98 protein-coding genes and 1 pseudogene (2 of these 99 cut by a window edge) are annotated in these 115343 nt (G+C 52.8%); 41 read left to right on the top strand and 58 right to left on the bottom strand.

Annotation, left to right across the window (positions count from 1 at the left end):
• The 5 genes from rpsA to GE278_07575 form a co-directional block, all read right to left on the bottom strand.
• Positions 1-524, bottom strand: partial view of a 30S ribosomal protein S1 gene (rpsA, locus tag GE278_07595; protein QLK60633.1) — the start only. Its footprint begins 1189 nt before the window's first position; 524 of the gene's 1713 nt are visible here — the first part of the coding sequence; the start codon lies at positions 522-524; the stop codon falls past the left edge of the window.
• A 120-nt stretch (positions 525-644) separates the two neighbouring features.
• The gene (locus GE278_07590) at positions 645-1343 is read right to left on the bottom strand and encodes a (d)CMP kinase (GenBank protein QLK60632.1); all 699 of its coding nucleotides are present in this window, start codon (positions 1341-1343) and stop codon (positions 645-647) included.
• A 197-nt stretch (positions 1344-1540) separates the two neighbouring features.
• The gene (aroA, locus tag GE278_07585) at positions 1541-2824 is read right to left on the bottom strand and encodes a 3-phosphoshikimate 1-carboxyvinyltransferase (GenBank protein QLK63235.1); all 1284 of its coding nucleotides are present in this window, start codon (positions 2822-2824) and stop codon (positions 1541-1543) included.
• A gap of 104 nt (positions 2825-2928) precedes the next feature.
• Positions 2929-4014, bottom strand: coding sequence for a 3-phosphoserine/phosphohydroxythreonine transaminase (serC, locus tag GE278_07580; GenBank protein QLK60631.1), 1086 nt, complete (start codon positions 4012-4014; stop codon positions 2929-2931).
• Positions 4015-4186: 172 nt separating this feature from the next.
• Complete coding sequence (locus GE278_07575) at positions 4187-4876, bottom strand: DUF421 domain-containing protein (GenBank protein ID QLK60630.1); 690 nt, start codon at positions 4874-4876, stop codon at positions 4187-4189.
• A 159-nt stretch (positions 4877-5035) separates the two neighbouring features.
• On the opposite strand from GE278_07575, the gene GE278_07570 reads away from it, so the two are divergent.
• From GE278_07570 to pflA, 4 genes are all read left to right on the top strand, one after another.
• On the top strand, positions 5036-6799 hold the full coding sequence (locus GE278_07570) for a 30S ribosomal protein S12 methylthiotransferase accessory protein YcaO (protein QLK60629.1): 1764 nt from the start codon (positions 5036-5038) through the stop codon (positions 6797-6799).
• Positions 6800-7279: 480 nt separating this feature from the next.
• Entirely contained in the window at positions 7280-8137 is an 858-nt protein-coding gene (gene focA / locus GE278_07565) for a formate transporter FocA (GenBank protein QLK60628.1), read from the top strand.
• Positions 8138-8211: 74 nt separating this feature from the next.
• On the top strand, positions 8212-10494 hold the full coding sequence (gene pflB / locus GE278_07560) for a formate C-acetyltransferase (protein QLK60627.1): 2283 nt from the start codon (positions 8212-8214) through the stop codon (positions 10492-10494).
• Between the two features lie 269 nt (positions 10495-10763).
• Positions 10764-11504: a pyruvate formate lyase 1-activating protein gene (pflA, locus tag GE278_07555; protein ID QLK60626.1), complete on the top strand. Its 741-nt coding sequence runs from the start codon at positions 10764-10766 to the stop codon at positions 11502-11504.
• A gap of 71 nt (positions 11505-11575) precedes the next feature.
• Here the strand turns inward: pflA and GE278_07550 are convergent, their stop codons facing one another.
• The 12 genes from GE278_07550 to lrp all read right to left on the bottom strand — a co-directional run bounded on the left by GE278_07550 (position 11576) and on the right by lrp (position 28531).
• A complete protein-coding gene (locus GE278_07550) occupies positions 11576-12721 on the bottom strand; it encodes an MFS transporter (protein QLK60625.1) in 1146 nt (381 codons plus the stop codon).
• 127 nt (positions 12722-12848) lie between these two features.
• Positions 12849-13409: a 4Fe-4S dicluster domain-containing protein gene (locus GE278_07545; GenBank protein QLK60624.1), complete on the bottom strand. Its 561-nt coding sequence runs from the start codon at positions 13407-13409 to the stop codon at positions 12849-12851.
• The gene (dmsD, locus tag GE278_07540) at positions 13409-14017 is read right to left on the bottom strand and encodes a Tat proofreading chaperone DmsD (GenBank protein ID QLK60623.1); all 609 of its coding nucleotides are present in this window, start codon (positions 14015-14017) and stop codon (positions 13409-13411) included. The genes GE278_07545 and dmsD overlap by 1 nt, the downstream gene beginning before the upstream one ends.
• 71 nt (positions 14018-14088) lie before the next feature.
• A complete protein-coding gene (locus GE278_07535) occupies positions 14089-14946 on the bottom strand; it encodes a dimethylsulfoxide reductase (protein QLK60622.1) in 858 nt (285 codons plus the stop codon).
• A 1-nt stretch (position 14947) separates the two neighbouring features.
• Positions 14948-15565, bottom strand: coding sequence for a dimethylsulfoxide reductase subunit B (gene dmsB, locus GE278_07530; protein QLK60621.1), 618 nt, complete (start codon positions 15563-15565; stop codon positions 14948-14950).
• An 11-nt stretch (positions 15566-15576) separates the two neighbouring features.
• Positions 15577-18024: a molybdopterin-dependent oxidoreductase gene (locus GE278_07525; GenBank protein ID QLK60620.1), complete on the bottom strand. Its 2448-nt coding sequence runs from the start codon at positions 18022-18024 to the stop codon at positions 15577-15579.
• Positions 18025-18106: 82 nt separating this feature from the next.
• The gene (locus GE278_07520; GenBank protein ID QLK60619.1) at positions 18107-20563 is read right to left on the bottom strand and encodes a molybdopterin-dependent oxidoreductase; all 2457 of its coding nucleotides are present in this window, start codon (positions 20561-20563) and stop codon (positions 18107-18109) included.
• 286 nt (positions 20564-20849) lie between these two features.
• Positions 20850-22142 (bottom strand): serine--tRNA ligase, encoded by a 1293-nt coding sequence (gene serS / locus GE278_07515; protein QLK60618.1) that lies wholly within the window; start codon positions 22140-22142, stop codon positions 20850-20852.
• Positions 22143-22248: 106 nt separating this feature from the next.
• Positions 22249-23592 carry an AAA family ATPase gene (locus GE278_07510; protein QLK60617.1) on the bottom strand — a complete coding sequence of 448 codons (1344 nt, stop codon included), beginning with the start codon at positions 23590-23592 and terminating at the stop codon, positions 22249-22251.
• A 7-nt stretch (positions 23593-23599) separates the two neighbouring features.
• On the bottom strand, positions 23600-24211 hold the full coding sequence (gene lolA, locus GE278_07505; GenBank protein QLK60616.1) for an outer membrane lipoprotein chaperone LolA: 612 nt from the start codon (positions 24209-24211) through the stop codon (positions 23600-23602).
• A gap of 196 nt (positions 24212-24407) precedes the next feature.
• Complete coding sequence (locus GE278_07500) at positions 24408-27914, bottom strand: cell division protein FtsK (protein ID QLK60615.1); 3507 nt, start codon at positions 27912-27914, stop codon at positions 24408-24410.
• A gap of 122 nt (positions 27915-28036) precedes the next feature.
• Positions 28037-28531: a leucine-responsive transcriptional regulator Lrp gene (gene lrp, locus GE278_07495; GenBank protein QLK60614.1), complete on the bottom strand. Its 495-nt coding sequence runs from the start codon at positions 28529-28531 to the stop codon at positions 28037-28039.
• 730 nt (positions 28532-29261) lie between these two features.
• Between lrp and trxB the strand changes: the two genes are divergently transcribed.
• The 5 genes from trxB to infA all read left to right on the top strand — a co-directional run bounded on the left by trxB (position 29262) and on the right by infA (position 34967).
• Complete coding sequence (trxB, locus tag GE278_07490; protein ID QLK60613.1) at positions 29262-30230, top strand: thioredoxin-disulfide reductase; 969 nt, start codon at positions 29262-29264, stop codon at positions 30228-30230.
• A 147-nt stretch (positions 30231-30377) separates the two neighbouring features.
• A complete protein-coding gene (cydD, locus tag GE278_07485) occupies positions 30378-32144 on the top strand; it encodes a cysteine/glutathione ABC transporter permease/ATP-binding protein CydD (protein QLK60612.1) in 1767 nt (588 codons plus the stop codon).
• Between the two features lie 2 nt (positions 32145-32146).
• On the top strand, positions 32147-33868 hold the full coding sequence (gene cydC, locus GE278_07480) for a cysteine/glutathione ABC transporter ATP-binding protein/permease CydC (GenBank protein ID QLK60611.1): 1722 nt from the start codon (positions 32147-32149) through the stop codon (positions 33866-33868).
• A 52-nt stretch (positions 33869-33920) separates the two neighbouring features.
• A complete protein-coding gene (locus GE278_07475; protein ID QLK60610.1) occupies positions 33921-34655 on the top strand; it encodes a leucyl/phenylalanyl-tRNA--protein transferase in 735 nt (244 codons plus the stop codon).
• Between the two features lie 93 nt (positions 34656-34748).
• On the top strand, positions 34749-34967 hold the full coding sequence (gene infA / locus GE278_07470; GenBank protein QLK60609.1) for a translation initiation factor IF-1: 219 nt from the start codon (positions 34749-34751) through the stop codon (positions 34965-34967).
• 233 nt (positions 34968-35200) lie between these two features.
• Here infA and clpA read toward each other — a convergent pair whose 3' ends face one another.
• Entirely contained in the window at positions 35201-37483 is a 2283-nt protein-coding gene (gene clpA / locus GE278_07465) for an ATP-dependent Clp protease ATP-binding subunit ClpA (protein QLK60608.1), read from the bottom strand.
• A gap of 27 nt (positions 37484-37510) precedes the next feature.
• Positions 37511-37831, bottom strand: a complete 321-nt coding sequence (gene clpS, locus GE278_07460) for an ATP-dependent Clp protease adapter ClpS (protein QLK60607.1) — start codon at positions 37829-37831, stop codon at positions 37511-37513.
• A gap of 383 nt (positions 37832-38214) precedes the next feature.
• On the opposite strand from clpS, the gene cspD reads away from it, so the two are divergent.
• Positions 38215-38436: a cold shock-like protein CspD gene (gene cspD / locus GE278_07455; protein QLK60606.1), complete on the top strand. Its 222-nt coding sequence runs from the start codon at positions 38215-38217 to the stop codon at positions 38434-38436.
• Between the two features lie 287 nt (positions 38437-38723).
• Positions 38724-39713 (top strand): DUF535 domain-containing protein, encoded by a 990-nt coding sequence (locus tag GE278_07450; protein ID QLK60605.1) that lies wholly within the window; start codon positions 38724-38726, stop codon positions 39711-39713.
• Here the strand turns inward: GE278_07450 and GE278_07445 are convergent.
• A complete protein-coding gene (locus GE278_07445) occupies positions 39710-41443 on the bottom strand; it encodes a DUF2813 domain-containing protein (GenBank protein QLK60604.1) in 1734 nt (577 codons plus the stop codon). The genes GE278_07450 and GE278_07445 overlap by 4 nt on opposite strands.
• A 189-nt stretch (positions 41444-41632) precedes the next feature.
• Here GE278_07445 and GE278_07440 point away from each other — a divergent pair, with 189 nt between their 5' ends.
• From GE278_07440 to GE278_07410, 7 genes are all read left to right on the top strand, one after another.
• Positions 41633-42532 (top strand): DUF340 domain-containing protein, encoded by a 900-nt coding sequence (locus GE278_07440; GenBank protein ID QLK60603.1) that lies wholly within the window; start codon positions 41633-41635, stop codon positions 42530-42532.
• 177 nt (positions 42533-42709) lie between these two features.
• Positions 42710-44362, top strand: a complete 1653-nt coding sequence (gene hcp / locus GE278_07435) for a hydroxylamine reductase (protein ID QLK60602.1) — start codon at positions 42710-42712, stop codon at positions 44360-44362.
• Positions 44363-44368: 6 nt separating this feature from the next.
• Positions 44369-45382 carry an NADH oxidoreductase gene (locus tag GE278_07430; protein QLK60601.1) on the top strand — a complete coding sequence of 338 codons (1014 nt, stop codon included), beginning with the start codon at positions 44369-44371 and terminating at the stop codon, positions 45380-45382.
• Between the two features lie 187 nt (positions 45383-45569).
• Entirely contained in the window at positions 45570-47291 is a 1722-nt protein-coding gene (gene poxB, locus GE278_07425) for a ubiquinone-dependent pyruvate dehydrogenase (GenBank protein QLK60600.1), read from the top strand.
• A 90-nt stretch (positions 47292-47381) separates the two neighbouring features.
• On the top strand, positions 47382-48395 hold the full coding sequence (gene ltaE / locus GE278_07420; protein ID QLK60599.1) for a low-specificity L-threonine aldolase: 1014 nt from the start codon (positions 47382-47384) through the stop codon (positions 48393-48395).
• Between the two features lie 78 nt (positions 48396-48473).
• Complete coding sequence (locus GE278_07415; GenBank protein QLK60598.1) at positions 48474-49916, top strand: DUF2867 domain-containing protein; 1443 nt, start codon at positions 48474-48476, stop codon at positions 49914-49916.
• Between the two features lie 154 nt (positions 49917-50070).
• Positions 50071-51105: an SDR family NAD(P)-dependent oxidoreductase gene (locus GE278_07410; protein QLK60597.1), complete on the top strand. Its 1035-nt coding sequence runs from the start codon at positions 50071-50073 to the stop codon at positions 51103-51105.
• An 18-nt stretch (positions 51106-51123) separates the two neighbouring features.
• On the opposite strand, the gene GE278_07405 is transcribed toward GE278_07410, so the two are convergent.
• Both GE278_07405 and GE278_07400 read right to left on the bottom strand, forming a co-directional pair.
• Entirely contained in the window at positions 51124-51972 is an 849-nt protein-coding gene (locus tag GE278_07405; GenBank protein ID QLK60596.1) for an N-acetylmuramoyl-L-alanine amidase, read from the bottom strand.
• Positions 51969-52295, bottom strand: coding sequence for a heavy metal-binding domain-containing protein (locus GE278_07400; protein ID QLK60595.1), 327 nt, complete (start codon positions 52293-52295; stop codon positions 51969-51971). Before GE278_07400 ends, GE278_07405 begins: the two co-directional genes overlap by 4 nt.
• 177 nt (positions 52296-52472) lie before the next feature.
• Here GE278_07400 and GE278_07395 point away from each other — a divergent pair, with 177 nt between their 5' ends.
• The 9 genes from GE278_07395 (at position 52473) to sanA (ending at position 61216) form a co-directional block, all read left to right on the top strand.
• Positions 52473-53054, top strand: a complete 582-nt coding sequence (locus GE278_07395) for a lipoprotein (GenBank protein ID QLK60594.1) — start codon at positions 52473-52475, stop codon at positions 53052-53054.
• A gap of 220 nt (positions 53055-53274) precedes the next feature.
• Complete coding sequence (gene artP / locus GE278_07390; protein QLK63234.1) at positions 53275-54003, top strand: arginine ABC transporter ATP-binding protein ArtP; 729 nt, start codon at positions 53275-53277, stop codon at positions 54001-54003.
• Between the two features lie 48 nt (positions 54004-54051).
• The gene (locus GE278_07385; GenBank protein QLK60593.1) at positions 54052-54783 is read left to right on the top strand and encodes an arginine ABC transporter substrate-binding protein; all 732 of its coding nucleotides are present in this window, start codon (positions 54052-54054) and stop codon (positions 54781-54783) included.
• A gap of 12 nt (positions 54784-54795) precedes the next feature.
• Entirely contained in the window at positions 54796-55512 is a 717-nt protein-coding gene (artQ, locus tag GE278_07380; protein QLK60592.1) for an arginine ABC transporter permease ArtQ, read from the top strand.
• Positions 55512-56180: an arginine ABC transporter permease ArtM gene (artM, locus tag GE278_07375; GenBank protein QLK60591.1), complete on the top strand. Its 669-nt coding sequence runs from the start codon at positions 55512-55514 to the stop codon at positions 56178-56180. Before artQ ends, artM begins: the two co-directional genes overlap by 1 nt.
• A 236-nt stretch (positions 56181-56416) precedes the next feature.
• The gene (locus tag GE278_07370; GenBank protein QLK60590.1) at positions 56417-57151 is read left to right on the top strand and encodes an arginine ABC transporter substrate-binding protein; all 735 of its coding nucleotides are present in this window, start codon (positions 56417-56419) and stop codon (positions 57149-57151) included.
• A 172-nt stretch (positions 57152-57323) separates the two neighbouring features.
• A complete protein-coding gene (gene cdd / locus GE278_07365; GenBank protein ID QLK60589.1) occupies positions 57324-58208 on the top strand; it encodes a cytidine deaminase in 885 nt (294 codons plus the stop codon).
• Positions 58209-58377: 169 nt separating this feature from the next.
• On the top strand, positions 58378-60075 hold the full coding sequence (gene maeA, locus GE278_07360; GenBank protein QLK60588.1) for an oxaloacetate-decarboxylating malate dehydrogenase: 1698 nt from the start codon (positions 58378-58380) through the stop codon (positions 60073-60075).
• A gap of 217 nt (positions 60076-60292) precedes the next feature.
• The gene (gene sanA, locus GE278_07355; protein QLK60587.1) at positions 60293-61216 is read left to right on the top strand and encodes an outer membrane permeability protein SanA; all 924 of its coding nucleotides are present in this window, start codon (positions 60293-60295) and stop codon (positions 61214-61216) included.
• A 105-nt stretch (positions 61217-61321) separates the two neighbouring features.
• On the opposite strand, the gene mglC is transcribed toward sanA, so the two are convergent.
• From mglC to GE278_07320, 7 genes are all read right to left on the bottom strand, one after another.
• Positions 61322-62332 carry a galactose/methyl galactoside ABC transporter permease MglC gene (gene mglC, locus GE278_07350; protein QLK60586.1) on the bottom strand — a complete coding sequence of 337 codons (1011 nt, stop codon included), beginning with the start codon at positions 62330-62332 and terminating at the stop codon, positions 61322-61324.
• Between the two features lie 18 nt (positions 62333-62350).
• A complete protein-coding gene (mglA, locus tag GE278_07345; GenBank protein ID QLK60585.1) occupies positions 62351-63883 on the bottom strand; it encodes a galactose/methyl galactoside ABC transporter ATP-binding protein MglA in 1533 nt (510 codons plus the stop codon).
• Between the two features lie 227 nt (positions 63884-64110).
• A complete protein-coding gene (gene mglB / locus GE278_07340) occupies positions 64111-65109 on the bottom strand; it encodes a galactose/glucose ABC transporter substrate-binding protein MglB (GenBank protein QLK60584.1) in 999 nt (332 codons plus the stop codon).
• 249 nt (positions 65110-65358) lie between these two features.
• The gene (galS, locus tag GE278_07335) at positions 65359-66402 is read right to left on the bottom strand and encodes an HTH-type transcriptional regulator GalS (GenBank protein ID QLK60583.1); all 1044 of its coding nucleotides are present in this window, start codon (positions 66400-66402) and stop codon (positions 65359-65361) included.
• 269 nt (positions 66403-66671) lie between these two features.
• Positions 66672-67826: a DUF418 domain-containing protein gene (locus tag GE278_07330; protein ID QLK60582.1), complete on the bottom strand. Its 1155-nt coding sequence runs from the start codon at positions 67824-67826 to the stop codon at positions 66672-66674.
• Positions 67827-68001: 175 nt separating this feature from the next.
• Positions 68002-68667 (bottom strand): GTP cyclohydrolase I FolE, encoded by a 666-nt coding sequence (folE, locus tag GE278_07325; GenBank protein ID QLK60581.1) that lies wholly within the window; start codon positions 68665-68667, stop codon positions 68002-68004.
• 125 nt (positions 68668-68792) lie between these two features.
• Positions 68793-69920 (bottom strand): YbfB/YjiJ family MFS transporter, encoded by a 1128-nt coding sequence (locus GE278_07320; protein QLK60580.1) that lies wholly within the window; start codon positions 69918-69920, stop codon positions 68793-68795.
• A 190-nt stretch (positions 69921-70110) separates the two neighbouring features.
• On the opposite strand from GE278_07320, the pseudogene GE278_07315 reads away from it, so the two are divergent.
• Both GE278_07315 and fghA read left to right on the top strand, forming a co-directional pair.
• A pseudogene (locus GE278_07315) lies at positions 70111-70971 on the top strand (LysR family transcriptional regulator).
• Between the two features lie 110 nt (positions 70972-71081).
• The gene (gene fghA / locus GE278_07310; GenBank protein QLK60579.1) at positions 71082-71933 is read left to right on the top strand and encodes an S-formylglutathione hydrolase; all 852 of its coding nucleotides are present in this window, start codon (positions 71082-71084) and stop codon (positions 71931-71933) included.
• A gap of 70 nt (positions 71934-72003) precedes the next feature.
• On the opposite strand, the gene gsiD is transcribed toward fghA, so the two are convergent.
• The 5 genes from gsiD to GE278_07285 all read right to left on the bottom strand — a co-directional run bounded on the left by gsiD (position 72004) and on the right by GE278_07285 (position 78472).
• Positions 72004-72924, bottom strand: coding sequence for a glutathione ABC transporter permease GsiD (gsiD, locus tag GE278_07305; protein ID QLK60578.1), 921 nt, complete (start codon positions 72922-72924; stop codon positions 72004-72006).
• 8 nt (positions 72925-72932) lie between these two features.
• On the bottom strand, positions 72933-73853 hold the full coding sequence (gene gsiC, locus GE278_07300) for a glutathione ABC transporter permease GsiC (GenBank protein ID QLK60577.1): 921 nt from the start codon (positions 73851-73853) through the stop codon (positions 72933-72935).
• 124 nt (positions 73854-73977) lie between these two features.
• Entirely contained in the window at positions 73978-75534 is a 1557-nt protein-coding gene (gene gsiB, locus GE278_07295) for a glutathione ABC transporter substrate-binding protein GsiB (GenBank protein QLK60576.1), read from the bottom strand.
• 71 nt (positions 75535-75605) lie between these two features.
• Complete coding sequence (gsiA, locus tag GE278_07290) at positions 75606-77474, bottom strand: glutathione ABC transporter ATP-binding protein GsiA (protein ID QLK60575.1); 1869 nt, start codon at positions 77472-77474, stop codon at positions 75606-75608.
• Entirely contained in the window at positions 77471-78472 is a 1002-nt protein-coding gene (locus GE278_07285; protein QLK60574.1) for a beta-aspartyl-peptidase, read from the bottom strand. Before GE278_07285 ends, gsiA begins: the two co-directional genes overlap by 4 nt.
• A gap of 278 nt (positions 78473-78750) precedes the next feature.
• On the opposite strand from GE278_07285, the gene tsgA reads away from it, so the two are divergent.
• Positions 78751-79950 carry an MFS transporter TsgA gene (tsgA, locus tag GE278_07280; protein ID QLK60573.1) on the top strand — a complete coding sequence of 400 codons (1200 nt, stop codon included), beginning with the start codon at positions 78751-78753 and terminating at the stop codon, positions 79948-79950.
• Between the two features lie 141 nt (positions 79951-80091).
• Here tsgA and GE278_07275 read toward each other — a convergent pair.
• Positions 80092-80876, bottom strand: a protein-coding gene (locus GE278_07275) for an IS5 family transposase (GenBank protein QLK60572.1) whose coding sequence is annotated in 2 segments (ribosomal slippage) — positions 80092-80541 and positions 80544-80876 — 783 coding nt in all. Because the reading frame shifts where the segments join, the coding sequence is not laid out codon by codon here.
• A gap of 349 nt (positions 80877-81225) precedes the next feature.
• On the opposite strand from GE278_07275, the gene GE278_07270 reads away from it, so the two are divergent.
• Positions 81226-82017, top strand: coding sequence for a hypothetical protein (locus GE278_07270; protein QLK60571.1), 792 nt, complete (start codon positions 81226-81228; stop codon positions 82015-82017).
• A 53-nt stretch (positions 82018-82070) separates the two neighbouring features.
• On the opposite strand, the gene GE278_07265 is transcribed toward GE278_07270, so the two are convergent.
• The gene (locus GE278_07265; GenBank protein ID QLK60570.1) at positions 82071-82304 is read right to left on the bottom strand and encodes a DeoR family transcriptional regulator; all 234 of its coding nucleotides are present in this window, start codon (positions 82302-82304) and stop codon (positions 82071-82073) included.
• A 247-nt stretch (positions 82305-82551) separates the two neighbouring features.
• On the opposite strand from GE278_07265, the gene moeA reads away from it, so the two are divergent.
• Together moeA and moeB are read left to right on the top strand one after the other, a co-directional pair.
• Positions 82552-83793, top strand: a complete 1242-nt coding sequence (moeA, locus tag GE278_07260) for a molybdopterin molybdotransferase MoeA (protein ID QLK60569.1) — start codon at positions 82552-82554, stop codon at positions 83791-83793.
• Positions 83794-83795: 2 nt separating this feature from the next.
• Entirely contained in the window at positions 83796-84557 is a 762-nt protein-coding gene (gene moeB, locus GE278_07255; protein QLK60568.1) for a molybdopterin-synthase adenylyltransferase MoeB, read from the top strand.
• A 68-nt stretch (positions 84558-84625) separates the two neighbouring features.
• Here the strand turns inward: moeB and GE278_07250 are convergent, their stop codons facing one another.
• The 7 genes from GE278_07250 to GE278_07220 form a co-directional block, all read right to left on the bottom strand.
• On the bottom strand, positions 84626-85102 hold the full coding sequence (locus GE278_07250; protein QLK60567.1) for a DUF1240 domain-containing protein: 477 nt from the start codon (positions 85100-85102) through the stop codon (positions 84626-84628).
• Positions 85092-85982 carry a hypothetical protein gene (locus tag GE278_07245; protein QLK60566.1) on the bottom strand — a complete coding sequence of 297 codons (891 nt, stop codon included), beginning with the start codon at positions 85980-85982 and terminating at the stop codon, positions 85092-85094. Before GE278_07245 ends, GE278_07250 begins: the two co-directional genes overlap by 11 nt.
• Complete coding sequence (locus tag GE278_07240) at positions 85979-86434, bottom strand: DUF1240 domain-containing protein (GenBank protein QLK60565.1); 456 nt, start codon at positions 86432-86434, stop codon at positions 85979-85981. Before GE278_07240 ends, GE278_07245 begins: the two co-directional genes overlap by 4 nt.
• The gene (locus GE278_07235; protein QLK63233.1) at positions 86435-87289 is read right to left on the bottom strand and encodes a hypothetical protein; all 855 of its coding nucleotides are present in this window, start codon (positions 87287-87289) and stop codon (positions 86435-86437) included.
• A gap of 50 nt (positions 87290-87339) precedes the next feature.
• Positions 87340-87819, bottom strand: a complete 480-nt coding sequence (gene hcp, locus GE278_07230; protein ID QLK60564.1) for a type VI secretion system tube protein Hcp — start codon at positions 87817-87819, stop codon at positions 87340-87342.
• Between the two features lie 252 nt (positions 87820-88071).
• Entirely contained in the window at positions 88072-89667 is a 1596-nt protein-coding gene (locus GE278_07225; GenBank protein QLK60563.1) for an ABC-F family ATPase, read from the bottom strand.
• A 185-nt stretch (positions 89668-89852) separates the two neighbouring features.
• The gene (locus GE278_07220; GenBank protein ID QLK60562.1) at positions 89853-90740 is read right to left on the bottom strand and encodes a nucleoside-specific channel-forming protein Tsx; all 888 of its coding nucleotides are present in this window, start codon (positions 90738-90740) and stop codon (positions 89853-89855) included.
• A 349-nt stretch (positions 90741-91089) separates the two neighbouring features.
• Here GE278_07220 and GE278_07215 point away from each other — a divergent pair, with 349 nt between their 5' ends.
• Positions 91090-91551, top strand: coding sequence for a DUF2384 domain-containing protein (locus GE278_07215; GenBank protein ID QLK60561.1), 462 nt, complete (start codon positions 91090-91092; stop codon positions 91549-91551).
• Positions 91548-92006, top strand: a complete 459-nt coding sequence (locus GE278_07210; GenBank protein QLK60560.1) for an RES domain-containing protein — start codon at positions 91548-91550, stop codon at positions 92004-92006. The genes GE278_07215 and GE278_07210 overlap by 4 nt, the downstream gene beginning before the upstream one ends.
• A gap of 17 nt (positions 92007-92023) precedes the next feature.
• On the opposite strand, the gene GE278_07205 is transcribed toward GE278_07210, so the two are convergent.
• Entirely contained in the window at positions 92024-92476 is a 453-nt protein-coding gene (locus GE278_07205; protein QLK60559.1) for an EamA-like transporter family protein, read from the bottom strand.
• A gap of 3 nt (positions 92477-92479) precedes the next feature.
• Positions 92480-92914, bottom strand: a complete 435-nt coding sequence (locus GE278_07200; protein ID QLK60558.1) for an EamA-like transporter family protein — start codon at positions 92912-92914, stop codon at positions 92480-92482.
• 102 nt (positions 92915-93016) lie between these two features.
• Between GE278_07200 and GE278_07195 the strand changes: the two genes are divergently transcribed.
• The gene (locus GE278_07195; protein QLK60557.1) at positions 93017-93946 is read left to right on the top strand and encodes a LysR family transcriptional regulator; all 930 of its coding nucleotides are present in this window, start codon (positions 93017-93019) and stop codon (positions 93944-93946) included.
• 89 nt (positions 93947-94035) lie between these two features.
• Here GE278_07195 and cirA read toward each other — a convergent pair whose 3' ends face one another.
• The 6 genes from cirA to GE278_07165 form a co-directional block, all read right to left on the bottom strand.
• Entirely contained in the window at positions 94036-96009 is a 1974-nt protein-coding gene (gene cirA, locus GE278_07190; GenBank protein ID QLK60556.1) for a catecholate siderophore receptor CirA, read from the bottom strand.
• Between the two features lie 195 nt (positions 96010-96204).
• Entirely contained in the window at positions 96205-97041 is an 837-nt protein-coding gene (locus tag GE278_07185) for an ATP-binding cassette domain-containing protein (GenBank protein QLK60555.1), read from the bottom strand.
• A complete protein-coding gene (locus tag GE278_07180; GenBank protein QLK60554.1) occupies positions 97041-98123 on the bottom strand; it encodes an iron chelate uptake ABC transporter family permease subunit in 1083 nt (360 codons plus the stop codon). Before GE278_07180 ends, GE278_07185 begins: the two co-directional genes overlap by 1 nt.
• A 45-nt stretch (positions 98124-98168) precedes the next feature.
• On the bottom strand, positions 98169-99332 hold the full coding sequence (locus tag GE278_07175) for an ABC transporter substrate-binding protein (protein QLK60553.1): 1164 nt from the start codon (positions 99330-99332) through the stop codon (positions 98169-98171).
• Positions 99333-99565: 233 nt separating this feature from the next.
• A complete protein-coding gene (locus GE278_07170) occupies positions 99566-101053 on the bottom strand; it encodes an amino acid permease (protein ID QLK60552.1) in 1488 nt (495 codons plus the stop codon).
• A 131-nt stretch (positions 101054-101184) separates the two neighbouring features.
• Positions 101185-102057 (bottom strand): LysR family transcriptional regulator, encoded by an 873-nt coding sequence (locus GE278_07165; protein QLK60551.1) that lies wholly within the window; start codon positions 102055-102057, stop codon positions 101185-101187.
• A 259-nt stretch (positions 102058-102316) separates the two neighbouring features.
• On the opposite strand from GE278_07165, the gene GE278_07160 reads away from it, so the two are divergent.
• The 3 genes from GE278_07160 (at position 102317) to GE278_07150 (ending at position 105053) form a co-directional block, all read left to right on the top strand.
• Positions 102317-103360 carry a YeiH family putative sulfate export transporter gene (locus tag GE278_07160; GenBank protein ID QLK63232.1) on the top strand — a complete coding sequence of 348 codons (1044 nt, stop codon included), beginning with the start codon at positions 102317-102319 and terminating at the stop codon, positions 103358-103360.
• An 89-nt stretch (positions 103361-103449) separates the two neighbouring features.
• Complete coding sequence (locus tag GE278_07155; protein QLK60550.1) at positions 103450-104316, top strand: deoxyribonuclease IV; 867 nt, start codon at positions 103450-103452, stop codon at positions 104314-104316.
• 557 nt (positions 104317-104873) lie between these two features.
• Positions 104874-105053: a hypothetical protein gene (locus tag GE278_07150; GenBank protein ID QLK60549.1), complete on the top strand. Its 180-nt coding sequence runs from the start codon at positions 104874-104876 to the stop codon at positions 105051-105053.
• On the opposite strand, the gene ybiB is transcribed toward GE278_07150, so the two are convergent.
• Positions 105037-105999 carry a DNA-binding protein YbiB gene (gene ybiB / locus GE278_07145; GenBank protein ID QLK60548.1) on the bottom strand — a complete coding sequence of 321 codons (963 nt, stop codon included), beginning with the start codon at positions 105997-105999 and terminating at the stop codon, positions 105037-105039. The two genes, GE278_07150 and ybiB, sit on opposite strands and share 17 nt — an antisense overlap.
• Positions 106000-106027: 28 nt before the next feature.
• On the bottom strand, positions 106028-108202 hold the full coding sequence (dinG, locus tag GE278_07140; protein QLK60547.1) for an ATP-dependent DNA helicase DinG: 2175 nt from the start codon (positions 108200-108202) through the stop codon (positions 106028-106030).
• A gap of 324 nt (positions 108203-108526) precedes the next feature.
• Here dinG and ompC point away from each other — a divergent pair, with 324 nt between their 5' ends.
• Complete coding sequence (ompC, locus tag GE278_07135; GenBank protein ID QLK60546.1) at positions 108527-109636, top strand: porin OmpC; 1110 nt, start codon at positions 108527-108529, stop codon at positions 109634-109636.
• Positions 109637-109848: 212 nt separating this feature from the next.
• Positions 109849-110655, top strand: a complete 807-nt coding sequence (locus tag GE278_07130; GenBank protein QLK60545.1) for a 5'-nucleotidase, lipoprotein e(P4) family — start codon at positions 109849-109851, stop codon at positions 110653-110655.
• Positions 110656-110948: 293 nt separating this feature from the next.
• Here GE278_07130 and GE278_07125 read toward each other — a convergent pair whose 3' ends face one another.
• The 5 genes from GE278_07125 to betI form a co-directional block, all read right to left on the bottom strand.
• A complete protein-coding gene (locus GE278_07125) occupies positions 110949-111176 on the bottom strand; it encodes a hypothetical protein (protein ID QLK60544.1) in 228 nt (75 codons plus the stop codon).
• A 153-nt stretch (positions 111177-111329) separates the two neighbouring features.
• Complete coding sequence (locus GE278_07120; GenBank protein ID QLK60543.1) at positions 111330-111788, bottom strand: GNAT family N-acetyltransferase; 459 nt, start codon at positions 111786-111788, stop codon at positions 111330-111332.
• Positions 111789-111888: 100 nt separating this feature from the next.
• Positions 111889-113574, bottom strand: a complete 1686-nt coding sequence (gene betA / locus GE278_07115; protein ID QLK60542.1) for a choline dehydrogenase — start codon at positions 113572-113574, stop codon at positions 111889-111891.
• Positions 113575-113598: 24 nt separating this feature from the next.
• Entirely contained in the window at positions 113599-115068 is a 1470-nt protein-coding gene (betB, locus tag GE278_07110) for a betaine-aldehyde dehydrogenase (protein ID QLK60541.1), read from the bottom strand.
• 43 nt (positions 115069-115111) lie between these two features.
• On the bottom strand, positions 115112-115343 hold the final stretch of the coding sequence (gene betI / locus GE278_07105; GenBank protein QLK60540.1) for a transcriptional regulator BetI. The gene runs 362 nt beyond the window's last position; 232 of the gene's 594 nt are visible here — the last part of the coding sequence; the start codon falls outside the window, past its right edge; its stop codon occupies positions 115112-115114.

Raw genomic sequence — 115343 nt, 5'->3', positions numbered from 1 at the left:
CGTTTCTGGTCCAGTTTGATGACTTTGAACTCAAGATCTTTGCCTTCGAGATGCAGCGTGTCGCGAACAGGACGAACGTCTACCAGTGAACCTGGCAGGAACGCACGGATACCGTTCAGCTCAACAGTGAAACCGCCTTTAACTTTACCGTTGATAACACCGGTAACAGTTGCAGATTCTTCGTAAGCTTTTTCCAGCGTGATCCAAGCTTCATGACGTTTAGCTTTTTCACGGGACAGCAGAGTTTCACCGAAGCCGTCTTCGACAGCGTCCAGCGCAACATCAACTTCGTCGCCAACCTGGATTTCCAGTTCGCCCTGTGCGTTTTTGAATTGTTCTGCCGGGATTGCAGACTCAGATTTCAGACCGGCGTCAACCAGTACGATATCTTTGTCGATGGACACAACAACACCACGAACGATGGAACCAGGACGGGTTTCGATTGTTTTTAAGGATTCTTCAAAGAGTTGAGCAAAAGATTCAGTCATGTTGTTAATCTTTAGGTTCTTAAGTTTAACGTCCATCTGGCGTCCTGCTGGATGGGGTTGTTTCAAATGCCCCGCTACAGATCCTTGCGGCGAGGTTAAAAAAAACTATAGCCAAAACTGGCACTGAATGGACTTCAGCACCAGATTAAGGCTCGATTACCGGGTTTGTTTTTGCGGTAACCCTAGAATTTCTGTGGCGTAAGCCAACGCTTTTTCGATGACTTCATCGATGGACATACTGGTTGAATCCAGTAATAACGCATCGGAAGCAGCCACTAAAGGCGCAATAGATCGATTACGATCCCGATCATCACGTTCTTTGATCTCGGCTAAAAGCCGTTCAAAGTTAACACTAAAGCCCTTTTCCTGCAACTGTAGCATTCTTCTGTTTGCACGTTCTTCGGAGCTGGCGTCGAGAAATATTTTCACCGGCGCATCGGGGAATACCACCGTGCCCATATCTCGCCCGTCTGCAATCAGGCCCGGCGCCTCACGAAATGCGCGCTGACGACGCAGCAACGCTTCGCGAACACGGGGGAAAGCGGCTGCCTGAGATGCAGTATTACCTACCGTTTCAGTGCGGATTTCGTTGCTGACATCCTCACCTTCTAAAATTACTTGCAACTGCCCATCCTGAGCGACAAAACGCACGTCGAGATGTGCGGCCAGCGGAACTAACGCCTCTTCTGAGACGATATCAACCTGATGATGCAGCGCCGCCAGCGCTAAAACGCGGTAAATGGCGCCTGAATCCAGTAAATGCCAGTTAAAGGCTTCGGCTAACGCTTTACACAGCGTGCCTTTACCTGCACCACTTGGCCCATCAACGGTGATTACCGGGGCTAAAGCCGTCATTTTTGTCTCCTTTCGGTGGGTGATACCCGCTTCATTAGCCTGACAGGACTAATTCAGGAGCGGCATTATACGCTGCCTTTACGGCAACTGTTACCCCACATTTATCAGTTGTCTAAAAAGCAGACGGTTCTCAAAGAGAATAACCAAAAAAAACGGACATCCAGGATGTCCGTTGTATTGACCCACATAGTTATAGACTATGCCAGCGTACTTATTGCCGTGAGACGTTCAAAATAATCGGGGAACGTCTTCGCAGTACATTTCGGATCAAGGATGGTAACCGGCGTATCGGATAGCGCCACCAGCGAGAAACACATCGCCATGCGGTGATCGTTATACGTCGCAATCTCTGCGAATTTAAGGGATTGCGGCGGTTCTACGCGAATATAATCTTCACCCTCTTCCACCGTCGCCCCGACTTTACGCAACTCCGTCGCCATCGCTGCCAGACGATCGGTTTCTTTTACTCGCCAGTTGTAAATGTTGCGCAGCGTAGTCGGACCTTGCGCGAACAGCGCGGCCGTAGCGATGGTCATGGCCGCATCAGGAATATGGTTCATATCCATATCGATGCCTTTGAGCTCACCACGGGTGCATTCGATGTAATCATCAGCCCAATGGATTTTTGCGCCCATTTTTTCCAGCACGTCAGCAAAGCGAATATCACCCTGCATGCTGTTTTTACCGATGCCGGTGACACGAACGGTTCCCCCTTTGATCGCAGCCGCTGCCAGGAAGTAAGACGCGGAAGAGGCATCGCCTTCCACCAGATAAGCGCCCGGCGAAACGTAATGCTGTTTACCGATGATGCGAAACTGCTGGTACTGATGATTTTCAACTTCGATGCCGAAACTCTTCATCAGATTGAGGGTAATATCGATATACGGTTTGGAAACCAGATCGCCCTTAATCTGAATGGTGGTGTTATTTTCAGCCAGAGGGGCCGTCATCAGCAAAGCGGTAAGAAACTGGCTGGACACGCTGCCATCCACACTGACATTCCCGCCAGTAAAGCCACCACGAAGGCGCAGCGGCGGATAATTTTCCTGCTCGAGATAATCGATTTGCGCGCCGCCCTGACGGAGGGCATCAACCAGATGGCCAATCGGTCGCTCTTTCATACGTGGTTCGCCGGTAAGTACTACGTCCTGCTCGCCCAGACATAAGGCAGCAGCCAGAGGACGCATCGCCGTGCCCGCATTTCCGAGGAACAATTCCAGCCCTTTTGCATTGGAAAAAGCCGTGCCCAACCCGTCGATTTCACACTCAGTGCGGGAGGCCGACAGGCGATGCGTCACACCGAGCTGCTTCAGCGCATTCAGCATGTGGCGCACATCGTCGCTGTCGAGCAGGTTAGTCAGGCGGGTAGTGCCCTGTGCTAAAGCAGCCAGTAAGAGTGCACGATTTGAAACACTCTTTGAGCCAGGTAAGTTTATGCTGCCGTTAACCAATGCAACGGGTTGTAATGTCAGGGATTCCACTCTTTCTCCAATTCTTCTTTTCATAAAATGACCCCGGACGGTAAGCCGGGGTCATTTTTAAGGCGTCTTACTAAAGCATTGTGTTGGCCATAAAGCCAGTCTGCTTAGCCGTGGCGTTTTTCGAACTCCGCCATAAAGTCGGTCAAAGCCTTCACACCTTCTAAAGGCATCGCATTATAAATAGATGCGCGCATACCACCAGCCACGCGGTGGCCTTTCAATGCATGTAGACCGGCCGCCTGCGCCTGCTCCAGGAATACATTATCCAGAGAAGCATCCGCCATCTGGAATGGCACGTTCATCCACGAACGGTTAGCCGCGGCGACAGGGTTACGATAGAAACCGGTGCGGTCAATGGCGCCGTAAAGTAATTCCGCTTTCGCCTGATTACGTTTTTCCATTTCACGCAGGCCGCCCTGCTCTTTCAGCCATTTGAAGACCATACCTGACAAATACCATGCAAACGTCGGCGGCGTGTTGAACATGGAATCGTTCTCGGCCAGCACCGTGTAATCAAGGATGGAAGGCAACTCAGTGCGCGCTTTACCCAACAAGTCTTCGCGGACGATCACCAGAGTCAGACCAGCAGGACCAATATTTTTCTGCGCACCGGCGTAAATCACACCGAAGCGGCTGACATCGATCGGACGGGACAGGATGCAGGAAGAGTAATCGGCGACCACAATTTTGTCACCGAAGTCAGGCATTTCATCGATGGCTACACCGTCGATAGTTTCATTCGGGCAGTAATGAACGTAGGCAGAATCTGCGCTGAGCTTCCATTCGCTCATTGGCAAAATACCGCGCTTGCCATCAACAGTGGTGGTGACGTCAATCACATTCGGAATGCAGTATTTTTGGGCTTCTTTCACTGCGCTGTGCGCCCAGTAACCGCCATCAATGTAATCTGCTGTGTTTTTATCACCCAGCAAATTCATCGGCACTGCGGCGAACTGCGCACGCGCACCGCCGTGACAGAAGAGAACTTTATAGTTGGAGGGAATATTCAGCAGGTCACGAATATCCTTTTCTGATTCTTCGGCTACCTGGATAAACTCCTTACTGCGGTGACTGATTTCCATCACGGAGGTACCCAGTCCGTGCCAGTTACAAAGTTCCTGTTCCGCACGACGCAATACTTCTGCCGGGATCATTGCCGGGCCTGCACTAAAATTATAAACCTGAGTCATTTCCCCTCACCACTTCTCTGAGACAGCCACATAGTACCCATTAATTTACCGGTTTTATCATCCGAGACAAGCAATCTGCAACGGATATTGATGACGACCTGATAATCAACGATGAGATCTCGGTCACAAGGTTCTTTCCTCGCTGGAAAGCTGATTTAACAGGATTATCTGTTCACGCACGTACAGTGTTCAGCGCCCTGACCCACGTAAGGTTCTGACAGCGTGGGCAGACCGCCTTGTCACCCACTTTAAGTTCTTTCACCAGACTGCACTGATGGCACGCGTACACGCCGGTGGTCATCATCAGCGTTTCGATATCGATATAATCTTCAGGCAACACCGGCAGGCCGGGTTCGATATCCTCATCCAGACGGAAGTACACGCTCAGTCCACCGTTGGTTTCCAGAATAGCCAGACGCACCTGCCCGAGATGTTCGACGCCTTTTTGTCGCAACTCCATGTAAAACTCACCTTTGGTGATATTTTCCCGATCCATCGTTTCCCATTCGAACATGCCATCGCGAATGATGATCAGAGGCTTTCCTTCCATCCAGTTCTGGAAATGGCGACTGCGCCCCATCAGCCAGGTTGAGAAGCGGTAGAACAGCAGAATCGAAAAGAACACAGCAAAAACCGGCAACAGCGGGACGTCATCATAAAAAGTCACGTCGCCCGCTGCCGATCCGAGGGTCAGGATGATAACGACTTCAAACAAAGAAAGCTGATTAACCCCGCGCCTTCCTGTCAGTTTCAGAAACAGGAACACCACGACAAAAATGAAGAAACATCGAAATGTGACTTCCCCAAGATATTCGATCGGGAATTTATCAAGCGCCATTCGCTTAACATCAAACGCCTGCATAGAGACCTCATGAGTGGAAAAACAGCCGTTTATAGATTGCCTGCTTAACGACAAGCTTAGCGCGTTACAACACGATTACATTCTTAACACGAATACATGGAGGTACGCCGCAAAACCCCGTATCATTGCGCGTTTTTAGCACGCTCAAAAGTGAACTCAATGACGCAAACTTTTATTCCTGGTAAAGACGCGGCGCTGGAAGACTCCATTTCCCGCTTCCAACAAAAACTCACCGATCTCGGTTTTAACATCGAAGAAGCTTCCTGGCTGAACCCGGTTCCGCACGTCTGGTCCGTGCATATCCGCGATCGCGACTGTCCGCTGTGTTTCACCAACGGTAAAGGTGCAAGCAAGAAAGCCGCTCTGGCGTCTGCGCTGGGTGAATATTTTGAGCGTCTGTCGACAAACTATTTCTTTGCCGATTTCTATCTGGGTAAAGAAATTGCCAATGGTGATTTCGTTCATTACCCGAACGAAAAATGGTTCCCGATTGCCGAAGACAACACGCTGCCGGAAGGTATTCTGGATGAGCGCCTGCATGAATTTTACGATGCGGACAAAGAGCTGGTGGCCAGCGATCTGATCGATCTGCAATCGGGCAATCCCGATCGCGGGATCTGCGCCCTGCCGTTCACCCGTCAGTCTGATCTGCAAACCGTTTACATTCCGATGAACATCATCGGTAACTTGTACGTTTCTAACGGTATGTCCGCCGGTAACACGGCCAACGAAGCGCGTGTTCAGGGTCTGTCGGAAGTCTTCGAACGGTACGTCAAAAACCGCATCATTGCAGAATCTATCAGCCTGCCTGAAATTCCTGCGGACGTGTTGGCGCGTTACCCGGGCGTGGTGGAAGCCATCGCAAAACTGGAAGAAGAAGGTTTCCCAATCCTTTCTTATGATGCCTCACTGGGCGGCAACTATCCGGTCATTTGTGTGGTTCTGTTCAACCCGGCCAACGGCACTTGTTTCGCCTCATTTGGCGCACACCCTGATTTCGGCGTGGCGCTTGAACGTACCGTGACCGAATTACTGCAGGGCCGCAGCCTGAAAGATTTGGATGTGTTCACTGCACCGACTTTTGATGACGAAGAAGTTGCCGAACATGCTAACCTCGAAACGCACTTCATAGATTCAAGCGGTTTGATTTCGTGGGATATGTTCAAACAGGACGCAGACTATCCGTTTGCCGACTGGAGCTTCGGCGGATCTACCGAAGAAGAGTTCGCTACGCTGATGGCAATCTTTGATAAAGAAGATGCTGAAGTGTACATCGCTGATTATGAACATCTTGACGTATACGCCTGCCGTATCATCGTTCCGGGTATGTCAGATATTTATCCCGCAGAAGATTTGCTTCTCGCCAATAACAGTATGGGCGCACATTTGCGCGAACAGTTGCTGGCACTCCCGGACAGCGATTTGCCGAAAGAAACGTATCTCGAGATGATCACTCAGCTTGATGATGAAGGTCTTGACGATTTCACCCGCGTGCGCGAACTGCTGGGTATTGCCAGCGGCAAAGATAATGGCTGGTACACTCTGCGTGTTGGTGAGCTGAAATCCATGCTGGCACTGGCAGGTGGTGATTTCGACCAGGCACTGACCTGGGCTGAATGGGCGCATGAGTTTAACTCATCAGTCTACAGTGACGAACGCAACAACTACTATCGTTGTCTGCAAACCCTGCTTCAGCTTTCGCTGGAAGAAGATCGTGAACCAGCTCAGTACTACAATGCCTTCGTGAAAATGTACGGTCAGAAAGCGGTGGAAGATGCTTCTGCGGCGATCAGCGGCGAAGTACGTTTCCACAGCCTGTTTGCCGTTGACCCGGATCTCAAAGCGCTGCCAGCTCATCAGGCATTACTGCGTGCCTACGAGAAGTTACAAGTGGCAAAACGTCGTCATTGGTCCAAAGCCTGATTTACCCAGCGCATCGACTGAACCAGAACCGGCAGAAGCGTCTGCCGGTTTTTTTATCTTTTTACTCATACTCGACCACCGCTTAATCTGGTATCTAAAATTTGACTCGGCCGGGCAAATGGCGTGTAATTTCGCGCGAAATAACGGCTGATTCGATTTTTTTAGGAATAAATAAATTCCGAAAGCACTAAAGTTAATTATTTGTGAAAAAGAATAGAAGCCAATTTAGTACATAAATTAACAGTTAATCCTCAAATTTCACTATCAGATAAGAATATTTTTAGGGTTCATCAACTTTTTTTGTAAAAATTAAAATGTTTTTACACCTTAATTTTCAATGAATTATCGTTAAAACCACCTATTCAGTAGTAGACTTCAAACCACCAAAATCCTCCCCTTATGATCCACGTCAATTTTTACGTTATACTGCTTTGCTAGTATCTCGTTGCGCAGTGCATAGCCCTGAATAAGAGAGTTAATGTGAAAGCTGACAACCCCTTCGATCTTATATTACCCGCCGCTACAGCTAAAGTTGCTGAAGATGCCGGCGTTTATAAAGCCACCAAACAGCCGTTAAAAACGTTCTTTTTAGCCATTACTGCTGGCGTCTTTATTTCTATTGCCTTTGCTTTTTATATCACTTCAACCACCGGCACCGGGACCGTTCCTTTCGGTCTGGCAAAACTCGTCGGGGGCATCTGCTTCTCACTGGGTCTGATGCTGGTCGTGGTTTGTGGTGCAGACCTGTTTACTTCCACTGTGCTGATTGTAATTGCTAAAGCCAGCGGGCGTATCACTTGGGGACAACTGGCACGCAACTGGGCCAATGTCTATATTGGCAACCTGATCGGCGCACTGTTCTTTGTCGCCCTGATTTGGTTCTCCGGGGAGTACATGGTCGATAATGGTTTGTGGGGGCTGAACGTGCTGCAAACGGCCGACCACAAGATGCATCACACCTTTATCGAAGCGGTATGTCTTGGGATCTTGGCTAACCTGATGGTATGCCTGGCTGTCTGGATGAGTTACTCCGGCCGCAGCCTGATGGATAAAATGTTTGCGATGATTCTGCCAGTGGCCATGTTTGTTGCCAGCGGCTTCGAACACAGCATCGCCAACATGTTCATGATCCCGTTGGGTATCGTCATTAAGAACTTTGCAACACCCGATTTTTGGCAAGCTGTCGGTACTACGCCGGCACAATTTGCAGAACTGAACGTCACTAACTTTATCATTGATAATCTCATCCCTGTGACCATAGGTAACATCATTGGTGGTGGTTTGCTGGTAGGGTTAACGTACTGGGTCATATATCTTCGCGATGAGAAAAATCACTGATTCAACGTGGATTCTCGTTACGACAGTTTTACACGCGATTTTTAAAGAAATCCAAATTAGAAGGTAGGTGCAAGATGTCCAAGCTCAATGAAAAATTGACCAACGCATGGCAAGGCTTTAGTGCTGGTGAATGGCAGAATGGCGTAAACGTCCGTGACTTCATTCAGAAGAACTACACCCCGTATGAAGGTGATGAGTCCTTCCTGGCTGGCGCGACACAAGCGACAACCACCCTGTGGGATAAAGTAATGGAAGGTATCAAACTGGAGAACAGCACCAAAGCTCCTGTTGACTTCGATACTGACGTTGCGGCTACCATCACCTCTCATGACGCTGGCTACATCAACAAATCTCTGGAAACCATCGTCGGTCTGCAAACTGACGCACCATTGAAACGTGCCCTGATCCCATTCGGCGGCATCAAAATGGTAGAAGGTTCATGTAAAGTTTATGGCCGTGAACTGGATCCAGCGCTGAAAAAAATCTTCACCGATTACCGCAAAACGCATAACCAGGGCGTGTTCGACGTTTACACCAAAGACATCCTGAACTGCCGTAAATCAGGTGTTCTGACTGGTCTGCCAGATGCGTATGGCCGTGGCCGTATTATCGGTGACTACCGTCGCGTTGCGCTGTACGGTATCGACTTCCTGATGGCTGACAAATTCGCGCAGTTCCAGTCTCTGCAAGATGATCTGGAAAACGGCGTGAACCTGGAAATGACTATCCAGTTGCGTGAAGAAATCTCAGAACAACACCGTGCTCTGGGTCAGATTAAAGAAATGGCTGCGAAATACGGCTACGATATTTCTGCTCCTGCGACTAATGCACAAGAAGCAGTTCAGTGGACTTACTTCGGCTATCTGGCTGCAGTGAAATCACAAAACGGCGCTGCAATGTCCTTCGGCCGCGTATCCACTTTCCTTGACGTGTTCATCGATCGTGATATCAAAGCAGGTAAACTGAACGAAGAACAGGCTCAGGAACTCATTGACCACCTGGTCATGAAACTGCGTATGGTACGTTTCCTGCGTACGCCTGAGTATGATGAATTGTTCTCTGGTGACCCAATCTGGGCGACTGAATCCCTGGCAGGTATGGGTGTTGATGGTCGTACTCTGGTTACCAAAAACAGCTTCCGCTTCCTGAATACCCTGTACACCATGGGGCCTTCACCAGAGCCGAACATGACCATCCTGTGGTCTGAAAAGCTGCCAATGAACTTCAAAAAGTACGCAGCGAAAGTGTCTATCGATACCTCATCTGTACAGTATGAGAACGATGATCTGATGCGTCCTGACTTCAACAACGATGACTATGCTATCGCTTGTTGCGTGAGCCCGATGGTTGTGGGTAAACAAATGCAGTTCTTCGGCGCACGTGCAAACCTGGCGAAAACCATGTTGTACGCAATCAACGGCGGCGTTGATGAAAAAATGAAAATCCAGGTTGGTCCGAAAGAAGCGCCAATGATGGATACCGTGCTGGACTATGACAAAGTCATGGATCGCATGGATCACTTCATGGACTGGTTGGCTAAACAGTACGTGACTGCCCTGAACATCATTCATTACATGCATGACAAATACAGCTATGAAGCTGCATTGATGGCACTGCATGACCGTGATGTTTACCGCACAATGGCGTGTGGTATCGCAGGTCTGTCCGTTGCTGCTGACTCCCTGTCTGCTATCAAATACGCTAAAGTTAGTACCATCCGTGACGAAGACGGCCTGGCTATCGACTTCAAAATTGAAGGCGAATATCCACAGTTCGGTAACAACGATTCTCGTGTAGATGACATCGCTTGTGACCTGGTAGAACGTTTCATGAAGAAAATTCAGAAACTGCGTACCTACCGTGGCGCGGTTGCGACTCAGTCTGTTCTGACCATCACCTCTAACGTGGTTTATGGTAAGAAAACCGGTAACACTCCAGACGGTCGTCGTGCTGGTGCTCCATTCGGTCCAGGCGCTAACCCAATGCACGGTCGTGATCAGAAAGGTGCGGTTGCCTCCCTGACCTCCGTTGCTAAACTGCCGTTTGCTTACGCAAAAGATGGTATTTCTTATACCTTCTCTATCGTTCCAAACGCACTGGGTAAAGACGATGATGTTCGTAAAGCGAACCTCGCGGGTCTGATGGATGGTTACTTCCACCACGAAGCGTCCATCGAGGGTGGCCAACACCTGAACGTGAACGTAATGAACCGTGAAATGCTGTTAGACGCGATGGAACACCCTGAGAACTATCCTCAGCTGACCATCCGTGTTTCTGGTTACGCTGTACGTTTCAACTCACTGACTAAAGAACAGCAACAAGACGTTATTACCCGTACTTTCACCAAGTCCCTGTAATAACTAACGCTCTGGTTTAATTGATAAAAAAGGCTCCACACTGTGGAGCCTTTGTTTCATCCGCCCTACCCTTTACTGTCTGCCCGACAGTCTGTTTTGCCAGAGCGCTATGATTGTGGATCTCTGGCAAAGCAGTTCCGGCATTCGCTGGCAATCAACCTTATTGATTGTCTGGTATCATAAACAGATAGAACCCAGTTTATCTCTGCCAGGCCAGCATCCGCACTTTTAGACTGCTATTCATTGGTCAATATGGAGAATAACCCGCAATGTCAGTTCAAGGTCGAATCCACTCATATGAGTCCTGTGGCACCGTAGATGGCCCAGGTATCCGCTTCATTGTTTTTTTCCAGGGTTGCCTGATGCGTTGCATGTATTGCCACAATCGCGATACCTGGGACACCCACGGCGGTAAAGAAATCAATGTCGAAGATTTAATGAAAGAAGTGGTGACCTATCGCCACTTTATGAATGCATCCGGCGGAGGTGTCACCGCATCTGGCGGTGAGGCCATTCTTCAGGCAGAGTTCGTGCGTGACTGGTTCCGAGCCTGCCAGAAAGAAGGGATTAACACCTGTCTGGATACCAACGGTTTTGTCCGCCGTTACGACCCGGTAATCGATGAATTACTTGATGCTTCCGATCTGGTGATGCTCGACCTGAAACAGATGAACGATGATATTCACCAGAATCTGGTCGGTGTCTCGAACCACCGCACGCTGGATTTTGCCCGTTATCTGGCAAAACGAAATCAGCGCACGTGGATCCGTTACGTCGTGGTACCGGGCTGGTCCGATGATGACGAGTCAGCGCATAAGCTCGGTGAGTTCACCAAAGATATGACTAACATCGAAAAAATTGAACTGCTGCCTTATCACGAACTGGGTAAGCATAAATGGACGGCGATGGGAGAGGAATACGGGCTGGACGGTGTGAACCCGCCAACTACAGAAATTATGGACAGAGTGAAAAACATTCTTGCCAGCTACGGGCATAAAGTTATTTACTGATGCCCAACGCAATGCAAAAAAGACGCCATTTACGGCGTCTTTTTTATTGGGTGCAGATCAGAACCTTTAGATTATGCTGCTGCCACAGGATTTGGGCTCTTGTCTGCCTTGCGCATTAGCATTACCAGATATACCAGTGAAACGACAGCAATCATTACAAACAGCAGACGGTCAGAATAGCTCTGCATCAGCATTGCGGTCATCGTTGGCCCGGCAAGGCTGCCAAGTGTATAGCTCATCAGCAGCGCCTGATTCATAGCGACAAGCTCTTCAGAACTGACCTTCTCGCAGGCCCACGACATTGCTACCGGATATAACGTGAAACCGGCACACCCAAGAATGAATAACGTCGGTGCCATCGCATAACCACTGAGCATAGCGATGCTGCCGAGTATCACGCAAAAAATCTGAATACGTAACACCATCAGGCGACCATAGCGGTCTGCCAGGCGCCCGACCGGCCATTGCCCGATAATCCCAGCGCTGACCAGCAACGCCATCCAGTAGCCCACATCCGCATCACTCATACCTTGATGCGTCAGGAACAACGGCATCAGGCCATACAGTGAGCCGAGCACAATGCCGGAAATAATGCAGCCGTTGATCCCAAGGCGCGCATTACGGCGGCGGAACATTGGCAGAACCGAATGACGCGGCTCCTCGCTGTCCTGATTTTCCAGATGAGCAAACAACAATGGCAACATGGCGATCACAATAAGCGACGTCACCCACGGCAGGACGCTGAATAATGCCGTGGGCACTGTTCCCACCAGCAACTGCCCGACGACAGTGCCGATGTAATACATGATCATGTACGCCGCCAGCAGTTGCCCACGGTTCTTCACCGTTCCGCTGCGCATCAGCGCACTCTCCACGACCACCCAAATAAGCGCACATCCAACACCGGCCACAAAACGTGCCCCGATCCAGCTCCAGAAACTCATGGAAAGCGCCAGACCAGCTGTCGCAACCGCAAACAGGAAGCAGGAGAAATAGTAGCTGCGATTAAAACCGAACCGTTTTATCAGACTGCCAGCAATTAACGTTCCCAGTAAATTACCGGTGAAATACGATGAACTGACAAGGCCCACCTGCCAGGTCGGCAACTGCTCGTGGCTGAGCCATAAAGGGACCAGCGTGTTTAAGACGGCGATAGAAATCGTCAGCAGAAGAAGTCCGCACAGCAGCAGAAAAACGGGACGGGAATAGGCGGACATAGAGCGTTGATGACCACAAAGAGGAAGAAATTGCGCGCATCATGCCACCAGCGCAATAAAAGTCAATCTGGCAAAAAGAGGCCTGAGCACAAACTGGAGGGCGATGATTGAAATCGTTAATCAACCGCTACGATGAGGAATCATGAAGCTTCAGTGACAACCTAATATCACCATGATAACAAACAAGTTTGCATTTTCCGCAACCGTCGCATTTTTCCGTATCAACAGAAGGATGATTCTGTTGATTAAAAAATATTGCCGTGCGCGGACACCCAATTTCGCACATCCGACACAGGTCATCCATGCGCCCCAGACACTGCGGCAGGATAATAGGTCTTAATCCTGTATCCCTTGGAACAGAAATATCCAGTGCCCCGCTTTCACAAACTTGCGTACAGGCACCACAAAAATCGCATTCTGCGTGTTCGATGCTCAGGACGACTTTATCTTGCTCAATACGCAGGATCCCCACAGGACAGGCTTGCATACACTTTCCGCAGCCATTACAAAGCAGCATGAAAGAAGGCTCTGCCACAGCCTGCGGCGGACGGGGTAACGGGCGCTGCAACGTTGGAGTCGCAGAGATCGCAGCCTGTTCAATTGCCTGCTTTCCTGACGCCAGCAGGCCGCGAAACAACCCGCGACGACTGACATTTCGGTTGCCCATCCCCCCTTGCGAATCGCTCATTAGAAATAGAGCTCAACTATCGGTGTTTCCGCCGCCAGCGCATGTTGCCAGCCAGTCAGAGTCGATTCGGCGAGGATTGCAACACCCGCATACAACGGATGCTCAGCTTTCTGGCGCAATAATTCGAGATAGCGCGCAGCCCACGGCAGTAAATGCACCGTCAAAAATGCGTTCAGCAATGACGGGGAATTCTCCGCCAGCCATGCACACATCATCAGCATCAGACCGATATGGTCTTCAGGTTCTGCCTGCGTCAGCTGCGGCTCGATATGGTTTTCACGCATCCACTGACGTAATGCCAGCGTGGAATCACCAAACACCACCGATTCTTTATCCAGATAAACGGAACCCCACGGTGGAGCCGGTAAGGCATATGGCCCTATAAACAGGCGCTGATAGGCATCGTCGATACTTTCCTCTGCGCTTTCCGTCTGACTAAACATTGCCGCAGCCAGTGCCTTCGCTTCTTCAGTTGCACAGGGCCACAGCGGTACCCAGTCATTGCTTTTCAGCAACTCGACGAGAGGATGAACTTTTTGCGATCCTGGCGGATAGAACAGCATCGCGCCTAAAATCTTTCCAGTTAAACTAATTGATTCTGCTGACATAATTCACTCATTGTTGCGGGAACGCGCCACCTGGGGCAATACGTTCCCTGATATTTATAACTGGCCGGTCATTAACCGCTAACGGCCATACCCACCGTCATATGCAGTCCGTAGAAAATCGCACGCCCGATCAGCTCACCGGCAAAGACCAGCACAAAGGCCAGAACCATTGAGGCTAATGCCGGACGTTTGCGCATGATCAGCGGACAGAACCAACAGCCCAACCCCAGACCAATCAGCACCAGCCGCCACGCGGATAATGTGCCGTATTGCGGGATAAGTGCTGAGGCAGCCTGAACTGAGCTGTTGATGCCCGCCAGACCGGCGCTTTGCATCACGACCACCGCCATGCTCACCACCAGTGCAATAAGGCTGATCGCCGGCAGCAGGCGCAAACCACAGCCATTAATATTGGCACCGCGTAGCAGCAGATAGCCGAGCACCGGCCCGCCGATAAGCACCGTCAGCCCGAAGTGGAACACGGTATAGATGTTATCCCATGTAGGAACAGTACTGATTTCATACACGCGACACATCGCGTAAACAAACCCGATACCCGCCAGCATGGTGATCACCAGCCAGATTTTGCCCAGCGCACGCGGCATTTTGTTGATCACCGCCAGCAGCCAGTAAATGCCGCCCAGTGCGAAGAACAACGAACCGCTGCCGATTTCATTACTCAGCGGCGAAGCACCGAGACGATTGAGCGAATTGAAAGCACGCAGTGGCGAGCCGAGGTGCAGAACAGAAGCGATAAACGCCACCGCCATCAGCACCCACAGAAAGAACATCGAGAGGTGAATACGACGATGTTCTTCCACGGAACGTTGCGTCAGCAGCGCAATGGCCAGCACGATAAAGGCCCCCACAACGCACTGCCCTAATACGGTAAAGACCATTAAAGGCCATTCATGCCATCCGTTTCCCATCTCAAACCTCCTTCGGGTTAGCCAGATAACCCGTGGTATCGCCTACTGGACGGCAATTCGCATTGGGTTTGATGACGATATTTGGGTGAGTGAAATGCGCAGCCGGAAGCGGTGCCACCTCCGCCAGATCACCGTATTTCGCACGCAACTCTTCGATAGGCGCCATATCCAGCGCGCGCAGCGGGCAGGATTCAACACAAATAGGTTTTTTACCTGCAGCAACGCGCTCATAACAGCCGTCGCACTTGGTCATGTGGCCTTTCGCTTCGTTATACTGTGGCGCGCCGTACGGACAAGCCATATGGCAGTAACGACAGCCGATACACACGTCTTCATTCACCACCACAAATCCGTCTTCACGTTTATGCATCGCACCGCTCGGGCAGACTTTGGTACAGGCCGGATCAGCGCAGTGATTGCATGAAATCGACAGATAATAGGCGAACACGTTCTGATTCCAGCCGTCACCGTCTTTTTGCCAGTCGCCACCGGCATATTCATAGATGCGGCGGAAGCTAACGTCCGGGGTTAAATTTTTGAAATCTTTACAGGCCAGCTCACACGTTTTGCATCCAGTGCAGCGGCTTGAGTCAATATAAAAACCATATTGAGTAGTCATGTTTTACTCCATTAAACCTTAGCCACTTGCACAAGGTTGGTGTGAGAGGGGTTACCTTTCGCCAGCGGTGAAGGTCTTTGGGACGTCAGTACGTTGATGCTGCCCGCACGGTCGATTTTCTTGCTGTCTGGTGAATACCAGGCGCCTTCACCCAGCGCGACAACGCCAGGCATCATGCGCGGCGTAACTTTCGCGGCAATATGCACTTCACCACGATCGTTAAAAATGCGGATCATATCGCCGTTTTTGATACCGCGCTGAGCAGCATCTAACGGGTTAATCCACATTTCCTGCCTGCAGGCCGCTTTAAGCACGTCGACGTTACCGTAGGTGGAATGCGCACGCCCTTTGAAATGGAAGCCTGTCAGCTGCAGCGGGTAGCGGCTCGCAATCGGGTCATCGTAATTTTCAAATCCGGCGGCATAAACAGGCAACGGATCAATGACATCATCTTTTTCCAGTTGCCATTTCGCGGCGATCTCAGCCAGTGGTGCGGAATAGATCTCAATTTTTCCCGAAGCCGTTTCCAGAGGATTAGCCTGAGGATCCTCACGGAATGCCTTATAGGCAACATGATGTCCTTCCGGGTCACGCTTTTTGAAAATTCCCTGCTGACGGAAAGTGTCAAAATCGGGAAGTTCGGGAATAGCCTGCACCGATTGTTGATACACATGGCGCATCCACTCTTCCTGATTGCGCCCTTCAGTAAACTTCTGTTCAACCCCCAGACGTTTTGCCAGTTCTGTCGTCATCTCATAGATGGTTTTGCATTCAAAGCGCGGTTTAATAGCCTGATCGGCGAAAATCACATAAGCCATGTTGCCGCACTCAGCATCCAGGCAGAAATCCATCTGTTCGGAAGCCGTACAATCAGGCAGGAGGATATCGGCATATTTAGCCGATGAGGTCATGTGATTATCTATGACGACAATCATCTCGCACTGCTTATCATCCTGAAGAATGTCATGAGTGCGGTTGATCTGAGAGTGCTGATTGATCAAGCTATTACCGGCATAATTCCAGATAAACTTGATAGGGACATCCAGTTTATCCTTACCCCGAATACCGTCTCGTACCGCTGTCAGTTCGGGTCCACGCTTGACAGCATCCGTCCAAAGGAAAAACGGAATGCTTGTAGTCACCGGATTATCGAACGTCGGCATACGTACAAATGGCAGACTGTAAGAACCCGAATTTGCGCCTGAGTTACCGCCGTTAATGCCCACATTTCCTGAAAGGAGCGCTAGCATGGCAATCGCACGAGTTGCAATTTCCCCGTTTGAGTGGCGTTGAGGTCCCCAGCCCTGGGCAATAAATGCTGGTTTTGCCTGCCCTATTTCGCGGGCAAGTTTGACAATTTTATCCACCGCAATGCCGGTGATTTTTGACGCCCACGCAGGCGTTTTGGCGATACCGTCCTCACTACCGCCCAGAATGTACGCTTTGTAATGCCCATTGGCGGGTGCGCCTGCGGGCAACGTTTTCTCGTCGTAGCCAACGCAATATTTGTCCAGGAATGGCTGATCGACCAGATTTTCAGTAATCATCACATACGCTAGCGCCGCGGCGAGTGCGCCGTCAGTCCCAGGGCGAATTGGTATCCATTCATCTTCACGGCCAGCGCCAGTGTCGGTATAACGGGGATCAATAATGATCATGCGCGCATTAGATTTCAGCCGCGCCTGCTCGAGGTAGTACGTCACCCCACCGCCGCTAAGACGGGTCTCTCCAGGGTTATTACCGAAGAAAACCACCAGCTTGCTGTTTTCAATATCTGACGGGCTGTTACCATCCGCCCAGCCGCCGTAGGTATAATTGAGACCCGCAGCAATTTGTGCAGAACTATAATCACCATAATGATTGAGATAACCGCCACAACAGTTCATCAGGCGGGCAATCAGCGTTTTACCCGGCGGCCATGAACGGGTCATCGTGCCACCTAATGTACCGGTACCATAGTTAAGGTAAACAGCTTCATTGCCAAAGCGTTGAATGACATCTTTCAGGCTGCCCGAAATCGTGTCTAAGGCTTCATCCCAGCTGATACGCTTAAATTTACCTTCCCCGCGCTTACCTACACGCTTCATTGGGTATTTGAGACGATCAGGATTGTAGACCCGCCTGCGCATAGAGCGGCCACGCAGACAAGCTCTGACCTGGTGCAATCCTTCGTAATTGTCATCACCCGTGTTATCCGTTTCGACATAACGGATCACCCCATCGACAACATGCATTCTCAGCGGGCAACGGCTTTCACAATTGACGGTGCAGGCACTCCAGACGATTTTTTCGTCTGCGACTCCCGCCGGAGCCGCAGACGTTTCAGCGCATATTGTTTTAAACGGTAGCGATATCCCGCCAACCGCTGCCGCCATACCGGCAAGCGTGGTTCCCTTAACCAGATCACGACGGCTGATGCCTCCATTTGAACCGGTTTTATTACTGTTTGAATCCGACATTGCATACTCCGTAACGCCCTTACCCGAAGGACGGAAATTTAACAACCATGTCAATGAACCTGACTCCTGGGATGTAGCTTCTTTAGACTTTTTCTATCTGAATCAGATTCGTATGCTGAGGATTCCCTTTAGCCAGCGGGGACGGGCGCTGGGTTGTCAGCGTGTTCATGCAAGCGCCGTGATCAACACGATCGCCGCTCATATTGGCCTGATGCCATGCCCCCTGCCCCATCGCCACTACGCCGGGAATAATGCGCGGTGTGACCTTCGCCGCTACGCGTACTTCCCCACGATCGTTGAAGACTTTCACTTTGTCGCCGTTTTGAATGCCACGGGTTTTGGCGTCCAGTGGGTTAATCCAGACTTCCTGACGACAGGCCGCCTGCAACACGTCGATGTTGCCGTAGGTGGAGTGAGTACGCGCTTTATAGTGGAAGCCAAACATCTGTAACGGGAACTGGCTGCGTTTGGGGTCGTCCCAGCCTTCAAAGGTTGAGGCATAGATCGGCAGCGGGCTGATGGTTTCGTCTTTTTGCAGTTCCCATTCACTGGCGATTTTGGCCAGCGCGGAAGAGTAAATTTCGATTTTTCCTGAAGGCGTTTTCAGCGGGTTAGCAACAGGATCCTGACGGAATTTTTTGTAGGCCACGAAATGACCGGCAGGGTCTTTACGCTTATAAATACCCATCTCGCGCAGTTCTTCATACGCAGGTAACGCCGGGTCTTTCGCCAGCATTTTGGCATACAAAAACTGCAACCATTCCCGCTGATTACGGCCTTCGGTGAATTTGTCGTAAATATCCGGGCCAAGACGACGCGCCACTTCACTCATCATCTCGTAAATGCCTTTGCGCTCAAATTTGGCAGAAGTCGCGGGCTGGATGAAAATCAGATATCCCATATTGCCGGCGTATTCATTAGGAATAATGTCTTCCTGTTCGACAGTCATGAGGTCAGGCAGCAGGATATCGGCATACTTAGCCGAAGAGGTCATGAAGTTTTCCAGCACCACGATCATCTCGCACTGCGAGTCGTCCTGCAGAATATCGTGAGTTTTATTAATATCGGAATGCTGGTTGGTGAGGGTATTACCGGCATAGTTCCATATGAACTTGATCGGCACATCCAACTTGTCTTTACCACGCACGCCATCAGCTTTGGCGGTCATTTCCGGGCCGCGTGCGATGGCATCCGTCCAACTGAAGCAGGAGATCTGGGTTTCCACCGGGTTTTCCAGTACCGGCATACGTTCGATGGTGATGGTGTACGTCGATTCACGTGCGCCGCTGTTACCGCCGTTAATGCCGACGTTACCGGTCAAAATCGGCAACATAGCGATGGCGCGGGACGTCAGCTCGCCGTTGGCCTGGCGCTGCGGGCCCCAGCCCTGAGAGATATAAGCAGGTTTGGCCTGGCCGATTTCACGCGCCAGTTTGACGATACGATCGGCTGGAATACCGGTAATACGCGATGCCCATTCCGGCGTTTTGGCAGTCGCATCCGCACCCTGTCCGAGAATGTACGCTTTGTAATGGCTGTTGGCTGGCGCATCCGCTGGCAGTGTTTTTTCGTCGTATCCCACGCAATACGCATCAAGGAAAGGCTGGTCCACCATGTTTTCAGTGATCAGCACATACGCAAGACCTGCGACCAGAGCGGCATCCGTTCCCGGACGGATCGGGATCCATTCATCTTCACGGCCAGCGGCGGTATCGGTGTAACGCGGGTCGATCACGATCATGCGGGCATTGGAACGCTGGCGCGCCTCTTCCAGATAGTAGGTGATCCCCCCGCCGCTCATCCGCGTTTCAGCTGGATTGTTACCGAAAAACACGACCAGCTTGCTGTTTTCAATATCAGATGTGCTGTTACCGTCGTTGCTGCCATAGGTGTATGGCATCGCGCAGGAGATTTGCGCGGTACTGTAGCTGCCGTAGTGGCTAAGGAAACCGCCGTAACAGTTCATCAGGCGGGTCACCAGCGAGGCGTAAGGAGAGGAGCGCGTTATATTTCCGCCTATAACGCCGGAAGTGTAATTGATATAAACGGCCTCATTGCCGTATTTACCGACGATACGCTTCAGGTTGTTGGCTATTTCATCAAAAGCTTCTTCCCAACTGATCCGTTTGAATTTACCTTCGCCGCGTTTGCCGACGCGTTTCATCGGGTAATTCAAACGCTCAGGATGGTTCATCCGCCGGCGGATTGAGCGACCGCGCAGACAAGCGCGAACTTGGTGATCTCCGTAGATATCGCTGCCGGTGTTATCTGTTTCAACCCAGTAAACTTCGTCATCACGCACATGCAAACGTAACGCGCAGCGGCTGCCGCAGTTAACGGAACATGTGCCCCAGACCACTTTATCTTCAGGCAGTGTGTTTTTTGCTTCACTCACGGCGGCAGCCAGCGCTTTACGACTAAAAGGCAGCGAGACACCGCCCGCAGCGATAGCCAGACCGGCTAGTGTCGAGGTTTTCATTAACGTACGGCGACTGATTCCGCTTTTCTCAGCGGCGATTTCTGGTTTTATTTCCAACATATTTCCGCTCCGTTAAGTGACTCCGTCATCCGTACCAGTGTTCACCGGCGTCATCAGACATTGACGAAGAGTTGAGCGGGCAGAAATGCGCAGGATTGGGAGTATTTATTTACCCACTCAGAATGCATGGATATTACTCACGATGGGGTAGGAAACTTTGTCTGCTATCAAAAAAGGAGGGATTGTCGCGAAGCAAACAGTGGAATCATCGTACAGCACACGGTTTTACCCATGAAAAAAGCGCCCTGAGGCGCTTATTCGTTATGTTATAGAATATACAGCGGGCTTAACCGATATATTCTAAACCGCCCATGTAAGGACGCAGTACTGCAGGTACTTCGATACGTCCGTCTGCCAGCTGGTAGTTTTCCAGCACAGCAACCAGAGTACGGCCAACAGCCAGGCCAGAACCGTTCAGGGTATGAACCAGACGCGGTTTTTTCTCTGTTTTGCTACGACAACGGGCTTGCATTCGACGTGCCTGGAAATCCCCCATGTTTGAGCATGAAGAGATTTCACGGTAAGTATCTTGCGCAGGCAGCCACACTTCCAGATCGTAGGTTTTGCTGGAACCGAAGCCCATGTCACCCGTACAGAGCAGCACTTTACGGTATGGCAAGTTCAGCAACTGAAGCACTTTTTCAGCGTGGCCGGTAAGCTCTTCAAGTGCCTGCATGGAATCTTCCGGGCGAACAATTTGCACCATCTCGACTTTGTCGAACTGGTGCATACGGATCAGGCCACGGGTATCACGACCATAAGAACCGGCTTCTGAACGGAAGCATGGCGTATGTGCAGTCATCTTCAGTGGCAGCGATTCTTCTTCAAGAATTTCGTCACGCACCAGATTGGTCAGTGGCACTTCAGCCGTAGGGATCAGCGCATAGTTACTGCTGCCCGCTTCTTCATCCAGAGGCTTGGTGTGGAACAAATCCTCGCCAAACTTCGGTAACTGGCCTGTGCCGTACAGCGTCTCATGGTTTACCAGATATGGGACATAGGCTTCCAGATAACCGTGTTGTTCTGTGTGCAGATCCAGCATGAACTGGGAAAGCGCGCGGTGCATGCGGGCGATTTGCCCTTTCATCACCACAAAACGAGATCCGGTCAGTTTCACCGCAGCCGCGAAATCCAGACCGCCAGCCATTTCACCCAGCGACACATGATCGCGAACGGTAAAATCGTACTGACGTGGAGTTCCCCAACGGCTCACTTCCTGGTTGTCGTTTTCATCTTTACCGGCTGGTACGGAATCATCTGGCAGGTTAGGAATGGCAGAAGCAATATCCCGGATTTCATTTTGCAATGCGTCCAGTTCAGCTTTCGCTGCATCCAGCTTCTCACCCAGCGTAGTCACTTCCTGACGCAGGGGTTCGATGTCTTCGCCACGGGCTTTAGCCTGACCGATAGTTTTCGATCGTGCATTACGTTCAGCCTGGAGAGTTTCCGTTTCTACTTGCAAGACTTTGCGGCGCTCTTCCTGAGAACGCAGCTTTTCCACATCGAGTTTAAAACCTCTGCGAGCGAGTTTTTCTGCAACTGCGTCTAGCTCATTACGCAGCAGATTGGGATCGAGCATGCTAATCCTGTACGTGTCGTTATTGAATGTTAATTTGATGGTGCACGCGGCTTTAAAAGGCAGCGCGTCAAAGAGTTATCAAGGTAACCTTACCGCAACGATAAAGTTAGCGGTAGCGTTTTGTCGGGCTATTTTGATCTTGTTCAGCAAGCCATGCCAGCTTTTCGCCGATCTTCCCTTCAAGGCCACGCGCGGTGGGATAATAATATTGTGTGCGGGCCATTTCCGGCGGGAAGTAATCTTCACCGGCAGCGTAAGCGTTCGGCTCATCGTGCGCATAGCGATACTCAGCACCCAACCCCATTTCTTTCATGAGTTTGGTCGGCGCGTTGCGTAAATGCTCCGGCACGTCGAAATCGGATTCCTCACGGGCATCGCGCATTGCTGCTTTGAACGCGCTGTAGACCGCATTGCTTTTCGGCGCACAAGCCAGATAAACGATCGCCTGAGCAATCGCCCGCTCCCCCTCCGCCGGGCCGACGCGGGTGAAACAGTCCCAGGCCGCAATCGCCACCTGCATACCACGCGGATCAGCATTACCGACATCTTCTGACGCAATCGCCAGTAAACGGCGTGCAACATACAGCGGATCGCCACCGGCGGTGATAATGCGCGCGTACCAATAGAGCGCGGCATCAGGGGAGGATCCACGGACTGATTTGTGCAGTGCAGAGATCAAGTCGTAGAAACGGTCACCTTTATTATCAAAACGCGCGCTGCGTTCACCGGCAATTTCAGTCAGCAGTTCAGGAGTTAATGTGCGGAATCCCCTGGCATCAATTTCAGCCATGTCAGCCATCATTTCTATACTGTTCAACGCACGGCGGGCATCACCATTTACCAGCTCCGACAGCATGCGCCGGGTTTCTGGCGGGACACGGATTTTTTCATTGGCGTAGCCGCGTTCTGCATTGGTCAACGCCTGATCGATAACTTTTTCGATATCTTCAGTCGTCAGCGATTTGAGCAGATAAACACGGGCGCGGGATAACAATGCGGAATTAAGTTCGAATGAAGGATTTTCAGTGGTCGCACCAATAAACGTTATAGTGCCATCTTCGATATGCGGCAGAAATGCGTCCTGCTGGCTTTTGTTGAAGCGATGGACCTCATCCACAAACAGAATGGTACGGCGTCCGGCATCGCGGTTTTGGCGGGCGCGTTCAATCGCCTCGCGGATCTCTTTAATACCTGAGGTGACCGCCGAAATGCGTTCAACATCTGCATTGGCATAGCGGCCGATCAGTTCTGCCAGCGTCGTTTTCCCTGTGCCCGGCGGCCCCCACAAAATCATCGAATGCAACTGTCCCGCCTCAATCGCACGCGGCAAAGGTTTGCCCGGCGCTAAAAGGTGCTGCTGACCGATATATTCTGCAAGGGTAACTGGCCGCATTCTGGCGGCCAGTGGCTGAAATTCATTATGGGAAAAATCGAGTGACATATTACTCAAAGGGACCTCACTGACGCTGGTCATCCACCGTCACACCCTGTGGTGGCGTAAATTTAAATTTAGCATCGTCAACGGACGCATTTTGCTCGCCTTTAAGGGCATAAGCACTTTTCTGGCCATCCTGCTCAATCGCAGAGAAGCTTTTAATAGTACCGGCTGGCGTAACGTTGATGGTGAACTGCTTCAGATTTCCGGTGGCCGCTTTCGGCGTTAACTCGAAATCATCACCTTTTTGCTTCACGTTATATTTCGCCCAGTCGCTGCTGTCATTACGCGTGATCAGCATGAAAGGCGTATTACCCGTGGCATTTTTCAGCCAGGTCGCCGTGACTTGCTCAACAAAGGGGTTGTAGAACCACAGCGTCTTGCCGTCGGAAACCAGAATACTTTCATCCGGCGTGGTCATGTGCCAGTTGAACAGATTCGGACGTTTCACCCACAGCTGGCCTTCGCCCTGCTGAACGGCTGCACCGTCATCACTCGTGACAGTCTGAGTGAAGCTCGCATGGAAAGTATTCAGTTTACCCAGGCGGGATTTGAGATCGCTGCTGGCATCCGCCAAAACGGAAGCGGAGGTAAATGCGGTCAGTAAACATCCTACCATTAACAATTTTTTCATTTTTATAATTACCTCAAAAATCCATAAACTTCAGACGATGCCTTTCACACCGGCAAAAGACGTATGGTGCGAACTCTATCCGAGGCTGAACGCCAGCGGTAGCTCAATCATCTGAAAAAACACTGTTTTACGCATCTTTGCACAAGGGTCGCATTCGCGACCCTTCCTAACAACAAACAAGCGAAACAGGCGTGATTTACTCGTGTGAAGGCGGAGCCAGCACTTCGCGGTTACCGTTATGGCCCGGTGTGCTGACAATCCCCTGCGCTTCCATTTGTTCGACGATACGTGCCGCACGATTATAGCCGATGCGGAACTGACGCTGAACGCCAGAGATTGACGCACGACGTTTATCAACGACGAAAGCCACGGCCTGATCGAACAGTGCGTCCAGTTCTTCGTCATCGCCGAGACCCAGCCCACCACCTTCACCCTCTTCTCCACCCGAAAGGATGCTTTCGATGTACTTCGGACGACCGCGCGCTTTCCAGTCCTGCACGACTGCATGCACTTCCTGATCGCGGACGAAGGCGCCGTGAACACGCACCGGAATCGAGGAGTTAGGGGCCATATACAGCATGTCACCCATCCCCAACAGAGACTCCGCACCGCCCTGATCGAGAATGGTACGGGAGTCAATTTTACTCGACACGGTGAACGCAATTCGGGTCGGGATGTTGGCTTTAATCAGGCCGGTGATAACGTCAACAGACGGACGCTGCGTTGCAAGTACCAGGTGGATCCCTGCTGCACGTGCCTTCTGCGCCAGCCGTGCAATCAGCTCTTCCACCTTTTTACCGACAGTCATCATCAGGTCAGCAAACTCATCCACCAGCACGACGATAAACGGCTCTTTGCCGAGGAATGGCGGTTCTGCCGCCATGCCATCGCCCGGTTTCCAGAACGGATCCGGGATCGGACGACCCATGGCTTCCGCTTCCTGAATACGCTCGTTGTAGCCAGCCAGATTACGCACACCGAGCGCTGACATCAGCTTATAGCGACGTTCCATTTCACCGACACACCAGCGCAACGCATTGGCGGCGTCTTTCATGTCGGTAACCACTTCGGTCAGCAGATGTGGGATGCCTTCATACACGGACAGCTCGAGCATTTTCGGGTCGATCATGATGAAGCGCACTTCTTCCGGCGTCGCTTTATACAGCATGCTGAGGATCATAGCGTTCACACCTACCGACTTACCGGAACCGGTTGTACCGGCTACCAGCAAGTGAGGCATTTTCGCCAGATCGGCCACCACAGGCTCGCCGGAAATATCTTTACCCAGCACGATAGTCAGCGGTGAAGGACTGTCTTTAAACTTCGCGCAATCCAGCACTTCCCGCAAATACACGGTCTGACGCTTTTTGTTCGGTAACTCAAGGCCGACATAAGGTTTGCCCGGAATAACTTCCACAACGCGAACCGCAACGGCAGACAACGAACGGGCAAGGTCACGTGACAGGTTTGAAATACGCGCAGCTTTGACACCCGGCGCCAGATCCAACTCGAAACGAGTGATGACCGGCCCCGGCAGTTTACCCACCACGTCGGCTTTAATGCGGTAATCGTTCAGACGCGCTTCAATAAGATTGCCCATTTGCTCAAGAGCAAACTCGTCCACAGGTTCAGCTTCAGCCGGTGGTGAAGTCAGTAAATCCAGTGAAGGTAAAGGCGTCGTCGGTTTCACCAGCGGTTGTTCATGACGCATCAGGAACGGGTGGATCAAGCTGTCCATATCCGGCTTCGCAAGAGACGGTGCCTGACGCGGCGCTTCATATTCTTGCGCATGTTGCACTGGCTGAGGCGACTGCGGACGCTGATACGTTTGCTGTGCAAATTCTGCAGGTTGCTGCTCGTCTTCTGTCTGAGCAGGTAACGTAAACAACGGTTCAGACGGCGTATCGTCCACCAGATCGGCCATCGGCGAGAAGCTAAACGCATCGTGCTGACTGAGTTTCATGGCCGCAGCAGCGAAGTCATCCGCCGCAGAGGTTTGCGCTTCCAATTGCGGGTTCTGCGAATGATGGTGCACAACCACACCGCTGTGCGGCTCAACGTCCTGCTGATAGCGTGACTGTTCGCGTGCCGCAAAGGCATTACGCAATTGTGCTTCCTGCATGGCGGCTTCATCATCAGGCTCTTCTTCGGTGACAGACTCACCATAACGCTGGTTTTGCTGTTCTGAAAATGCCTGACGCAGTGCGGCTTCCTGCATAGCTTCTTCATCCGCCTGAGCCTGTTCATCCTGATAAACAGGTTGCTGAGAGACGTGCTGCTGCGCCGCACTTTGTTCCTGTTCCTGCTGTTCGGCCAGACGCTGAGAAGGGAGTTTAATGCCGTAGGAAGCCAGCTCTCGACGGGTCGGAATACGCACAGGATTCGGTCTGGGTAATTCAGGGCCAAAACCTTTTTTGATCTGCGGATTTTCATCGCTGACTGCGCTGAACGCAGGCATGAAGGTGTTACCCGCAGAAGATGCGGCGGACTGCCCCGCCTGCGCCAGGCCAGTTGCCAGCGCAGCTGTCGCCGCCACACTCGCCGCGTGCGCGCTATCTGGGGTTGGTGAACTGAAATCGAACGGTGAGCGCGAAGTGGGTTCTGCCGCGGTTTGCCAGTTACCCATACGCGGGCCGTCCTCATCATTATGTTCTGCCCGCACCGGTGAAGGTGATTGCTGAACAGGCTGAGGATGACGTGGGACCGGCGTTTCTTCAGGAATTTCGAAACTGTAAAGTGGCGGTGCTGCCGTCGCAGGTGCCGAAGGCGGAGGCGCAATATTTGCAACCGGTGGCTCTGCCGCGTAAGGATCGACTGCACCCTCAGGGGCTACCGGTGCAGACTCAGCGACAACCGCAGCGGTAGGCGCAACCGGCTGAGCCGCTGCCTGATGGGCCGATGGGGTGGAGAGCAGTACATCATCTTCATCAACATCAGCTGTTGCGGCTTCCGTCGCTAAAGTCACTGCAGCTGTTGTTGCAGTGGCTGTAACCGGGGCCACTTTCGTCACCGGTTTTTCAGTATTTTCGTCTTCCAGCAACGGATCGTCATGCTCGTCGTAGTCGTAGTCGTAATCATCATCACGTCGCGAGCGATTGGTCACAATGTTGGTCACGCCCAGCACTGCCCCACCGATCTTCTCTGCGATAGTCAGCCACGACCAGCCGGTAAACAGCGTCAGACCCGCTGCCCAGACACAGAGCAAGACCAGCGTAGCACCGACGTTATTGAAGTAAGGCGTCATCGCCGTGCTCAGCAAACTGCCGATCACCCCGCCAGAGGCGAAGTAATAAAGGTCATCGATATTGACTGACGCCAGCCCACAAGACGTGACAATCAGCGCCAGCGTCCCGATAAGACGCAGCGACCAGGCAAAATAGTCGACGAAATCCTGATGATCGCGCTGACGGAAGGCCGCCCAGCACAGACACAGGATAATAGGGGGAATTGCGTAACCAAATACGCCGAATATGAAGAACAGCGTATCGGCCATCCAGGCCCCAACGCCACCACCCCAGTTATGAATAGGACCATGCCAGGCGGTTTGAGACCAGCTGGGATCCGAGGGGTTAAAACTCACCAGTGCTGCCATCAAGTACGCAGCAAAAATCGCTACCACAACCAGCAACGCCTCCAGAATACGGCGGCCATTGCTCAGTCTTTTCAGGGTAACGTCTTTATCTTCTGTATATTCCTGGCTCAAGAAAGGCTCTCCAGGTTCCTGTGAACTGAGAAAAAGCAACAGCGCCGAGAATTAACCCCGGCGCCATAGCTGTATAGATACACAGGAGTGTAGCTAAAAAAAAGAGGTTTTGCACCTGACAATTACCGGGTCTTAATGACCAGGCGATTCGTCTGTTTCACTTCTTCCATTACCACATAGGTACGGGTGTCGTTCACACCAGGAAGACGAAGCAATGTCTCACCTAACAACTTACGGTAAGCAGACATATCCGGTACGCGGGTTTTCAACAGGTAGTCGAAATCCCCTGAAACCAAATGACACTCCTGAATATCTTCGAGTTTTTGTACTGCCGCGTTGAACTGCTCAAACACATCTGGCGCACCGCGGTTGAGGGTTATCTCAACAAATACCAGAAGCGATGCATCAAGATAATGCGGGTTAAGCAGTGCGGTATAACCATTAATGAAGCCCTGTCGTTCCAGACGACGAACGCGCTCCAGACATGGCGTTGGCGATAATCCCACACGTTTGGAAAGCTCGACGTTTGAAATCCGGCCATCCTTTTGAAGTTCGTTGAGGATGTTACGGTCAATACGGTCGAGATCTTTTCCCGGACGTTTTTTGTTGTCTACCATTATTATTGTCTCTCTGCTGTCCTTCCCTGCACCTGCCTACCCCAGCCAACTTCAATGTCTAAGGGTTGTCCCAAGCGAAGACCCGATTATTAAGGTTTACGCATCCAAAAGCCGCGTTGATCCCCTGTCATAAGGAACACGACCAAAACCGGACACTCAAAAGAAATAACTCTGTGGAATTAATAGATTGCGAATTGCCAATCTGATTCACCAAACCCTCTCGCAACAAAAAAATCAAACAGCGTCACCAGAACGGGTCGGGTAGCAGCCATTTGGATAAATTCAAGTCACTGACAGGCAGTTGATTTCTTCTTACCCTGATGTTTTCGCAAATGCACAGCGGATTGTCAAAGTAAAAGAAGCAAAATCAGAAGAACGTGCCAGATTGAAAAGCCAGCGCCCCCTTTTTAGCTATGTTTTCTCTTTGAACAATAACAATTCAGTTCACGCGTTATTTCAGCCAAATCCGTACAACTTACCCTGATATGTGGCTAACTTGACGCGTTGTAGACAACATTCAACATGCCGTAGACCAGAGGCTTGTTGATTTTTTATGCTTGCCATCAATCAGTTACCTGACACATGGTCATGCGCGAAAACCTTTTTACGCGGGTTGCGCAGTAAAAACTATCAGACAAATCGCTAACAACATCTGAGTTTACTTTTTTTAACACGCACTTTTCCCTACAATCCCCTTATCGCTAGTCCCCATCGCGGAGATAGATTGCCCATGAGTACGGTTAAACACAGTAAATTATTGATTTTAGGTTCCGGCCCGGCAGGTTACACCGCAGCGGTTTACGCAGCGCGCGCCAACCTGAATCCTGTTCTAATTACCGGCGTGGAAAAAGGCGGTCAGCTGACCACCACCACAGAAGTGGAAAACTGGCCTGGTGATCCCGAAGGCCTGACCGGCCCGGCACTGATGGATCGCATGCATGAGCACGCGACCAAGTTCAACACCGAAATCATTTTCGATCATATTAACAAAGTGGATTTACAGAACCGTCCGTTCCGCCTCACCGGCGACAGCGGCGAGTACACCTGTGACGCCCTTATTATCGCCACTGGCGCCTCCGCCCGTTACATCGGTCTGCCGTCTGAAGAAGCATTTAAAGGCCGCGGCGTCTCTGCCTGCGCGACATGCGACGGGTTCTTCTATCGCAATCAGAAAGTGGCCGTAGTCGGCGGCGGCAATACCGCAGTGGAAGAAGCGCTGTATCTGGCAAACATCGCGTCAGAAGTGCACCTGATCCACCGTCGCGACAGCTTCCGCGCTGAAAAGATTCTGGTTGACCGCCTCAATGATAAAGTCGCCAGCGGCAACATTGTGCTGCATACCCACAAAACGCTGAACGAAGTGGTTGGCGATCAAATGGGTGTCACCGGCGCGAGCCTGATGGACGTGCGCACCGACGAGAAATCCCAGGTAGACGTTGCGGGCGTGTTCATCGCCATCGGCCATAGTCCGAACACCGGCATTTTCGAAGGCCAGCTGGAGCTGAAAGACGGCTACATCAAAGTGCAGTCCGGTTCGCACGGTAATGCCACACAAACCAGCATTCCCGGCGTCTTTGCTGCGGGCGACGTGATGGACCATATTTACCGCCAGGCAATCACCTCCGCCGGCACCGGTTGTATGGCCGCGCTCGACGCAGAACGTTATCTGGATGGCTTATCGCAAGCCCCGGATTTGTAATCCTCTTTTAGATCTCCTCCCGAATTACCCTAAATAATTCGAGTTGCAGGAAGGCGGCCACAGAGCCGCCTTTATATTTTCAGTTTTTGAACTCAGCATGTAACATGTTCAGCCTCCGAACCGGATAGCTGCGCAGACTGATGCCTGATGAATAAAACACGACAACAAGAACTTATCCGCTGGTTAAAACAACAAAGCTCACGCGCCAAAGGCTGGATCCGTCTGTCTATGATGCTGGGTTTACTTTCGGGTTTACTGATTCTGGCACAGGCATGGCTGATGGCCGGTCTGCTGCACAGCCTGATCATCCAGCACACGCCCCGTGAAGCACTGCTGCAAAGTTTCCTGCTGATGGCGCTGACCTTCGTACTGCGCGCCGTCGTGACCTGGCTCCGTGAGCAGGTGGGCTTTATCTGCGGACGTGTTATTCGCCAGGAGATGCGTAAGTTAGTCCTCGACCGTTTGGAAAAACTGGGGCCTGCGTGGATCCAGGGTAAACCGGCCGGCAGCTGGGCAAGCATCATTCTGGAACAAATTGAAGATATGCAGGATTACTATGCCCGCTATCTGCCACAAATTGCTCTTGCAGGGATTATTCCGCTGCTAATTCTGGTCAGTATTTTCCCAATCAATTGGGCTGCTGGCATGATCCTGCTGGTCACGGCGCCACTTATTCCGGTGTTTATGGCGCTGGTCGGAATGGGCGCTGCCGATGCCAACCGCCGTAACTTTGTCGCGCTTGCGCGTCTGAGCGGCAACTTTCTCGACAGCCTGCGCGGCCTCGACACTCTGCGGTTGTTCCATCGCGGCACGGCGGAAATCGCTCAGATCAAACGCTCCACCGAAAGTTTCCGCGCACGTACGATGGACGTGCTGCGTCTGGCCTTCCTCTCTTCCGCCGTACTGGAATTTTTCGCCTCTATTTCTATCGCCGTTGTAGCGGTGTACTTCGGTTTCTCGTATCTCGGTGAACTGAATTTCGGCAGCTACGGCACACCGGTTACCCTGTTTGCCGGTTTTCTGGTGCTGATCCTCGCGCCGGAGTTCTTCCAGCCGCTGCGTGATTTGGGTGCGTTTTATCACGCCAAAGCGCAGGCGGTCGGTGCTGCGGAAAGTCTGGTGACCTTCCTGACTGCTGAAAGTGCTGAACTGGGCGACGGCGACCAAAGCTGGCCAGCGGGACAAAAAGTATCGCTGGAAGCCCGCGACGTAATCATTCAGTCGCCGCAGGGCAAAACGCTGGCGGGGCCATTAACGTTTCACATTGAGGCCGGGCAACGTATTGCAATTGTCGGACTGAGTGGCGCGGGGAAAAGTTCCCTGCTGAATGCGTTGCTCGGCTTCCTGCCGTACCAGGGATCAATCATCGCAGGTGGCGTTGAGCTGAGCACGTTACGCAATGAAGCATGGCGACAACAGCTGAGCTGGGTGGGTCAGAATCCGCATCTGCCGGAACAAACGCTACGCGCCAATATTCTGCTCAATCAGCCGGACGTCACCGGGCAGCAACTTCAGTCAGCCATTGATCGCGCTTACGTGAGCGAGTTTTTACCGCTACTGCCACTGGGTCTGGAAACGGAGCTTGGCGACAGCGCTGCACGTTTGTCGGTCGGTCAGGCACAAAGGGTTGCTGTGGCCCGTGCCCTGCTCTCGCCATGCGAATTACTATTGCTGGATGAACCGACCGCCAGCCTCGATGCCCACAGTGAACAACGCGTGATGAGCGCACTGAATGAAGCATCAAAAGCACAGACATCGGTGCTGGTGACGCATCAGCTTGAGGATACGCGCGACTACGACGAAATCTGGGTGATGGACAAAGGCCAAATCGCTGAACGCGGTACCTTCGCGCAACTGGTTGCTCAGAACGGATTATTCGCCAATCTGTTATCCCAGCGCAGTAAGGAGCTGTAATCATGAAAATTCTTCTGCCTTATCTCGCTCTGTATCGCCGTCACTGGTTCCGCCTGTCTTTGGGTGTGATTCTGGCCATCGTGACGCTGCTGGCCAGTATTGGCCTGTTGACGCTGTCTGGTTGGTTCCTCGCGGCCTCTGCGGTCGCCGGTATCGCCGGTTTATACACGTTCAACTACATGCTGCCCGCCGCCGGTGTGCGCGGTGCGGCGATATTCCGCACCGCAGGTCGCTACGCCGAACGTCTGGTCAGCCATGATGCCACCTTCCGTGTGCTGGCACATTTGCGGGTGTTTACTTTCACCAAAATTATGCCGCTGTCGCCGGGCGGTATCGCGCGTTTCCGTCAGGCCGATCTCCTGAACCGGCTTGTTGCCGACGTGGATACGCTGGATCACCTGTATCTGCGCGTCATCTCCCCGCTGGTCAGCGCGCTGGTGGTGATTGTTCTGGTGACTTTTGGGCTGAGCTTCATGGACCTCAAACTCGCTCTGACACTTGGGGCGATTATGCTGGTTCTGATGCTGCTTCTGCCGGTGATTTTCTATCGTGCAGGGAAACCTGCAGGACGGGAACTGACAGCCTTGCGCAGCGATTACCGCACACAGCTGACCTCATGGTTACAGGGTCAGTCCGAGCTGGTGGTATTTGGCGCACAGCCTCGTTTTCGCCAGCAACTTAATGACATCGAACGCCGTTGGATGCTGCGCCAGCAGCAGCAGGCGAAGCTGACCGGTCTGTCACAGGCGATGGTGATTGCCGCCGCCGGTCTGACCGTGACGCTGATGTTGTGGCTGGCCGCAGGCGGTATCGGAACAATCGCGCAACCCGGCGCGCTGATTGCGCTGTTCGTGTTTACGCCGCTGGCTGCTTTCGAAGCACTGGGGCCGGTTGCGGCAGCATTCCAGCATCTCGGGCAAGTCATCGCCTCCGCGCAGCGCGTCAGCCAAATCATCAGTCAGCCTGCCGATGTGACGTTCCCGTCACAAGGTCCTGCCGCCACAGAACAGGTGAGTCTGTCACTCACTAACGTGAATTTCACTTATCCTGGCCAGCCGCTACCGGTGCTGAAAAACATTACGCTGGAGATTGCTGCGGGTGAGCACGTTGCCCTGCTCGGCCAGACCGGCTGTGGGAAATCTACTCTCCTGCAATTACTGACGCGCGGCTGGGATATCAACAGCGGCGCTATGAGCATTAACCGCCATGCGATCGCTGATTATGATGAGGCTACGTTGCGCAAGATGATTACCGTAGTCAGCCAGCGTGTTCATATTTTCAATACCACGCTGCGTGAAAACTTGCGCATGGCCTCGCCGCAGAGCTCTGACGAAAAGATTACAGACGTACTCAAGCAGGTAGATCTGCACGTGCTACTGGAAGGCGAAGGCCTGAACGCCTGGCTGGGTGAAGGTGGACGTCAGCTGTCGGGTGGCGAACAGCGTCGCCTGAGCCTGGCGCGTGCCCTGCTGCACGATGCACCGCTGTGGCTGCTCGATGAACCGACCGAAGGGCTGGATGCAGAAACGGAAAATCATATTTTGGCGCTATTGCACAAGCATTGTGATAATAAAACGCTACTCTTAGTGACGCACCGTTTACACGGTCTCGACAACCTCGACAGGATTTGCGTGATGGAGGAAGGTGAGATTGTCGAACAAGGCGATCATCAGACGTTAGCCGCCGCACAAGGCCGGTACGCGCGTTTTCTTGCGCGCACCTGAAGTCTGTCCCTGAATTATGTGGTGGCCTGTGAGTCGCCGGATAAGGAGACCTATGCGGTTAGTTAAGCTCGAGGCCAGTTCTGTACATTTTCCGGATCCTGATACTGCATTGCCGGACCCCAACGGCCTGCTGGCTATCGGTGGTGACCTCACATCGCCGCGCCTGCTTTCCGCTTATCAGCACGGAATCTTCCCCTGGTTCGAACCCGGCGAAATGATCCTCTGGTGGTCACCCGATCCGCGGGCTATTTTAGTGCCCGAGGAACGCCACATCAGCCGCAGCTTACAGAGATTTATGCGTAAAATGCCTTTTCGTTTTACGCTCAATCGCTGTTTTGAACGGGTGATCCACGCGTGTGCAATTGAACGGGAAGATGGCACCTGGATCGGGCCGCTGGTTCAGCGCGGTTATCAGGAATTGCACGAAGCCGGACACGCCCATTCCCTTGAAGTCTGGGAAGGCAATGAACTGGTGGGCGGTTTGTACGGTGTTTCCGTCGGCGGGCTATTTTGCGGCGAGTCGATGTTCAGCCGCCGTGAAAATGCCTCGAAGTGCGCGCTGATGATGTTTTGCCAACATTTTTCCCGCAATGGTGGAGAACTGATTGACTGTCAGGTGCTCAACCCTCACACTGCGTCGCTGGGTGCGAGAGAGATCCCCCGCCGCCAATTTTTGCAGCAGTTATCCGAACTTTCGCAACGCGCGTTAGCGCCGGATTGCTGGTTGCCACAAGACTTATCCCCACATGATGAAGACCTGCCGGTGTTCCCGAAGGATAGGGAATAGGTGCGGTCATGAACCATACTTCTTTACATAATGTGGGTTTTTCGGCATTATCTTGCCGGTTAAAAACTATGGTAGTTAGACCTAGAGGATTCGATGGCCAAAGAAGACAACATTGAAATGCAGGGCACCGTACTTGATACGCTGCCAAACACTATGTTCCGCGTAGAATTAGAAAACGGACACGTAGTTACCGCACACATCTCCGGTAAAATGCGTAAGAACTATATCCGCATCCTGACGGGCGACAAAGTCACTGTAGAGCTGACCCCGTACGACCTGAGCAAAGGCCGCATTGTCTTCCGTAGCCGCTAATAAACGGCTCACTCATCGCTGATTTTCCGGCGATACCTGAGGATACCCTCTTCGCCCTTCCTGCAGTTGCAAGGGCGTTTTGTGGTATCCGCAATTCGGCATTTAGTTTCATTATCCTTTCTGCTTATTCCTCATTAACGAACGTTTCATAAAGAATTTTCAGAAAGAAAAAAGGCGATGTTTTCACATCGCCTTTTGTTTGCCTGAAGTTTTCGGCTTATCTCAGCAGCAGATCAATGCACAGCGCCTTCCGGCTTTTTCTTCTGCGCACTCATGAAGTGGTAAGTCAGCTTATCGGCTTCCTTATCAAGCGCCACCGAGACCGAACCGCCATCCACCAGTGAACCAAACAGCAGTTCATTGGCGAGAGGTTTTTTCAGGTTTTCCTGCACGATACGTGTCATCGGACGCGCACCCATCGCACGGTCATAGCCTTTCACAGTCAGCCAGTCGCGGGCTTCATCGCTGACTTCCAGCGAAACGCCTTTGGCATCCAGTTGCGCCTGCAGCTCGACAATAAATTTGTCGACTACCAGCTGGATCACTTCCGTAGACAGATGGTTGAACCAGATCACGTTGTCCAGACGGTTACGGAATTCTGGCGTAAACACTTTCTTGATCTCTTCCATAGCATCAGGGCTGTTGTCCTGATGGATGAGGCCAATGGATTTACGTTCGGTTTCACGCACACCAGCGTTGGTGGTCATGACCAGAATCACGTTACGGAAATCGGCTTTGCGCCCGTTATTATCGGTCAGCGTACCGTTGTCCATGACCTGCAACAGCAGGTTGAAGACATCCGGATGCGCCTTCTCGATTTCATCGAGCAGCACGACGGAGTGAGGATGTTTCAATACCGCATCCGTCAGCAAACCGCCCTGATCAAAACCGACATAACCCGGAGGCGCACCGATCAAACGGCTGACCGTATGACGCTCCATGTATTCCGACATATCAAAGCGCAGCAGTTCGATATCCAGTGCTTTGGCCAGCTGTACCGTGACCTCAGTTTTACCCACACCGGTAGGGCCCGCGAACAGGAACGAACCAACTGGTTTACGATCCTGCCCCAGACCTGCACGGCTCATTTTGATCGCTTCAGTCAAAGCTTCAATAGCAGGATCCTGCCCGAAGACCAGCATTTTCAAGCGGTCGCCCAGATTTTTCAACACATCGCGATCGGTCGCAGACACGGTTTTTTCCGGAATGCGGGCGATACGCGCCACCACGCTTTCGATATCGCTGACGTTAACGGTTTTCTTGCGTTTGCTGACCGGCATTAAACGGCTGCGCGCGCCCGCTTCATCAATAACGTCGATAGCTTTGTCCGGCAGATGACGGTCATTGATGTACTTGACCGACAGCTCCACCGCCGCACGCACCGCTTTCGCGGTATAGCGGACATCATGGTGCGCTTCATATTTGGTTTTCAGGCCATTGATGATTTGCACAGTTTCTTCGACGGTTGGCTCAACAATATCAATTTTCTGGAAGCGACGTGCCAGAGCACGGTCTTTCTCAAAGATATTGCTGAATTCCTGATAGGTCGTGGAACCAATCACCCGGATCTTGCCGCTCGACAGCAACGGTTTGATCAGGTTTGCCGCATCCACCTGACCGCCGGACGCCGCACCGGCACCGATAATTGTGTGGATTTCATCAATAAACAGGATGCTGTTCTTATCCTGCTCCAGTTGTTTCAGCAGTGATTTGAAACGTTTTTCGAAATCACCGCGGTATTTGGTGCCCGCCAGCAGCGAACCGATATCCAGAGAATACAAGGTGCAGTCGGCCATCACTTCCGGCACGTCGCCCTGTTCAATTCGCCATGCAAGACCTTCAGCAATCGCTGTTTTCCCGACGCCGGATTCGCCCACCAGAAGCGGGTTGTTTTTGCGGCGACGGCAGAGCACCTGAATGGCGCGCTCCAGTTCTTTGTCACGGCCAATCAGCGGATCGATGCCACCAACACGCGCTAACTGGTTAAGATTAGTGGTGAAGTTCTCCATACGATCTTCCCCCGCCGACTGCTCTTCGTTAACTGGGTTTTCCGCATTGTTTGGCGCCTGGCTACCCGATTCATCTTTACGGGTGCCGTGCGAAATAAAGTTCACCACATCAAGGCGGCTGACATCATGTTTGCGCAGGAGATAGGCGGCCTGAGACTCCTGTTCGCTGAAAATAGCGACCAGAACGTTGGCGCCGGATACTTCGCTGCGGCCAGAAGATTGCACGTGGAATACCGCACGTTGCAGAACGCGCTGGAAACTCAGCGTAGGCTGGGTGTCACGTTCCTCTTCACTGGCGGGTAAGGTAGGTGTGGTTTGCTCGATGAAGGCTTCCAGCTCCTGGCGTAATGCCACCAGATCAACTGTACAAGCTTCAAGCGCTTCACGGGCAGCAGGGTTGCTGAGCAATGCCAGCAACAGGTGCTCCACGGTCATAAACTCATGCCGGTGCTCACGGGCTCTTGCGAAAGCCATGTTGAGACTGAGTTCAAGTTCTTGATTGAGCATAGGCACCTCCCAAATAGATTGCCTTAATCAGGCTTTTTCCAGCGTACACAGCAACGGATGCTCATTCTCCTTGGCGTACTCATTTACGTGTGCGACCTTGGTTTCGGCGACTTCGGCGGTATAAACGCCGCATATCGCTTTGCCTCTATAGTGCACCTGGAGCATCAGTTGCGTTGCACGTTCAATATCATAAGAAAAGAACTTTTGCAGAACGTCAATCACAAATTCCATTGGAGTGTAATCGTCGTTGTTTAATATAACTTTATACATAGATGGCGGTTTTACCTCATCCTTTTGCTTATTCGCCGTCAAATGTTCAAAATTTAGCCAGTCTTGTTTGTCGCCCATTGCCTGCTCATCACCTGTAAAGATCGTATTGGATGCTAAATACCTGACGTGAAAGCGTTCTGCGGGGCTCCACCAGGATATTTCCCCATTTTACCATCTCTTGCATCGCGGCGCCGCTGCACAAAATGTTCACTTTGCCATCAGCCTCGCTGGCATAAATTTAACAAAATATGTCAATAGCGTTACCTGCTTCAAAGTTTGGTTATCTGCTCCCTGATGACAAATGCCCTTCCCTTGATCTCTAACCGGTTTCCACTAGAGTGTAAATTCGTGAGTTGGACGTCTTTTGAGCAGGTTTTTTCCGCCGCGTTCTCGCCTTCCCGCTCACTCAACTGGCTTTCAACTCTTTACTACCAGACTAGTCATAAGAGGGATGGAGAAGCATGCTGACGGGTACTGTTAAATGGTTCAATAATGCTAAAGGCTTTGGCTTCATTTGCCCGCAAAATGGCGGTGAAGACATTTTTGCCCACTACTCCACGATTCAGATGGAGGGTTACCGGACGTTAAAGGCAGGCCAGCAGGTCAACTTTGATGTTCATGAAGGCCCAAAGGGGAATCATGCCAGCCTCATTATTCCAGTGGAAAGTGAAGCGGTCGCCTGACCGGTTCTGTTCTGTCTGTTCGATTAAAAGCCAATGCTGGTCACTCACTGACTGGCATTTTTTATTTATGGGGGAGAATGCTTCTGGCTTCAAGTCCTCAATGCAAATTAAAGTACATTTTTTAGACACCGATTGCTAAGACACGATACAAAACAAATTAAATCTAAACACAATCTCAACAAATCGCGTTCATTTCCTTCATCATTTTACCCGTTGCATGCCTGTTTATGGTTGGCCTGTTGAAATAGCCGTTATTGAAATCCGGCCCGATATAACAGGTAAATACCATGACGACATTCAGTTACCCTTCCGAAGAAAAGGCCCTTCTTTCCGGCCTTCAGTTGATGATGGCGTTGGTTTCCCAGCGTCTGGTGCCTGGACCTTCGTGGAAATTGCCGCGCTACCGTTTTAAATTCCTTTTCCGCGCGCTGACCCAGCCGCGCCGCACCTTTGGTATGCTGGATTATCTGGCACATCACCCGCAGCGCGATGAGATCCTCGAGGCACAGCCGAGTCTGCCATGCAAATTGCATCGCGTTTATCAGGCGTCCAACATCACGCCGAAAGAGGCGATGAAACGCATCACCGATCACTATGACATGATCGGCCACTGCCTGCCGGAGGCGATTAACCACGGTTATCTGAATAAGAAACCGATGGCGATCGCTACCCTCACCGGTAAGGAAGAGCAGCGTTACGCCATCACCTTTAACTCCGTCAGCCGTCTGGATAAAGAAGGCGAAGCCACACTGACCTTCAACAATCCGCAGGGCGAGCCGATCGCCATCGTGACCTTCTCTTTCATCTATTATCAGAGCCAGCCAACGTTGTTCATCGGCGCACTTCAGGGCCCGAAAGCGCAGGTTGATCATCAGGAAATCCAGAAAGCGACCAAAGCCTGCCATGGTTTATTCCCAAAACGTCTGGTGATTGAAGCGCTGACCACGCTGGCAGAGCTCGCGGGCATGACGCAGATTGTGGCGGTGGGCAACCACACACATATCTATGAAAACCCGCGCTACAAAAAACGCAAGGGCATGGTATTTGCCGATTACGACAGCTTCTGGGAAACCATGGAGGCGAAACAGGGCGAAGACGGCTATTTCCACCTGCCGCGCCAGATAGCCCATAAGCCTCTGGAGGAAATCGCCAGTAAACGTCGTGCGGAATACCGTCGCCGTTACCAGCTGTTAGATGATTTAGAAAGCCAGATCCGCCAGACGTTCTCCAACGGACATGGACATCAGGTCATCGTGGTTGAGAGCCGCGCCGCCTAATCCGCCCTGCCGCGTGCCAGCCAGGCGACGCGGGAAAACATTTGCCGCAGCAGCGGAGGGATCGAAGAGATCCCTCGCAGCGAAGCCGACTGAGCGACATCTATCGCCAGATCCGGCTTCGAACTGCGGTGAATGGCCTTATCGATAATCCTTCTCGGCGACATCTGCACGTTTTCTGGTATCGCCGAGTGTTTGCGATATACATCTTCAAACCCTTCACGATAGAGAAAATATTCAATGTCCTGAGTCGGCAGCGAGGTCAGCCGGTAGCGCAGATTGTCATCGTGATTCTCCACATTTGCCGTCACGGTCGCCGCGTACTTGCGACCTGCTTCATCGCCGTCCACCAGCACATGCCATTCGATACCCATCTGCCGGGCGAAGCGCAGCAATGGTTTCAGCCCGCACTGGGCAAATTCAATGACCTTAATTCCTTCAGACTCGAAATGATAACCACACTGGCGCGCCAGCTGATTGAGCAGCCAGACTTCGGTTTCGCCTTCCACCAGCAACCAGCAACGGGCGAAGAGCGATGACGGGCGATTAAAGCGGATATGAAATGCAATGCGACGACTGTCTTCCATACTCAACCCTTCCGGGCCGATGGCGTAGGCCGCGACGCGCGATGATTCGCGCACCAGACGACAAATTTGCTCGACCGGTACCAGCGACATCAGGTCGCCGGAGTTGGTGGTGGTAATGCGCTGTAAAGGCAGTTGATCAAGCAATCCCCACGCGACCGACAGCATAATCGGATGCAGGCGGGTTTCGGGGTCTTCAATCAGCAACAACGGTCGCGCATCCGGATGCAGCACCACCGAGCCTTTGGCCTGTAAGAGCGTGGAGAACATCCCCAGCAACATCACGCGCATGCTGCGGCTGTTCGGCTCAGCAATCATCCGGTTGATATTATCTAAAGAACGCCATGCCCGTCGGCTTTCGGCGCGACCATGACGCTTCTGCTGCCACGGCGCACTGTTGGATGTCCCCTGCTCGGCAAAGTAGTGCTCCAGCAGTTGCTGCATGGCCGAAAGTCCGCTGCGCAGTTCGCTGTTGGTCAGCGACTGCGGGTTATGCACCAGCCCGCGCGTCAGCTCATCGAGCTTCTGCGCCAGCTGTTCATTATTCGCTGAAAGGCGCGGTGCCAGCGTTTCGCTGCGCAGACGGCGGATAAAGCGGGCATCACGCAGGCGTAAAACCGGATTGATACGGATCAGCGCCTGCGCCAGCGGATCGATGGTGGTCAGATTGAGCGGCTGTCCGTTGGAGGAAAGGAAACTGCGCAACGTCATCACGCTGCCGTCATCATCCAGTTCGCCTTCAAGCCGGTAATAAATGCGGTTCAGGCGGTCTGGGCATTTTACCCACAATGGCGACAGCGTATTAAAGCGCGGAGACATATGGTGTCCGGCCTGATTTTCACAAAAGGTAAACACAATGTGCAGATACTGTGATTTAGATTCCTTTTCTCCTGCAGGAAAATAGAAATCTTCTTCTTTGAAGCAGTAGAGTTTTGGTTCAGGCGCGAGCAACAGGGTCAGGGCATCCAGCAGACTGGATTTACCCCAGGCGTTTTCCCCGATTAATACGGTATTGGTCAGAAAGGATTCGGTCTGCCCCTGATGTGCTGAGCCGGTTATCGATGCGCCACGTTGTGCGGGCTGAGTCAGTGTCAGAGAAAGCCGGTTAATACCACGAAAACCGACAATATCAATGTGTTCCAGATACATCAGACGCCTCCTGTGCGCTCATTACATTCCTGAGCATGGCGTGAAAAATCGGTTCGCGTCAAGGTTGTCCGCGGATCTCTGTGTACCGAAGCTGCTTTACAGTCAGATAACTTTTGGTTAGCGTGTCGGGCGGTATTTTCTGTGCCGCGCTCCTCTCATGGAACCTCACTTTTCAGGGATTTTTACCTCATGTATTCCGGCCTGTTGATTATTCTTTTGCCGCTGATCGTCGGTTACCTTATTCCGGTCAAAAACCGGTCGTTGCTAAACATCGTTAACCAGATGCTGAGCTGGATGGTGTACGTCATCCTGTTCATTATGGGCATCAGCCTGGCCTTCCTCGATAACCTGAGTACTAATTTACTGCTGATTTTCAAATACGCCGCCGTCTGTTTCTTGTGTATTTTTGTGATGAACTACGCCGCGCTGTGGCTGCTCGAACGCCGCCGCCCCTGGAAAACCCAGTTTAAACAGGAAAAATTACCGTCGCGTTTACACATGGCGCTTGAGTCACTTAAATTGTGCGGCGTAGTGATTGGCGGCTTCGCACTCGGTCTGACCGAATGGCACTGGCTGACGTTCGCCTCACAGGCCAGCGAAATAGCGCTGCTGTTCCTGCTGGCGCTGGTGGGCATTCAGCTGCGCAACAGCAGTATGACGTTGCGCCAGATCATTTTGAATCGTCGCGGCATCATCGTCGCATTGGTGGTGGCATTAAGCGCACTGATCGGCGGGGCTGTAGCCGCAATGCTGCTCGGCCTGCCGCTGAAAACCGGACTGGCACTGGCCTCCGGTTACGGCTGGTATTCCCTTTCCGGTATTGTACTGACTGACTCGTTCGGGCCGGTCATCGGTAGCGCCGCGTTCTTCAACGATCTGGCGCGCGAACTCTGCGCCATCATGCTGATCCCGACCTTAGTACGCAGCAGCCGTTCCACCGCGCTCGGCCTGTGCGGCGCGACGTCGATGGACTTCACGCTGCCGGTCTTACAGCGCAGCGGCGGGCTGGACATGGTACCGCCAGCTGTCGTTCACGGCTTCGTGCTTAGCCTGTTGTCACCGGTACTGATGGCTTTTTTCTCCGCCTGACGCCCTGTTTTCCCGCGGCACTTTGCGGCGGGAACTTTCCTCTTCAGTCCCTCCAAAAACTTGCGATAAATCAACTCCGCCTCACATTGTCTTAAAAACGCTTCATTTCTGAGCCTGTCGGTCTTAGTCTTATTTTAAAACAAGCATTTTAAATGCAACTTTAAAAAGGACCTGATAATGTTTTGTGTGCAATGTGAACAAACAGTCCGTACCCCGGCGGGCAATGGCTGCGCGTATGCGCAGGGAATGTGCGGAAAAACCGCAGAAACCTCTGATTTACAAGACTTACTGGTGGCAGTACTTCAGGGCTTATCAGCCTGGGCGCTGACCGCTCGCGGATATGGCATCGTCGATGAAGAGATCGACAGCTTCGGCCCGCGCGCCTTTTTCTCCACGCTGACCAACGTTAACTTCGACTCTGACCGTATCGTCGGGTATGCCCGAGACGCCATTATTCATCGCGAATCTCTGCGCGTGCGCTGCCGCCTGATGGATCCGGAAATCACCGTAGACCATCCGCTGGCCGCACTGGAACTGGTCAGCGAAAACCTGAGCGAGCTGCAACAGCAGGCTCAGCAATTTGCGCTGAACGATGACAAAGCACGCGTCGGCGACGATATTCACGGCCTGAGGATGCTGTGTCTGTACGGTCTGAAAGGCGCGGCGGCTTATATGGAGCACGCGCACGTACTCGGTCAGGCTGACACGGCGATTTACACCGAATATCACCGCCTGATGGCATGGCTCGGCACTCAACCGGCGGAAATGGGTGAGTTGCTGGACAACGCCATGGCGATCGGCAAGATGAATTTCGGCGTAATGGCGATTCTGGATAAAGGCGAAACTGACGCCTACGGCCATCCGCAGCCGACTTCCGTAAACGTCCGTCCGCTGGCAGGCAAGGCGATTCTGATTTCCGGCCATGACCTGAAAGATTTGCAGATGCTGCTGGAGCAAACCGCCGGTACCGGTATTAACATCTACACCCACGGCGAAATGCTGCCTGCACACGGCTATCCTGAGCTGAAAAAGTACCCGCATCTGGCCGGGAACTACGGCAGTGGCTGGCAGAATCAGCAGGTAGAATTCGCGAAATTCCCCGGTCCTGTGGTGATGACTTCCAACTGCATTATCGATCCAAACATTGGCAATTACGGCGACCGCATCTGGACGCGGAGTATTGTCGGCTGGCCGGGCGTGCAGCATCTGGAAGGGGAAGACTTTGCGCCGGTGATCACGCAGGCGCTGCAGCTGCCGGGTTTCCGTTACAGCGAAATTGAGCAGGAAATTTCCGTCGGTTTTGGCCGTCAGACATTACTTGGCGCGGCGGATACCGTGATTGATCTCGTCGCCGCCAAGAAGCTGCGCCACATCTTCCTCATCGGCGGGTGCGACGGCAGCCGCAGCGAGCGCAGTTATTTCACCGATCTGGCAGTCAGCGTGCCGAAAGATTGCCTGATCATGACGCTGGCCTGCGGCAAATACCGCTTCAATAAGCTGGATTTTGGCACCATTGAAGGACTGCCGCGCCTGCTGGACGTCGGTCAGTGTAACGATGCCTATTCCGCCATAATTCTGGCGGTGAATCTGGCAGAAAAACTGGGCTGTGGCGTTAATGAGTTGCCGCTGAGTCTGGTGCTGTCGTGGTTCGAACAAAAAGCCATTGTGATCCTGCTGACCCTGCTGTCGCTCGGCGTGAAGAACATCGCCACCGGCCCGACCGCCCCTGCTTTCCTCACCGATAATCTGCTGGCGATTCTGAATGAAAAATTCGGTCTTCGGGCAATCACTTCGGTGGAGCAGGACTTGTCCACCATGCTGGCGGAGTAAACCACGATGAATTTTCCGTTATTTCCCGATCAGCCAACAGCGCTGTGTCAGAACCGTATGCAGGTGTATTCCGTCATGCAGGAAACGCCTGACGTGTGGACAATTTCGCTCATCAGTCATGACGTTTATCACTATCGTCCGGGACAGTTTGCGCTGGTAAATATCGGCCAGCGCGGCGATATGCAGCGGGCGTATACGCTGTCGTCAACACCCGGCCTCAGCCCGTTTATTCAGCTGACAGTGCGCCGCATCACCGGCGGCAGCGGCTCCGGCTGGCTGACGCAGCAACTGAAGACGGGCGATTATGTCTGGCTTTCAGACGCTCAGGGTGAATTTACCTGCGACACCGCACAGCCTTTATTGCTGCTCGCGGCAGGCTGCGGCGTGACGCCGGTGATGTCCATCGCGCGTGACGTGCTGGCGAACTGCCCGGCACAAAGCGTGCAGGTATTTTACAGTGTACGTACCCCGCAGGACGTCATTTTTGCCGCCGAATGGCAACGGCTGGCCGCTCAGTATCCTCAGCTTAGACTGATCATCCTGTCCGAGAAGGATGCCCTGCCAGGTCAGGTCGCCGGGCGTCTGAGCCAGGATCTCCTGCAAAGTCAGGTGCCGGACATCCGCTCACGGCGTGTGATGATTTGTGGCCCGGCACCCTATATGACGCTGGCCGGTAACTGGGCGGCAGAGCTTGGCGTTCCGGCGGAAAATATCGTCAAAGAGCAGTTTCAGGCAGCCGAAACCGAGGTATCTGAGGATCAGATGCTGACGCTTACCCGCCTGACGCCGCTGGCCAACTATCGCGTTGCCGTTGGCACGACGCTGCTGGCTGCCATGGAGCAGCACAAACTGCCTGTGACCGCCGCCTGTCGCGCCGGAGTCTGCGGCAGCTGTAAAACCCGCGTTCTCAGCGGAGATTACCAGACGACCAGCCGCATGACGCTGACGGACGCCGACGTCGCACAGGGTTACGTGCTCGCCTGCAGCTGTCAGCTTCAGGGCGACGTTACCCTCGCCTAATCCCCGCAATCCTCTGCCCGCTCATGACTTCTTACAGTCTGCGCGGGCATATTTACAAATCTTCACCCCTCTCCTTAGCCTATTTTTGTATGGTTTAACCTCTGTCATTCACCGCGAAAATGTCACCGCGAATTCATGGACTATGATTAACGCATTCATTTTTGATGATTAACTGAGGGAACACAGAATGAAAGAGAGCGTAGCGTCATATTTAGCTAAAACTCTGGAAGCCGCGGGCGTAAAACGCATCTGGGGCGTCACCGGGGATTCACTCAACGGGCTGAGCGACAGCCTGAACCGCATGGGCACTATCGAATGGCTGGGCACGCGCCATGAAGAAGTCGCCGCATTTGCCGCCGGTGCCGAAGCGCAAATCACCGGTGAGCTGGCGGTCTGCGCCGGTTCCTGCGGGCCGGGCAATCTGCATCTGATCAACGGCCTGTTTGACTGCCACCGCAATCATGTGCCGGTCGTCGCTATTGCCGCCCACATCCCTTCCAGCGAAATCGGCAGCGGGTATTTTCAGGAAACCCATCCGACCGAACTTTTCCGCGAATGCAGCCACTATTGCGAAATGGTGACCAACCCCGAACAATTGCCTCAGGTACTGGCCATCGCCATGCGCAAAGCGATTCTTAACCGCGGTGTGTCGGTGATTGTATTACCGGGCGACGTAGCGCTGAAACCGGCCCCGGAAGATGCCAAAATTGGCTGGTATCCGCCGGTGCTGCCGCGTGTTATCCCGCAGCCCACCGAGCTTGAAAAACTGGCGGAACTGCTGAATGGCGCCACCAATATCACCATGATGTGCGGTAGCGGCTGCGCGGGCGCACACGATGAAGTGATCCGTCTGGCGGAAACATTAAAAGCACCGGTGGTGCACGCGCTGCGCGGCAAAGAACATATCGAATGGGATAACCCGTACAGCGTCGGCATGACAGGGCTAATTGGTTTCTCCTCCGGTTTCCACGCCATGATGAACGCCGACACGCTGATACTGCTCGGCACGCAATTCCCTTATCGCGCGTTTTATCCGACTGATGCCAAAATCATTCAGATCGATATCAATCCGGGCAGCATCGGTTCGCATTGTCACGTGGATATGGCACTGGTTGGTGACATTAAATCCACGCTGACTGCCCTGCTGCCGCAGTTACAGGCGAAAACCGAACGCAAGTTCCTCGATAAGGCGCTGAAGCATTACGCGGACGCGCGCAAAGATCTCGATTCGCTGGCGACCCCAAACGACAAGCAGGCGATCCACCCGCAGTATCTGGCGCAGCAAATCAGCCGCTTCGCCGCGGCCGATGCCATTTTCACCTGTGACGTTGGCACCCCGACTGTCTGGGCGTGCCGTTATCTGCAAATGAATGGTCAGCGCCGCTTGCTCGGATCCTTCAACCACGGTTCGATGGCCAACGCCATGCCGCAGGCGATTGGCGCGCAGGCAATCGACCGCTCGCGTCAGGTGGTGGCACTGTGCGGTGACGGCGGATTTTCCATGCTGATGGGTGATTTCCTGACGCTGGCGCAGCAAAAACTGCCGGTGAAACTCGTCATTTTCAACAACAGCGTGTTGGGTTTTGTGGCGATGGAAATGAAAGCCGGTGGCTACCTGACCGACGGCACCGAGCTGAAAAATCCGAATTTCGCCGCGATGGCCGAAGCTGCTGGCATCAAAGGGATCCGCGTGGAAAAAGCCTCTGACGTTGATGCTGCCTTGCAGGACGCCTTTGCCTACGAAGGTCCGGTGCTGGTAGATGTCGTCACCGCCACCGAAGAACTGGCAATGCCGCCGCAAATCAAATTCGAGCAGGCCAAAGGCTTCAGCCTTTATATGCTGCGCGCGGTGATTAGCGGTCGGGGCGACGAAGTCGTCGAACTGGCAAAAACCAACTGGCTGCGATAACCCCGACAGAGCTATAGTGGAGAATCAGGCGGGCTTAGGCAGCTCGCCTTTTCCTACACTTAACATTCATCCAGCAGAAGGAAGCCGACGTTGATCGATTTACGCAGTGATACCGTAACCCGCCCCAGTGAAGCTATGCGTCAGGCGATGGCCCGCGCTGAAGTCGGCGATGATGTCTACGGCGATGACCCGACGGTAAATGCTTTACAGGACATGGCGGCAAAACTGTGTGGTAAAGAAGCTGCGCTGTTTTTACCGACCGGTACCCAGGCCAACCTGGTGGCATTGCTGACCCACTGTCAGCGCGGCGAAGAATATATCGTCGGCCAGAAAGCCCACAACTATATGTATGAAGCCGGTGGCGCAGCCGTGCTCGGCAGCATACAGCCGCAGCCGCTGGATATGGCCGCCGATGGTTCCATTCCGCTGGATAAAATCGCCGCCGCGATTAAACCCGATGACATTCATTTCGCCCGCACCCGTCTGCTGAGCCTTGAAAACACGCACAGCGGCAAAGTGCTTCCGCTCGATTATCTGCAAAAAGCTTATGCGTTCACCCGCGAAAAAGGGCTGGCGCTGCATATTGACGGCGCGCGTATCATGAATGCCGCAGTAGCTCAGGGCGTTGAGCTGCGCGAAATCACCCAGTATTGCGATACCCTGACCATCTGCCTTTCAAAAGGTCTGGGCGCACCGATAGGCTCGCTGCTGGTCGGCAGCAAAGAATACATCCACCGCGCCAACCGCTGGCGCAAAATGACCGGTGGCGGCATGCGCCAGTCGGGCATTCTGGCCGCAGCGGCCATTTATGCGCTGGAAAACAACGTCGCGCGTCTGAAAGACGATCACGACAACGCGCAGTGGCTGGCAGAAGAGCTGACCAAACTGGGCGTGGAAATCGCCGAACCGGGCGCACAGACCAACGTGCTGTACATCAGACAACGTGCTGAGCTGGCCGAAAAGATGGGCCCGTGGATGCGCGAGCGCGGTGTGATCATCAGCGCCGGTCCGCTGACCCGCGTGCTGACGCACATCAACATCAGTCGTGAGGATCTGCAAAAAGTCGTCGCCCTGTGGCAGGAATTCCTGCACGAACACGCCTGATATCGCCCTGCCTGCGGTGCTAACCACAACGTTACCACCGCAATTTCATGATTCATTTGACCTTTAGCAAAACGGATTATGCACATGCCACGGATCGTCATACTCGGTGCCAGCGGATATATTGGCCAACACCTGACTGCCCACCTGAGCCAGCACGGTTTTAAGGTCACTGCCGCCGCGCGCCGCCTTGAATGGCTGCAACAACAGAAATGGCAAAACGTCCGCTGCTGTTTTGCCGATGTCTACCAGAGTAAAACACTCGCGGCTGCGTTCGAAGACGCAGAAGTGCTGGTGTATCTGGTTCACGCCATGACCGAAGACGACGATCTGCTGGAAAAAGAGCGGCAGGCTGCGCAGCATACCTTGCTGGCGCTGAAAGACTCGTCCATCAAACATATTGTCTATCTTGGCTCGATGCAGCCGCAAGACAGCGATTCCCCGCATTTACAGGCGCGAAAACTGACCGGCGATTTACTGCGCATGAGCAATATTCCGGTCACCGAGCTGCGCGCAGGTATTGTCATCGGCGCAGGGTCTGCCGCGTTCGAAGTGATGCGCGACATGGTCTATAACTTGCCCGTGCTGACGCCGCCGCGCTGGGTACGCTCCAAATCCTCGCCGCTGGCGCTGGAAAATCTGCTGGTCTATCTGCGCAATCTGGTGACCTTGCCCGCGACGGATAACCGAATTCTTGAAGCCGCCGGACCGGAATACATCAGCTATCAGGCGTTGTTTGAACGCTTTATCACCCTGAGTGGAAAACGCCGCTGGCTGATCCCCATTCCGATGCCGACGTCATTTGTCTCAGTCTATTTTCTCAGCCTGATCACTTCGGTACCGACGCCACTCGCCAAAGCGCTGATTCAGGGGCTGAACCACGATCTCCCCGCTGACAGCGCAGAGTTACAAACGCTTATCCCTCAGGAACTGATCTCTGTCGATGAAGCCATCCGCAGCACCCTGGAAAAAGAAGAGCATCAGGTGATGGATTCGCCGGACTGGGGATACGATGCCGACGCACGGGAGCGCTGGCGTCCGGGCTACGGTTTTTACCCCAAGCAGGCCGGATTTACGCTGGAAACCTCGGCTTCGAAAGCGGCATTGTGGCAGGTGGTGCAACAGCTTGGCGGTCGCGAAGGCTATTTCTATGCCAACGGGTTATGGAAAACGCGGGCGCGTATGGATGATTTACTCGGCGGCGGCGTAAAGTATGGCCGCCCCGATCGTGAATTCCTGAAATTAGGTGATAAAATTGATGGCTGGAAAGTCATCGGTCTGAAACCGCAGCGCGAACTGGTACTGCTCTTTGGGATGAAAGCGCCGGGACTCGGGCGGTTAACCTTCACCATTACCGACAATGGCGAAAGCCGCAGCCTTGATGTCCGCGCATGGTGGCATCCGGCGGGTTTCCGCGGCCTGCTCTACTGGTTTAGTATGATGCCCGCTCATCAGTTTATTTTCCGTGGCATGGCGAAGCGTATCGCCAGTCTCGCGCGACAGAAAGATCGTTGCGGACGTTAAAGGGTTATTTAACGCGCTTTCAGACATTGCTCACGCCCTTTCCCATTGCAAGCCGCACAAATTCACGAAAGAATGGCACCCTTATTGCTCATGGGTGCATTCTACCCGAAGCGAACGACAATTTTTCTCTGTTTATGAAGGCATTGGCCTGTTTATGAGAGTTTTGGTTACCGGCGCCAGCAGCGGTCTTGGGCGTAACGCGGTTGAGTTTCTGCGAAATAAAGGCATCAGCGTCAGGGCGACAGGTCGCAATGCAGCGATGGGCTCCCTTTTGCAGAAAATCGGCGCGGAATTTATTCATGCCGATCTCACCACGCTGGTCTCATCGCAGGCAAAAGCCCTGCTCGCGGATATCGACACCGTCTGGCATTGTTCGGGGCTGATGTCGCCGTGGGGCAGTGAAAAGGAATTCGAACTGGCTAACGTCCGCGCCACGCGGCGTCTGGGAGAATGGTCGGCGGCCTACGGTGTCGAAAACTTCGTTCATATTTCGTCACCGGCAATCTACTTCGATTTCCATCATCACCGCGACATTCAGGAAGACTTCCGCCCTCACCGCTTCGCGAACTCCTTCGCCCGCAGCAAAGCCGCCGGTGAACAGGTGATCCACACGCTGGCAATGTCTAATCCGCAAACCCATTTCACCATTTTACGCCCGCAGGGGATTTTTGGCCCGCACGACAACGTACTGCTGCCGCGCCTGCTGCAAATGCTGAAATACGGCGGCACGCTGATGCTGCCGCGCGGCGGTGAAGCGCTGGTCGATATGACCTATGTCGAGAACGCCGTTCATGCCATGTGGCTGGCGACGCAGACTGACACCACGGAATCAGGTCGCGCCTTCAATATCACCAACCAGCAGCCGCGACCGCTGCGCACTATGGTGCAGCAGCTGATGGAGCAGTTGGAGATCAAATACCGCATCCGTTCGGTGCCTTATCCGGTGCTGGATATGATGGCGCGCGGCATGGAGCGGATGAGCAAAAGCTCGCACAAAGAGCCGGTACTGACCCATTACAGCGTGGCGAAGCTGAATTTCGACCTCACGCTCGATACACAGCGCGCGCAGAAAGAACTGGGCTATCTGCCGGTAATTTCGCTCGATCAGGGGATTATCCGCACCGCCGACTGGCTGCGCGATCACGGTAAACTTCAGGGCCTGCACGGTATCGGCCCAAAACGCGACTGACCCCGCGGGCCAGCCGGGTTAACTCTTACGGTCCGGAAACTGCTGCAACAACGCATGCACAATCGCTTCGGTTTGTGCATCGGCATTCCCACGGTAATCACTCTGCCTGAAATGCATCTGGAACGCCGCGATGACCCGGCGTTGCTGCTGCGGCGTCATACTCTCCGTCACCGTATACCCATACTCTTTCAGCAAAGCAAGAAGCTGCGCCTGGTCTACTGGCTGCTGCGGATTTCTTCCCGCCAGATTCGCCTGCACACGCGACGCGTCCGGCCATGCGCCAATGCCGCGCTCTGCCAGCTGCTGCCATGGGAACAGTGGTCCCGGATCGTCTTTGCGTTGCGGTGCGATGTCGCTGTGCCCGATCACGTTACGCGGTTCAATCTGATATCGCGCCACGATCTCTTTGCTGAGACTGGCCAGCAGGTCAATCTGCGCCTGCGGGAATGGATAAAATTTCTTGCCCAGCAGATGCATGCTGTAGCCCTGATTTTCCAGTTCGATGCCAACGGATGTGTCATTTAAGTTGGTACGTCCGCGCCAGCCGCTGGCACCTGCGTGCCATGCGCGCATATCCTCCGGTACCAGTTGCCAGGCCACCGGTTTGCCCTGTTCGAGTGGCGGTTTAGCAGGGATCAGGTAATGCGCGCTGACATGTTCATCCGTAAGTGTATTTAATGCATTATGGAAATCTTCGGCAGTGTAGTGAATCACCAGAAAGCGGATCCTCTGATCCGCGCCCTGTGCCTGCCGGGTGGTTTCCAACCGGAATGGCACGTTTTCAGCAGGCTGGCTTACGCCCTGACATCCCGCCAGCATCAGCAACAGCGCCGCGCAGAGGCCGCTTTTAAGGCCGTGGCACGTCATTTACGATGCACGATCACAGCGGTGCCGGAGATGCTGACCATCAGCATGCTGGCATTTTTACCGACGGTTTCGTAATCGATATCCACGCCCACCACCGCATTGGCACCCCGCTCTTTGGCCTGTTCTTCCAGCTCACTGAAGGCGATTTCACGGGCTTTGCGCAGCTCTTTCTCATAGGCGCCCGAGCGTCCGCCCACGATGTCGCGCACACCGGCGAAGAAATCACGAAAAATATTGGCACCTAAAATCGCCTCGCCGGTTACCACGCCGCAGTATTCAGCGATGACAAAACCTTCGAGCGTCGGGGTTGTTGTAATTTGCATGAGTATTCCTTATCAGTTCTCGTCCGGGGTTCATAGAAAAGCGCCTGAACAGCATAAAGTATGCGCAGGGAAAAAACGTATCATTTTCTCTTTGCCATGCATTAAGCCAAATCGCTTTTATACTGTATGGTAAAGAAAGTCATGGTGAAAACGTTCAATCTTTCAGTAAGGAATACAATGAAAAAGAAAATTCTTGCCGCCGCCCTCCCTTTGGCATTGATGCTCAGTGCCTGTACCACGGTCGAACCTGCGTATAAGGATATCGGCAGTCGCACGGCACCGTGCATCGATGGCGGCCCGGACAGCGTTGCCCAGCAGTTTTATGACTTTCGCATCAAGCAAGGTGGTAGCGGTTTACCGAACTCCAGCCAGCTCGCCGCGTATCGCCCTTATCTGAGCACCGGTTTGTATGACGCGTTGTTGAAAGCGCAATCCCAGCCGAAAGTCGATATCGCCGCGTCTCCTAACGAGAAAGCTGGCGTCGGCTCCGGCGATGGCGACGTATTCTCCAGCCTGTTTGACGGCCCAACGTCTGCGTCTGTCGACAGTGCATCAACCATTCCCAACACCGATGCCCGCAATATTCCGCTGCGCGTAACCTTTACCCATGACAAAGAGAAAGGCGCATCCACAACGTGGAAAGATGAAGTGCTGATGGTGCGTGAAGGCAAATGCTGGACCGTCGATGACGTCCGTTATATGGCAGATCTGGATTTCGCCTCCAGCGGCACGCTGCGCCAGGTTTTGGAAAATCAGTAACCGGTTAGTTTCCTGAAAAAACCTTAAAAAAGCGTATGCATAATGTTGGTTGATGATGAATAACGTCATTGACCAACATCTGCGTCACAGTGATGCAACAATATCTTGTGCTACACTTTGGCATTCCTGCGGCGACAGATAATTTTTAAGCCGCGATCGTTGCATAACTATGCTGTGGAAGTTACCATCTGCGGCATCAATGGCTATTCACTATTTGCGCATGAGTATTCAACTTAATAGCATCAACTGCTTCTACGGCGTGCATCAGGCGCTTTTTGACATCCAGCTCAACTGCCCCGCCGGTGAAACTCTGGTTTTACTCGGGCCAAGTGGTGCAGGCAAAAGCTCCCTGTTACGTGTTCTGAACCTGCTGGAAATGCCGCGTTCAGGCACATTGCAAATCGCCGGTAACACCTTCGATTTCACCCGTAAACCGGATGAAAAAGCGGTCCGCGAACTGCGTCAGAACGTCGGAATGGTCTTCCAGCAATATAATCTGTGGCCACACCGCACCGTGCTCGACAACTTACTGGAAGCCCCGATGCGTGTATTGGGTCTGACAAAAGATGTCGCGATGGAGCGTGCCAAAAAATTGCTGACCCGTCTGCGTCTGACTGACTACGCCGATCGATTCCCTCTGCACCTTTCCGGTGGTCAGCAACAACGTGTGGCGATTGCCCGCGCTCTGATGATGGAACCTCAGGTTTTGCTGTTTGATGAACCGACGGCAGCCCTGGATCCGGAAATTACCGCCCAGATCGTCAGCATCATCAAAGAACTGGCAGGTACCGGGATCACACAAGTTATCGTGACCCACGAAGTGGAAGTAGCGCGTAAAACCGCCAGCCGCGTGGTGTACATGGAAAATGGACGCATCGTGGAGCAAGGCGACGCCTCTGTTTTCACACAGCCGCAAACCAAAGAGTTTGCCAGCTACCTGTCCCATTAATTTATTTGTCTATAAAACCATCAATTGATGTTTTCTACGGAGTTAGCGATGAAAAAATTAGTAATTGCCGCGGTTCTGGCTACCGTCAGTTTGTCAGCCAGCGCTGCTGATACCATCCGTTTCGCGATGGAAGCGTCTTATCCTCCGTTTGAGTTTGTAGATTCCAAGAACCAGATCCAGGGTTTTGATGTCGATCTGGCCAACGCCATGTGTAAAGAGATGCAGGCTACCTGTACCTTCACTAACCAGGCGTTTGACAGCCTGATCCCCAGCCTGAAGTTCCGTCGTTTTGACGCCGTGATCTCCGGTATGGACATCACCCCTGAACGTGAAAAACAAGTCGCGTTCACCAACGCGTATTACGACAACTCCGCGCTGTTCATCGCGCACTCCGGTAAATTCACTGACGTTGCGTCGCTGAAAGGCAAACGCGTCGGGATGCAAAACGGCACCACCCATCAGAAATACCTGATGGATAAGCATCCGGAAATCACCGCTGTGCCTTATGACAGCTATCAGAATGCTGTTCTGGATCTGAAAAATGGTCGTCTGGATGCCGTGTTCGGTGATACCGCCGTGGTCAACGAATGGCTGAAGCAGAATAAAAACCTTGCCGCTGTAGGTGACAAAATCACCGACCCGACCTACTTCGGTACCGGTCTGGGCGTCGCAGTTCGTCAGAACAATACTGAATTGCTGACGAAACTCAATGATGCACTGGCGAAAGTAAAAGCTGACGGCACTTACAAGACGCTGTATTCAAAATGGTTCCAGCAATAAGTTTGCCTATCAATGAATGAATTCCAACCTTTAGCAAGCGCCGCCGGGATGACCGTCGGCCTTGCCGTATGCGCGCTGATCCTCGGCCTCGTTCTGGCGATGATTTTCGCTGTCTGGGAATCCGCGCCGTGGAAGCCGCTAAGCTGGCTGGGCACTGCGTGGGTCACCGTGCTGCGCGGCCTGCCGGAAATTCTGGTAGTGCTGTTCATCTATTTCGGATCTTCGCAGCTGCTGATGGTGCTGGCCGACGGCTTTAACATCAACCTCGGGCTGTTTGCCATCCCCGTTAAGTTGCCTATCGAAAACTTCGAAGTCAGCCCGTTCGTCTGTGGTGTGATCGCCCTGTCCTTGCTCTATTCCGCCTATGCCTCGCAGACGCTGCGCGGCGCGCTGAAAGCGGTGCCGCAGGGCCAGTGGGAATCCGGTCAGGTGTTAGGGATGAAAAAGGCGGCGATTTTCTTCCGCCTGATCATGCCGCAAATGTGGCGTCACGCGCTGCCGGGCCTGAGCAATCAGTGGCTGGTGCTGCTCAAAGACACCGCGCTGGTCTCGCTTATCAGCGTTAACGACCTGATGCTGCAAACCAAAAGTATCGCGACCCGTACTCAGGAGCCGTTTACCTGGTATGTGATTGCCGCCTGCATTTATCTGCTTGTCACCCTGTTCAGCCAGTTCGTTATCAAACGTATCGAGCTGCGTACCACCCGCTTTGAACGGAGTGCTTCCTGATGTGGGAATATTTACCTGAAGTCCTGAAAGGATTGCACACCAGCCTGACGCTGACCGTGGTCGCACTGGTGGTTGCACTGGTGCTGGCGATGCTGTTCACCGTGATCCTTACGCTGAAACTGCCGGTCATCAGCCAGATAGTGAAAGGCTATATCACGCTGTTCACCGGTACGCCGCTGCTGGTACAAATCTTTCTGATTTACTACGGTCCGGGGCAATTTCCCTCGATCCGTGAAATCCCGTGGTTGTGGGAAGTCCTGTCGCAGCCGTGGCTGTGCGCGATGTTTGCGCTGGCGCTGAACAGCGCAGCCTATACCACGCAGCTGTTTACCGGTGCGGTGCGGGCGATCCCTTCCGGCCAGTGGCAATCCTGTGAAGCACTGGGCATGTCGAAACCGCAAACCCTGCGTATTCTGCTGCCCTACGCCTTTAAGCGCGCACTGTCTTCCTATTCCAACGAGGTAGTATTAGTCTTCAAAAGTACCTCGCTGGCCTACACCATTACTCTGATGGACGTAATGGGCCACAGCCAGCTGATGTATGGCCGGACCTATGACGTGATGGTGTTTGGTGCCGCTGGCCTGGTGTATCTGTGCGTCAACGGATTGCTGACTTTGATGATGCGGCTGATAGAGCGCCATGCGCTGGCGTTCGAACGCCGCAACTGATTACAAGACTTGCGGACTCCAGACAGGAAGGGACGAGAAATCGTCCCTTTTTTTATGTCCGCGGGTCACGCGCCCATTCTATTATATAATTTTTTAATCAATTTTATTGCATATAAATTCATTTAATGGCATTTTACTTGACAGGTTTCGCTTCCTGCCAGTGACCCGATTATATTAATAAAATCAGTAAACTGAACCATGAAGGGAATGTTAATTTTTGAACAGGAATGTATTGCATGAAAAAGCTGATCCTCGCTGCTATTTTATCTGCCTCTGCTTTTGCCGCCAACGCTGCGGACACGATTCGTTTCGGAACCTCTGCCACTTATCCTCCGTTTGAATCGATGGATGCCAACAACCAGATCGTCGGGTTCGATATCGATCTGGCCAACGCCGTGTGTAAGCAAATGCAGGAAACCTGTACCTTCACCAATCAGCCATTCGATGGACTGATCCCGGCACTCAAATTCCGCCGTTTTGACGTGATCATTTCCGGCATGGATATCACCGAAGAGCGCAGCAAACAGGTCACTTTCACTCAGCCGTACTATGCCAATACCGCCATGATCATCGGGCCGAAAGGCAAGTTCTCATCAATGGCTGACCTGAAAGGTAAACGCGTGGGTCTGGAAAACGGTACTACTCACCAGAAATACCTGATGGAAAAACATCCTGAGATCACAACAGTGGGTTATGACAGCTATCAGAATGCGATTCTGGATCTGAAAAGTGGTCGTCTGGACGGATTGCTTGGCGATACAGCCGTGCTAAATGGCTGGTTGAAATCCAACCCGAACCTGGGTGAGATCGGTGAACTGATTAAAGATCCTCAATACTTCGGCACCGGCGTTGGCATGGCGGTGCGTCCAGAGAACAAAGAGCTGCTGGCGAAACTGAACGCCGCTCTGGAAGGGATCAAAGCCAACGGTGAATTTAAGAAAATTAATGATAAGTGGTTCCCTGCTCATTAATTCCATAAATAACGTTGGGAAAGCCGTCTGCCAGGGCGGCTTTTCTGCGTAACATCTCTCAAATTTGTAACGTGAATACCTGCATTTCATTAAAATAGTGACACTCATCACACTTAGTTCACGAAATGACTTCTACACTGTTAAACCGTAACTACTTCGAGATCGAATGTTTATGCACGCACGTTTTCACACCGCCTTTGCGGCACTCCCTGAAAATCTGTCCTCCGCCCTTGAGCCGTTTCTGCGACATGATGACTTCCCGGCAATGCTCACTGCGGCAGACGTTGCGCAAGTTAAACAGGCGACCGGACTCGATGACGATGCGCTGGCCTTTGCGCTGTTACCTCTCGCCGCCGCCTGCTCCGTCACCCCAATTTCACATTTCCACGTGGGTGCAATTGCGCGCGGGACATCTGGCAACCTGTATTTCGGTGCCAATATGGAATTCGCCGGTGCGCCGATGCAGCAAACCGTTCACGCCGAACAGTCCGCCGTCACACACGCCTGGCTGCGTGGCGAAACCCGCCTGGCTTCCATCACCGTTAACTACACGCCGTGTGGTCATTGCCGTCAGTTTATGAACGAGCTGACCAGCGGCACTGAGCTGGATATCCATCTGCCGGATCGCGACGTTGCCACACTTGGTGATTACCTGCCGCACTCTTTCGGTCCGAAAGATTTAGATATCACCACCCTTCTGATGGATAAGGTCGATCACGGCTATCAGCTCGATAACGCTGATGCCCTGACGTTGCTGGCGTTGGATGCCTGCAATCAGAGCCACGCGCCGTACAGTAAGTCTTACAGCGGTGTCGCGCTGGAAACACACAGCGGCAAGCAGTTCGCCGGACGTTATGCCGAAAACGCCGCATTCAACCCAAGCCTGCCCCCCCTGCAAGCCGCACTGATCCTGCTGAACATGTCCGGTGAAGATTGCCTGAAAGTGCGCCGCGCAGTACTGGTCGAGAATACCGGCGCTCTGCTTACACAAAACGATGCCACCCGTGCGACGCTTAAAGCGATTGGCTGCGAAGAAGTGAAAACCGTGACCTGCTGAATCACCGGCGTTGCGTGATCCAGATAACACTAAAGACTCCGTTCGCGGAGTTTTTAGTTACATAACATTGTCATTACATTTGTAATTTGAATTCGTCTTTTCCTCTCTGTTACCCTCATGTCTCTAAAAAATAAAAAACACCATTCTGAGCCCCCGGAAGAGTAAAATCATGGAACTTGAATACGAAAGCAAACGTCCGCTGTATATCCCGCATGCCGGCCCTATCCTGTTAGAATTCCCTTTACTCAATAAAGGCAGCGCGTTCACCGAAGAAGAGCGCAGTAACTTCAACCTTCATGGCCTGCTGCCTGAGGCCGTTGAAACGATTGAAGAACAGGCCGATCGCGCCTATCGCCAGTTCCAAAATTTCAAAACCGACATCGATAAGCACATCTATCTGCGCAATATTCAGGACACCAACGAGACGCTGTTTTACCGTCTGCTGGACAGTCATCTGAGTGAAATGATGCCGGTGATTTACACCCCGACCGTCGGCGAGGCCTGCGAGCATTTCTCTGATATTTACCGCCGCGCCCGTGGCCTGTTTATCTCCTACCCGAACCGCGCGCACATCGACGATATGTTGCAGAACGCCACAAAACAGCATGTGAAAGTAGTCGTGGTGACTGACGGAGAGCGTATTTTAGGCCTTGGCGATCAGGGCATTGGTGGCATGGGTATTCCTATTGGTAAGCTTTCGCTGTACACCGCTTGTGGCGGCATCAGCCCGGCGTATACCCTTCCGGTGGTGCTCGATGCCGGGACCAACAACCCGCAACTGCTTAATGACCCGCTCTACATGGGCTGGCGTCATCCGCGTATTACCGGCGAAGAGTACGACGCATTCGTCGATCAGTTCATTCAGGCGGTGAAAATTCGCTGGCCAAACGTGCTGTTACAGTTCGAAGATTTCGCACAAAAAAATGCAATGCCGATCCTCACCCGCTATCGCGATGAGCTGTGCTGCTTCAACGACGATATTCAGGGCACGGCGTCCGTGGCGCTGGGCAGTCTGATTGCCGCCAGTAAAGCCGCAGGGGGCAAGCTGAGCGATCAGACTGTCGCCTTCCTCGGTGCCGGTTCCGCCGGTTGCGGTATCGCCGAGCAAATCGTCGCGCAAATGAAATCCGAAGGTCTGAGTGAAGAAGAAGCTCGCGGACGCGTCTTTATGGTCGATCGCTTCGGTCTGCTGACCGACAAACTGCCAAACCTGCTGGATTTCCAAAGCAAGCTGACTCAAAAAAGCAGCGCGCTGGCTCACTGGGATCTGGCAAACGACAGCATTTCTCTGCTGGATGTGGTCCGTCACGCTAAGCCAACCGTGCTGATCGGCGTATCCGGCCAGCCGGGTCTGTTCACCGAAGAGATCATCCGCGAGATGCACAAGCACTGTGCGCGACCGGTAGTCATGCCACTGAGCAACCCGACTTCACGTGTTGAAGCTACGCCTGCGGATATCCTGAACTGGACCGACGGCGCCGCGCTGGTCGCCACCGGCAGCCCGTTCTCGCCGGTCAGTCTCAAAGGCAAGCTGTACCCTATCGCGCAGTGTAATAACTCTTTCATCTTCCCGGGGATTGGCCTCGGCGTGATTGCCTCCGGTGCCACACGCGTCACCGACGGAATGCTGATGGCCGCCAGCCGCACGCTGGCAGAATGTTCGCCGCTGGCAACCGAAGGCACAGGTTCATTGCTGCCGGACGTCGATGATATACAAGGGGTGTCAAAATGCATCGCGATGGAAGTCGCCAAGGCTGCGCAGCTGCAGGGTGTGGCGATGGTAACGTCGGAAGATACTTTGTCGAAAGCTATCGAACACAACTTCTGGGCACCGCAATACCGGACGTATAAACGCACGTCATTCTGATGTAAACAAAGACGGGCTATGATCCAGACCAATGCATTATGCATTGGTCTTTTTTTGGCGAAAAATGCAGCCCGCTACGCATTTAGGTAAGTAATTCCATGAAAAGTGCTGAAAAAACCCGCGAAGGCCGGTGATGCAGAGTTCAACGTATTGCGTCACCCTGACAGGTAAAGTAGCCTTGGATCCGATTTCCATCCGGTCATAAACAGGGACACCTATGATTAAGCGAATTATAGCTGGCGTTACCGGCATCGTTATTCTGATGCTGGCAGTCGCTATTGGGCTTGATCAGTGGATCAGTTTGCGCACGCAGCCATACATCTACGACGAAGTGCAATCGCTGCCACACCGTCAGGTCGGCGTGGTGCTGGGCACCTCAAAATATTACCGCACCGGCGTCATCAATCAGTATTACCTCTACAGGATCCAGGGCGCGATCAACGCCTACAATAGCGGCAAAGTGAAATATCTGCTGTTAAGCGGCGACAACGCGCAGCAAAGTTACAATGAACCCAGCACCATGCGACGCGATCTTATCGCAGCCGGTATTCCTGCCAGCGACATCGTGCTCGACTACGCCGGTTTCCGCACCCTCGATTCGATCGTGCGCACCCGTAAAGTTTTCGACACTAACGATTTCATCATTATCACCCAGCGTTTCCACTGCGAGCGCGCGCTGTTTATTGCGTTGCATATGGGTATTCAGGCGCAGTGTTTCGCCGTGCCATCGCCAAAGAACATGCTCAGCGTTCGCAGCCGTGAAATCTTCGCTCGCCTCGGTGCGCTGACGGATCTCTATTTGCTCAAACGCGAGCCGCGCTTCCTGGGTCCGCTGATCCCTATCCCGGCCATCCACAACGTTCCCGATGATGCTCAGGGCTACCCTGCTGTCACTCCGGAGCAGGTGCTGGCGTTACAACAACAACTTGAAGCCGAAAAGAAAGCCGCAGAAGCCAAAGCGGCGGCTGATAAAGCCGCAGCAGAAAAGGCCGCTGCCGATAAAGCCGCAGCTGACGAAGCCGCCAGAGTGAAGGCAGAACAGGAAGCCAGTGACGCAGCGCAGGATGAAACAAAAGATGTTGAACCGACGGCAAAACCTCAGCCAGTGAAGCCGGTGGGCAAAAATCCGTTCCAGCAGTGATAGGTTTTACTCCCTCCCCTTCGTAGGCAAGGGAGTAAAATCCAGTCCTTCTTCTCAAACGCAAAAAGGCCGCATAAGCGGCCTTTTCTTTCACTACCTAAAAACTTATTTCTTCTTAGCGTATTTCAAAGAGTCCAGCGCCACCGCGAAGATGATGATGCTCCCCTTGATAATGTACTGCCAGTACGGGTTAACACCGATGTAGGTCAGGCCGTAGTTGATGACGGTAAAGATAAGCACACCGGTCACCACGCCTGCCACAGAGCCCACACCGCCGGCGAAGGACACGCCGCCGACCACACAGGCCGCGATAGCATCTAACTCGTACATAAAGCCGAGGTTGTTGGTCGCACTGCCTATACGCCCTGCTTCCAGCAAACCACCGAACGCGTAGAACACACCGGACAACGCATAAATCATGATCAGGTTTAACGGCACGTTAACGCCTGACACTTTTGCTGCTTCCGGGTTGCCGCCGATGGCGAAGATGTTTTTACCGAAGCGGGTTTTATTCCACAGCACCCAGACGAAGGCGATAGCAATAACGGCGTAGAAGGTGATGTAGGAAAGCTTCAGGCCGCCCAGGTGGATAAAGCCCTGTGCAAACTGCGAGAAGCCCGGATCAAAACCGGCGACCGGCGATGAACCCACATAGTCGTAATACAGGGAGTTAATCCCGTAAACGATAATCATCGTACCCAGCGTGGTAATAAAAGGGGTGACGTTCAGATAGGCAATAATAATACCGTTGAGTAAACCAATCAGTGCGCCAACGATACACACGGTCAGAATAACCAGCGGGATCGGCACAACTTCCAGATTCGGGAACACCTTGTTCACGTTGTCCATCGCCTGCAGCATGGTAGCCGCGACAACCGCGGCCAGACCAACCTGACGTCCGGCTGACAGGTCAGTCCCCTGCGTGACAATCAGACCCGCGACGCCCAGTGCAATAATAACGCGCACTGAGGATTGAGTCAGAATGTTACTTAAGTTAACCAGACTGAGGAAGCTGGGATCCTGGATAATAATAATTGCCAGTAATACCAGCAACACCACATAAATCCCGCCCTCTTTTAAATAAGTGAGCAAACTTTTCTTATTTAATGCTTTCATAATAAGAACCCTTAAAAATTAGAGATGCAAGGAAGCCAGGCGTAAAATTTCGTTCTGCGATGTACTTTTGGTGTCAACAATACCCGCAACCTGTCCATTACTCATAACCAATATTCTGTCAGTAATACCCAGCAACTCTGGCATTTCAGAGGAGATAATAATGATCCCCTTTTCTCTTTTCGCCAACTCGGTGATTAACTGGTAAATTTCAAATTTCGCCCCAACGTCGATCCCGCGCGTCGGTTCGTCCAGCATCAATATTTCCGGTTTGGTTAATAACCAGCGCCCGATAATGACTTTCTGCTGATTACCGCCCGACAAGGAACCAATACTGGTTTTATGCCCCGGCGTTTTTACCCGCATGGAATCGATCACCCATTGGGTGTCGCTTTTCATTCTGGCCGTATCGAGCAGGCCGACTTTATTTTTATATTGACGAATATTTGAAATCAGCGAGTTGAAACCAATATCCAGATACGCATAAATACCGGTTGAACGTCGTTCTTCCGTCACCAGCGCAAACCCGTGATTAATCGCTTCGTTAGCACTGTGGTTATTAATTTTTTTGCCGTGCAGTTTAATGGTACCGGCGACTTTCTCGCGAATACCAAACAGCGTTTCGACAATATCAGTACGTTTCGCGCCCACCAGACCGGCGATCCCAAGAATTTCACCTTTGTGTAAATCAAAAGAAATATCACGGATCGAAGGCTGACGCAGCGAGGTCAGATTACGTACTTCGAGGATCACTTCACCCGGCACATTCAGACGATCCGGGAATCGCTGGCTCAGGGAACGGCCGACCATCATGGAGATAATTTTATCCATGTCGAGGCCTTCCAGCGGCTGCGTGATAATCCACTGGCCGTCGCGAAGAATCGTGATTTCATCACAAAGCTGGAAAATTTCTTCCATCTTATGAGAGATATACACGATTCCGCAGCCACGGTCTTTCAGCTTACGGATGATAGTGAACAGGTGGTTCACCTCTTTTTCCGTCAGCGAGGAAGTAGGTTCGTCCATGATGACGATTTTTGCATTGTAGGAAAATGCCTTGGCGATTTCGATCATCTGCATCTGCGAAACCGACAACTTACCGACCTTATCACGCGGGTCGATATCAATGTCCAGTTCGTCAAAAATCGCTTTAGTGTCTTTGTACATTTTGTCCTGATCGACAAAAATGCCTTTCGTCGGGTAACGTCCCAGCCACATGTTGTCCATGACGGTACGTTGCAACACCAGGTTTAATTCCTGATGCACCATCGACACGCCCTTTTCGAGCGCTTCTTTCGAACTTTTAAAATTTACTTCCTGTCCCTGAAAAAGAATCGTACCGGAGTCTTTACTGTATATCCCGAAAAGACATTTTAATAATGTGGATTTACCGGCACCATTCTCACCCATCAGGGCATGAATAGAGCTTGGGCGTACTTTTAAATTCACATTATCCAACGCCCTGACTCCAGGAAATGACTTATTGATACCACTCATTTCCAGCAGGAATTCGTCCGGCTTTTGTGTTGTGTCAGATAACGAATTATCGGCCATAGTTGTACCTGGCTAAAGATAAAAATAAACGGGTGTATTAATACCTGATGTCAGCCCTGCCGGCGGTAATTACTTTCACCACCGGCAGGGCGACATGACGTCCTGTCAGATAAGCATTAACGTCTAATAACACTTAGTCTTTATTTACGGCTTAACCGCAATTATTTATGCCACTGCTTAGCTTTGTTTTTGTATTGCTGTCTGTCTTTACTGCTTTTGTCGTTTACTTATTTCACGAAGGAGGACAGATTGTCTTTATCAACCGCGACGTAAGGAATACGAACGACTTTATTTTCCAGTTTCCAGTTGGTGCCTTCAGCCGCTGGTTTACCGGCCGCCAGATTTCTTGCCAAATCAAAGGTCGCTTTCGCCTGATTGTTGGCATCGTTAAGCACGGTACCGGCCATTGCGCCAGATTTCACCAGCGCCAGCGCTTCTGACAGGGCATCCACACCGAACACAGGAATGCTGGATTTGTTATGAGATTTCAGCGCTTCGACTGCACCCATTGCCATCGCGTCGTTGTTGGCAATAACCACTTCGATTTTGTTAGCGTTCGGGCCAGACAACCAGGCATCCATCTTGTCTTTCGCCTGTGCGGTATCCCACATAGCGGTATCAAGTTGCAGCTGATCAGTTTTCAGGCCTTCTTTGCCGTTCAGAGTGCTGATGACGTATTTGGTACGCGCTTCAGCATCCGGGTGGCCCGGTTCGCCTTTGATAAGCACGTATTGGATCACGCCGTCTTTGTTCAGGTCCCAGGCCGGTGTCGCTTTCCAGTGTTTAGCAATCAGCTCACCCTGGATAATGCCGGACTCTTTAGAGTCAGTACCGACGTAATAGGCTTTGTCGTAGCTGTCCAGATCTTTACGGGAAGGTTCTTTGTTATAGAAAACAACAGGAATGCCAGCACCGCGGGCTTTCTCAATGATGACCGGTGCAGCAGCCGGGTCAACCAGGTTGATGGCCAGCGCTTTCACACCCTTCGCCAGCATGACGTCTACCTGATCGTTCTGGGTGGACTGACTGTTTTGCGAGTCATTCATCAGCAGCTGTACGTCCGGCGTCGCTTTTGCATCTTTTTCGATGGCTTTGCGCACTTCGGACATGAAGTTATCGTCATATTTGTAAATAGTAACGCCGATTTTAGTATCAGCAGCGTGCGCAGCAAAACCAAACATCATGCTTGCAGCCAGAGTCGCCAGGGTGAAGACCTTCTTATTCATTTGTATCTCCGGTTATGTAGGGTGTTACAGAATTTGGCACCGGAAATCCATGTGGGAGCAGTACAGCTCCACGTCATGTGTGGGGTGCCTGCCATCCTTGACCTATAACGTCCTGTCTCGCTGTGAAACCAGTCCGGTAAGCCGGACACAAAGTGAATCATGTCGAAAACGAATGAATCATAATGGCCGCGATGTTAATAAACTGTGAAAGTTCTCACAGATTGAAAACGGTTACATCGCGGTATTTGATCAATAAGTGACGGGTGCCACATTTTGCCACGGCGCAACGGAATGCCGTCTGACCAGCGTTGGCATAAAACAGTGCGAAACACCTTCAGATAACTGTTCTGCTGCGCCTTTTAACGCCAGTTCGGTCGCCAGCGTCGCCATTGAAACGATTGGATAGCGCACCGTAGTCATTTTCGGACTGGTGTAACGGGCGATCGGTATGTCATCAAAGCCTACTAGTGAAAAGTCATTCGGGACGTTAATTCCGTTCTCTTTCAACACCGCCATTGCACCGGCAGCCATCGAATCGTTGTAGGTAAACACCGCGCTGAGGTGAAGATTGCGCCCCAGCAGTTCTACCATCGCCGCCTCACCGCCCTGCAAATCCGGCGAACCCTGTGCGCGCCAGATGGACGGAGGCGCGTCATACGTCTGATGTGACCGCGTCATTGGCTGCGTCATCGCCTGCACATAGCCCTGATAGCGCTGCACATCATCCTCTATCGCATGGCTCGAACCGATATAACCAATGCGCTGGTGCCCCTGCGACAGCAGTAATCGGGTGGCCATTTCTGCGCCGCTGACGTTGTTCAGCCAGACACAGCGGTGCTCGTAGCCGGGAATGACGCGGTTAATCAGCACCATGCCGGAAACCTGATCCATAAATCGCGCGAGCTCGTCATCGCCCAGCGCTTTGGAATGCACGATGAGTGCGTTACAGCGCTGACGAATCAATACTTCAATGGCGTGCCTTTCTTTTTCAGCAACATGATAGCTATTGCCTATCAAAACATATTTCTGATGCAGCTGAGCGACGGTATCCACCGCTTTCACCAGTGCACCAAAAAAAGGATCGGAGACATCCATCACCACCACGCCGATGGTGTCGCTGCTTTGCGTCGCTAGCGCCTGCGCATTGGCATTCGGCCGGTAACCTAAGGTTTCGACCGCGCGTAACACTTGCTCACGCGCGTCTTTACTGGCGATAGAAGGATTGTTCAGAACCCGGGAAACCGTAGCGACTGAGACCCCTGCAAGCCGTGCGACATCACGAATGGTGACCATTTGTCGCTCCGTGATCTGCCAGGCTTTGATAAGGAGGAATACGGAAATTAATCACCCAGGAGGTAAATAACGCAGAGAAAGAGAAGCGAGGTGAAGTGCTCATGGCGTTTCCTTATTAGAGTAGTCGTGGTCTGACTGGCACGACCGCTATCCTAATCATTTTGTGGAAACGCCTGCGTGAATCTCGTCACAGGAAAGAAAACGTTTACATACAATTATGCAACGTTCATCTCAAATCTATCATTTAGGATGATGTGATGGCGCAAAAATCAGGCTGATCTGAGTTCAACGCCAGAGGCTCTGATAGTGAGTTTGCGCCAAATCCATTCGATCGGCCCCTGCCGGAAATATCTTAACCACAGCAGCGTGAACAGCAGATTGCCGGCCCAGACCAGCGGCACCAGCGCCAGCAGCTGTAATCGGTCAAAGTGCATAAAGAAGCCGAATACGTTGAAGAAGGTGACGCAGATGAGTGTCTGTAACAGATAGTTGGTCAGCGCCATGCGACCGACCTGCGAGACCCAGCGGATGAGGCGCCAACCCGAAATCACCGACCAGAAGCCGTAACACAGCGCCAGATAGCTGACCGCCTGCATCAGAGCGCCGAGTTCGCGTGGTGCCTGTAACAGAAAGCCGCTCCAGCGATAGTCCCAGCCGGTCTTCCACTGCATATAAATCGCCGGGATTTGAATGAGTAATGAAAGCGGTAACAGTGCCGCCGCCACTTTGCGGTAATGCGCCTCGCGGAATTCGCCTTTCAGCCAGCCGCTGCGCATCAGTCCGGAACCGATCAACATCGCCCCTGCCAGTTCCCAGCCGTATTGCGCACCGACTGCCAGCAGGCTGGAGGACAATAAATCCAGCCGGTTTTGAATCGCTTCCCAGCCGCCCTTCAGCTTCCAGAATTGCTCGTACTGTATTTCTGCCGGGCCGGGCAGCCAGAACGAACCGGGCGAAGGCGAGGAAATCAGGCCAAGCATCGCCAGCACGGCGACACCTACCAGATACAAAATTATGCCGGTCGAGATCAGCGACTGACTGCTGCGCCCTTCCCGCACCATGCGCCAGCACACCAGACCAATCAGCCCATAGGACAGCAAAATATCACCATCCCAGAGAAAAATGGCGTGCAGAAATCCGCAAAAAAGCAACAGCGACAGCCGCGCTTGGATCCAGTGCTTGCCGCGCGGCAGCAGTAAATAAAGGCCGCCGCCAAACAGCATCGCGAACATCATCAGGAATTTGCCCTGCGCAACGGCATCGAGCACCGCCCATGTCCAGGTATCGGATGTGGAAGGTGTGCCGGAGTAGCCCGGATTCAGATAGGCGGCCTTGGGTAACCCAAAGGCGCTGATATTGAGCAGAAGAATGCCAAAAATGGCGAGGCCACGGGCAAAGTCGAGCGTGGCAATACGTGAGCGCACCCTGACATTCCTTTTTAAGATTATTGAGATATTCAAGAATAAGGGAAGAAAAACGGAGTGGCTAGCCTCCAGGTAAATGAAGTTGCAGCAAGGCAGTCAGCGAGGAGAGCCCGATGAGCTGACTGATGTCAGTGATTCGGGTCTCCGAACGCAGCGAACGCTGCTGCGGCTTTAGTTACGACGGATGGCGCACGGTGCGCAGGAATTCCTGACGCGTGTTCTGGCTCGATTTGAACAATCCCCCCAGAGATGTGGTGGTGGTGGCACTGGTCGCGTCACGCACGCCGCGTGCTTTCACACAGTAATGCACGGCGTCAATCGATACGGCCACGTTGGTGGTACCGAGCAGGGTCTGCAAGGCCACCAGAATTTGCTGGGTCAGACGCTCCTGAACCTGCGGACGCTGCGAGAAGAACTGCACAATGCGGTTGATTTTCGACAGTCCGATCACAGTATCTTTCGGGATATACGCCACGGTCGCTTTGCCGTCGATGGTCACAAAATGGTGCTCGCAGGTGCTGGTCAGGGTGATATCGCGCACTGTCACCATTTCATCAACCTTCATCTTATTTTCGATGACGGTGATTTTCGGGAAATTAGCGTAATCGAGCCCGGAGAAGATTTCATCGACATACATTTTGGCGATGCGGTTTGGTGTTTCCGCCAGACTGTCATCGGAAAGATCCAGATTCAGAAGCTGCATGATACCGGTCATGTGTTCCTGGATCCGCTGCTTGCGCGTTTCATTGTCGATAGGCAAAGCTTCACGCAGAGGGGTTTCCAGACCACGGGCTAACAGGGCCTCGTGAACCAAAATGGCTTCTTTACTCAGGGTAGGCATTCTTTCTTCTCCGGCAGATGTAATCACTTTGACGCAGATCACGCCAAAGTGAGGTGGCTTACTGTAGTGGAGAGCTGAAACAGAATCCAGTGATTGTGTTTCATGATGGATGAAATAGCTGCAAGTTATTGATTGCGGCGAAACACTAACGCCCCGGCAATAATAAATCCGACAAAGGCGACATACAGCGCAGGTTCCAGACGGTGGGTCAGCGCGGTGGAAATGGCCGACAAAACCGGGCCGCACAACTGGCCGACCGCATAGCCGGTGGTCAGCAACCCTGCCATATACCGGCTGTGATTGGGCGCCAGCTCGCGGCTGCATTGTAACGCGAGTTGCACCACGCTGAGGAATCCGCCGCCGGTGAGCAATGCGCCGAGCACCAGTCCGCTCACGCCCGGCACCACTTCAGCGCACAAAATGCCGAGCGCCTGGATCCACAGCGTCAGCGCCAGACGCCGGTGCGTGGTCAGGCAGTGACGGGTCAGAATGCCGATCACAATGCCAATAACCGCCGCGCCACCAAACACCGGCCAGACAAACTGCGCAAACAGGCTGTCAGGAAAACGCGCGTTGGCCATCTGCGAAAGAAACGTCGCAGGCAGGATATAACCAAAGCCCGCCAGACTGTAGCTCCACACTAAACGTTTCAGGGCAGGCGTCATGACCAGCGGTTGTGCCGCGATGTGCGAGCGATGCAAATCCCCTTTGCGTGGGAGATTCGGCGTGATGATCGCCACGAAAATCAGCGCCAGTACGCCATACACACACCACGCCTGCGCCGAACTCAGCTGCAAACTGTGGATGCCTACCGCCAGCATACCGCTGAGGAAAATTCCCGCACCTGGTCCGGCAAATACCGCCGCACTCATCGCCGGACGACCGTAATGCGCCAGCCGCTCGTTACACCATGCCGCGACCATCACCATAGCCCAACCGCTGGTCCAGCCGATCAGAAAACGCACTACGCTGTGCAGTACTTCGCCGGAAATCACCGCCGACAGCAAGGTCAGCCCCACGCCGCCCCATACACCCAGCCACAGGCGGCGCTCGAGATGTTTCGTCGCCCTCATGGCATCGAACGCACCGCACAGATAGCCGAGATAGTTGAAGGCCGCGACCAACCCCGCACCGGTCAGCGTGAACTGATGTTCAGCTATCATTAAAGGAACCTGCGGCGTAAAGGCAAAGCGCCCGATACCCATTGCGACCACAAAGGCCAGAAAACCACTTAGCGCAATACGAAAAGCCATAACCGCTCCGAGACGAGAAACTGAGACGCAACATAATAGAAACAATGAGTAAACATACTCAAAGCCGATTACTGATAACAGTGCCTACAAGAAAAAGAAAGTTGTCAGGCAGGATGCAGGAAAGTTACAATTACGAAAACTGAATAATACAAACCAAGTTGTTTACGATAAGAGAACACAGGAGCACATCATCGATCTCACCCAGTTGCGGATGTTTTGCTGCGTGGCCGAAACCGGATCGCTTGCGCGCGCGGCAGAGCAGTTACACCGTGTGCCGTCGAATCTGACGACCCGTCTGCGCCAGCTCGAGCATGAACTGGGCACGGATTTATTTATCCGCGAGAAACAGCGCATCCGCCTCTCTGCGATGGGTCATAACTTCCTTAATTACGCCGAGCGTATTCTGGCGCTGAGCGATGAAGCAATGAGCATCACCCATGCGGGCGAACCGGCCGGGAATTTCGCGCTGGGTTCCATGGAGAGCACAGCCGCGACGCGTCTTCCTTCGCTGCTCGCAGCCTATCATCAGGCGTTTCCGCAGGTAGCGCTGTCACTGATCACCGGTACCTCTGGCGAAATCATCGACAGCGTGCGGGCGGGTCGTCTTGCAGCGGCGCTGGTGGATGGCCCGATCGATTTTGAAGATCTCAACGGCTGTATTTCTTATCGCGAACGCATGGTGGTGATCACCCCGCCCGATGAATCACCGCTCGAACCGCCCGCAGGCCGCAGCGGCCACACCGTTTTTGCTTTCCGCCCGAGCTGCTCCTATCGCCAGCGTTTACAAGCGTGGATCAAACAGATGAACGTACCGGTGGCCAACACCATGGAGATTCAGTCCTATCACTCCATGATGGCCTGCGTTGCCAGCGGCGCAGGGATCGCCATGGTACCGCGCTCTGTGCTCGAACAACTGCCCGGCCACGAGCGGGTCCAAATCCACGAAATTCCTGACGAATTTGCCGATACTGCCACCTGGCTTATCTGGCGTCGTGATGCATTCAGTCCCAACGTCCGGGCGCTGAAAGAGCAAATCATCGTCCAAAATGACGGCGTGATACCTATACTCAAACACCCTCTGTCCATCGAAGAAGTGGATTTGATGCAAGAAAATAAATCCATCCGTCCCGATATTCATTTTAACCAGTAAGGAAAGTGTTGATGAGCAGCTCGATTGAACTACTCGAAGAGCACCGGATGTTTGGCGGCTGGCAGCAACGCTACCGTCATACTTCGGTAAGCCTGAACTGCAACATGACGTTCAGTATTTATCTGCCCCCGGCGAAAGATGACACCCCGCCGCCGGTGCTGTACTGGCTGTCAGGTCTCACCTGTAATGATGAAAACTTCACGACCAAGGCCGGAGCGCAGCGCGTCGCAGCTGAACTCGGTTTGGTTCTGGTGATGCCGGATACCAGCCCGCGCGGAGAAAACGTCGCCAACGACGACGGTTATGATCTCGGTCAGGGCGCAGGTTTTTACCTCAATGCCACTCAGGCACCGTGGGCGGCACATTACCGGATGTACGATTATCTGGTGGATGAACTGCCTGCGCTTATCAATGGTCATTTCAAGGTCAGCGATCGCCAGTCGGTCTCCGGCCACTCGATGGGGGGCCACGGTGCGCTGATGCTGGCATTACGTAATCCGCAGCGTTTCCGTTCAGTTTCAGCATTTGCGCCGATCGTGAATCCGGCACAGGTCCCGTGGGGACGCAAAGCCTTCAGCGCGTATCTGGGTGATGACGAGAGTCAGTGGCTGCAATATGACAGCTGCCACCTGCTGAATTCTTTGCCTGCAGATCACACCCCGTTCCCGATTCTAATCGATCAGGGTGATGGCGATCAGTTTCTGGCGGATCAGCTCCAGCCCTCCAGACTGGCTGAAATCGCCCGTCATCGTGGCTGGCCAGTGACGCTTCGCGCGCAGCCGGGTTACGATCACAGTTACTTTACGATTGCATCATTTATAGAAGATCACCTGCGGTTTCATGCGGATTTTTTGCACCCGTAGGGGTGAGTGCAAGCTCCTAAAAATAGAAGCATTCTGCTCCTCCCCCTGCAAAGGGGGAGGAGCAAAAACCTCAACTCTTTAATTTCGGATCCAGCGCATCCCGCAATCCATCCCCCAGCAAATTAAACGCCAATACGGTCATGAAAATCGCCAGACTCGGAAAGATCGCCACATGCGGGGCCATCACCATATCGGCGCGCGCTTCATTGAGCATCGCGCCCCACTCCGGCGTCGGCGGCTGGGCGCCCATGCCGAGGAACGACAGGCTCGCCGCCGTAATGATTGACGTCCCAATACGCATAGTGAAATAGACCACAATCGACGACAATGTGCCCGGCAGGATATGCCGGAACAGGATCGTGATGTCGGATGCACCGATGCTGCGGGCGGATTCGATGTAGGTTTGTTGCTTGAGCACCAGCGTATTGCCGCGCACCAGTCGTGCGAACGCCGGAATGCTGAAAATCGCCACGGCGATAATAACGTTCGACATGCCATTGCCCATCACGGCGACAACGGCTATCGCCAGCAGGATGCCGGGGAAAGCAAACAGAACGTCGCAGATGCGCATGGTGATGCGATCCCACCAGCCTTCGTAATATCCCGCAAGTAAGCCGAATACTGTGCCAATGGCAGCGCCGAGCACCACCGAGAGCACCCCGGCGGTCAGTGAAATACGCGTACCCATCAGGATGCGGCTGAAAATATCACGCCCGAGAGAATCCACGCCGAGCCAGTGCATCATTGACGGGCCTTCGTTCAGGCGGTCGTAATCAAAATAGTTTTCCGGATCAAACGGCACCAGCCACGGTGCGAAAATCGCGGCAGCAATTAGCAGCAGGATAAAAGCGCCCGCAATCATTGCAATATGCTGCCTGCGAAAACGACGCCAGAACGCCTTCCACGGTGTCCTTACCGTCTGTGATTTAGCGGTTTCAGCCGTGACCATCGGCAGACCCGCGAGTACGGCATTTCGCCGCCAGTTTTTCATGCGCTTGCTCACTTGTATCGGATGGAAGGGTTAATTACGGCGTACAGCATGTCCACCAGCAGGTTAATCAGGATGAACTCCAGCGAGAACAGCAGCACTTCAGCCTGTATCACCGGGTAATCGCGCATCTCGACCGAATCCACCAGCAACCGCCCTAACCCCGGCCAGTTGAAGACTTTTTCGACCACAATTGAGCCGCCGAGCAGGAACCCAAACTGTAGCCCCATCATGGTCACCACCGGGATCATCGCGTTACGCAGGCCGTGTTTTATCACCACCATACCTTCGTGCACGCCCTTTGCCCGCGCGGTGCGCATATAATCTTCCTGCATCACTTCGACAAAAGAGGCGCGGGTAAAACGCGCCATGATCGCCGCCACGGCCGCACCCAGCGTAATGGAGGGCAGAATGTAATGCTGCCAGCTGTCGGCGCCAACGGTCGGCAACCAGCCAAGTTCGACGGAGAAGACCTGCATCAGCAACATGCCGAGGGCGAAAGCGGGAAAGGATATACCGGAAACGGCGAGGGCCATGCCGAGGCGATCCGGCCAGCGGTTGCGCCAGACAGCAGACACTACGCCGATCACTAGCCCGAAAACTACCGACCACACCATGCTGGTCAGCGTCAGCCAGAAAGTCGGCATAAAACGTGAACTGATTTCGTCGATAACGGGACGCTTCGAGACCATTGAATGGCCGAAATCGCCGGTAAGCGCATTGCCAAAGAAAGTGAGAAACTGCTGATACAGCGGCTTATCCAGCCCTAAATCCTGACGCACCAGCGCCACAACGCTGGCATCGGCGTCCTGACCGGCCATCAGCCGCGCCGGGTCGCCCGGTAAAAGATGCACAAACAAAAAGACCAGCACGGCCACAATCAGCAGTGTCGGGATCAATCCAAGCAGTCGTTTTAGAAAATAATTCAGCATAGCAAATCAGATACGTTCATGGGTTCGTCCGAGATACTCGGGGCTAACACGGCGTGGGGCACTCCTGCGGGAACCCCATCACCGTGTTTCCCCTAAAATGAAACGTTGTAAAAACCGGAAATGATTATTTCACATCCGCTTCATCAAAGCTGAATGCCGTATCCGGCATCACATAAAAACCGCTCAGGCGTTTGTTTTTGGCTGACACCAGCCGTTCGGTCACTAAGAAGGCCCACGGCGCATCGGTCCAGATTTGTTTCTGGGCATCGGCGTACAGTTTGGCTTTCTCGGCTTTGTCGGTAGTTTTCAGCGCATCGGTCAGATCTTTATCCACCTGCGTATTGCTGTAAAACGCCGTGCCGAATTGTTTAGGCGGAGCGGCCTGGGTGGAGAAGAGCGGCGACAGCGCCCAGTCAGCTTCGCCCGTTGAGGCAGACCAGCCGGTGTAAAACATGCGCACGCCCGCGTCTTTCTGCCCGACGTTTTCAACCTGCGCCGCACGTTGCGCGGCATCCATCGCAGTTACGTTCACTTTGATGCCCACCTGCGCCAGCTGCTGCTGGGTAAACTGCAGGACTTTCTGCGCAGTGCTGTTATTGTGCGACGACCACAGCGTGGTGGTGAAACCATCCGGATAGCCCGCTTCCTTCAGTAACGCTTTGGCCTTAGCAGGATCGTATGGCCACGGCTTGAATTTCGCGGCGTATTCGATGCCCTGCGGCAACGGCCCTTCGGACGGCACGGCATAACCGGCAAATGCCACTTTGATCAACGCATCTTTATTGATGGCGTAGTTGATGGCCTCACGTACTTTGACGTTATCAAACGGCTTTTGCGTGACGTTCAGGCTGATGTAACGATGCAGAATCGACGGTGCGGTAACCAGATCCAGCTTCGGGTTTTTCTCCAGTAAGGCGGCCTGCTCGTAAGGCACCGGGAAGGCGAAATCCGCTTCGCCGGTTTGCAGCATCGCCGCACGGGTATTGTTGTCTACTACCGGACGCCAGGTGATGGTGTCGAGTTTGGTTTCGCCTTTCTTCCAGTAGCCGTCGAATTTCTTCACTTTCACGAAGTCAGTCTGGTTCCACTGTTCCAGCGTATACGGGCCGGTACCGACCGGATGGAATCCGATGTCTTTGCCGTATTTGGTCAGCGCCGCCGGGGAGATAATCACCGCTGACGGGTGCGCCAGAATGTTGATGAACGCCGAGAACGGTTCTTTGAGGGTGATTTTCACCGTGGTGTCGTCCACCGCTTCCGTGCTGGCGATATTTTTGAACAGGTTATAACGCTTAAGATGGCTGTCCGGGTTGCTGGCGCGGTCAAAGTTGACCTTCACTGCCGCCGCATTGAAATCGGTGCCGTCCTGGAATTTGATGCCCGGATGCAGTTTGATGGTGTACACCAGACCGTCTTTGCTCACCGTATAGCTTTCGGCCAGCACGTTCTCCAGCTTCATGTTTTTATCAAAGCCGAACAGCCCCTGATAGAAGGATTTGGCCACCGCCTGTGACAGCGTATCGTTGGCGTCATAAGGATCGAGCGAGGTGAAGTTAGAGCCTACGGCGACCACTACATCTTTGGCTGCCCACGCCTGGGCGGACGCCAGCGAACCGAAAACAGCGGCAGCGAGCACGGCCTGACGGACAACATTCTTACCTTTACGTTTCTGCTGATTCATGTCAGTTCCTTTTCCTGTCTTACCCGTTTGTCTTACGAAGATTGACCGTTCAATATGAGCGGCCACAAAAATCAGTACACACCCGCAATGGCGTGCCGTGCCACGAAATGTCCTTCCGCCACTTGTACCAGCGGGGCCACGCGCGGTTCATCGTTTAAATCGTGGATAGGGCTTGGGATTTCATCAACCAGCAGCGCCTGTTCTTTTCGCTTATGCGCCGGGTCGGCCACCGGCACCGCCGCCATCAGTTTGCGGGTATAAGCATGTTGGGGATTTTCAAACACCGCGCGACGCGGGCCAATTTCCACAATCTGTCCGAGATACATCACCGCCACACGATGGCTGATACGCTCCACCACAGCCATGTCGTGCGAAATGAACAAAAATGCCAGACCAAATTCTTTCTGCAAATCCATAAGTAAATTAATAATTTGCGCCTGAATCGACACATCGAGCGCCGAGACTGATTCATCAGCAATCACCACTTTAGGATTGAGCGCCAGCGCACGGGCAATACAAATCCGCTGCCGCTGCCCGCCGGAAAATTCGTGCGGATAGCGCTGCGCGTGTTCAGGCAGCAGTCCGACCTTTTCCAGCAGCCACGCCACGCGGTCTTCCGCCTCTTTGCCTTTGGCGATTTTATGCACCAGCAGCGGCTCCATGATCGAATACCCCACCGTCAGGCGCGGATCGAGCGATGCGTAGGGATCCTGAAAAATAAACTGAATATCGCGGCGCAGATGTTGCAGCGCACTGCCGTTCACGTCGGTCAGCGGCTGGCCGTTAAAAATGATGGTTCCGCCCTGACTCTTCACCAGCTTTAGCAACGAGCGGCCAGTGGTCGATTTTCCACAGCCGGATTCACCCACCAGCGCCAGTGTTTCGCCAGGATGCAAGTCAAAGCTGACTTTTTCCACCGCGTGAATGCGTCGGGTGACGCGGTTGAAAATGCCGCTGCGCAGATCAAACCGGGTGACCAGATCTTTCACCTGCAAAATGGGCGGTGCGCCGGGCGTCAGGGTGTTTTGCACCAGTTGCGGATCGCTTTCATGCTGTTCAGACGTTGGAAAACGCGCAGGCAGCGGTTTACCTTTCATCGAACCAAGTTTTGGCACGGCGGCCAGCAGCGCCTGTGTATAAGGTTGTTGCGGCGAATGGAAAATGGAAGCGACGTCACCGGTTTCCACGCTGTTACCTTTGTGCATCACCAGCACGCGATCGGCAATTTCTGCCACCACGCCCATGTCGTGGGTGATGAAAATCACCCCCATCTGCATCTCTTTTTGCAGCACGCGGATCAGTTGCAGGATTTGCGCCTGAATGGTCACATCCAGCGCCGTGGTAGGTTCGTCTGCAATCAGCAGCGCCGGTTTACAGGAGAGCGCCATCGCAATCATCACCCGCTGGCGCATCCCCCCCGAAAGCTGGTGGGGAAAACTGTCGAGGATATTTTTCGCTTCAGGAATACGTACTAAATCCAGCATCCTCAGCGCTTCCGCACGGGCGGCGCGGTGATCTTTATCCTGATGCAGACGGATAGATTCGGCGATCTGCTCGCCCACCGGAAACACCGGATTGAGCGAGGTCATCGGCTCCTGAAAAATCATCGCCATATCGGCACCGCGCAGGCTGCGCATTTGCGACTGCGAGGCGTCCAGCAGTTCAACTATTTCACCGTTACGGCGACGGAATTGCATCTCGCCCTGCGAAATTTGTCCGCCGCCCTGTTCTACCAGGCGCATCAGTGCCAGCGACGTCACCGATTTACCGGAACCCGATTCACCTACGATCGCCAGCGTTTCACCACGTCGCACCTGAAAACTGAGATTATTGACTGCCGGGATCACCAGCCCTTCATGTGTGAACTGCACGCTGAGGTTGTTCACTGCCAGAACGCACTCGGGCGGGAGGATAAGAGAGGGATTCATAGCATTATTCATGAACGGTAGATACTGACGCTGGGGGCATCGCCCACGCGGGCAAATCCGCGGTACATGCCTTCACTGTTAAACGGCAGCGCCACGTTGCCAAAGCGGTCGATGGCGATCATTCCGCCGATCCCGCCGAGTGGCAGCAGTTTTTCCTGCACGACTTTATGTGCTGCTTCTTCCAGCGTTAAACCGGCGTATTCGATAAGCGCCGCCACGTCGTAGGCCGCCACCGTACGCATAAATACTTCACCGGTGCCGGTGCTGGAAATCGCCACCGTGTTGTTGCTGGCGTAGCAGCCAGCACCGATAACTGGGGAATCGCCGACGCGTCCGGCCTGTTTGTTGGTCATACCGCCGGTGGATGTCGCCGCCGCCAGATTGCCCAGCGCGTCCATCGCCACGGCACCGACGGTGCCAAATTTGCGTTCAGGATCAAGCGGGTCACCGCTTTGCGATGCGCCGTCGTGATCGAGCAGTACACCGCTGTCAGCGGCAATGGCTCGCTGCAGCTGATCGTAACGCTCCTGCGTAAAGAAGTATTCCGCCCCGACCATTTCCTGCCCCTGTTCGCGGGCGAAGGCTTCTGCGCCTGCGCCGGTAAACATCACGTGCGGGCTGACTTCCAGCACCTTGCGGGCGGTAAGGATCGGGTTACGGATATGGTTAACGCAGCTGATGGCACCGGCGTCCAGCGTGCGGCCATCCATAATGCAGGCGTCCAATTCATGGGTGCCCTGATGGGTGAACACCGCGCCCTTTCCGGCGTTAAACAGTGGGCACTCTTCCAGTAAACGTACCGCTTCGGTGACCGCATCCAGCGCGCTGCCGCCCGCGGCAAGGATCGCCTGCCCGCTGGAAACAATGCGTTCCAGCTCCGCTAAATAATAGTGCTCTTTTTCGGCACTCATGGACGCACGGGTTATCGCCCCGGCACCGCCATGAATCGCAATGACCGGGCGCTTCTTGTTCGAAACGGAAGCCGCTGAATTATCAGTAGAAGAACTCATTAGCACTGCACCCTGTGTTGTTGTATTTATGTAAAGAGAAATGCGGACCTGTTTTTGACTATATTTAGCCCGCTACAGTATGTAAAGCAGAAATGTAAAACCACTGATACAGCGCTAATTGCTTAGATTGTTTGAGAAAATTAAATAAGGGGATCGAATAAACATCCAAGACAAATGACTAAAGAACGGGAATAATAAACGTCCTAACCGTGGATAAAAGCACCTCTGGCTAAGCTTCCTGCGGCCTTTTTATATTTTTTCTTTTTAGGAAATCAGTGATGGAAACTGTTTATAACCGCCGTCGGATCAATGTGATCTCCTGGCTCAGTTACTTCTTTACCGGTGGACTGGTTTCCACTCTCGGTATCGTTATCGGGCCAGTGGCAACCGCCTTCAACAAAGATCCGGGCTTTATCGGGCAAATGTTCTCCTTAATGAACATCGGTTTATTCCTGCCAATTATGGTCAGCGGCATCCTGATGCGTAAGTTTGATCTGGGCAAACAGCTGATGACCGGCTCCTTCGTTTCCGTGCTGGTGTGTATCGCACTGTTCATCGTGCCGTCCATCACGCTATTTGGTGTCGGCGTGTTCCTGATCGGCGCAACGGCGGGTTTGATGATGTCTATCGGCAGCTATCTGGTGGTGCGCATCAATGATGATCCGAAAAAGCGCTCGGCGAACCTGATTTTCACCGACTTCTTCTTCGCACTGTCCGGTATGACGCTCTCACTGGTGCTGGGCTTCCTGTTCAAACATGGCGCAAGCTGGCTGGCGATGTACGGCATCATGGGCGTACTCAGCCTGCTGATGATCCTGCTTTGTGCGGGCCAGAAATTCCCGACCGTCGCGCAACCGGTGAAAACCGAGAAAAACAGCAACGTCGCGCAGGAACCCTGGGGCATTGCGGTGTTCTTCCTGTGTATCGCCCTGTTCGCGTTCGTGTTTACCGAGCTGGTCTTCACGCTGTGGATGCCAAGCTGGCTGCATGAACATTTCGGCATGGAAACCGACCGCGCCGCAATTTACATCACCACCTACTGGATGGTGAAAGCGATTGGTCTGTTCCTCAACCAGTTCACCGTCCGCTTCGTGAAACTGCGCACCTTCCTGCTGGTTTCTGTGGTGGTGGGTATGGCCAGCCTGAGCGTGCTGACCACCAGTAATTCCGAGCTGCTGGTGCTGATTGCGGTGGGTCTGTTCGGTTTCTGTAACTCTGGCCTGTTCTCCGGCCTGATGAGCTACGGCAGCCTGCAGGTCAAGAACTCCCCGCCAACGCTGACCTCCGCACTGCTGACCACCAGCTCCGTCGGCACATTGATTTTCGCGTCGTTCTCTTCTTTCATCTACAACCAGTACGGTCTGTTCTGGGCGCTGAACATCGCGACCATTTCCTACGCATTGCTGGTGCTGATGGTGATTTTCGCCAGCCTGAAAAGTAAGGCTGAAAAGATTAACCACGAAGTTTCCGCACACTAAAATCAATGCTTACAGCAGGGCTTCGGCCCTGCTGCTTCAGCCTTCCAGTGAATCCAGAAAGACTATCGCCTACATCTTCCTGCTGGGCCTCAGTAAACGGCAAGGCCGATGCGTTGAAGCAACAACCCGTAAATTAAGAGCCTATCCCAATAGGATTTTATTCCAGACCATGATGCTGCATGCAAAATGCAGCATCGCCTCGTAGTTTTCGACCTTTTTCACCCAACGCGTCAGGATGCGGCGAAAGCGATTCATCCAGCTATGTGTTCTTTCTACAACCCAACGATGTGCCTTGAAGTCGCTGTTTTTAATCGCCTCAGACTCCTCTTTCCTCGACTGAATATGGGGTTCATAACGACGTGCTTTCAGACAGGTTTCCAGCCATTCGGCTGCATAGCCTTTGTCCAGGCACAGACGCAGCCTCTGCCCTGGTCTGCCTGTCTGTAGCCCGTCGAGCGTATCTTCAACCAGCTTGATGTCGTTGGTATTGGCCCCGGCAACAACCAGTGAGAGCGCAAGTCCGTTCGCATCGGTCATCAGGCTGCGTTTTACGCCCTGCTTTCCCCGGTCAGTCGGGTTACGACCTGTTTTTTTGAGCCTGCAAGTGGCGATTTTGTCATGCAGCCATCCATGGACAACCATGACCAGTCAATGGCATCAAGTTTCTCGCAGGCAAGCAATCCGTTTTGCCAGAACTGTTCGAAAACCCCGGCATCACGCCACTCTTGGAAACGACGATGGGCTGAGTTTGATGAGCAAATGCCTGTCGCATTCAGCGCATTCCACTGACAGCCTGTTCTGAGCACGAAGAAAATGGCGTTCATAGCGGTACGATTATCAACGCGTTTGCGATGCGCCCCCAGCGGATGATGGGTTTCGTGTACCGGGAGCAGTGGAGCTATTCTCTCCCATAGTTGACCGCTAATCTGCCACTTGTTACCTGCCTTATTTTGACATTATTCTATGTGTACGCCTGATGCATTGCATTGAGCACTTTTGTTCTTATAGTCATAAATATAATTCCTATTTAAAGGCTGGGCGTATTACCTTAATCAGGAAGTTAATATCCGAAATAATTGGTTACACTTACAGCAAGGTGTAATCATTGCAATAGTGAAATACCCCTTTAATATACTCGCACTTTTTACCATTGACCAAGCAGTAATATTCATCTGTATTTAAGATATATATTTAAAAAATAAATATATGACAGATGATATATTTACTCAGTGAATAATATATTCTCGAAGACAAATTTTCAGGAACCAAATTAATATGTTTAACAAGAAATCAACATCACATGTCTCCACTGCAAGGCCCACAGATCACCTATTTTTAACCCAGGATGAACAGCACATTAAGAGAAATCTTGAGCGATGGCGCGGCGAGAATTTACCGAAAGGTATTTACATGGCTCATACCATCACGATTGAACGCCGAAATGCTGGCCCTTTATTTACCAGGCCCGCACAAGCAGTGTTCAGTACGTGGGACGTCTTATCAACTTCACTCGTCGATACAAACAAAATAAAGAAAGCTCAAGACGTAATGAATAAAGGCCTCAAAAAAAGAGAAACAGGATTGTTCTTCGAGATTGCATTAATACTTGATGTTCCTTGCCAGAATATAATAGGCACCTTCAGTCATGATGTTTGGTTTCCGAATCATATTGGCAGGCAAAATTCCAGTCCCACAGGGAAAGTATTGGATTCAGCTGCACTATTTGAAAGTATTCGAACAGGTGAAACAAAGAAAAATGCAATAAAACCCGATGGCTCACCATTCCCGAGAATGGCCGGAGGTTTTAACCAAATTAAGACTCCACAAGAAATTCTCAATAGAACTGATATATCTAGGCATAATGAAATATTGGTAGTCGGCAGGCCTGGAATAAATATTTACAAAGGATTACCCGCAACTAAAGAAATAACACTTTACGGCATTGTTATAATACCTAAGAGACTTCCTGGAGATATTGACAACGACAGAGCTTTCCATCAGAAATGGCTCGCAATCAGTGACAAATTGAAAGCCCTTAACCCTGGCGTGAATTGCATATTTTATTAAACCAGCGTTTGAAAAACGATCAATCCCTTCCTGTGCGGTAACATTTGTCGAAATTAAAGCTGCCGCGCGCGTTGCAAGCTGTTCATCCATCCCGTAACGGGGTGTTGAATCAAACGGCGTGCGCGTCCGTGGCGACGCAGGATCAAACCTTTATCCTGCATTTCACTGAGATCGCGGCGAATGGTTTCCAGACTCACCTCAAGCGATTGTGCCAGTTCGCTAACCTGTAACACTTCGTACTGTTCTACCAGCTGAAGGATGGCCTGATGGCGATTTTTTTTAAGCACCGATTATTCCTGTTTGCATGACAGTTGTGTGACAGATATCACAAATAACGGCAAACATGATACCTGCGTTACATAATTAATTTTGGGATCGATCTCAATTTTCCGACAATCCCCGCGAATTTTTTATGCCTGTTACGATTTTTGGTTCGTCCCGTTTCTCTGTCATACTGTGCGCATGCTCTATTTTTCCGCCCGGTCTCCGGTGAAATCACCCGCGCCGCCGGGACGTTATCACTAAGGAATCTTCATGGAATTTAATACTGCTGGTCTGATCTCACTTCAGGAAGCGCTGGATAAAATGCGCGGCCACGTTCCGCCAAAAACCACAGAGGACGCTGAATCTGTCCCCCTGAACAGTGCAGCGGGCAGGATCACCGCTGCGCCCGTGCTTTCGCCGGTTTTCGTTCCCCCTTTTGATAATTCCGCAATGGACGGTTATGCAGTGCGTTGTGCCGATCTGCACGACGGCGCGATATTACCCGTTTCAGGCAAAGCCTTTGCCGGTGCCCCCTTCCATGGTGAATGGCCTGCCGGGACCTGTATTCGCATCATGACCGGCGCCCCCGTACCAGAAGGCGCGGACGCGGTTGTTATGCAGGAACAGGCGGATGTCTCGGATACGGGTGTACGTTTCACGCATACAGTGGTGTCAGGCCAGAATATCCGCCTGACCGGTGACGACATCAAACAAGGCGACAGCGTATTACCGCCGGGCGTGCGGCTCGGTGCAGCAGAGCTGCCGCTACTGGCGTCGCTAGGCGTGACCGAAGTTAAGGTCTGGAAGCCGCTTAAAGTCGCCGTTTTCTCAACGGGCGACGAACTGCAACCGGTCGGTACACCGTTGCAGGAAGGACAAATTTACGACACCAACCGTTTTGCGGTACGTCTGATGCTGGAACAGCTGGGCTGCACGGTGCTGGACCTGGGCATTATTCGCGACGATCCGCAGGCGCTGCGCAAAACGTTTGAAGACGCCAACGCATTTGCCGATCTGGTGATTTCCAGCGGCGGCGTCTCCGTCGGCGAAGCTGATTACACCAAGCAAATGCTCGATGAACTGGGCGAAATCGGATTCTGGAAACTGGCGATGAAGCCGGGAAAACCGTTCGCCTTCGGCAAGCTGCAAAACAGCTGGTTCTGCGGCCTTCCGGGAAATCCGGTCTCTGCGGCGCTGACGTTTTATCAGCTGGTGCAGCCGTTCATTGCCCGGCTGGCGGGCCATACGGCATGGCAGTTCCCGTCGCGATTGCAGGCTGTTGCTGTCACCCCACTGAAAAAATCGGCGGGGCGTCTCGATTTCCAGCGCGGTATTTTCAGTACCAACGCGCGAGGCCAGCTGGAAGTGTGCACCACCGGCCATCAGGGTTCGCACGTCTTCAGCTCCTTCAGTCAGGCCAACTGCTTTATCGTGCTTGAACGTGAGCGTGATAATGTCGCGGCCGGTGAAATCGTCGAAATCGAACCTTTCAACGCCCTGCTGCGGAGCTGAATATGACGACGTTGCCGGAACTGACGGACGCCGAAACTCTGCGTTATAACCGCCAGATCGTCCTGAAAGGGTTTGATTTTGATGGCCAGGAACAGCTTAAAGCCAGCCACGCGCTGATTGTCGGGCTGGGCGGATTAGGCTGCGCGGCGGCGCAATATCTGGCCGCCGCCGGCACCGGCACGCTGACGCTGCTGGATTTCGACACCGTCTCGCTCTCCAATCTGCAACGTCAGACTCTGCACACTGATGCGCGGATTGGCATGTCAAAAGTGGAATCTGCAGCGCTGGCGCTGGCGGCAGTCAATCCGCATATCCGTTTGAATCAGGTCAACACACAGGCCGATGACGTATTGCTGAGGGAACTGATCGCCTCATGTGATGTGGTAGTCGATTGCACTGACAACGTTACGACGCGAAATCAGCTGAACAGTGAATGCTTCGCGCAGAAAAAACCGCTGGTCTCCGGCGCGGCTATCCGCATGGAGGGGCAACTCAGCGTCTTCACCTATCAGCCGCAAGAGCCCTGCTATCGCTGCCTCAGCCGGTTGTTTGGGGAAAATGCGCTGACCTGTGTCGAGGCAGGCGTCATGGCACCTTTGGTCGGCACCATCGGCAGCTTGCAGGCGATGGAAACCATCAAGTTGCTGACAAAATTCGGTGACACTCCGCGCGGAAAACTGCTGATGTTCGATGCTATGACGATGCAGTTTCGCGAGATGAAACTGATGAAAGACCTGAACTGCGAAGTGTGTGGGGAGCGCTGATAGAAAGTCAGGTTCTGTCAGTCCCGGATAAAAACGGGCGGATTATCTCCGCCCGTTGAACACTGAGGTTATTTGTCATCATACGACTGCCAGTATTCCGGTGTTATAGTTTTGCACAGTTCCGGCTTAATCACATAGTAACTGCTATATTTTCCTATATTACATGAGGTATAAGGTGAGGCCATTAAGATAAAGGGAATGATGAAAGATGCAACAAAACTTAAAATAAAAAACCCTACACTAACCACCATCCAAATATAACCTATTGCAGTATATTTTTTAAATGGTTCGATGCCTCTTTTAAATAACATTTTTAATGAGAAAAAAAACAACCATATAAAAATAGGGATACCACCAATGCAAATAATGATCTTACCACTGTATTCAATAATATCACCTTGCATGACTAATGATTTTGTATTGAAAACAATCATAAGAAGTGCAACTGAATAAATATACCCCAAGGATACTGCTATCGATAAGAACGATGCCCCTTTAAATAAAATCCATTTTTTAATATTACTTTTCTCCATTTTAATACCCATTTCCTAAAAGACTATTAAAAAGTAAATTTCCATTCCGAAAATTCCATTCATTTATTTTTTGGTATTCTGTCAACGCTGTGCGCATTTTTTCTTTAAGACTAACTGATAATCCTAAATGGTCATCCAATGCGTTCAGACCCGCATTTAGCACAACACCTAACCCTATCACTATGATCGCGGTAACAACTATTGGTAAACTGAATACAGTCAATACCCCTCCTGCAATAACCCCGATAACTACACTGGCCACCACAGCCTTGGCTGTATCCATCGTAATATCGCCAAGGAAATCGACCAGGTCATAGTCGGATTTAAAAATCAATTCGATGACGCGCCACGCCAGTGAGGCAAAAATACAGAATTTAGTGCCTTTAATCAGCGCACTCCCCAGCCCGCGGATCCCGATGCCCATTTCCAGCATTTGCGGATGATCTACAGCGTATCGGGTACCTTCCAGAATGCGACGCATACCAGCATAGCCGGTTATTTTTATGTAAGTCTTACCCTTAAAGGTGTATTCAATCGCTCTGATACCCAGTGATTTAAAACGGAATGCGATATCCCCTGCGGTATTCTCGAATGTCATCAGTTTGCAGATACTGCTGCTGCCCTCAAGAATATCTTTGATGTTACCGGGCGCCAGTTTGTAGGAAAAAAACTCATCTACATACCCGAGTAATTCATCGGTGACTTGCTGTGCCTCTTCCAGCGTAAGCAACATAATGTAACGGTTTTCGGTAATGAAAGTGCCATTTGCGAAAGCCATATCCCGTTGCACTGGATTCATGCTTGGGAAAGAACTGAAACTGCTTTCTCCGCGTAATAAACGCTGGCCTTCATTCATCCGCCGCCAGTAATCCGCACCTCTGAGCTCTGTCATTTTTTCATCCATTGGTCAGGAACAATGGTTTTACACAGCTCCGGATTGATTACATAGTAACTGCTATATTTTCCTATATTACATGAGGTATAAGGTGAGGCCATCAGGATAATGGGGATGACGAAAGCGGCGATAAACCCTAACAAAAAAGACACTACACTTATGATCATCCAGATATAACCGATCGCAGTGTATTTCTTAAAGGGCTGGATGCCTTTCTTAAAGAGCATTTTTAATGAACAAAAAAATGTCCATACAAATGCTGGAATTCCACCCATGCAAATTATAATTTTACCACTAAATTCTATTATATCTCCCTGAATAATTAATGATTTAACATTCACCATTTCCATATAAAAGAAAACCACATGAATGTAACCCAAAGAGAAAGCCATTAATAAAATAACACCACCTTTAAATACAAGCCATTGTCGTATGTATTCTTTATTCATTTAATATCCATTCCCTAATGTATAATTGAAAAGTACGCCTGAGTGCCTAAAGTTCCACTCATTTATTTTTTTGTATTCATTAATTGCGTTTCTAAGTTGTTGTTTTAAAGTTACAGAAAGGCCAAAATGATCATCTAACTCATTCAGGCTGTAATTCAACCCGATCCCTACTGCTATAATTATAATTGCAGTAAGCACAATTGGCGCACTGATTAAAGTCAATACCCCTCCTGCAATAACACCGATAACTACACTGGCTACCACCGCCTTGGCTGCATCCATCGTAATATCGCCAAGCAAATCAACCAGGTCATAGTCGGATTTAAAAATCAGTTCGATCGCCCGCCACCCCAGTGAGGCAAAAATACAGAATTTAGTGCCTTTAATCAGCGCACTCCCCAGCCCACGGATCCCGATGCCCATTTCCAGCATTTGGGGATGATCTACAGCGTATCGGGTGCCCGTCAGAATGCGACGCATACCAGCATAGCCGGTTATTTTTATGTAAGTCTTACCCTTAAAGGTGTATTCAATCGCTCTGATACCCAGTGATTTAAAACGGAATGCGATATCCCCTGCGGAATTCTCGAATGTCATCAGTTTGCAGATACTGCTGCTGCCCTCAAGAATATCTTTGATGTTACCGGGCGCCAGTTTGTAGGAAAAAAACTCATCTACATACCCGAGTAATTCATCGGTGACTTGCTGTGCCTCTTCCAGCGTAAGCAACATAATGTAACGGTTTTCGGTAATGAAAGTGCCATTTGCGAAAGCCATATCCCGTTGCACTGGATTCATGCTTGGGAAAGAACTGAAACTGCTTTCTCCGCGTAATAAACGCTGGCCTTCATTCATCCCCCGCCAGTAATCCGCACCTCTGAGCTCTGTCATTTTTTCATCCCTGATCAGTAAACGCGTTCATTCCACAAACTGTACGCGCTGGTGCCCGCAATACAGTGTTCCCAGGTGATCGTTTCATAACTGAAGCTCACTCTTTCCTGTGCTTCGGCTCCGCTCTCGAGAATGCTGTGCGGCACGATAAAATCAATATTCGTCACACGGGCACCGGTTAGTTTCACTTTGAAATAACACTCGCCCATACCGGTTTTGTTAATACGGTGTAGTTCCAAATCACAGGTCATTATTTCATTATCGGAAATGGCTTTTCCCAGCAATGGAGTGGATTTATCTATTGGCTTAAGGATGGTGACAACATGATGATTAACGTTCTGCGCACGGGATAAAGTGTGTTTCATGCTATAGACCATGATCTGGTTGATATGCCCTATTTGCGCTTTATTACCAATTGAATCCATTGAAGAACATCCACCAGAGATCAGCCCCTGTGTTTGTCCGTTTAAGGTGAGATAGGTTAAGTTTGCCATATTAGTTCCTTATAAATCATACGAACAAATAATAGATATGGAATGATTTCTGAAATGTTTTTTCGACGTAATTTTGTTCCTGCATTTTCTTAAATACAAGCTCTATTATTTTATAATCCGGCTATATCATTAAAGCTATTCACATCATCAATATAAAATAAAATATATATACTAAATTTTAAGATATTATTTCTGAGACATAAAAAAAGGCCGCAACGTTAACCGTTGCGGCCCTTTTACCGGAATCAATAATTAACTATTGATACCCTGACTACGTAAGTAATCTTCGTAGTTACCCGAGAAATCAATGACGCGGGTCGGCGTCATTTCCAGAATACGGGTCGCCAGTGAGCTCACGAATTCACGGTCGTGGGAAACGAAGATCAGCGTACCTTCGTACATTTCCAACGCCATGTTCAGTGATTCGATGGATTCCATATCAAGGTGGTTAGTTGGTTCATCCATGATTAGGATATTTGGACGCTGCATCATCAGTTTCCCGAATAACATACGACCTTTCTCACCACCGGAAAGCACTTTCACTTTCTTCTTGATATCGTCCTGACCGAACAGCAGACGGCCAAGCACACCGCGTACGGCCTGTTCGTCATCTTTCTCGGATTTCCACTGGCTCATCCAGTCGAATACGTTCATAGAATCATCGAATTCATATTCGTGATCCTGCGCGTAGTAACCGATTTTAGCGTTTTCGGACCATTTCACTGAACCGGTTTCCGGCTCATGCTCACCGACCAGCGTTTTCAGCAGGGTCGATTTACCGATACCGTTCGCGCCCAGAATCGCGACTTTCTCGCCAACTTCCAGCATCAGGCCAAGGTTTTTGAACAGCGGACCATTGTCGAAACCTTTGGTGATTTTTTCCACTTCCAGTGCATTACGGAACAATTTCTTGTCCTGTTCGAAACGCATGTAAGGGTTCTGACGGCTGGACGCTTTGATTTCGTCGAGCTGAATTTTATCAATCTGACGGGCACGGGATGTCGCCTGTTTAGATTTGGAGGCGTTGGCGCTGAAGCGACTCACGAAAGATTGCAGTTCAGCAATCTGCGCTTTCTTCTTGGCGTTGTTGGCGCTCAGAAGTTCACGTGCCTGCGTTGCCGCAGTCATGTATTCGTCATAGTTACCCGGATACACGCGCAGTTCGCCGTAATCCAGATCCGCCATGTGCGTACAAACCATGTTCAGGAAGTGACGGTCATGCGAAATAATGATCATGGTGCTGTTACGTTCGTTCAGCACCTGCTCCAGCCAGCGAATAGTATCGATGTCCAGGTTGTTCGTTGGTTCGTCGAGCAGCAGAATTTCCGGGTCAGAGAACAGCGCCTGCGCCAGCAATACGCGCAGTTTAAAGCCCGGCGCGATTTCGCTCATCAGGCCGTAATGTTGTTCTACCGGAATGCCGACGCCGAGCAGCAACTCACCCGCGCGGGATTCAGCGCTATAGCCGTCCATCTCGCCATATTCGACTTCCAGATCGGCCACTTTATAGCCGTCGGCTTCGCTCATTTCCGCCATCGCGTAAATGCGGTCGCGCTCTTCTTTCACGGCCCACAGTTCGTTGTGGCCCATGATCACGGTGTCCAGCACGGTGAACTCTTCGAAGGCGAACTGATCCTGACGTAATTTACCCAGACGCTCGTTCGGGTCGAGGACGACGTTACCCGCTGAAGGCACTAAGTCGCCACCGAGGATCTTCATGAAAGTGGATTTGCCACAACCGTTCGCGCCAATCAGGCCATAACGGTTACCGCCGCCAAATTTCACGTTAATGTTTTCAAATAACGGCTTGCTGCCGAATTGCATGGTGATGTTGTAAGTACTTAGCACAACGCTCGCTCTTAATTGGGAAATGTGATTTGGCGCGCATTATGCCACAACGACGCGTCGGGATCGCCTCTCGTTGTGTACAAATTTCACTCGATAGTAAAAAAATTCGTCATGCGCGGGAAAATATCAGGATGATAAACGCAAAAACCCGGCCAAAGCCGGGTTTTCCAATACAACGTCGGATATCAGAAGCTGTAACCGATCACGCCGTAGTAACCCCAGCCGGTGGATTTCACTTCGAAATTACCGTTACCAAAGTTCAGCTCAGCGCCGTCAGCCCATTGGCCGCCGTTGTGGAAGTAACGTGCCACGAACGAGTAGTGCCAGTGTGTGTAGTTCAGCGCCAGGATATGGCTGGAGGCGATAGAGTTGTTAGAACGGGCTTTCCTGCCGTTCAGGTCACGGAAATCGTCATCGCCCAGTGAAGAGCCCCAGTCAAAGTTGGTGAACCCGATGTAGCTCAGATTACCGCCCCACATTTCAGTCAACGGAACGAAATATTTCACTTTGAAACGGTAACCGTCCCAGCTGTTTTCGTTAGCCGCGCTGTAGTTTTCCCACTGATATTTCGCATACACGTTCAGAGACAGGCTCATTGGGAGATGGGTATCGATATCGGTACCCAGACCCATGTACCAGGTGTTCTGACGGTTATCGCTGTCCGGCCCCATATCGTAGATATAGTTGTTGGCGAAGTACCATTCTTTGAACGGACCAAAGCTCAGATCAGTGCCGGTCAGCTTATCAATGGAGAAGCGAGGTTCGATCTCCATAAACATCGGAGAACCGTTTTTATCCCAGATACCGGTATCATTGCCGTTACCTGCACCAAAGGATTTAGGGATATCGATGTAGCCGTAGAAATCAAACCAGTCTTTGTGCGCAAACGCTTCATATTCAAGATAAACGTCGTTACGAATCGTTGGTCCGAAACGGGTATCGGCGCTACCTACAACGTTTACACTCTGGTGCCACCAGTCGGAAACAAATTCGCCCTTGCTATCATCAGCGAGCACGGTCGCGCTGTAGGACAAAGCCATCAAAGCGCCTGCTGCAATAATTTTATTTTTCATATTTTTACCAGAAGCGGGGGAGGAACAACGCCTTGCCACTTTCAGACGTTGCATATATCAAACCCTAAAACTGTGATCCGCAACCGATTGCTGCACATAGTTCAAATAACATGCAATTACCAGTTACTTCCTACAAGAGTTAACTTTTCTTAGCTAATAAATAGATTTGGTCAAGGTTTGTCAATTTGTGTTTCATCCTGATACATCCCCGTTGTGACATTGATCACAGATATGTTTCAGAACGAATTAATTCACCGTTCAGAGAGGAAAAAAACGTCTGCGCGAAAAAACACCAATCGTTATTTGTCATGCTATAATAATGACAATTAACGGTGCGGAGGCACATATTATGAATACGAAATTTTTCGGGCTGTCTTCCAGCCCTTTGCAACAATCTGCAACGCCGCTTTGGCAATCTGCGGGGCTCCCCGCAAGCAGCGGAATCAGTTTGATAAATGCCATACAAAAGGGATTTCCGGTTGATAGTATCAGCCGTCTTAACGATGAGCTGGGATGGCCGAAGATGGTATTACTGGAAGTCATGGGCATTAACGAGCGTAATTTTGCGCGGCGTAAAGCAGGTAATGGTTTACTGAAAAGCGATGAGAGTGAACGGGTCGCACGTCTGGTACGCACCATTGATGCAGCCACTGATTTGTTTGAAGGCGACCGCATGGCGGCGCTGGAATGGATCACCCGCCCTGCTCCGGCGCTGGCCGGTTCCCGCCCGCTGGAACTGCTTTCGTCAGAAGCAGGAGCTGTGGAAGTTAACCGGCTGATCGGGCGCCTCGAATACGGGGTATTTAGTTGAAGCTGTTCCGTATAACCAAGACTAAACATCTGGGCACCGCGTGGTCTGGCACCGGCGCTCAAATTTACGGCGGCCGATGGAATCCGCCCGGCAGACCAGTGGTTTATCTCGCCGGTAGCCAGTCGCTGGCGATTCTGGAAATGCTGGTGCACATACACTCCAGTATGCTGATGCAATCCTACACGTTGCTCAGCATTGAGGTCCCGGACGTTTTGCTCGACACACTGGACGTCTCAGAACTGGCGTCAGACTGGCGCCACCCTTCTTTGCCGGACAGTACACAGCGTCAGGGAGAAGTCTGGCTGGTGGAAGGTGACTATGTCGGGCTGAAAGTGCCCTCGGTTATCGTGCCATCGGAGTACAACGTTTTGCTCAATCCGCAGCATCCGGCATTTGGGGATTTACTGGCCTCGGTAGAACGCGAGCCGATGATATTTGACCCGCGTCTGCAATAAACGCGGGGCGTGAGCGATTACTCTGTTTTCCTGTTGCTGCGGTATATGAGCATCAGCGCGATGATAAGACATGGGATCGCCGCCAGACGATGCCACGATAGCGGAATCTGCGGGTTATCAAGCCAGCCGAAATTGTCGATTAGCATTCCCATCGCCAGCTGCCCCAGAATCACGGCCACCGTCGCCACTGCAGTTCCGACACGTGGCACAGCAGTCACCATAATGATGATGTAAGGCACACCGAATAATGCCCCGGCCAGCTGCCATTTTGGTACGGTGAGCAACGTCGCCTGTTGTGGCGTTTGCAGAAACAGGATCAGCACAGCGGTAATCGCCGCGCCCACGCTGAAGGTCAGAAAGGCACTTTTAAGTACGCCTACTTTTTCCCCAAGCTGGCCGTTCACCGCCGCCTGCATACTCAGCGCCGCGCCCGCGACGATCGCCAGAATAATCATAATCAGTTCAGACATCCGTTAACTCCAGGCAATCAAAACAAGGGCTGCAACGATAAACAGCAGAGCCAGTAAACGCTCGCCGCCAACTTTCTTATGAGGCGTGCCAAACCAGCCGTAATGGTCGATCAAAACGCTTTTCGCCACCTGCCCTGACAAAATCGCGATCATCGTCATACCGATGCCAATTACCGGCGTCGCCAGCGTCAGTACGACCACATACACCGGCCCGAGCACGCCACCCAGCAGCTGCCAGCCGGGCTGTTGCGTGAACGACGGCGCATTACGCGGGCTGAAAAAAAGCACCAGCAGACCGGTCAGCACTGCGCCGACGCCAAATATGCTCAGTGTGGCCCACAGGTGCCCCACTTCGGTCCCTAACGGCCCGATCAGTCCGGCTTCCAGCGAAAGCCCCATCCCCGCCAGAATGACCAGCGGAATTAACATCAGATTCATTATTAGCTTGCTCACTCTATTTTAAGAAGCGGCGACTATAGCGTGGCACTTCTTTGCGAAAAACAGCACAATAAGGAAAATACCTTTGCGGATATTGCACAGATGAAAACCTTTAATCAGATCAACATCCAGTCCTTGCGCCTGTTTGTCGCCGTACTGGACCAGGGGAATTTCTCTGAAGTCGCGCGCCGCGAAGCCATGTCCCCGTCAACAGTATCCCGCGTTATTTCACAGCTGGAACAGGCGCTGCAAACGCAGCTGCTTTATCGCAATACGCGGGCTGTCAGCCCGACAGAATCCGGCAAACTGCTCGCCGATCACGCCCGTCAGGTGCTGGCGCAGCTGGATCTGGCGGCGCTGGATTTGCAGGAGCAGGACAGCGAACCGGGCGGGCTGGTGCGGATCAATGCGCCGGTCGTTTTCGGCCAGCGGCATATCGCCCCCTGGTTGCATGAACTGAGCGCCCGCTATCCCCGGCTGAATGTCGAGCTGATGCAAACGGATGATTTCATTGACCCCTTGCAGGACAGCGTGGATTTACTGATCCGCATCGGGGTGATGGCCGATTCAACGATGCAGGCACGCACCCTCGGGCAACAGAACTTCCGTCTCGCCGCCAGCCCGGCCTATCTCGCACGCAGAGGTATGCCAGAAACGCCCGATGATTTAACGTCACATAGCTGTCTGGTTTTCAAAGGGTTCGCAGGTTCTCAGCGCTGGTACTTTCGTGAACCGGAGCAGGAATGGCACTCTTACAGCCTGCGCGGCGTGCTCACCAGTAATAATGCAGAAACGCTGACGCAGGCGGCTATCGACGGCATGGGGCTGGTGGTGTTTCCCACATGGCTTATTGGCGATGCCCTGCGCAACGGAAGGCTGGTGAGCGTAATGAAAGAATATCAGGTGTCGACGTCTCCGGAGCCGCAGACGATCGCCGCGTTATATCCGAATGCCCGCAGAGCATCGATTAAGGTGCGGGCGGTGATTGATTTTCTGGTGGAGAAATTTGGCGCACCGGCGTACTGGGAGTGATTCGGTTGCACCGAGTGACTTTTAAAAAATAGTTTGAGTAAGTTTCTGGCGGCCTGCGAAGAGCCGCCAGTGCAGCGGCTTCCTGCAAATTAGAAACTATAATCGACAGCGGCGAAATATCTCCGTCCATCTTCGTTATAACTATAGTCATCCCGGTTCAAATCTTTATCCCCCAGGTTCAACACCCCGGCCCGAATCTTCACTGCCTTATTAACCTGATATGACCCGCCAGTGTTCCAGACTGTGTATCCGCCCGGCGTCGGGTTGCCGTCGGTCACCGTGCGGCTTTTGCCTTTGTAGTTGGCAGAAAGGTAGAAGCTCCAGGCGTCCCACGGTTTCCAGTCAAGCGTGGCGTTGGTCGTGTGGAACGGCAAATCGGATAACGGTTTGTTGCCTCCGTTACTGAGATCGCGGGCGTCGTTGTAGGTGTAGTTCAGCTTGAGGTTCCATGCCTCAGCCACCGGCAGGCTGACTTCCGTTTCCAGACCGCGAATTCGCGCTTTGTTCACGTTGTAATATTTGAAGATCGGATTGCCGCTGGCATCGAAGCCGACGAAGTTCTGGTAGGTCGGTGCCAGATTTTTATTTGCGGTGCGGATAACAGTTATCATGTCATCGATGTCATTCTGAAATACCGTCGCGCTGGCGGTCACGTCTTCCAGCAGTCCTTCTTCACCGGCGTAGTACATACCGAATTCGATGCTTTCGCTGGTTTCTGCTTTCAAATCTTTACTGCCGACCACGTTACAGCTGCCACGGCAGGAGGCGCTTTGCCAGTCAGGGCTGAGCTGTAACAGCGACGGCGCTTTGAAGGCCGATGCCCAGCCGCCTTTGAGCGTGACAGTGTCAGTGGCGTTGTAAACCAGATACGCACGCGGGCTCCAGTTGACGCCGTAATTTTCGTGGTCATCCATACGCACGCCGCCGGTCAGCGCCAGACTTTCGAAAATCCGCCATTCGTCTTCGAGGAACAGCGCGTACTGATTGGCCTGCGTGCTGCCACCATTTTTCATGTTCACGCCGTCTTCCAGCTTATCGTTACGGTATTCACCGCCGAACGTCAGCAACTGGTTGTATTCACCCAGCGGGATCACAACTTTGCCGTCGAGGGAGTTATTTTTTGAAGTGATCGTTTCAGCGTTTTTGTTTTCGATATTTTCACCGTAGAAACGCAGTTCGGTATTGGCTAAGCCCCAGCGACCATTGTGCCCGAGCGAGTAGTTCTCGCGCTCAATGCGGTTTTTATCCAGCGTATCGGAGTCCCTGTCCTGCCGGTCCATACCGTAACCAAAGGTGATGTCCTGATCTTTATCCGGCGTTAGCGAAAATTCGACATTGGCATTGCGCGACGTATAACCCTCAATGCGCGGCTGGCCGGTGCTGCCGCTTGAGGAGCTGGCCTGATCTTTCTCACGTTTGCCCAGCGCGCCATAGACTTTCACGCCTAACAGATCGTCAATCAGCGGGCCGCTGGCGAAAACGTTGCCGTTGCCCGCGTCGCCGCGATCGCGGTGTTCCTGCACGGTGGTATCGGCACTCACCGTTCCGTGCCAGGCTTTGCCGACTTTACGGGTAATGATGTTGACCACGCCGCCCAGTGCGTCGGAGCCGTACAGCGAAGACATCGGCCCGCGCACCACTTCGATACGCTCGATGGATTCAGCAGGGATCCAGCTTAAATCGAAATCGTTATGACGGAAAACGGCATTGCGGGAATTCACTCGCTTGCCATCCACCAGAATCAGGGTATAGCTGCTGCCCAGACCACGGATACTGACGCCCTGCCGGTTGTCACTTTCGTTGGTGATCTGCACGCCCGGCACATCTTTGAGGACGTCTTTGAGATTTTGCACCGGCTTCTTTTGCAGATCTTCGCGGGTGATCACGCTGATACTCGCTGGTGCGTCTTTGAGGTTTTGTTCGACGGCGGAGGCGGTTACCACCATCTGATCTTCTTTTTCTTTTACTTCGGTTGTGTCTTCAGCCATCACAGGAAACGCGGCGGCAAACAGCTGTGCGACTAACCCGGCTTTGATTGCCGGTGTGAATTTAACCTTAACCATTTCTTCTCTCCATGAGATAAAACAACCCCGTCAGTGCGGGACGTTGCAATGCATTTCCGTCAATCCGGTAAAAAAAGTGCGAACGAAATCGCCCGGATGATCAGGATTTTGTTTTTAGTTTCAGGCTCACAATATGAAAGGCGGACGCTGCTACTTTGGCTGCGTCCGTTTTTTAATACTTTTTCTGACGACGGTTTAGATCGAAGGGTCGCCTACCAGTCCGTCGATGAGGATTTGCGGCGTTCCCTGCGAGCAGCGTTCAATTCGTCCGCGCACGCCGTAAACACGTGCCAGACTGTCGGCGGTGATCACCGCCTCAGGTTCGCCGTCGGCGATCAGATGCCCGTCTTTGAGCATCAGCACCCGGTCGCCATGACGCAGCGCGATGTTAATATCATGCACCACCACCACAGTCACGATATTGCGTTTTTGCGTTTCTTGTCGCACCAGATCCATCACGTGGAACTGATAATTCAAATCCAGCGCACTGAGCGGTTCATCAAGCAATAACAGAGACGGCTGGCGGATTAAAGACTGTGCCAGACCGACCAGTTGTTTCTGCCCGCCGGAGAGCTGATCGAGATAACTGAGCGCCAGATGTTCGATGCCGAGTTGTCGCAGCAGCGTCATCACTTTATCGGTGCCTTCCGCCACTTTACCTTTTCCGCCTGAGGCACGCTGCGCGACGATAATCGACTCCAGTACGTGAAGATGCACTCCGGCTGGCAGGGTTTGCGGCAGATACACCACCTGCTCGGCCCGACGTGCAAACGGCATCGGCATTAAGTCGTGGCCGTCGAGCATCAGTTGCCCTTCCGCCCGATTAAGTCCCGCCAGCGAACGCAACAGCGTGGATTTACCGCTGCCGTTCGGCCCCAGCAGTACGGTAATTTTGCCTCGCGGCAACATCGGTACGTTGAGATTGCGGATCACATGACGCTTCGGGTAACCGGCGTTGAAATCGCGGATTTGCAGCCCTTGAGTGGCAGCGTTCAGGTGAACCTGAGAAGAAGTTTCCAGCATCGCAGACATCAGACATTCCCCCGGTGACGAAGAATAATACTCAGGAAGAACGGAACGCCGACCAGCGAGGTGACGATACCGACCGGAATAATGACGCCGGGCACCAGATTTTTCGAAGCAACGGAAGCCATCGACAACACCAGCGCGCCGATCAGTGCACTGGCCGGCAGGTAGAAGCGGTGATCTTCACCGAACATCAGGCGGGCAATGTGCGGCGCGACCAGACCGATAAAGCCGATCGGGCCAACGAACGCTACCGCCAGCGCGGAAAGAATACTGATACGCAGCAGCGTACCGAGGCGCAGACGGCGCACGTCGATACCAAAACTGACCGCGCGATCTTCACCCAGACGTAACGCCGTCAGCTTCCACGCGCTCATCATCGACCACGGTAAAAGAATGAGGAAAGCGAACATCATCACGCCGAGTTTCACCCACGACGCGCGCGCCAGGCTGCCCATCGTCCAGAAGACTAAGCCTTGCAGAGTGTCTTCGGTGGCGATGAACTGCATCAGCGAAACCAGTGCGTTAAAGGTGAAGACCAGCGCGATACCGAACAGCACCACGCCGGAGCTGGCGACGCGCGTCCAGCGGGTGATGCCGTCGAGCATCAGTGCGGCGAGCAGTGCAAAGATAAAGGCGTTGGCGGAGATAAACCATTGGTCGGGCACGCCCGGAATACCGATGCCGAGCACGATCGCCAGCGCCGCACCGAAGGCTGCGGCAGAGGAGACGCCGAGCGTAAACGGGCTGGCCAGCGGGTTATTGAGGATGGTCTGCATTTCGGCACCGGCGAGGCCAAGAGACATGCCCACCGCAATCGCCATCAGCGCATACGGCAGGCGGATATCCCAGACGATTACCCGTGTGCCCGGATCGGCGGCGGCGGCATCGAATAAGGTTTTCCACAGCGTACTGAGTGACAACCCCGAAGGACCCATCACGAAATCAATCACCAGTGAGACGACAATCGCCAGCACCAGGACAAGCATGATGAACAAACGGCGGCGTACGATATTCTGGTATTGCCCCATAACGCTGTTATCGGCATTGGCTTTCGCCGTCAGCGCAGGTTCGGTGGTTGCACTCATGTTTTGCTTCAATCTCATCAACGTAAAAACTTACAGCAGGATAACTTACTTCCCGCTTTCCGGTTTAACTGCATCCGTCCAGTAGGTGCCCGTCGGCTCCACGGCGAGGAACTGTTTATAAAGCTGGTTCTGCGTTTGCTGCGGATCAAGGTCCGCAAACTTCTCCGGATAAAACGCTTTGGCAAACACCTGAACCGCCAGCACGTTATACGGCGAATTGTAATAATTGTGCCAGATGCCAAAACTGCGGCCTTCTTCCACCGCTTTCAGCGTGCTGATGCCTTTGCGCTGCAACAGCGGCGTCATGCTGGCGCGCGCCTGCTCCGGCGTGGTCTGCGCGCCAAGCACCAGACCGGTCGGCGCCGGAACACCCGCTTTGGCCGGTTTACCGCCACCGCTGATCAGATACACATCCGGCTGCGCGGCGATCACTTTTTCAAGATTGACCAGGCCCAGCGGCCCCGGCAGCAGCGGTTTGGAGATATTCACGCCGCCCGCCTGATCGATAAAATCACCCATATTGCCCTTTCCGGCAGAACGGCAGCACTCATCGGCGGTAGACGCACGCAGTTCGATGAACACTTTCGGCTTGTCCTGGCCGGGGATGTTTTGGGTCACATCGGTGACGCGTTTTATGTTGGCTTTATAAAACGCAATATAGTCCTGCGCCTGCTTTTCGCGGTTCAGAACTTTGCCCAGCAATTCCATGCTCGGCAGGGTATTTTTCAGCGGTGAGGTGCGGAAATCAACAAAGACAACCGGCACACCGGCTTTCTGTAGCTGCGTGACCAGTGCGCTTTCTTTTCCCGGACCGTGCCCCGACAAACCAAAAATTGCCAGCTGCGGATCGAGTGTCAGCACTTTCTCCGGGCTGATGCTGTCGGCGCTGGTGTTGCCAATCAGCGGGATTTTGTCGATCTGCGGGAATTTGGCCTGATAGGTGGCGTAGGTTTGCGGATCCAGCTTCCTGAAATCCCCCTGCCAGCCGACAATGCGGTCGAACGGTTTCTGACCTTCCAGCAGGGAAACAGCGAAGAACAACCGCCCTTCTCCCAGCACGACACGCTGCACATCATCCGGCACCGTGACGGTTCGACCGGCAATATCGGTCACCGTGACGGCCTGCGCGCTAACACTCATAAGGCCCATTGCCAGCGCAAACATTCCACCAGCAAGACGGGTGGTGACCAAATTCTGCTGATAATTCATCTTCTTCCGATTCCTTTACGTTTCCCTGAAGAGGCGCTAACAATAAAAGAAATGATAACGATTATCAATGCAGTTTACATGATCCATAAAGGGTACAGAGAGATGATGCGCGGGGAAACAAGGCTGAGGTAACAAAGCATTACGCTGGCGGGCGAAGAAAAGCATATGAAAGACAAAAAAAGCGGAGCCGAAGCTCCGCCTTGATAACCGCGTAAAAAACGCAAATCCCGTTATTAGTCGTTACTTTTGGTCTCGACGTATTTTGGGAATTCCATTTCGCTGTATTTCACCACTTTCGTGCCTTTCGTCAGCTTGTAACCGAACCAGATAATCAGGAACAGCGGCAGACCGATGTAGGTCGCGGCGACGCCGTACCAGTCGATGGTATCTTTCAGGAACGCCTGATAGTTCTGGCCGAGAGTAATAATCAGACACAACACAAAGGCGAATACCGGGCCGAACGGGAAGAAACCGGACAGATACGGCAGGTCTTTCAAATCACGTCCCTGGGATACATAACCGCGACGGAAACGATAATGGCTGATGGCAATGCCGAGCCAGGCGATAAAGCCGGTCATGCCTGACGTATTCAGCAGCCACAGGTAGACGGTCTGATTCCCGAAGGTTGAGCTCAGGAAGCACAGCGCGGCGACGACGGTTGTCGCATAAAGCGCGTTACGCGGCACACCGCCTTTCGACAGTTTGGCGAACATGCGCGGCGCTTTGCCTTCGCTGGCCAGCGTGAAGAGCATACGGGTAGAAGCGTACATGCCTGAGTTACCGGCGGAGAGCACGGCGGTCAGGATCACGGCGTTCATCACCGCGGCGGCGGACAGCAGACCGGCGTTACGGAAGACCAGCGTGAACGGGCTGACGGAAATATCACCGACTTCGTTGCGCAGCAGGTTTGGATCGGTATAAGGAATGATCAGGCTGATGACCAGAATTGCCAGAATATAGAACAGCAGGATACGCCAGAACACCTGACGCACCGCGCGGGGAATATTCTTGGCCGGATTCTCAGATTCGCCCGCCGCGACACCAATCAGTTCAGTGCCCTGGAAGGAGAACCCGACGATCATCGCCACGCCTATCATTGAGGCAAACCCACCGGCAAACGGCGCATCGCCGATAGCCCAGTTGTGCCAGCCCGCCGTTTCACCACCGCGCATGATACCGGTGATCATCAACACGCCGACGGCGATAAAGATGATAACGGTGACCACTTTGATCAGGGAGAACCAGTATTCGGCTTCACCGAAACCGCGCACGGAAATGTAATTCAGCAGGAAGATCAGACTAAGGAACAAGGCGCTCCAGATCCAACCCGGCGTGTCCGGGAACCAGTAGTTCATCACCAGCTGCGAGGCCACGAGATCCACCGCAATGGTCACCGCCCAGTTGTACCAGTAGTTCCAGCCCAGTGCGAAACCGAAGCCTTCTTCTACATAGCGGGAGCCGTAGGTAGAGAACGAACCGGAGACCGGCATGAATGCGGCCAGCTCGCCCAGACTGGTCATCAGGAAGTAAACCATGATGCCGATCAGCGCATAAGACAGCAGCGCGCCGCCCGGACCTGCCTGAGAAACCGTCGCGCCTGAGGCGACAAATAATCCTGTACCAATTGAGCCGCCAATGGCGATCATCGTTAAGTGACGTGCCTTCAGCTCGCGACGCAGTGTGGGTGCCACCTGCGTATTTTTTGTAGGTTGTTGAGCCATGTTTTCCCTATATCCGCTCGTCATTCTAAAATTTAAGCGCGGATTGTAGCAAAACCTGCCGCTCTGAATAGCAGGAACGACCTGTTATAAGACACCTTCATAACTGGCCGCCGATCATTAGCGAAAGACGGTTATTGCGATTCCCGACAGTAGGTTAAAAAACGCGATAACGCGCTGGAAATGTGTTTTTGGCGGTGATGGATCAGGTAGAGCTTGCGCACCAGTGGCGGGATCGGCAGGCGGATTTCCACCAAGGATCCGCTGCTCAGTTGCTCGGCAATGACGCGCCGCGACAGGCAACTGATACCAATTCCGTGACGCACCGCGTGTTTGATCGCTTCAGAATTCCCAAGCTCCATCACCAAATTGAAATCCGGCAGTTGCGGCAGTAAGAGGTGATCCAACACTTCACGTGTACCAGACCCGCGCTCGCGCAAAATCCAGGGTTCGCGCGCCAGAGCTTCCAGCGTCACCGGCTGGCCTGCCAGCGGGTTCTCCGGTGCGACAAATACCACCAGTTCATCGTCCAGCCAGGGCTGGGTAATCAGCTCCGGCATCTGACACGGGCCTTCAATCAAGCCCAGATCGACGCGGAAATCCGCGACGGCATTAATGACGTCGTTAGTATTGCCGACGTTGAGTTCAAGCGGCGTACCGGGGAAATCCAGACGGTATTCCGCCAGCATCGCCGGCAGCATGTAGTTACCGATGGTACTGCTCGCACCGATGCGCAACGAGCCGTTATCGTGATTGAACAGACGCTCGATTTCACCCGCCTGCTCCAGCAGCGCCAGTGCTTTCGGATACAGCAGACGGCCATGTTCGTTAATCACCAGTCGCTTCCCGACGCGGTCAAACAGCTGCACGCCGAGCTGGCTTTCAATGTCGGCCAGCGACGCGCTGACGGCAGATTGTGATAATGAAAGCACAACCGACGCCTGCGTGGTCGAACCGCTTTTCAGCACCTCGGCAAAGACTTCAAGTTGGCGCAATGTAATGTGCATAAATGTCCCGCTATCTTCACACGCCTGACGACGCGCTTTCTATTATCAGTATAGACCTTTGGTCAGCCCGCTTTTTTCGACCTTCTTTTTATACCAGTTTTAGTGATAGGTTATAAAGTTATAATCAATTTCATTTTTATATAAGGGCGGCGTAGCCTTGTCTCATCACTCCTGTTGTCTATCACTAACAAGGAAACGGACGATGAAAACATATCAGCTTAATCACCCCGGCGAGGCGAAACACGACCGCCCGCAACCAATGTGGTTCAGCCGCCTGCTGCCCGGCCTTTTGCTGACCGGCGCAATCACCGCCCTGGCAGTCTGGCTGAGCGATTTCCCTTCACTGAACCATCTGGGCCTCAGCGCACTGACGCTGGCCATTGTCATCGGTATGGTGGTCGGTAACACTGTTTATCCTGCGGCGAAACCCTGGTGTGATGAAGGCGTGACGCTGGCGAAACAACGCCTGCTGCGTCTGGGCATCATCCTTTACGGCCTGCGCCTTACCTTTGCGCAGATCGCCGACGTCGGTGCGACCGGTATCCTGATCGACGCCATCATGCTGTGCTCCACTTTCGCCCTCGCCTGCTGGCTCGGCCAGCGGGTATTTAAATTAGACCGCGACACGTCGATGTTAATCGGCGCGGGCAGCAGTATTTGTGGCGCTGCAGCAGTGATGGCGACGGAACCGGTGCTCAATGCCAAAGCTGAAAAAGTAACAGTCGCCGTCGCGACGGTGGTGATTTTCGGCACCGCGGCCATCTTCCTATATCCGTGGCTTTGGCAGCTTAACGCGCATTATCACTGGCTGGATTTCACCGCGTCACAGTTCGGTATTTACACCGGTTCGACGGTGCATGAAGTGGCGCAGGTGGTGGCGGCCGGTCAGGGGGTCAGCCCGGAGGCGGAAAACGCAGCGGTGATTGCAAAAATGATCCGCGTGATGATGCTGGCACCTTTCCTGCTGCTGTTATCCGGCTGGGTCGCGCGTGGCAAAGGCCAGCAGCAAGAGGGGCAGGCATCCGGGATACGCAACATCACCATTCCGTGGTTTGCCCTGTTCTTTATCCTGGTGGCGGCGTTTAACTCGCTGGATATTTTGCCGCACAGCTGGATCCCGGCGCTTATCACGCTTGATACCGTTTTGCTGGCAATGGCAATGGCCGCGCTCGGCCTGACCACGCACATCAGCGCGCTGCGTCAGGCAGGCCTGAAACCGATGCTGCTGGCGGCGATTCTGTTCGTCTGGCTGATTGCCGGTGGTGCAGGAATTAACCAACTGGTGCAACATCTTTTTGGCTGATGTTGCGGGTTTTACACTTCAGTGCTGCGCCTCCTGCGCGGAGGCGCTATCATCCACCCATTAACGCGATGAATAACTGAGGAGCAAAAATGAAGTTTGTCGGAGCACACGTCAGTGCGGCAGGCGGCGTAGATCAGGCCGTACTGAGAGCGCACGAGCTGGAAGCCACGGCTTTTGCGCTTTTCACCAAGAATCAGCGTCAGTGGAAAGCCGCGCCGTTACCGGAAGACGTCATCGAAAAATTTAAAGCCGCCTGTGAAAAATACGGTTACCAGAGCAACCAGATTTTGCCGCACGACAGCTATCTGATTAACCTCGGCCATCCGGTGACCGAAGCGCTGGAGAAATCCCGCGAAGCGTTCCTCGACGAACTGCAACGTTGCGAACAACTGGGACTTTCGCTGCTGAACTTCCATCCGGGCAGCCACCTGATGCAGATAGACGAAGATAAATGCCTGGAGCGCATCTCTGAATCGCTGAACATTGCGCTCGCACAGACCAAAGGCGTCACGGCAGTCATCGAAAACACCGCCGGTCAGGGCAGCAATCTGGGTTTCCGCTTCGAGCATCTGGCAAAAATCATTGACGGTGTGGAAGACAAAAGCCGGGTTGGCGTCTGCATCGATACTTGCCACGCCTTCGCTGCCGGCTACGATCTGCGCACCGTCGAAGAGTGTGAAAACACGTTCCGTCATTTCAGCGACGTCGTCGGTTTCGAGTATCTGCGCGGGATACATCTCAACGATGCGAAAAGCGAATTCAACAGCCGCGTCGACCGTCATCACAGCCTGGGCGAAGGCAATATTGGGAATACGGTATTTAGCTGGATCATGAAAGATCCGAGATTTGATGGGATCCCGATGATTCTGGAAACGGTAAATCCTGATATCTGGAAGGATGAAATCGCGTGGCTGAAGGCGCAGCAGACATCTGAGGCGGATGACGCCGCGGCTTAAACGCACTTTGGAAAGTGCTTGAAACGTGTTGGTGTTGCATCGTGGTGCTTTCTGACTCACGTCAAAATTAACGTCAACGTCAACGTCAACGTCAAAATCAAAATCAACGTCGTGGGCGTCGGCCCACACCGACCAGAGGGAGAATAAACCTTCTCCCTCTGGACTCCCGCGTTTTTTTAAACACGCTTTCGCTGGAACGATGGACATGTTCTGGTACTTCCGCACGTGGCGCAAAACCCTGCCGCTGCGCGGTGCCTTCTCTCGGTCTTCGAGCCTAAGGTCTCGAAGCCGCTCCGTTCAGCAGGATTTTTTTATCGCGCCATCCCACCATTTTTAAAATCAAAACCAATTGAATATTAAGCAAAGTCTTTTGCTTTTCATGTGATCCGAGCCGGTCAAGCTGTGACCTAAAAAGTTGTGGCCGCGTTCAAAAATCGCGCCGGAGGAGAGGTGGAAAACCGCGCGATTTTGCGCGGGTTGTAACCCGAACGGAGGGCACCGCGCAGCGGCGGGATTTTGCGGCAATAGCTGCGGCCTCTGAAACAGAGCCGGGTTGCATGGCACGTGTTTTAAAAAACGCGGGAGTCCAGAGGGCGCGCGTTTACGCGTCCTTTGGGCCAGTTTGGGCGGCAGCCCAAGGTCTTGAAGTTGAAGTTGAAGTTGAAGTTGAAGTTGAAGTTGAATTTAAAATGATCCGCACCGGTCAAGCTCTGTCCGGGATCAAAACAATTGATTAACCAACATCCGTGCTTCCACCCTATCCCCAGAAACACCGCAACCGACGAGCACACAGGCTACCTGTGTCAAAATCGCCGAAGGGATATCCCGCTCGCCCTTGAGGCATTCCTGAATAAACGCCGCCGTCGCCGCGACATCTTTGGTTCCCGGCGTATCGGAACCGAATATTTCTTCCTTTTCAGCCAGTACCTGTTGCTCACCTGCAACAATCAGATGCGTCTGCGGGAACCGCTGCGGATTGGCATACACTTCCCCTTCCGTTCCCTGCGTCAGTAAAGCGCGGCCATCGATCTGGCGGAAGAATGAAGAAACACGCTGAATATATTCCGGGTGTGAAACGCTCGATAATCGCAGAGAATCCTGCCCGATGAACGGGGTAATGAGCTTCGCCAGCGTATGGCTGCTGTTTCGCACCCCCATCTGCCAGCGCAACGAAAGCTGTTTCTCGATCGGCGGGCACAGAACAGAAATAGGGATAAATACCGGCGCGGTGCCAGCGTCGAGCTGCTGCTGCGCCTGATCCTGGTTATGTGCGGCCTCAATGCCCAGCGCACGGAAAATCTCGGCGCTGGTAATGCGGGTGGGGTCTTCGTCAACGCCGTGAACCACTACCGGCAGGCCGAGGTGGCTGAGCAAAATCGCCAGCAGCGGGGTGAGATTCGCCTGCTTGCGCGCACCGTTGTAGGTCGGAATTACCACCGGCAGCGGACGATCTGCGGGAGCCTGAAGGCGCATCACACGCTCTTCCATTGCCTGATAAAAACCGAGCATTTCCTCTTCTGCTTCGCCTTTAATACGAAACGCGATCAGCAAAGCGCCCAGCTGTAAGTCCGGAACATCGCCCGCGAGCATCTCGCGGTACAACGCTAGCGACTGCTCCCGGTCTAAATCACGGGCGTGATTTTTTCCGCGCCCGACTTCTTTGATGAGTTTGGTGTAATCCATCGTACCGTTACCTTATCTGTCCAAATCATTAACGGCGGCGCGCACGGCGGCGAACCGGATCTTTCTTCACAGTTTTGAGCCTATCTGGCCGCTTCACTGACCCCGGTGCAGGCATTTCGCGGTGTTCGATTGGGAACACCGGCAACGCAGCCAGCAGGCGCGAACCGTAACTTTTAGTCAGTAAACGCTTATCGTATATCACAATTTCACCGGTGCATTCGTGACTGCGAATTAATCGGCCAACCTGCTGGATCAGATTAAACGATGCGCTCGGCAGGCTTTGCACTTCAAAAGGATAACGCTTCAGCGTTTTCAGCCATTCACCTTCGGTGAGGATCACCGGGCTGTCGACCGGCGGGAAGGCGATTTTATGAATGTGCACCTGCGTCAGCAGCTCACCTTTCAGATCAAGCCCTTCAGCGAAAGATTGCAGGCCAATCAGCACGCTGGTGGTGCCTTCTGAAACGCGTTTGCGGTGCTCTTCCACCAGCCGGTAGCGCGGCTGATCGCCCTGCACCAGCAGCATCAGGCGTAAATCCGGCAGCAGGGAGACAAACTGTTGCAGCGCGCGGTTGCTGGCGAACAACACCAGCTGGCCGGTATGCAGCCCTTTCGCCAGTTCCGTTCGGAAGAAATCGGCCATCTCCTGCAAATGCGCCGCTTCGTTGGCCATTACCGGCTCAAGCGTCATTTGCGGGATGACGATTTTGCCCTGCTCAACGTGGTTAAACGGCGAGTCCAGACTGACAAAACGATCACCGGCTTTTTCGCTCAGACCGCTCATTTCCTGCAATCGCGAAAAGCTGTTCAGCGAACGCAATGTAGCGGAGGTGATGACCACGTGCGGCACTTTGCGCCACAGCATTTTTTCCAGCTGATCGCTGACGCGGATACCCGCACAGTGGAATACCAGATGCGTCTGGTTATCGAAATATGTCCGCGTTACCCATTTGCCGATAGGCGCATTGGAGGCTTTATCCAGCGCTGCCAGCCGCCACAGTTTGCTCATGGTTTCGAGATAGCTTTGCATACGGCTCATGTGCAGGATCGCGCGGTGCAGACGCATAATATCGTGCTTACCGGTCTTCTCGCTGAGATCGTTTACCATGTATTCCGCCAGACTGCGCAGGCCGTCGGTAAGTTTAAACAGGCGGCTACACTGCTCAGTCAGCTCCGGCGGCAGTGCGCCCAGCTCAAAACGGTATTCCGCTTCCGGCTCGTCCGGCGGCAGATACTGGCTGACGGATTGTTCGATCAGCAACAGCAGCTCACGCATCTCGGCGCAGTGATTATGCAGACGCTCGGCGTTGGTCAGCGGCGGTGGGTTTTTCGGGGTGAAGAGCGCCAGACATTGTTCAATCTGACGCACAAAATTGTCCAGTTGCAGGTTATTCCACACCGCTGTGATTTCAGCATCAACTTCCAGCGCATCGCGCGCGACTTCCGGCAAATGGTGCCCTTCATCGAGCACCAGCAGCAGATCTTTCGCCGGTGGCAGCACTGATTCGGACTCCAGCGCGGCCATCACTAATGCGTGGTTGGTGACCACCACGTCAGCACTTTCTATCTCTTTGCGCGCCACGAAGTACGGACACTCACGGAAATAATGGCAGTTGCGGCTGAGGCAGTTGGCTTTGTCAGTACTGATTTTAATCCACAGCGGATCGTCGATGGTTTTTTTGTAATGATCGCGCAGCCCGTCCCACTCGTAGCGGGAGAGCGCGGTTTCCAGCGTTTTGCACAGCTTCTGTTCTTCACCACTGGAAGGTGCCAGTTCATCACCGAGAAACAAGCCCAGATCGCCCTGCGCATTTTCATTGCTCATCGACGCCAGATTGCGCGGGCAGACATAGCGACCACGGCCAAACGCGCCGGTAAATTTCAGGTCCGGAATGATTTTTTTCAGCAGTGGTAAGTCTTTGCTGTAAATCTGGTCCTGCAACGCGACGTTGGCGGTGCTGACAATCAGCGGCTTTTCTTCTTCGCGGCTGACGGCGATGCCGGGGATAAGATAGGACAGCGTTTTCCCGACGCCGGTTGGCGCCTCAATGGCCAGATGCCGTGCAGAATCCCCCGAGAACGCCTTCGCCACCTCTGCAATCATTTGTCGTTGCGGAGCGCGGGGAATGAAATCCGGGATTTGCTCTTGCAGGGCTTTGTACCACTGGCTGATCTGATTTTTTACTGCGGGGGAAAGCGCCATGCATCTCTTTTTGTTGGGGGTCGTGACCGAAGTGTGGCGGCTATTGTCCCACAGACCGGCTTTTGGCGCAGCCCGAAATCGCCCAACAGCACCATTTTCACCGCCTTACTTTTTGGTTAAAAAATGGAGGACTTGTAAAAAAAAGAAAAGTTCATTTCTGATTGTCATAAATTGATCACAAATCTACGGTAAAAAACCTTCGCTGAGAAAATTCCGAGCTCACACGGAATGCATAGCAAACAATGATGATTAGCGTCTTTCCACAAGACTTCATATAAAGCTTTCCACCAAAAGCTTTTAAATAAGAATGCAGGGTAAAAATTCATGAAACGTAATATTCTGGCACTTTTAATTCCTGGTTTATTGATTGCATCAGGCGCACACGCAGCGGAAATTTATAATAAAGACGGTAATAAACTCGACCTGTACGGGAAAGTGAAAGGTCTGCATTATTTCTCTGATGCGCCGGGCAACGATGGCGACCAGAGTTATGTTCGTTTCGGTTTTAAAGGTCAGACGCAAATTAATGACCTGATCACCGGTTACGGTCAGTGGGAATATAACGTCATGGCCAACCATGCCGAGTCCGACAGCAAATCACCAAGCACCAGCGGCACCAAAACCCGTCTGGGCTTTGCGGGTCTGAAATTCGGTCAGTACGGTTCTATCGACTATGGCCGTAACTACGGCGCACTGTACGACGTCGAAGCCTGGACCGATATGTTCCCTGAATTTGGCGGCGACGGTTACACCAAGGCTGACCGCTTCATGACTGGCCGTACCAACGGCGTGGCTACCTACCGTAACCGTGGCTTCTTCGGCATGGTGGATGGCCTGAACGTTGCCCTTCAATATCAGGGTAAAAACGAAAACGACGGTCGCAGCAGCAGCACGGCGAACGGCGACGGTTATGCGCTTTCCACCACCTACGCACTGGGCGATACCGGCGTGAGCTTCGGTGGCGCATACGCCTCTTCTGACCGCACCACCGGCCAGAGCAACTCCGCCTATGGCAAAGGCGATAAAGCGGACGCATGGACTGGCGGTATGAAATACGATGCTAACGGTGTTTATTTAGCCGCTATGTATGCTGAAACCCGTAATATGATCGCTATTACCGTTCCGGCAGGTATTGCAGGCGCACCGGCAGGCAGCGGTTTTGCTAATAAAACCCAGACCGTTGAAGCAGTAGCACAATATCAGTTCGACTTCGGTCTGCGCCCTTCTCTGGGTTATGTTCAGACTAAAGGGAAAGATATTGAAGGCATCGGCGACGTAGACCTGGTTAAATATTTCGACGTGGGCGCAACCTATTATTTCAACAAAAACATGTCAGCCTATGTTGATTATAAAATCAACCAACTGGATGACGATAATAAACTGGGCCTGAATAACGACGACGTTACCGCTGTTGGCCTGGTTTATCAGTTCTGATTTAAGTCAAATTACACCTCATTATTATTCGATGTTTTACTCTCTGTCTTGATTTTTTCGGCCGGACTCACCCTCCGGCCTTTTTTGTTTTTGTTGTTTTACGGCACATCTCGCGTAATTCGCCTTTTTCTCTTTCGCATCACGCTGAATCTGCTAAAGTTTCAAAGAATTTTACGAATGAGAACTTCTCTTAACAAAAACAGGGATAACCAATGAATAAAGTTTCGCTTTGTACCACCAGTGCCTTGATCATACTGGCTCTGAGCGGCTGTGCGCAGCAGAAAACCGATGCTCAGCAAAAGCTGAACGATCAGTCGGTGATGGCACTGAACTGGTTCCAGCAGTCAGGTGAATATCAGGCACTGACCTATCAGGCATTCAACACCGCGAAAATGGCGTTTGATAAAGCGCAGCCGCTGGCAGGCCAGAAGAAAGCCGTGGTGGTGGATCTGGATGAGACCATGCTTGATAACAGCGCCTACAGCGCGTGGCAGGTCAAAGCGAACAAACCATTCGACAGTAAAACCTGGTCAGAGTGGACTGCCGCACGTCAGGCGACTGCCATTCCTGGCGCCGTGGAATTCGCTAACTACGTGAATACCCACGGCGGCACCATGTTCTACGTATCCAACCGTAAAACCAGCGAATACGCCGCCACGCTGGACAACATGAATCGTCTGGGCTTTACCGGCGCGAATGACCAAACCCTGTTACTGAGCTCCGACACCTCGAACAAACAGGTGCGTTTCGACTCCATCAAAGCCGCCGGTTATCACATCGTATTGTTCGTCGGCGACAACCTGAACGACTTCGGCTCGGCGACTTATCACAAAGATAACGCCCAGCGCCGCGCCTTCGTGAACCAGAATCACCAGCAGTTCGGCACGCAATATATCGTCCTGCCTAACCCGTTGTACGGTGATTGGGAGAGCGGACTGGCGAAGGAGTACAATAAGTTGACGCCAGAGCAGAAATTATCGGTCAGAGAGCAGAATCTGAAGGCGTGGAGCGGGAAATAACAATTTTTCGCTTTTAGAAAGCTGGCAAATTTATCGGGTTGAATACCGGTGGCTTTTTAAAAATAACCGAGGATATTTCGGTTTCTCAACGGCAGTGATCACAGGGCGTTTCGCGCCGAAACCGACCAAGGGAGGGAAGTGCTTTCCCTCCCTTGGATCCCTCCCCGCTTTTTTAAACACGCTTTCGCTGGAACGATGGACATGTTCTGGTACTTCCGCACGTGGCGCAAAACCCTGCCGCTGCGCGGTGCCTTCTCTCGGTCTTCGAGCCTAAGGTCTCGAAGCCGCTCCGTTCAGCAGGATTTTTTTATCGCGCCATCCCACCATTTAAAAAAAAACAAAAAAGAAAATTTGCAAAACGTATTTGATTTTTCGAAATGATCCGAGCGGGTGAAGTTGTGACCTAAAAAGCTGTGGCCGCGTTCAAAAATCGCGCCGGAGGAGAGGTGGAAAACCGCGCGTTTTTGCGCGGGTTGTAACCCGACCGGAGGGAACCGCGCAGCGGCGGGATTTTGCGGCAATAGCTGCGGCTTCTGAAACAGAGCCGGGATGCACGGCACGTGTTTTAAAAAACGCGGGAGTCCAGAGGGCGCGCGTTTACGCGTCCTTTGGGCCAGTTTGGGCGGCAGCCCAAGGTGTTGAATTTGAAGTTGAAGTTGAAGTTGAAGTTGAAATTAAATAATCAACTCCATCCCCACATGCGGGATCCCATCCTCCTCATACACCTCCGTGTACACCACAAACCCCAACTTCCCGTAAAACGCTTCTAAATGTGCCTGCGCTGAAATCGCCACCCGGCATTCCGGCCAGTGTTTCTGGCACGAAACCAGTGCCCGCTCCATCAGCTGGTAGCCGAGTTTGAGCCCCCGCGCCGAAGGTGCCACAATCACTCGCCCGATAGCCACGCCTTCTTCATGACGCAAAATTCGCGCATAGGCCGCCGGTTTACCGTCGAGCCACGCGATGATATGACGGTTCTCACCGGTCAGATCCTGGCCGTCGATGTCCTGATAAATGCAGGTTTGTTCCACGACAAACACTTCACTGCGTAGTGCCAGAATGGCGTAAAGCTGCTGCGCGGTCAGTTCGCTATGATGATAATCCTGCCAGTCGATAGATGAAGATTCGGTCATGAATGCCTGCCCCGCCTTTGCATGAAAATGCAGCTTTCTGGCTGCTAAAAAAAGAGATACCCCGAAGGATATCTCTTTTTATCATGCCTTATGAAAGGCTTCAGGCGGTTTTCTTCATCGGTTCGGTGCGCACCGGCAAATCACCTGCGGTGAAGTATTCCGTGGTGCTGCGCGGTAACGGCTGGCGGCCACGGATTTTATCGGCAATTTTTTCGGCAATCATGATAGTCGTGGCGTTCAGATTGCCGGTGATGATTTGCGGCATGATGGATGCATCTACCACCCGCAAAGCGTCGATGCCGTGAACGCGCCCCTGTCCGTCGACCACCGCCATGTCATCGATGCCCATTTTACAGGTGCAGGACGGGTGGAATGCGGTTTCCGCATGTTCGCGGATAAACGCATCCAGCTCTTCATCGGTCTGGACATTTTCGCCCGGACTGATTTCGCGACCACGGTACGGATCCAGCGCCGGTTGTGCCATGATTTCACGGGTGATGCGGATTGCATCACGGAACTCATGCCAGTCCTGCTCCGTCGCCATATAGTTGAACAAAATACTCGGATGCTGACGCGGATCTTTTGATTTAACCTGCACGCGGCCGCGGCTTGGTGAGCGCATCGAACCGACGTGGGCCTGGAAACCGTGCTCTTTCACCGCATTGCTGCCGTTGTAATTAATCGCCACCGGCAGGAAGTGATACTGAATGTTCGGCCAGGCAAATTCTTCACGGCTGCGGATAAACCCGCCTGCTTCAAACTGGTTGCTCGCGCCCACGCCGGTGCCTTTGAACAGCCACTCAGCGCCTATCGCAGGCTGGTTATGCATCTGTAATGCCGGATAAAGCGACACCGGCTGCGTGCAGCTGTATTGCAGGTACATTTCCAGATGATCCTGTAAATTCTCGCCGACGCCAGGCAGGTCGTGCACCAGCGGGATTTCCAGCCGCTTAAGCAATTCTGCCGCCCCGACGCCGGAACGTTGCAGGATCTGCGGAGACGCAATCGCACCGCTGCACAGCAAGACTTCGCGTTTGGCATTGGCAGTTTTAGCGTTGTAGTCGTCGCCTTTGAAATAGCTGACGCCCACGGCGCGCTTGCCCTCAAACAGGATCCGGTCAGTCAGCGCGTGCGTGACGATAGTCAGGTTGGCGCGTGGTTTTGCCTGATCCAGATAGCCACGGGCGGTACTGGCGCGACGGCCTTTTGGCGTCACGGTTCTGTCCATCGGCCCAAAACCTTCCTGCTTGTAGCCATTAAGATCGTCAGTGCGCGAGTAACCGGCCTGCACGCCCGCTTCAATCATGGCTTCGAACAGCGGATTATTGCCGTTCTTGGGTGTTGCAACACTGACCGGTCCGTCGCCGCCGTGGAAGTCATCAGGGCCGATATCGCGGGTTTCCGCTTTACGAAAATACGGCAGACAGTCGAGATAGCTCCAGTCTTCCAGACCCGGCGCTGTCGCCCAGTTGTCGAAATCCATCGCGTTACCACGGATATAACACATCCCGTTAATAAGCGACGATCCGCCCAGCCCTTTACCGCGTCCGCACTCCATGCGGCGGTTATTCATGTGTGGTTCCGGATCGGTTTCATACGCCCAGTTATACCGGCGCCCCTGCAACGGGAAAGCCAGCGCCGCTGGCATCTGCGTGCGGAAATCCAGACGGTAATCCGGGCCACCGGCTTCGAGCAACAGCACGCTGACGCTGCTGTCTTCGGTCAGGCGGGTGGCGAGTACGTTGCCGGCAGAACCGGCACCGATGATGATGTAATCGTAATCCATTGAAATCTCCTCTGTTGCGGCGGATTAAAAGACTGAGCTGAATTCGCCCAGTTCGACCTGCACGGATTTGATTTGGGTGTAATGCTCAAGCGTCGTAACGCCGTTTTCGCGCCCCACGCCGGAATGTTTATAACCACCGACTGGCATTTCGGCGGCAGATTCGCCCCAGGTGTTGACCCAGCAAATCCCGGCTTCGAGTTTGTGGATCACGCGGTGCGCGCGGTTGAGATCCTGCGTCACCAGACCGGCCGCCAGACCGTATTCGGTATCGTTGGCCCGACGGATCACTTCCTCTTCACTTTCGTACGTCAGAATGCTCATCACCGGCCCGAAGATTTCTTCGCGGACGATCAGCATGTCATCGCGACAATCGGAGAAGACCGTCGGCGCAACATATGCACCTTTGGCAAATTCGCCGGTGGTCACGCGTTCACCGCCGGTCAGCAGAGTTGCACCCTCTTGCTTGCCGCTTTCGATATAACGCAGCACGGATTCCATATGCGCGAAACTGACCAGCGGGCCAAAGTTGACGTTTTCATCGGTCGGATCCCCCATGCGGATACGCTTCACGCGCTCCAGCACTTTGGCTTCGAATGCCTTTTGCAATGCTTTTGGAATAAACACACGGGTGCCGTTGGTACATACCTGACCGGAACTGTAGAAGTTGGCCATCATGGCGATATCGGCCGCTTTATCCAGATCTGCATCTTCAAACACGATCAGCGGTGACTTACCGCCCAGTTCCATAGTGACTTCTTTGAGCGTGGAGGCTGACGCGCTGGCCATCACTTTTTTGCCGGTTTTGACACCGCCGGTGAAAGAAACTTTGGCGATATCAGGGTGATCGGTTAACGCCTGTCCGACGCTCGCCGCACCGGTGACAACGCTAAACACGCCGTCCGGCACACCGGCTTCGGTGTAGATTTCGGCCAGCTTGAGCGCAGTCAGCGAAGTATTTTCGCTCGGTTTGAAGACCATTGCGTTACCGGCGGCCAGCGCCGGGGCTGATTTCCATAAGGCAATCTGAATCGGATAGTTCCACGCGCCGATACCGGCCACCACGCCCAGCGGTTCGCGGCGGGTATAAACGAAGGAAGAATCGCGCAGCGGTATTTGCTGGCCTTCAATCGCCGGAATAAGCCCTGCGTAGTACTCGAGTACGTCAGCGCCGGTGACGATATCCACCGCCAGCGTTTCAGACAGCGCCTTGCCCGTGTCAGCAGTTTCAATCGCTGCCAGCTCATCGTTACGATCACGCAGAATATCCACCGCGCGGCGCAGAATACGCGAGCGGCTCATGGCGGTCATCGCGGCCCAGACTTTCTGACCTTTATGCGCGGCTTTTACCGCCAGACTGACATCCGCCTGCGTGGCGGCGGACAGCTGTGCAATCACTTCGCCGTTGGCCGGGTTAATCGCGTCAAAGGTGTCATCACCGGTGCTGTCCTGAAAACGTCCGTTGATATAAAGTTTTTGTTTGCCGTAGCGGGACATAATTCTCTCCTCGGTCTGTGCGGTCTGAAAGTTTTCTGCAGTGTTACTGCTGAACCTGAATGAGCTGTGCTTCGATATGGCGACGGGTGATTTTCATCGCCTCAGCGCGGTTAAACTCTTTACCGCTGAGCGCCCCGCGCAGCCACAGGCCGTCAATCAGGGCAGCGGTACTTTGCGCAGCCAGACGGGCTTCAGCCTTAGGCAGAAAACGTCTGAATTCAGAACATAAATTTGAATAGAGCCGGCGGCTGTTGACCTGTTGCAGACGGTACAGC

It is taken from the genome of Enterobacteriaceae bacterium Kacie_13, assembly GCA_013457415.1.
Taxonomy (GTDB): Bacteria; Pseudomonadota; Gammaproteobacteria; order Enterobacterales; family Enterobacteriaceae; genus Rahnella.
Note: the sequence above shows the minus strand (reverse complement) of the source record. Positions and strands in the feature narration are given on the sequence as shown.

Coding starts and splice junctions, on each gene's coding strand:
- poxB (QLK60600.1), top strand. CDS start 45,570: ATGAAAGAGAGCGTAGCGTCATATTTAGCTAAAACTCTGGAAGCCGCG.
- GE278_07165 (QLK60551.1), bottom strand. CDS start 102,057: ATGCACATTACATTGCGCCAACTTGAAGTCTTTGCCGAGGTGCTGAAA.
- serC (QLK60631.1), bottom strand. CDS start 4,014: ATGACTCAGGTTTATAATTTTAGTGCAGGCCCGGCAATGATCCCGGCA.
- gsiC (QLK60577.1), bottom strand. CDS start 73,853: ATGCTGAATTATTTTCTAAAACGACTGCTTGGATTGATCCCGACACTG.
- trxB (QLK60613.1), top strand. CDS start 29,262: ATGAGTACGGTTAAACACAGTAAATTATTGATTTTAGGTTCCGGCCCG.
- GE278_07410 (QLK60597.1), top strand. CDS start 50,071: ATGAGAGTTTTGGTTACCGGCGCCAGCAGCGGTCTTGGGCGTAACGCG.
- GE278_07400 (QLK60595.1), bottom strand. CDS start 52,295: ATGCAAATTACAACAACCCCGACGCTCGAAGGTTTTGTCATCGCTGAA.
- GE278_07245 (QLK60566.1), bottom strand. CDS start 85,982: ATGACAGAGCTCAGAGGTGCGGATTACTGGCGGCGGATGAATGAAGGC.
- serS (QLK60618.1), bottom strand. CDS start 22,142: ATGCTCGATCCCAATCTGCTGCGTAATGAGCTAGACGCAGTTGCAGAA.
- GE278_07405 (QLK60596.1), bottom strand. CDS start 51,972: ATGACGTGCCACGGCCTTAAAAGCGGCCTCTGCGCGGCGCTGTTGCTG.
- betA (QLK60542.1), bottom strand. CDS start 113,574: ATGGATTACGATTACATCATCATCGGTGCCGGTTCTGCCGGCAACGTA.
- GE278_07575 (QLK60630.1), bottom strand. CDS start 4,876: ATGCAGGCGTTTGATGTTAAGCGAATGGCGCTTGATAAATTCCCGATC.
- moeA (QLK60569.1), top strand. CDS start 82,552: ATGGAATTTAATACTGCTGGTCTGATCTCACTTCAGGAAGCGCTGGAT.
- cdd (QLK60589.1), top strand. CDS start 57,324: ATGCACGCACGTTTTCACACCGCCTTTGCGGCACTCCCTGAAAATCTG.
- cspD (QLK60606.1), top strand. CDS start 38,215: ATGCTGACGGGTACTGTTAAATGGTTCAATAATGCTAAAGGCTTTGGC.
- GE278_07150 (QLK60549.1), top strand. CDS start 104,874: ATGGCACGTGTTTTAAAAAACGCGGGAGTCCAGAGGGCGCGCGTTTAC.
- fghA (QLK60579.1), top strand. CDS start 71,082: ATGAGCAGCTCGATTGAACTACTCGAAGAGCACCGGATGTTTGGCGGC.
- gsiA (QLK60575.1), bottom strand. CDS start 77,474: ATGAATAATGCTATGAATCCCTCTCTTATCCTCCCGCCCGAGTGCGTT.
- mglA (QLK60585.1), bottom strand. CDS start 63,883: ATGGCCGATAATTCGTTATCTGACACAACACAAAAGCCGGACGAATTC.
- clpA (QLK60608.1), bottom strand. CDS start 37,483: ATGCTCAATCAAGAACTTGAACTCAGTCTCAACATGGCTTTCGCAAGA.
- GE278_07590 (QLK60632.1), bottom strand. CDS start 1,343: ATGACGGCTTTAGCCCCGGTAATCACCGTTGATGGGCCAAGTGGTGCA.
- mglB (QLK60584.1), bottom strand. CDS start 65,109: ATGAATAAGAAGGTCTTCACCCTGGCGACTCTGGCTGCAAGCATGATG.
- moeB (QLK60568.1), top strand. CDS start 83,796: ATGACGACGTTGCCGGAACTGACGGACGCCGAAACTCTGCGTTATAAC.
- hcp (QLK60564.1), bottom strand. CDS start 87,819: ATGGCAAACTTAACCTATCTCACCTTAAACGGACAAACACAGGGGCTG.
- ompC (QLK60546.1), top strand. CDS start 108,527: ATGAAACGTAATATTCTGGCACTTTTAATTCCTGGTTTATTGATTGCA.
- GE278_07475 (QLK60610.1), top strand. CDS start 33,921: ATGCGGTTAGTTAAGCTCGAGGCCAGTTCTGTACATTTTCCGGATCCT.
- cydD (QLK60612.1), top strand. CDS start 30,378: ATGAATAAAACACGACAACAAGAACTTATCCGCTGGTTAAAACAACAA.
- betB (QLK60541.1), bottom strand. CDS start 115,068: ATGTCCCGCTACGGCAAACAAAAACTTTATATCAACGGACGTTTTCAG.
- maeA (QLK60588.1), top strand. CDS start 58,378: ATGGAACTTGAATACGAAAGCAAACGTCCGCTGTATATCCCGCATGCC.
- GE278_07525 (QLK60620.1), bottom strand. CDS start 18,024: ATGTCGGATTCAAACAGTAATAAAACCGGTTCAAATGGAGGCATCAGC.
- GE278_07170 (QLK60552.1), bottom strand. CDS start 101,053: ATGGCTCAACAACCTACAAAAAATACGCAGGTGGCACCCACACTGCGT.
- GE278_07235 (QLK63233.1), bottom strand. CDS start 87,289: ATGAATGAAGGCCAGCGTTTATTACGCGGAGAAAGCAGTTTCAGTTCT.
- GE278_07535 (QLK60622.1), bottom strand. CDS start 14,946: ATGGGAAACGGATGGCATGAATGGCCTTTAATGGTCTTTACCGTATTA.
- artQ (QLK60592.1), top strand. CDS start 54,796: ATGAATGAATTCCAACCTTTAGCAAGCGCCGCCGGGATGACCGTCGGC.
- GE278_07320 (QLK60580.1), bottom strand. CDS start 69,920: ATGGCTTTTCGTATTGCGCTAAGTGGTTTTCTGGCCTTTGTGGTCGCA.
- ybiB (QLK60548.1), bottom strand. CDS start 105,999: ATGGATTACACCAAACTCATCAAAGAAGTCGGGCGCGGAAAAAATCAC.
- GE278_07385 (QLK60593.1), top strand. CDS start 54,052: ATGAAAAAATTAGTAATTGCCGCGGTTCTGGCTACCGTCAGTTTGTCA.
- dinG (QLK60547.1), bottom strand. CDS start 108,202: ATGGCGCTTTCCCCCGCAGTAAAAAATCAGATCAGCCAGTGGTACAAA.
- GE278_07415 (QLK60598.1), top strand. CDS start 48,474: ATGCACATGCCACGGATCGTCATACTCGGTGCCAGCGGATATATTGGC.
- artM (QLK60591.1), top strand. CDS start 55,512: ATGTGGGAATATTTACCTGAAGTCCTGAAAGGATTGCACACCAGCCTG.
- GE278_07155 (QLK60550.1), top strand. CDS start 103,450: ATGAAGTTTGTCGGAGCACACGTCAGTGCGGCAGGCGGCGTAGATCAG.
- GE278_07185 (QLK60555.1), bottom strand. CDS start 97,041: ATGTCTGCGATGCTGGAAACTTCTTCTCAGGTTCACCTGAACGCTGCC.
- GE278_07130 (QLK60545.1), top strand. CDS start 109,849: ATGAATAAAGTTTCGCTTTGTACCACCAGTGCCTTGATCATACTGGCT.
- GE278_07570 (QLK60629.1), top strand. CDS start 5,036: ATGACGCAAACTTTTATTCCTGGTAAAGACGCGGCGCTGGAAGACTCC.
- GE278_07220 (QLK60562.1), bottom strand. CDS start 90,740: ATGAAAAATAAAATTATTGCAGCAGGCGCTTTGATGGCTTTGTCCTAC.
- GE278_07430 (QLK60601.1), top strand. CDS start 44,369: ATGAATTTTCCGTTATTTCCCGATCAGCCAACAGCGCTGTGTCAGAAC.
- gsiD (QLK60578.1), bottom strand. CDS start 72,924: ATGAAAAACTGGCGGCGAAATGCCGTACTCGCGGGTCTGCCGATGGTC.
- GE278_07175 (QLK60553.1), bottom strand. CDS start 99,332: ATGAATTATCAGCAGAATTTGGTCACCACCCGTCTTGCTGGTGGAATG.
- artP (QLK63234.1), top strand. CDS start 53,275: ATGAGTATTCAACTTAATAGCATCAACTGCTTCTACGGCGTGCATCAG.
- dmsD (QLK60623.1), bottom strand. CDS start 14,017: ATGTCAGCAGAATCAATTAGTTTAACTGGAAAGATTTTAGGCGCGATG.
- GE278_07195 (QLK60557.1), top strand. CDS start 93,017: ATGAAAACCTTTAATCAGATCAACATCCAGTCCTTGCGCCTGTTTGTC.
- GE278_07270 (QLK60571.1), top strand. CDS start 81,226: ATGTTTAACAAGAAATCAACATCACATGTCTCCACTGCAAGGCCCACA.
- GE278_07160 (QLK63232.1), top strand. CDS start 102,317: ATGTGGTTCAGCCGCCTGCTGCCCGGCCTTTTGCTGACCGGCGCAATC.
- GE278_07440 (QLK60603.1), top strand. CDS start 41,633: ATGTATTCCGGCCTGTTGATTATTCTTTTGCCGCTGATCGTCGGTTAC.
- GE278_07445 (QLK60604.1), bottom strand. CDS start 41,443: ATGTATCTGGAACACATTGATATTGTCGGTTTTCGTGGTATTAACCGG.
- clpS (QLK60607.1), bottom strand. CDS start 37,831: ATGGGCGACAAACAAGACTGGCTAAATTTTGAACATTTGACGGCGAAT.
- pflA (QLK60626.1), top strand. CDS start 10,764: ATGTCAGTTCAAGGTCGAATCCACTCATATGAGTCCTGTGGCACCGTA.
- GE278_07550 (QLK60625.1), bottom strand. CDS start 12,721: ATGTCCGCCTATTCCCGTCCCGTTTTTCTGCTGCTGTGCGGACTTCTT.
- tsgA (QLK60573.1), top strand. CDS start 78,751: ATGGAAACTGTTTATAACCGCCGTCGGATCAATGTGATCTCCTGGCTC.
- GE278_07180 (QLK60554.1), bottom strand. CDS start 98,123: ATGAGTGCAACCACCGAACCTGCGCTGACGGCGAAAGCCAATGCCGAT.
- GE278_07395 (QLK60594.1), top strand. CDS start 52,473: ATGAAAAAGAAAATTCTTGCCGCCGCCCTCCCTTTGGCATTGATGCTC.
- cirA (QLK60556.1), bottom strand. CDS start 96,009: ATGGTTAAGGTTAAATTCACACCGGCAATCAAAGCCGGGTTAGTCGCA.
- GE278_07240 (QLK60565.1), bottom strand. CDS start 86,434: ATGAATAAAGAATACATACGACAATGGCTTGTATTTAAAGGTGGTGTT.
- GE278_07450 (QLK60605.1), top strand. CDS start 38,724: ATGACGACATTCAGTTACCCTTCCGAAGAAAAGGCCCTTCTTTCCGGC.
- pflB (QLK60627.1), top strand. CDS start 8,212: ATGTCCAAGCTCAATGAAAAATTGACCAACGCATGGCAAGGCTTTAGT.
- GE278_07215 (QLK60561.1), top strand. CDS start 91,090: ATGAATACGAAATTTTTCGGGCTGTCTTCCAGCCCTTTGCAACAATCT.
- GE278_07370 (QLK60590.1), top strand. CDS start 56,417: ATGAAAAAGCTGATCCTCGCTGCTATTTTATCTGCCTCTGCTTTTGCC.
- dmsB (QLK60621.1), bottom strand. CDS start 15,565: ATGACTACTCAATATGGTTTTTATATTGACTCAAGCCGCTGCACTGGA.
- GE278_07200 (QLK60558.1), bottom strand. CDS start 92,914: ATGAATCTGATGTTAATTCCGCTGGTCATTCTGGCGGGGATGGGGCTT.
- GE278_07120 (QLK60543.1), bottom strand. CDS start 111,788: ATGACCGAATCTTCATCTATCGACTGGCAGGATTATCATCATAGCGAA.
- GE278_07250 (QLK60567.1), bottom strand. CDS start 85,102: ATGGGTATTAAAATGGAGAAAAGTAATATTAAAAAATGGATTTTATTT.
- hcp (QLK60602.1), top strand. CDS start 42,710: ATGTTTTGTGTGCAATGTGAACAAACAGTCCGTACCCCGGCGGGCAAT.
- GE278_07205 (QLK60559.1), bottom strand. CDS start 92,476: ATGTCTGAACTGATTATGATTATTCTGGCGATCGTCGCGGGCGCGGCG.
- lolA (QLK60616.1), bottom strand. CDS start 24,211: ATGAAAAAATTGTTAATGGTAGGATGTTTACTGACCGCATTTACCTCC.
- GE278_07520 (QLK60619.1), bottom strand. CDS start 20,563: ATGTTGGAAATAAAACCAGAAATCGCCGCTGAGAAAAGCGGAATCAGT.
- folE (QLK60581.1), bottom strand. CDS start 68,667: ATGCCTACCCTGAGTAAAGAAGCCATTTTGGTTCACGAGGCCCTGTTA.
- GE278_07285 (QLK60574.1), bottom strand. CDS start 78,472: ATGAGTTCTTCTACTGATAATTCAGCGGCTTCCGTTTCGAACAAGAAG.
- infA (QLK60609.1), top strand. CDS start 34,749: ATGGCCAAAGAAGACAACATTGAAATGCAGGGCACCGTACTTGATACG.
- lrp (QLK60614.1), bottom strand. CDS start 28,531: ATGGTAGACAACAAAAAACGTCCGGGAAAAGATCTCGACCGTATTGAC.
- galS (QLK60583.1), bottom strand. CDS start 66,402: ATGGTCACCATTCGTGATGTCGCACGGCTTGCAGGGGTCTCAGTCGCT.
- GE278_07545 (QLK60624.1), bottom strand. CDS start 13,409: ATGAGCGATTCGCAAGGGGGGATGGGCAACCGAAATGTCAGTCGTCGC.
- sanA (QLK60587.1), top strand. CDS start 60,293: ATGATTAAGCGAATTATAGCTGGCGTTACCGGCATCGTTATTCTGATG.
- cydC (QLK60611.1), top strand. CDS start 32,147: ATGAAAATTCTTCTGCCTTATCTCGCTCTGTATCGCCGTCACTGGTTC.
- gsiB (QLK60576.1), bottom strand. CDS start 75,534: ATGAATCAGCAGAAACGTAAAGGTAAGAATGTTGTCCGTCAGGCCGTG.
- mglC (QLK60586.1), bottom strand. CDS start 62,332: ATGAAAGCATTAAATAAGAAAAGTTTGCTCACTTATTTAAAAGAGGGC.